Below are 111,656 nucleotides of genomic sequence, written 5' to 3' on the forward strand. Positions count from 1 at the left end.
GCGCGGGATCGAAGCCCAGATGATGGGCGGGATCAACGACGCGCTGGCGATGACCCTGACCTCCAGCCTGCACCTGGACGACGGCCACTTCGTCGAGGCCAGCTGGGACAACTACTTCTACACCCGGCAGTGGAACACCCCGCCGGAGATGAACATCATCGTCATGGACTCGACGGCGGACGAGCCGGGCGGCGTCGGCGAGTTCGGCGTGGCGGCCACCTGCGGCGCGATCGCCAACGCCTACGCGCGGGCTACCGGGAAGCTCCCGGAGTACTTCCCGATCAACCACAAGGACCCGCTCCCGTTCGAGCCGTACCCGACCGTGCCGCCGATCCCGCCGTCGCCCACCAACGGCCTCGAGACCACGTACTGAGGAGCGCGACATGCCCACGCAGACCTTCAAGCTCAACGGCAAGTCCGTCACCGTCGACACCGACGACGACGTCCGTCTCCTCTGGGTGATCCGGGACCTGCTCGGCGTCACCGGTCCGAAGTACGGCTGCGGGATCAACGTCTGCAAGGCCTGCACCAGCCACATCAACGGCAAGGCGTTCAACCCGTGCTCCGTGCGGGTCTGCGACGTCAAGCCCGACGACGAGGTCACGACGATCGAGGGGCTCGCCGACGGCGACGAGCTGCACCCGATGCAGCAGGCCTGGATCGACCGGGACGTGGCGCAGTGCGGGTACTGCCAGCCCGGCCAGATCATGGCCGCCGTGGCCAAGGTCAGGCAGTGCCAGGCCGAGGGCCGCGACGTGGACGAGGACGCGATCGAGGAGATCCGCAACATCTGCCGGTGCGGGACCTACAACCGCATCCGTGAGGCGATCAAGGCCGGCGCCGAGAACATGTGACGCGGGGTCCGGTCGGATCCCGGACCCGACACTGTCGAACGACTCGAAGGATGTACTGATGAACGCACGCACGCGTCGCTCGCTGATCGCGGTCGCCGTCGGGGTCGCGGTCCTGCCGCTCGTCGGCGTCGGAGCTGCTTACGCGGCCCAGGACACCCAGAGCCCGTTGCAGGGGGTGGACGCCGGGCAGGCCACGGCCGAGACGGCGGTCCGGTCCCTCGTCGACGGCGTCAACGGGGACAACCGTCCCGACGGCGCCAACGGCATGGAGAGCGAGTTCATGCAGCTCGACCCCCGCTTCGTCGAAGGCCCGGCCGGTGGTCTGGTGAAGAACGGGCCCCTCGAATAGGCCGGCCCGGCCTACAGGCCGCGGGTGCCTCGACCTCTTCCTCGACGCCGTCGCCGACGGTGCGAGCACCGATGCGTCGTGGGTCCTCGACGGCCGCCTCGAACGCCGGCGGCCGCCCCGGCGTGATCGCGCAGCGTCGGGCTAGCCTCGGTGGCATGAGCGTCGCGGTCGGGTCGTTGTTCACGTTCGACAACTCCTATGCCCGTGAACTGGGGGCGCTGTGCGAGCCCTGGCAGGCGGCGCCGGCTCCCGCGCCCCGACTGCTGGCGCTCAACGAGGAGCTCGCCGCGGAGCTGGGTGTCGACGCCGAGGCGCTGAGAGCGCCGGAGGGTGTGGCCGTCCTCGTCGGCAACGCCACGCCCGAGGGCGCGTCGCCGGTGGCCCAGGCGTACGCCGGCCACCAGTTCGGCGGGTACGTGCCCCGCCTCGGCGACGGCCGCGCGCTCCTGCTCGGCGAGGTGCTCGACGTCCACGGACGCCGCCGCGACCTGCACTTCAAGGGTTCGGGCCGCACCCCCTTCGCGCGCGGGGGTGACGGGAAGGCACCCGTCGGGCCGATGCTGCGGGAGTACGTGGTCGGGGAGGCGATGCATGCTCTCGGCGTCCCCACCACCCGCGCGCTCGCGGTGGTGGCGACCGGCGAGCAGGTGGTGCGGGAGACGATGCTGCCCGGCGCGGTGCTGACCCGGGTCGCGTCGAGCCATGTCCGCGTCGGCACGTTCCAGTACGCGGCGGCGCGGCAGGACCCCGCGCTCGTGCGGCGCCTCGCCGACCACGTGATCGCCCGCCACCACCCCGACGCGGCCGAGGCGGAGAACCCGTACCTCGCGCTCTACGAGAGTGTCGTCGACGCGCAGGCGTCGCTGATCGCCCGCTGGATGCTCGTCGGGTTCGTCCACGGCGTCATGAACACCGACAACATGACGATCTCCGGCGAGACCATCGACTACGGCCCCTGCGCGTTCATGGACGCCTTCGACCCCGCCACCGTGTTCAGCTCGATCGACCACGGCGGCCGCTACGCCTACGGCAACCAGCCGGGCATCGCGCAGTGGAACCTGGCGCGGTTGGCCGAGACGCTGCTGCCCCTGATCCATGCGGACACGGACGCCGCGGTCGAGGCCGCCACCGAGGTGCTGTCGTCGTTCGCGGACCGCTACGGCCGGTACCGGAGCGACGGGATGCGCGCCAAGTTGGGCATCCCGGGCACCGACGAAGAGGACGGCTCGCTGATCGAGGACCTGCTGGCGCTGCTGAAGGCGCAGCGGGTCGACTTCACCTCCTTCTTCCGGGCGCTGTCGTCGTCGCTGCGCGGAGACGCGGCGCCCGCGCGAGCGCTCTTCGCCGAGCCCGACGCCTTCGACGCGTGGTCGGGCCGGTGGCGGGCACGGCTGGCGTCCCGTGCGGCCGACCCGCGGGAGACCGCGGAGGCCATGGACCGGGTCAACCCCGTCTACGTGCCACGGAACCATCTGGTGGACGAGGCGCTCGCCGCGGCGACCGCCGGCGACATGGAACCCTTCCACCGGCTGCTCGACGTGCTCGCGCGACCCTTCGAGGTGCGGCCCGGCCTGGAGTCGTACGCCCTACCGGCCCCGCCGAGCTTCGGCACCTACCGCACGTTCTGCGGTACCTGACTCCGGGAGCGGCTCACCCGGCGGGGCCGGGCCGAGCGGACAGGAGCGGTCGCAGCGCCGCGGCGAACTCGCCGGGTGAGCCGACGAACCCGCTGTGATCTCCGGGGAGCGTGACGAGAGGTCGGTGTGCACAGCTGTCCTGAGATGACTCGCGCGCCCCGCGGCGAATGTGACCGGGGTCCCGCTGCTCGGGGGATCCGTCGGGGCGAGGATCGGCAATCGTGCAGATCGAGTGGATTCATGCGTTCCTCGCCGTGGTCGACCGGGGCGGGTTCACCGCGGCGGCCGTCCATCTCTACCGGTCCCAGGGACGGATCTCCAGCCACATCGCCTCGCTGGAACGCGAGCTCGGCGCGCAGCTGTTCGACCGTGACCAGCGGCCGGCCCGGCTGACCGCGGCGGGGGAGGCCCTCGTGACGCACGCCCGGGCCATGGTCGAGGAACTCGACGCAGGCCGGGCCGCGATGGCCTCGGTGCAGGGCCTGATCCGGGGTGACGTGACGCTCGCGACCTATCCGAGCGCCGGCGCCGCGTTCGTGCCCGAGGTGCTCCGCCGCTTCTCCGAGGACTTCCCCGGCATCCGCGTCGAGCTGGTCGAACAGGCGGTGCGCGGCATCGACCGGGCCCTGGACCAGGGGCCCGCCCTGCTCGCGGTCCGGCCGACCCTGCCGCCGCCGCGCAGCACCCACTCGTTGAGCCACAGGCTGCTGTGGCGGGAGCCGATGTGCCTCGTCGTCCCGTTGGGGCACCGCCTGGCGGACCAGGAGACCGCGGCGCTGGCGGATCTGCGCAGAGAGCAGCTCGTCGTCTCCGGGCACGACCTGCGCTACGACACCGAGGCCTTCCGGCTGCTCACCCGGAAGAGCATCGAACCCCAGATCCGGTTCCTGTCCGACCAGCCGCAGATCCTCGTCGGCCTGGTCCGGAGCGGGCTCGCGCTCGGCTTCACCAACCGGCTCGCGATCGACAGCGTCCGGACCGACGGCGTGGCGGTCGTCGGGGTCTCCCCGCGGGTATACCGCGAGGTCGGCGTGTACTGGGCACCGGCCCTGGCCGGCTCCCCGGCGGCGTCGGCGCTGCTCGAGACCCTGCTCGGGACGCCCGTGCCGGACACGACCATCGATCTCCGGTAGCGCCGCGGGGGCCATCCGAGTTCCGGATGTTCAGGACCGAGGAGTCGCCATTGACGGGAGGGGGCGCCCGGCCGAAGCTTGATGCACGTTCCTGGACGGTGACGCGGACCACAGCGAGTGACGTGGGGAGACCGCGCGTCCGGGCAGAAGAGCACCCCCCACCGGGGAGGCGCCGCCTCCTCGGGCGATGACCCCTGCGGTCAGAAGGGCCACCCCTTGACGACAGTGCAGTCGAAACCCCCCGAAGCCTCGGTCGCCGGCCTGGTCGCGATCGTGACCGGCTCCAGCTCGGGCATCGGCAGGGCCATCGCCGGCCGGTTGGCCGCCGGAGGCGCCCGGATCGTGGTCAACTCCCGCGACGACGGACGCGCGAAGGAGGCCGCCGACGAGATCGTGGCGGCCGGGTACGAGGCCGTCGGCGTCGCCGCGGACGTGAGCCTGCCCGAGGGCGGGCAGATCCTGGTCGACGCCGCCGTCGCGGCCTACGGCCGTCTCGACGTGTTGGTCAACAACGCCGGCATCCCGCTGGTCCGGGCCGCCGAGGAGATCACCCCCGAGGAGTGGGCGACCGTCCTCGCCACCAATCTCACCGGGCCGTTCCACTGCGCCCAGGCGGCGGCGCGGGTCATGCTTCCGGCCCGCAGCGGGACGATCATCAACGTCTCGTCGGTGCTGGGGGCGACCGCGATCCCCGGCCGCACCGCCTACTCCACCGCCAAGCACGGCCTGGACGGGCTGACGAAGTCGCTCGCCGTCGAGTGGGCCGACCGCGGAGTCCGCGTCCTGTCGGTCAACCCCGGTTACGTGGCCACCCCGTTCGTCGAGCAGACCATGAGCAGCGGCCGCTTCTCGGCCGATGACATCGAGCGCCGCACCCCGCTGGGCCGCCTCGCGGCCCCGGCCGAGGTCGCCGAGGTCGTCGCGTTCCTCGCGTCGCCCGCGGCCTCCTACATGACCGGGGCCCAGATCCCGGTCGACGGCGGCTGGCTCGCCTACGGCGGCTGGTGACCGCCGTGTCTCCCCAGAACCCGGCTGCCCCGCAGCCGCCACGAGAGGTACCGATGTCCGGATTCACCCCACAGTTCCGCCCCGAGCACGGGGAGGCGACCCCGTGGACCGTGCTGCGCCCCGACGGCGAGCTGGAGCCCGGCCGCGAGGCCGCCCTGTCCGACGAGCAGCTCCGCGACGCCTGCGAGCTCACGCTCTTCTCCCGCGCCTTCGACGAGAAGGGCTTCAGCCTGCAGCGCCAGGGACGTTTCGGCACGTTCTCGCCGGTCCGCGGGCAGGAGGCGTCCGTGGTGGGCGCGGCGTTCGCGCTCGACCCGGCCCGCGACTGGGTCGTCCCGCAGTACCGCGAGCTGCCCGCGCTGCTTCGTCAGGGCCTGCCGCTCGAGCAGTTCATGCTGACCTTCCTCGGTGACCCGCGCGGCGGCGCCGCACCCGAGGGCGTGAACGTGCTGCCCATCCAGATCGGCCTGGCCGCCCAGCTCCCGCAGGCCGTCGGGCTCGCGTGGGGCCACGCGCTGCAGGGCCGCGACAGCGTCGTCGCGGTCTTCTGCGGGGACGGCGCCTCGTCGGAGGGCGACTTCCATGAGGCCTGCAACCTCGCCGGCACCTTGCGCGCGCCCGTCGTCTTCGTCGTGCAGAACAACGGCTGGGCGATCTCCACCCCGCGCGCCCGGCAGTCCGCCGCGGCGACGCTCGCGGGCCGCGCGCCGGGCTACGGGATCCCCGGTGCCCTGGTCGACGGCAACGACCTGCTCGCCGTTCACCAGGTCGTGGCCGACGCCGTGGCCCGCGCCCGGGCCGGTGAGGGCCCGACGCTGGTCGAGACGCTGACCTACCGGCTCGGCGACCACAACACCGCCGACGACGCCAGCCGCTACCAGCCCGCCGAGGAGCTGGAGGCGTGGGCGCCGCGGGACCCGATCAGTCGCGTCCTGGCCCACCTGCGGACGCGCGAGCTGTGGGACGACGCCCACGACACCGCGGTGCGCGAGCGGATCGCCGCCCGGATCGACGAGGCGGTGCGGACCGTCGAGGCGATGGAACCGCCCGGTGTCGAGCACCTCTTCGAGCACGTGACCGAGACGTTGTCGCCCCGGCTGCAGGGCCAGCGCGCCGAACTCCAGGCCCAGGTGAGAACCCGATGACCCGGCTCAACATGCTCCAGGCGATCAACACGACGCTGCGCGGCGAGCTCGCCCGCGACGAGCGGACCCTCGTCCTCGGGCAGGACGTCGGCCGGCTCGGCGGCGTCTTCCGCGCCACCGACGGCCTGCTCGACGAGTTCGGCCCGGACCGCGTCGTCGACATGCCTCTCGCCGAGGCCTCGATCGTCGGCGCGGCGATCGGCCTCGCGGCCGCCGGACTGGTGCCCATCGCCGAGATGCAGTTCCTCGGCTTCAGCCACCAGGCCTTCCACCAGATCGGCGCCCAGCTGGCCCGGATGCGCTACCGCTCGCAGGGCCGCTTCCCGATGCCGGTGGTGATCCGCGCTCCGTTCGGCGGCGGGGTCCGGACCCCGGAGCTGCACTCCGAGGCCCTCGAGGCGCAGTTCGTGCAGAGCCCCGGGCTCTCCGTGGTCATGCCGGCCACCCCGGCCGACGCCAAGGGGCTCCTGCAGACCGCGGTCCGGTCGTCGGACCCGGTGCTGTTCTGCGAGCCACTACGCGGCTACCGCCTGGTCACCGGGGAGGTCGCGGACGGCGACGCTCCGGTGCCGTTCGGGAAGCTGCGAGTCGCCCGCGACGGCACCGACGTCACGCTCGTCGCGTGGAGCGCGGCGGTCCAGGTCGCCGAGAAGGCCGCCGAGGCGCTGGCCGAGGAGGGCATCTCCGCCGCCGTCGTGGACCTGCGCACCCTGGTGCCGCTCGACGAGGCCGGTCTGGCCGACGCCGTCGCGGCGACCGGCCGCTGCGTGGTCGTGCACGAGGCCCCGCTCAGCGCGGGCTTCGGCGCCGAGGTCGTGGCGACGGTCAACGACGCGGCGTTCTACTCGCTCGAGGCCCCGGTGGCGCGGGTCGCCGCGCCGGACACCCCCTACCCGCCCGGCCGGATCGAGGACCACTTCGTGCCCGGCGTGGACCGGGTCGTCGCGGCGGCGAGGGCGACGGTGAAGGCGGCATGAGCACCACCGTGTTCCGGCTCCCCGACATCGGGGAGGGCCTCGCCGAGGCCGAGATCGTCGAGTGGCTGGTGGCGGCGGGGGCCGAGGTCCGCGCCGACCAGCCCGTCGTGACGGTCGAGACGGCGAAGGCACAGGTCGAGCTGCCCGCGCCGGCCGACGGGGTGATCACCGAGCTCGCGCACGGGCCGGGGGACATCGTCCCGGTCGGGTCGGCCCTGTTCACGTTCGAGGCGACGGGTTCGGGAGCCGACGCCGTGGAGCCGGCGCCCGCGAGCGAACCCGCGCTCGCCACCGCTCCGGCCGTCGACGGTCGGGCCGTGCCCGCGTCCCCGGCCCGCCCCGGCGCCGGCCGCCGCCGGGTGCTGGCCGCCCCGAGCACCCGCCGGCTGGCGGTCGAGCACGGCATCGAGCTGGCCGAGCTCACCGGCAGCGGACCGAACGGCCGGATCGTCCTCGACGACGTCCGCGCCGCGATGGCCGGCGGCGCTCGGTCCGTCGACGGTGCCGCGCCGCGGAGCCCGGAGCCGGTCACCGCGCAGGCGGCCGTCACCCCTGCCACCGCTCCGGTCGAGCCCGTCGCGGGGGAGACCCAGGTCCGGCCGCTGCGCGGGCTGCGCCGTCAGGTCGCCCGGGCCATGACCGCGGCCTGGTCGGTCCCGCACATCACCGAGTTCCGCGAGGTCGACGCGACCGAGCTCGAACGCGCCCACCGCACCCTGCGGGCGGACGCCGAGGAGCAGGGGCTGCGGCTGACGCTGCTGCCGCTGCTCGTCCGTGCGGTGACGACGGCCCTGCGCCGGCACCCGGACTTCAACGCGACCCTCGACATGGAGCGCGAGGAGGTCACGCTGCACCGGCGTCTCGACGTCGGGATCGCGGCCGCCACCCCGGACGGCCTCATCGTGCCGGTGCTGCGCGACGCCGGCCGGCGCAGCGTGCCCGGCCTGGCCAGGGAGATCGCCCGGCTCGGCGCGGGCGCCCGTGAACGCTCGCTCCCGCTGCAGGACACGACCGGCGGCACATTCACGATCAGCAACTTCGGCAGCTACGGCACCTGGCTGGGCACCCCGCTGATCAATGCTCCGCAGGTGGCGATCGCCGGGTTCGGCCGGGTCCACGACGCGGTGGTCCCGGTGGACGGCGTCCCGGCGGTGCGCCGGGTGCTGCCGCTCGCGGTCGCGGCGGACCACCGCCTGATCGACGGCGAGCACCTCGGTGCCTTCGTGAACACCCTCGAGCGGCTGATCCGCACCCCGCTGCTGCTGCTGGGCGAGGAGGACTGATGGTCGTCGGAGAGATCGCCGAGGCCGTCGACCTGCTCGTCGTCGGCGGCGGCCCCGCGGGCTATGCGGCCGCGCTGCGCGGCGCCCAGCGCGGCCGCGACGTCCTGGTGATCGACCGGGACGGTGAGGACGGCGTCGGCGGGGTGTGCCTGCGTGCGGGCTGCATCCCGTCCAAGGCGCTGATCGAGATGGCCGACGTGGCGGAACGGGCCGCCGGCTACGCGTCGGCGGGCCTGTCCGTCGGCGAGTGTTCGGTGGACCTGGGCGCCTTCCAGGCGCACAAGGCGCGCATCGTCGGCGAGCTGACCGGGGGAGTCCGGTCGTTGCTGGCCGCAGCCGGGGTCCGGGTGCTCGCCGGTGACCTCCGGTTCACCCGCCCGGACCAGGCCGTGGTCCGCACGCCCGCCGGCCGTGCGGCGTTCGTCGAGTTCCGCGACGTCGTCATCGCCACCGGCTCGCGCCCGGCCGTGCTGCCCCACCTGGTACCCGACGGCGTACGCGTCCTGGACAGCACGGGAGCGCTCGACCTCCCCGAGCTGCCTGCCACGGTGGCGGTCGTCGGCGCCGGCTACATCGGGGTCGAGCTCGGCACGGCATTGGCAAAGCTCGGTTCGTCCGTGACCCTGGTGGAGATGGCCGAACGGATCCTGCCCGAGATCGACGTCGCGTTGACCCGTCCGGTCGCCCGGCGGCTCGACGAGCTGGGCGTCACCGTGCTCACGGCCGCCCGCGCCGGCGAGCACCGGGGCACGATCCTGCACGTGCGCCGCGGCGACCGGGACGTCGAGGTGAAGGCCGACGTCGTGATCGTCGCGGTCGGCCGCCGCCCGAACACCGACGAGCTGGGCCTCGACCGGCTCGGCGTGACGCCGGGCGACGACGGCCTCCTGCACGTCGCCCCCGATCGGACGTTGCGCCCGCATGTGGCCGCGGTCGGCGACGTCACGCCGGGGCCGGCGCTGGCGCACAAGGGCTACGCCGAGGCACCGGTCGCGGTGGACGCGTTGTGCGGGGACCGCGTGACCTTCCAGCCGGCCGCGATCCCCGCCGTGGTGTTCGCCGACCCCGAGATCGCGACGGTGGGCCTGTCCGCCGCCGCGGCCCGCGCCGAGGGACTGGACCCGGTCGTCACCACGATCCCGATGGCCGGCAACGGCCGGGCACTCACGCTGCGCGCCCCGCGCGGGACGGTGCAGCTGGTGTCGGAGACCGGTACCGGCCTCGTCCTCGGGCTGCACGTGGTCGGCCCGCACGCCTCCGAGCTGGTCGCCGAGGGCACGGTGGCCATCGAGATGGGCGCGACGGTGGAGGATCTCGCCGACACCGTGCACGTCCACCCCACCGTCGGGGAGCAGGTCCAGGAGGCGGCCCGCGCGGCCGCCGGCCGTGGCCTGCACTCCGCGAGCCCGGCACGACGCCCGCACCACCACCTCAACAAGGAGTGACCATGCTCAACGCCGAGTCCATGCTCCTCGTCCACGGCCGCATCTTCGACGGCACCGACGAGGAGGTGATCCCCGACGGTGCCATCTGGGTCGAGGGCGACGAGATCCGCCGCGTCGGCTCGATGGACCAGTTCGACGACGTCGACGAGAACGTGCCCCGCATCGATCTGGGCGGCCGTTTCGTGATGCCGGGTATGACGGAGGCGCACAGCCACCTGTCCTACTTCAACGCGTCCAGCCTGCAGGACCTGGACATGAACTGCACCGCCGAGGCCACCACGATCTACGCGGTGGAGAACGCGCGGACGATGCTGCGCTGCGGCTACACGTCGGCGAACAGCTTCGGGTCCCTGCACGCCGTCGACGTGGCCGTCCGCAACGCGATCAACTCCGGGGTCGCCCCCGGCCCGCGCTACGTGGCCTGCGGCCGGGACGTCCTCGGCACCGGCGGGATGGTCGACTGGAACCCGGACCACCTGCAGCTCGGCATGGACGGGCTGGCCCTGCTGGCGGACAACCCGTGGGAGGTCCGCAAGGTCATCCGCTCGGTCCGCAAGTCCGGGGCCGACACCGTCAAGGTCTACCTCGACGGCGAGGGCATGATCGAGTCCGACCTGCCCGGGGAGCTCTCCTACACCCAGGAGGAGGCCGACGCCGCGGTCGACGAGGGGCACCGCCGCAGCCTGCGGATGCTCTGCCACGCCCGCTCGGCGGACGCGGTGATCCAGGCCATGAAGGCCGGGTTCGACGTGATCGGGCACGCCAACTACCTCAACGACGAGGCGCTCGAGCGCATGCGCGAGCAGCGGCATCGCATCTTCGTCAGCCCGGCCATCCACTGGCAGGTCGGGCTCTACGAGAACGGCGCCCAGTTCGGCTTCAGCCACGACGTGCTCGACTCCATGGGCTACAAGGAGGAGATGGTCGAGACCATCGCCAGCGTCGGCAAGATGAAGGCGGCGGGCATCCGGGTGCTGCCCGGTGGCGACTTCGGCCTGGCCTGGACCCCGCACGGCACCTACGCCCGGGACCTGCAGAACTTCGTCGAGATGTTCGGCTACACCCCGCGCGAGACGCTCGTCGCGGCCACCCGCGACGCCGGCGCCCTGGTCGACTTCGGGGGCAAGGTGGGCACGCTCGAGGCAGGCAAGTTCGCCGACATCGTGGTGGTCGACGGCGACCCGCTCACCGACATCACGGTGATGCAGGACCTCGACAAGATCACCACGGTCATCAAGGGCGGCAAGATCTTCCACAACACGCTGCCGTCCGGTCCGCGGTTCGACCTCGGGGCGAAGCCCGGGATGAGCGCCGGCGAGAAGGAGAACGTGCTGGCGTCGGCGCAGTGACCGGGCTCGACGTCGCCGCGCTGCGAAGGGCGGCGGCGGCGAAGCAGGACACGATCGGCCCGTGCAACCGGCGGTGCCGGGAACGGGGCGAGTGCGCGTTCGGCCGTTCCGACCCGCCGGGGAGCTACTGCCGGGAGCGGCGGCCGCCACGACGAGGCGAGGCGGAGGCCGGGGCGGCGGAAGCCGCGGGGTAGCTCACGTCGACCCCGGGACGGTCGAACAGATCCGGCCCCGGCCCGCATCGCGCGGGCCGGGGCCGGGCCTGTGGTCGGGCACCGCCGATCAGGCCGGGTGCTCCGTTCGGTTCCTCCCGAGCAGCAGCGTGACGCCCAGGATCGGGAGCAGCACGAGGACGGCGACCGCGGTGCCGATGCCCAGTGGCGCGGCGAGGCCGCCGACGACCGCGGCGCCGATCCCCGCCCCGGTGAGGAACGCGAGAGTGGCGACGCCGAGCGCTCCGCCCCGTCGCTCGGCGGGCACCGCCCCGCCCACCGCGGCGGTCATCGCGGGCTGGCCGATCCCGAAGGCGACGGTGTTCAGCACGACGGCGACGAGGAGCAGGGCGGTCACGTCGTACCAGGCGCCGACCGCGGCCAGGATCAGCCCGACCGCGGTCGTCGGGCAGGCGACGAGCAGGGTGCGCCGCGGGCCGAGGCGGTCGAGCAGCGTGGCGGCGAGGCGCGGGGAGAAGAGCCCGACCGCGGCGGCCGGGACCATGAGCAGCCCGATCGTCAACGGGGTCCAGCCGCGGGCGGCGAGGGCGATCGGGATGCCCAGCAGGAGGGCGAACCAGCTCGCGGGAACCGCGGCCGCGGCGAGGGCCGACCGGACGACCACCGGGTTGGTGACCACGGACCGGGGCAGGAAGCCGTCCGGCCGGGAGCGGACGCGCAGCACCACCGCCGGCACGCCGACGACGATCAGCGCGACACCCGTGAGCGCCGCACCGAGCCCGGCGGACGGGGACTGGATCGTCAGGACCAGGCCGGTCGCCGCGACGGCGACGGCGAGCGCGCCGAGCAGGTCGATCCGCGCCCCGTCACCCGGCACCCGCGCGACCCGCCAGAGGTAGGGCACGGCGAGCAGCCCCACGGCCGGCAGCGCGATCGCCCATCGCCAGCCGCCGAGGCCCTCGACCGCGCCGCCGACGAGCGGGCCGAGCGCGGAGAGGACGGCGCCGGTGCCGGCGAGCCGGCCGAGTGCCGCACCGCGGGCGTGGCCGTCGTAGCAGGCGCTGATCAGGGTCGTCGCGAGGACCGGGATCGCGGCCGCCCCGATGCCCTGCACGACGCGGGCGGTGAGGAGGACCGCGATGTTCGGAGCGAGTGCGGCGCCGATCGCGCCGGCGGCGAGCAGCGCGATCCCGGTGCACAGGGGCCCGCGGACCCCGACGGCGTCGGCGATCCGGCCCTGCAACGGCGTGGAGACGGCGAGCGCGACGGCGTAGACGCTGATCACCCACGCGGCCTCCGCCGTGGAGATGCCGAGCTCGCCCGCGAGCTGGGGCAGCGCGACCGTGACACCCGAGGTACTGGTGCCGGCGAGGCCGAAGAGCAACCCGAGGACGACGGCGAGGACCCCGGGCGACGGTCCCGTGGCGGCGTCGGGTCGCGCGGAGGCGGTGCGGGGGAGTGGCGGCACCCTCGAATCATCGCCCGTCGAGGCCTCCTGTGTTCCGATCCGGCTGGGCCGTCTCGGCGCACGCAGCAGATCATGATCACGATCCGGGCGGCTCTGAATCGGTTGACCGATCGACTGCCGCACCCTGCCGCCCCCGATCTGGTAGGTGTCGAGGTCATGAAGTTCGGGATCGCCACGTTCATCACCGACGAGGGAATCGGCCCCGAGGCGCTGGGACGCGCGCTCGAGGAACGCGACTTCACCTCGTTGTTCATCGCCGAGCACTCCCACATCCCCGTGAGCAGGGAGACTCCGTACCCGGGCGGGGGTGATCTGCCGCGGATGTACTACCGCACGCTCGATCCGTTCGTCGCCCTGTCCGTCGTCGGCACCGTGACCTCGCGGCTCGTGCTGGGCACCGGCATCGCGCTGCTCCCGCAGCGGGACGTCATCCACACCGCGAAGCAGGTCGCGAGCCTCGACCTCGTCTCCGGCGGCCGGGTCGCCTTCGGGGTCGGGGTGGGGTGGAACCGCGAGGAGATGCGCAACCACGGCACCGAACCCAGCACCCGCGGCGCGCAGATGGACGAGCAGCTCGCGGCGCTGATCGAGATCTGGACGAAGGACGAGGCGGAGTTCCACGGGAGGTTCGTCGACTTCGGCCCGATCTACGCCTGGCCCAAACCCGTGCAGAAGCCCCATCCGCCCATCTACCTCGGTGGGGAGAGCGACGCGGCGCTGCGCCGGCTGGCGCGCTTCGGCGACGCGTGGCTACCCCGCGCGCACACCCCGCCGGACGAGATCCGCCGCGTCCGGGCGTGGCTGGCCGAGCAGGGCCGCCAGAACGTGCCGTTCACGGTGTACGCCGCGGATCCCGATCCGGAGATGGTGGACGGCTACGCCGAGGCCGGGGTCGACGAGGTCACGCTGAACCTCGAGACCCTCCCGGAGCCCGAGGCCCTCCGCGAGCTCGACCGGCTCGCCGAGTTCGCCGCCGCCCGCCGCTGAGGCAGGCTCGGCTGCCGGGCCCCCGGGGGAACTTCAGCAGGGAGCCGGCGTGGACGCGGATCTGCTGCCCGGTGACGTAGCAGGCTTCGGCGGAGGCCAGGAACAGGACCAGGTCGGAGATGTCGACCGGCTCGACGTAGCTCATCAGGATCCGCTTCGCCCAGCCGTAGCCGGCGCTGCCGGGGCCCATCGCGCGGCTGGCACCTGGTTGCCCGTTACCGCGCGGTGAGGGCGTCGGGCGGGGAAGCAGGGCCTAGCGTGGGCCGATGACCGAGAGAAGGCGCACGTCCGCTGGTTCCCTACCCGGTGCGGGGTGGGTGAAGCCGTGGCTCCAGGTCACGGAGATCGCCTGGTCGGCACCGATGGTGATCGCCTATCGGACGGCTCGCATGGTGTCGGGCGGCTGGCCGCCGAGCGCCCGGGACCGCCGGGAGTACATCCGCATGGTGCAGGAGAAGGTCGAGGCGTTCTCCCAGGCCGCGACGGCCGCGGTGACGACTCCGCCGAAGGACACCGCCAAGGCGGTCGGCAGCGTCCTCGGCCCGGTCCACCGGCGGGTGGTCGCCAATCGCCGGCGCCTCTCCCGACGCTGAAACCGGCGCGAGACCTATCCGTCGTGTTCCGCCAGTTCCGCCAGGCGTGCGGCGGAGGCGACGTGTCCACCGCGGAGCGCGCGTCCGAGTGCGGATGCGGCTCGGTCGCGGGCCGCGGGGTCGCCGCGGGCGGCGAGCAGTTCGGCTTCCGCGAGGCGGGCCTCGTAGTGGCCGAGCGGGGGCCCGACGGCAAGCGCCCGGGCGACGGCGGCCTCGGCGCGCGGTAGCGCTCCGCGCGTGACGTCGACGAGCGCGGCCTGTGCCGCGGCCCAGGAGGCGAACAAGGTCAGCGAGTCGCCCGCCGCCCGGGCGGACGCGGAGAACGCGGCCGCGGCGTCGTCCAGCTCGCCGCGGACGGCGAGGGCGACTCCCCGGGCTCGATGGGCGGTCGCCGTCCATCCGCGGTGGTCGATGTCGTGGGCGACGGCCAGCGCCTCGAGCGCGTCGGTCTCGGCCTCGACCGGCCGACCGAGCGCGGACAGCGCCTCGGACCGGTGCCAGAGGGCATAGGCCCGACCCTCGGGGGCGACGAGGTCTCGGGCGAGGTGGAGCGCGGCCGTCGCCTCGCCGAGCCCGTCGGCCGGCCGCGCGAGGAACACCAGTCCGTGGCCCCGCGTCGAGCGGGGAGTCACCACCCGCAACAGCTCACCGGAGTCGGTGAACAGGTTCGCCACCCGGCCGAACACCTCGACGGCCTCGGTGATCCTGCCGTCGAGGAACGTCGCCATGGCGCGGCCGTCGAGGATCCGGGCGACGCCGGCCGCGTCACCGTGGCGGCGGTGCAGGGCCAGCGCGGCCTCGGCACGCACGCGGGCCCGGTCGGCGCGGTCCAGGTTCATGTCGAGGATGGCGGCGGTCTCCAGGGCCACGGCGCGGGCGACATCGTCCCCGGCGGCCGCGACGAGCGCCAGCTCGGCCAGCTCGGACGCCCGGTGCGGGTCCTGCGCGCCGAACACGAGCATCGCCAGTCGGGCCAGCCGGCGCGACCGGAGCGGACCGGCGTCCGTCGATGCGAGTGCGGACTGCAGGTCGTCCACGGCCGCGGGGGCGCCGTGAGCGGCACCGGCGTCGGCGCGGACCGCGAGCAGATCCGCTCGTATCGGCGGCCGGGGATCGAGCGCGAGACCGGCGTCGGCGAGCGCCACGGCCTCCCGGGTGGCGTGTGCCGCCAGAGCCGAGTCCGCGGCGACGGCGAACGCCGCTGCCGCCTCGGCGGCGTCGCCCGCGTCGCGGTGGTGGCGGGCGATCTCCGACGGGTCGGCCTGCTCGGCGACGAGGGCGCGGGCCAGCAGCCCGTGCAGGCGGCCGCGCTCGCCGGGGTCCAGGCCGGCCGTGACGGTCTCGGCGACGAGGTCGTGCGCGGTGCTCCAGCCGCGTTCGCCGAGACGCACCAGCCCGGCGGCCGCCAGCGCCGACAGCGCCTCGAGGACCGGGCGCGTCAGCAGGCCGGACGCCCGCGCGACCGTCGACGCGGGCGCTTCCCTGGCCAGGAGCGCGAGCAGGGCCAGCACCTCGGCGCGGTTCCCGGTCTGCCGGTCGGCGCGGCGCCGCACGCCCCGGATCTGCCCGGCGCGGCCCAGCTCGGCGGCGAGCGCCAGCGCGTCGGCCGAGCGCGGAGCCCAACCGCCACCCGGCAGCGCGGTGACGGCATCGCGCGCCACCAGCTCGCGCACGAGCTCGGTGACCGCGAACGGTGTGCCGTCCGTGGCGGCGGCGACGGTGGCGGCCAGGTCCGCGTCACCCAGCCACCGCTCGACGGCTCGGGCGGGCAGCGGTCCGAGCAGGACGTCGTCGCCGCTGCGGGTGCCCCGCAGATCCGCCGGTACCCCGGCCGGGAGCTCCTCGGGGCGGAACGCCAGGACCGCGGCGAGGCGGTGGAGCCGGGCCAGCGCCGATCCGAGCAGCAGCAGGCTGCTCGGATCGGCCCACTGCAGGTCGTCGACGACGAGCAGGGCACCGTCCCCGGTGGCCGCCTCGAGGACGCGCAGGCCGCCTGCGAGCAGCAGGGCGCGTCGGCTCTCGCCGTCGAGGACCTCGTGCGCGCCGTCGCCGTCGTCCAGCTCGGGGAGCAGCCCTGCGAGCGCCCTACGGACGCGGGGCGGGAGCCCGTCGACCACGGCGGCGTCGACGGCCAGGGCCTCGCGCAGCACCGATCTGGCCAGGCTCCAGGCCTCCGCGCGCTCGGGCAGGAACGCGCGCGCCGCGAGTACGGGGAGCGAGGCCGCCCGCGTCAGCTCGGCCAGCAGTCGTGACTTTCCGGCCCCCGCCACCCCGGCCAGCGTCAGGACCTCGCGCGCCCCCACGTCCGCGCGCAACCGGGCCAGCTCGTCGTCGCGTCCGACGAAGTCAGGGTCGCCGCCACCGAAGGGGCGCGACATCACGGGAGCCGGTGCCGGTCTCCCCGCGACGGCGATCCGCTCGCCGCGCAGCAGCGCGATCCGCAGCGCGTCGACGGCCGGGGACGGGTCCACCCCGAGCTCCTCGGCCAGCCGGTGCTGCAGCTCCGTCAGCCGGGCCAGCGCGCCGGCCGTGTCACCGGCCGCGGCCAGCGCCTCGGCCAGGACGAGGGCTCCCGACTCGCGCAACGGTTCCGCGGCGACGGCCTCGGCCGCCCAGCCGGCCGAGCGCCTCGGATCGCCGAGGGCGAGCGCGGCCCGGGCGGCGAGCTCGCCCACATCGACCCGGGCCCGGTGCAGCCGCTCCCGCGGCTCGCGGGACCACTCCGCGTAGGTGTCCTCGGGGAGCGGTTCGCCCCACAGCTCCAGAGCGGTGGAGGCGGCGCGCAGCGTGGACCGGTGGCCGACGGCCGTACGGGCGTCGGCGACCGCCACGAGGAACTCCGCGACGTCGACGGTGCAGTCGCCCAACGCGTAGCCGCCGGTGCCGGTGACGATCACCGCGGCGTCGCCCACCGCACGCCGGGCCCGGTTGACCAGCACGCCGAGGTTCGCGGCGGGGTCGGCAGGGAGCCGGTCGGGCCACAACGCGTCGGCGAGCACCTCGTGCGGAACCAGGTCGGGGCGTCGCACGGCGAGGACCCGCAGGAGCATTCGGACCTTGCGGCCGCCGAACGCCGCGGGCGGCACCTCCTCGCCGTCCAGACGGACCTGGAACCGCCCGAGCAGCTGCAGACGCACGCCCGGCATGGCGGCCATCGTCCTCGGCCGCCATCGAACCGCAAGGTCGGATTCCTACCGTCCTCCCCGTCGGCACGAGCACAACCATCCGAGGAGGACGTCATGGACAATCCCTACGAGCAGCAGGACTTCGCCGATCCCACGGAGACGCGCGAGTTCCCGAACGGCCGGCTCGACCTGCTGCGCATCGGCGGCGCGGACATAGGCCGGCTCACCCTGGCGCCGGGCTGGCGGTGGTCCGTCGACGTGAAGCCCGCCGCGGGTACCGAGCTGTGCGAGGCACCGCATTTCCAGTACCACGTCTCCGGGACGTTGCGGATCCGCACTGCCGACGGCGACGAGTTCGACGCCACCCCGGGCCAGGTCACCGCACTGCCGTCCGGCCACGACGCGTGGGTCGTGGGCGACGACCCGGTCGTGGTCGTGGACTGGTGGGGCGCCTCCGACTACGCGAAGGGCTGAGGACCGTGCTCACCACCGTGGACGTCCGGGACCTCTACGCCCGGTGCAGCGGCGGGTTCGTCGAGCGTGTGAACGCCGTCGGCGAGCGCTGGGCCGATCCCTCCCCGCTTCCGGGCTGGGACGTCCGCGCCCTGGTCAACCACGTCGTCAACGAGGAGCGCTGGACGCCGCTGTTGTTCGGCGGCGCGACGATCGACGACGTCGGTGACCGCCTGGACGGCGACCTCCTCGGCGACGACCCGGTCGCCACGGTCGACGAGGCCGCCGCGAGAGCGCTCGGTGCCGTCCGGGCCGAGGGCGCGCTGGAGGGGACCGTGCAGCTGTCGTTCGGAGCCCGTCCCGGCCGCGAGTACGCCGTGCAGGTGGCCGCCGACCATCTCGTGCACACCTGGGACCTCGCCCGCGCCCTCGGCACCGAGGCGACGCTCGACGAGGACGCCGTGACCGCCGTCCTGGCCTGGTTCGACGGCGTCGAGACGCTGTACCGCGAGGCGGGTGTGATCGGCCCGCGCGTCGACGTGGCACCCGGCGCCGGGCCGCAGGCGCAGCTGCTGGGCCGGTTCGGGAGTCAGCCGTGAGCGAGACCCCGAGCGGACCGTCGGCGCAGCACGCGCTCGACGCCGTGGCCCGCTTCCAGAAGGCCTTCGACGCCCAGGACGTCGACGCGATCATGGCCGCGATGACACCCGACTGCGTCTTCGAGGACACCTCTCCGCCGAACGGCACCCGCCTCGTCGGCGCGGACGCCGTACGGGCGGCGTGGACGACGCTGTTCACCGGGTCGCCGGACGGGGTGTTCAGCACCGAGGAGGTGATCGCGGCGGGGGACCGGGTGGTGGCGCGCTGGCGCTACGCGTGGGGTGACGGGCACGTGCGCGGGGTCGACGTCTTCACCGTCCGCGACGGACTGGTCGCCGAGAAGCTCGCCTACGTCAAGGGCTGAACCCCGGGACACGTCCCGTCCGCCCCACCGGGTGGGGCGGACGGGATGCCCGGAACAGGTTCCTGTGACGATCGCGGGCGCGGAGGCCCGCCGCGGCCGGACTCCACACTCCGGGCCTCGTCCGGCGGGGAGCTCGGGTCAGTGCCGCCCGAGGAGGTTGTCCGAGACGTTCTCCAGGTGGGTCCGCATCGCCTCGCCGGCCCCGGCGGGATCGCGGTCGCGCAGCGCGTCGACGATCGCGCTGTGCTCGCCGTGGTAGCAGCGGCGCAGCTCCGGGGTGGACGTCCGGCGCTTCAGCGTGCCCCACACCGGGAGCGCCCGGGCGGTGTTGAGCACGTCGAACATGTTCATGAGCAGCCCGTTGTGCGCGGCCTGGGCGATGGCGCGGTGCAGCCGCGCGTCCCAGGCCTCGAAGCCCTCGAAGTCCTCGCTGCCGCCACCGGCGTCGAGGCACTCGGTGATGCGGTCGAGATCCGCCTGCGTCGCGACCCGGGCGGCGAGGGTGGCGACCTGCGGCTCGAGGAGCAGGCGGACCTGCATGATCTCCGCCGGGCTCGTGTTCGCGGGCGCGCCCTCGACGGGCTGGAGCACCGCCTCGGTGAGGAACGTGCCCCGGCCGACGTGGCGGGTGACCAGCCCGTCGCGCTCGAGCGCCTCCAGTGCGCGGCGGATCGCGCTTCGCGGCGCGGCGAGCTGCTCGACCAGGGCTCGTTCGGTGGGCAGCTTCGAGCCCGGTCCGAAGGCCCCGGCCTGGGCGCCTTCCGCGAGGAGGCTGCGCAGCGACTGTTCCACCGCCATCATGTGACCACAGTAGCCGTAGCGGCGTGACCAATCCAGACCAATCGCCGTTCTGCTGAAACGTGACGTTCACGGCCCTCGACAGGTCGAGATGGGCGGCGTACGTTCACCTCCGGCAGTATTGGTTCCATTGGTTCAGATTGGTGCAGCGATGAAGCTGGTGACCTTCTCCACCGGGTCGGCGCAGCAGGTCGGCGTGGCGGACCCGGACGCGGGCGTCGTCCACGACGTCAGTGCGCTCCTCCCGGCCGGCGCCGGCGTCCTCGAGGTGATCGAGCGCTGGGCCGAGCTCGGTCCGGTGCTCGAGCGCGACGCCGCCGGGCAGCCGCGGCACGCCCTGGACTCCGTCCGCCTGCACGCGCCGATCCCGGTGCCGCGGCGTGACCTCTTCTGCGTCGGCAAGAACTACCGCGAGCACGTCGTGGAGTTCGGCCGCAGCGGCTACGACCAGCCCGACCGCTCCGAGGCCCTGCCGGAGTTCCCGGTCGTGTTCTCCAAGGCGACGACCTCGGTCAACGGGCCGTTCGACGACATCGAGCCGCACACCGACGTCACCTCCGAGCTGGACTACGAGGCCGAGCTCGGGGTGATCATCGGCCGGGGCGGGCGCGGGATCAGCCGCGCGGACGCCTACGACCACGTGTGGGGCTACACGATCATCAACGACTTCACCGCGCGGGACCTGCAGCGCAAGCACAAGCAGTGGCTGATCGGGAAGTCCCTCGACACCCACGCCCCGATGGGGCCCTACGCGGTGTCCGCGGACGAGATCGACGACGTGACGTCGCTGCAGGTGCGGAGCGTCGTCAACGGCGAGCCGCGGCAGTCCGCCCCGGTGAAGGACCTCATCTTCGACATCCCCGAGCTGATCGCGACGCTGTCGGCCGGGATCACCCTGCTGCCCGGGGACCTGATCGCCACCGGCACCCCCGCCGGTGTCGGGATCGGGTTCGACCCGCCGAAGTTCATGGTCAGCGGCGACGTCGTCGAGGTCTCGATCACCGGCCTCGGCGCGCAGCGCAACCGGATCGCCTGAGAAAGGACGCGAATGTACGTCAACGGTAAGGAACTGGCGGTCGAGGTCGAGGGCGAGGGCCCCGCGGTCCTGTTCGTGCACGGCCTCGGCGGCACCTCGAACTTCTACCAGTGTCAAGCCGACGCCCTCGCCGGGAGCCACACCGTGATCCGGGTCGACTCGGCCGGCGCCGGGCGCTCGGCGAACGCCGACGGGATCAGCATCGAGTCCCACGCCGACGACCTGGCCGGGGTGCTCGACGAGCTCGGGATCGACTCGGCCGGGGTGGTGGGCCACTCCATGGGCACCCTCGTCGCGCGCACGTTCGCCGCGAAGTACCCGGACAGGGTGTCCGCGCTCGCCCTGCTCGGCGCGGTCCGCGAACCGGCGGAAGCGGGACGGCAGGCCCAGCGCGACCGGGCCGCCGTGCTGCGGGAGAAGGGAACCGTCGCCGTCGCCCCCGGCGTCGTGGCGAACGCCCTGTCCGAGACCACCCGCCGGGACAAGCCGGAGGTCGCCGCGTTCGTCCGCGAGCTGGTCATGCGGCAGGACGCCGAGGGCTACGCCCGCAACTGCGAGGCGCTCGCCGCCGCGGGCGACCCGGGCCCGGTGGCCCCGGACCTGCCGCTGCTGCTGATCACCGGTGACGAGGACAAGGTGGGCCCGCCCGAGGCCAGCACCGAGCTCGCCGAGGCCCACGGCTCCGCCACCGTCGAGATCGTGCCCGGGATCGGGCACTGGACGGCCCTCGAGGCTGCCCGCCCGGTCACCGACCACCTGCTCAAGTTCTTCTAGATCCAGCACCCGGCTCAACCCAGCATCCGGTGCCGGCCGTCCTCGGCCGGCGCCGGCCCTCAGCGAAGAGGAGTGGCCACCGTGCCCGTGACACCCGAGAAGACCCTGTTCCGCGACGTCAGCATCCTGGACTCCACCGGCGCGGACCCCTACCGCGGGGACGTGCTGGTCGAGAACGACCGGATCGCCGCCGTCGGCGTCGTCGACGCGGCCCGCGCGGAGGGCGCCCGCGTCGTCGAGGGCCGCGGCCGGACCCTGATGTCCGGCCTGTGCGACGCGCACACCCACTTCTCCTGGAACAACTCGGCCGACCTCGACGGCCTGGGCACCATGCCCGTCGAGGAGCACCTGCTGTTCTGTCTGGAGTCCGCGAAGACCTACCTGGACTCCGGCTACACCATGTGCCTCGGCGCCGCCTCGGCGAAGGAGCGCCTCGACGTCGTCTGCCGGGACGCGATCAACGCCGGCCGCATCCCCGGCCCGCGCTACCTCGCCAACGGCCCGGAGATCGCCGTCACCGGCGGCGCGCTGATCAAGTCGATCACCAAGTTCGCCGACGGCCCGGAGGGCATGCGCAAGGCCGTCCGCGAGCTGATCGACATCGGCGTCGACCAGATCAAGCTGTCGATGACGGGCGAGGAGATCACCGGCACCCAGCGGGCAGAGGACACCTACTTCTCCGACGAGGAGACCGCGGCCGCGGTCGCCGAGGCACACCGCCGGGGGAAGCGCGTCTGCGCCCACGCCCGCAGCGCGGAGAGCGTGAAGATGTGCGTCCGGAACAAGGTCGACATCATCTACCACGCCAGCTTCACCGACGCCGAGGGCATGGACATGCTCGAGGCCAACAAGGACTGGGTGTTCGTCGCGCCGGGGATCAACTGGCTCGTCGCGACGCTGTACGAGGCGGAGTCCTTCGGCTTCCCGCAGGAGGCCGCCGAGGCCGTCGGCTACAAGAAGGAGCTCGAGACCGCGATCGAGGGCCTGCGCGAGATGCACCGGCGGGGCGTGAAGATCCTTCCCGGTGGCGACTACGGGTTCGCCTGGACCCCGCACGGCACCTACGCCCGCGACCTGGAGCACTTCGTCGAGCTCCTCGGCTTCACCCCCATGGAGGCGATCATCGCCGCGACCGCCTGGGGCGGGGAGATCATGCTGCGCCCCGACGAGCTCGGGAAGGTCCAGCCCGGCTACCTGGCGGACCTGATCCTGGTCGACGGCGACCCGCTCGCGGACATCACCGTCCTGCAGGACACAGAGAAGATCAACTACATCATGAAGGACGGCAGGTTCCACAAGGAGGCGAGCGACGCCCCGGCCGAGACCCCGGAGAACCCCGGGAACGTCGACCGCAACCGGGCCGCCGCGCACGCCTGATCTCCTCACCCGCCGACCACCGGCCACCCGAACCGCCCGGCACGCTCCGTGCCGGGCGGTTCCCGCCTCCTCGGGAACCGTCGATGACCCTGTTGATCTGCCGCACCTGCCCCCGCTACGACAGCCGCCGCACCGGCGACTTCGGCCGGGCCCTGACGAAGGCGCTCGCCCGGGACGCGCCCGGTGCCGGCATCGCGGTGCGCAACGTGCAGTGTCTCGGTGGCTGCCCCGAGGACGGTGTCGTCGCCGTCGACGGCCCCGGGAAGGCCCGGGTGCGGTTCGTCGGGCTCGACGAGGGCGACGCCGGCGCCGTCGTCGAGGCCGCCGTCGCGCACGACGCCTGCCCCACCGGCGCTCCCGGGGACTGGGAGGTCCCCGCCGGCCTGGCCGGGCGGCTCAGCAGCGTCACCTTCAAACGCCGGCCGCTCCCGGGCTGAGCATCGCCCGCGGCGCTCAGCTCAGGCCGAGCATCCGGACGGCGTTGTCCTTGAGGATCAACGGCCTGACCTCGTCCTTGATCTCGAGCTCCGCGAAGTCGGCGAGCCAGCGATCCGGGGTGATGACCGGGAAGTCCGATCCGAACAGCACCTTGTTCCGGAGCATCGTGTTCGCCGCCTTCACCAGCTGCGGCGGGAAGTACTTGGGGGACCAGCCGGACAGGTCGATGTAGACGTTGGCCTTGTGCGTGGCGATCGAGATGGCCTCGTCCTGCCACGGCACCGAGGGATGCGCCATGACGACGGTCAGGTCGGGGAAGTCCGCGGCGACGTCGTCGAGCAGCATGGGCGCGGAGTAGCGCAGCTTGATGCCGTGCCCGCCGGGCAGGCCGGCGCCGATCCCGGTCTGTCCGGTGTGGAACAGCGCGGGGACGCCCAGCTCGGTCACGGCCTCGTAGAGCGGGTAGAAGGCCGTGTCGTTCGGCTCGAACGCCTGCAGGCTGGGGTGGAACTTGAACCCGCGGACCCCGTGCTCGGTGACGAGCCGCCGCGCGCGGGCCACGGCGGCCTTCCCGGCGTGCGGGTCGACCGAGCCGAAGGGGATCAGCACGTCGGGGAACTCCGCGGCGGCGTCGGCGATCTCCTCGCTGGACAGCGACGGGTGCCCGGTGCCGGCCGGTGCGTCGACGGTGAAGATCACCGCGGCCATGTTCCGGGCGCGGTAGTGCTCGGCGATCGCCGCGACCGTCGGGGTGCGGTCCTGGTCGGCACGGAAGTACTTGGCCGAGGCGTCGAGCAGCTCCCGGTCGAGGGCGAAGCAGCCGTGGCCGTCCTGTTCGACGTGGGTGTGCACGTCGAGGGCGGTGAGCGCGGCGAGGTCGAGGGCAGGCACGAGGGGCTCCAGGGTCAGGGCAGGTCGGGACGCGCGGCCTTGGCCGCGAGCAGCTGGGTGAGGACGGCGTCGCGGTCCGCGACCAGTGCGGCCTGGTCGACGCCGTCGAGCTCGGCGTCGACGCCGGCGACGAGGGTCGTGGACAGCTCGGGCGTGAGGGTGACCCGGCCGAGGTCGCGCCACCACCGCTCGGTGGGCGGGCCGAGGTGTTCGAGGATGTGCGCGAGGCCGCCGGGGCCGCCGGAGAGGTGCTGGTTGGCGAACGGGCCCAGGACGGCCCAGCGCAGCCCGGGGCCGTGGGAGATCGCGGTGTCGATGTCGGCGACGGTCGCGACCCCGCGCTCGACCAGGGAGTACGCCTCCTGCCAGAGCGCCGCCTGCAGCCGGTTGGCGACGTGCCCGGGCAGTTCCTGACGCAGCCGGATCGGGCGCTTCCCGACCGCGGTGTAGAAGGCGACGGCCCGGTCGACGGTCCCGGGGGAGGTCTGCTCCCCGGGGACCACCTCCACCAGCGGGATCAGGTGCGGCGGGTTGAAGGGGTGCCCGATCACCACGCGCTCCGGATGCGCCGGGCAGCCGCGCGCGATCGTGGTGGGCAGCATGCCCGAGGAGCTGCTCGCCAGGATCACGTCGGGCCGGGTGGCCTGGTCGAGGACGGCGAACAGGGCGTGCTTGACGTCCTCGCGTTCCGGCCCGTTCTCCTGGACGAAGTCGGCGTCGGCGACCGCGTCGGCGGGGTCGGCGACGAACCTCAGCCGCTCGGGCGAGGCCCCCTGGGCCAGCCCGAGCCCTTCCAACACCGGCCAGTGGGCGGCGACGTCCGCGCGCAGGCGGACCTCGGCCCCGGGCGCGGGATCGGTGGCGACGACGTCGAGCCCGTGCGCGAGGAAGTGCGCGGCCCAGCTCGCCCCGATCACCCCGGTCCCGACGACCGCGACCCGCCCGATCTCCCCGGTCACGACCGGCTCCGGGCCGCGGCCTGCGCGAGGAAGGCGTCGAGGGAGGTCGGGTCGGCGAGGACGTCGCGGCTGGCGACGTCCTCGACGCGCGCGCCGCGCAGGATCTTCTTCACCGGCAGCTCCAGCTTCTTTCCCGTCCTGTTGCGCGGCACCGCCGGGACCGTCGTGATGCTGTCCGGGACGTGCCGCGGTGACAGCGCCGAGCGCAGTGACCCGGCGATGGCCCGGCGCAGGTCGTCGTCGAGTTCGACCCCGTCGCGCAGCGCCACGTAGAGCAGCAGCTCGCCGTTGCCGCCTGCGGGGTCCTCCAGGTGCACCACCAGCGAGTCCTCGACCTCGGGCAGTTCCTCCACGACGCGGTAGAACTCGGCGGTGCCGAGCCGGACGCCGCCGCGGTTGAGGGTGGCGTCCGAGCGGCCGGCGACGCTGCAGCTCCCGGTGGCGGAGAAGCGGATCCAGTCGCCGTGGCGCCAGATGCCCGGGTACTCCGCGAAGTAGGCCTCGCGGTAGCGGGACCCGTCGCGGTCGCCCCAGAACCCGACCGGCATGGACGGCATGGGCGCGGTGATCACCAGCTCCCCGAGCTCGTCGACGAGCGGGTCGCCCTTCTCGTCGAACGCCTCGGCGGCGACCCCGAGGCAGGGCCCGGAGATCTCCCCGGCCCACACCGGTTGCAGTGGGCCGCCCTGGACGATGCCGGTGCACACGTCGGTCCCGCCGCTGCCCACGTTGAGCAGCACGTCCGCACCGAACTGCTCGCGCACCCAGTGGTAGCCCTCGGCGGGAAGCGGGCTGCCGGCAGCGCCGATCTGCCGGATGCGGGACAGGTCGTGGTCCTTCGCCGGGGTGAGGCCCTGCTTGCGGCAGGCCATCAGGAACCCGGGGCTGGCCCCCATGAGCGTCGCCCCGGTCTGCTCGGCGAGCCGCCACTGCCAGGCCAGGTCCGGGTACATCGGGTTGCCGTCGACCAAGACGACCGAGGCGCCGACGAGCAGCCCGGAGACCAGGGCGTTCCACATCATCCAGGCGGTGGTGGAGAACCAGAGGATCCGGTCCCCGGGGCGCAGGTCCCAGCTCAGGCCGTGGTTCTTGAGGTGCTCGAGCAGGATCCCGCCGTGGCCGTGCACGATCGCCTTCGGCCTGCCCGTGGTGCCGGAGGAGAACAGCACGCACAGCGGGTGCGCGAACGGCACGGCGTCGAACAGGAGCTCGCCGGGCTCGGCGAGCAGCTCGTCCCAGCCCACGGTGTCCGGGAGGTCGTCCGGCCCGTAGGGGACGTGCACGACGCGCTCGACGGTCGGCAGTCCGGCGCGGATCTCGGCGACCTCGGCCCGACGGTCGACATCCTTCGCGCCGTAGCGGTACCCGGAGACGGTGAGCAGCACCCGCGGTTCGACCTGCGCGAAGCGGTCGAGCACCGAGCGCGCGCCGAACTCGGGTGCGCAGCTCGCCCAGACCGCGCCCAGGCCGGCGGTGGCCAGGAACGCGACCACGGTCTCCGGGATGTTCGGCAGGTAGGCGACGACCCGGTCGCCGCGGCCGACGCCGAGCCGCTGCAGCCCCGCCCGGGCGCGGGCGACCTGGTCGCGGAGCTGCGCCCAGGTCAGCTCGACCGGTTCGCGGGTCTGCGAGTACGCGACCACGGCGACCTCGTCGGCGGGCCGGGCGTCGTGGTGGTCGCCGCGGGCGAGGCCGACCGCGTGCTCGGCGTAGTTCAGCGTCGCGCCGGGGAACCACTGCGCGCCGGGCATCTCCCGACCACCGAGCACCCGCTCGGCGGGGGAGTGGGTGCAGACCCCGAAGTACTCCCGGATCGACGACCAGAACCCCTCGAGGTCCTCCACCGACCACCGGTGCAGGCCGGGATACGCGTCGAACCGCAGGCCGCGGTGCTCGTCCAGCCACCGGAGATAGCGGCCGATCTCGGTGGTGTCGCGGACGTCCGCCGCGACCGGGCGGAGCAGCTCGGGGGTGCTCACCGTCCCACCTTCCCGGCGCGCTTGTGCAGGAAGTCCTGCATCCGCTGCTTGGCCTCGTCGCTCGCGGTCGCGACGGCCGCCATCAGCGACTCCATCAGGTAGCCCTCGGCCGGGTTGGCCTCGGCGATCCGGGGCAGCGCCTGGAGCACCGCGAAGTTCGTGACCGGCGAGTTGGAGGCGATCGTGCGGGCCAGCTCCAGCGCCCGCCCGAGCCCCTCGCCCGCACCGACCCGGTAGTGCGAGAGCCCGACGGCGTGGCCCTCGTCGGCGTCGAGGACACGGCCCGTGAGCATCATGTCCGCCATGCGGTGCGCCCCGATCAGCCGCGGCACCCGCACCGAGGCGCCGCCGCCGACGAACAGGCCGCGCTGGCCCTCGGGCAGCGCGTAGAAGGCCGACGGCTCCGCGACGCGGATGTGCGCGGCGGTGGCGAGCTCGAGGCCGCCGCCGATGACCGCGCCTTTCAGCACCGCGACGACGGGGAGCCGCCCGCGCTCGAGGCGCTCGAACGCGCGGTGCCACATCAGCGAGTGCTCCAGGCCCTCGAAGGCGTCCCGTTCGGTGAGCTCGGAGAGATCGAGCCCGGCGGAGAAGTGGTCCCCGTCGGCGTCCAGGACGACCGCCTTCACCCCGCGCGGCGGCGCGCTGAAGAACGCCTCGATGCCCAGCACGGTGGGGTCGTCGAGGGCGTTGCGCTTCGCGGAGCGGCACAGCCGCAGGACCGCGACGTCGCCGTAGGGTTCCACGGTCAGCGAGGGCGGGAGCAGGACCCGGACCTCCTCCTCGGTCGGTCCGGAGCCGGGCTCGCGCTCGTCGGGGCTGGTCATGCTGGTCGTCCGTCCTGTCGGTCGGTCGCCGGGCCCGGGTCGGCCGCGAGGGCGGCAGGCACGGCGTCCCGGAGTTCGGTGGCGGCGCGGTCGCGCAGCTCGACCCGCCGGATCTTGCCGGTGGCGTTGCGGGGCAGCTCGGGCACGAACACCAGGTGCTTGGGCACCTTGTAGCGGGCGAGCCGGGCCTCCAGATGGGCGCGCAGGCCGGCCTCGTCGAGGGTGGCGCCGGGGCGGAGGACGACGTAGCCGACGCCGACCTCGCCCCAGCGCTCGTCCGCGACACCGACGACGGCGCAGGTCTCGACCTCGGCGAGCTGGACGACGACGGCCTCGACCTCGGCGGGGTAGACGTTCTCGCCACCCGAGATGATCAAATCTTTGACCCGGTCGACGACGTGGGTCCAGCCGTCCTCCTCGACGCGCACCACGTCCCCGGTGCGGAACCAGTCCCCGGCGATGAAGCTCGCCGCGGTCTCCTCGGGGCGGTTCCAGTACCCGGGGAAGACGTGCGGACCGCGCACGAGCAGTTCCGCGGGCGCATCGCCGAGCGGTCCGGGCTGCTCGTCCCGCAGCGCGGCGACGTCGGTGAAGAAGTGCGGCACCCCGGCCGAGACCGGGTGCTCGACGGTGCCGTCGTGCGTGCCCATCGTGACGCCGGGGGACGCCTCGGTCATCCCGTAGCCCTGCACCAGCCGGACGCCCCGGGCGAGCCAGGCCTTCGCGACCCGTTCCTGCACCGGCGAGCCGCCGTAGATCACGCAGGTCAGCGAGGTGAGGTCGGTGGTGTCCCAGGTGGGGTGCTCGCACATCATCTGCAGCATCGTCGGCACCGCGGAGAAGCTGGTGATCGCGGCGTCGGCGATCCGCGCGAGGATCGCGCCGGGATCGAACTTCGCGACCGGCTCCACACTGCCGCCCTTGAACAGCGTCGGCAGGGTGATCTGCCCGAGGCCGACGCAGTGGAACAGCGGCGAGATGCACAACGCCCGGTCGGTGCTCAGCACGTCGACGTGGGCGAGCTGGTTGACGGTGTTCCAGGTCAGGTTGCCGTGGGTGAGCGTGGCCGCCTTCGGCCGGCCGGTCGTGCCCGAGGTGTAGAGCAGCAGGCACGGGTCCTCGAGGGACACCGCGGCCTCCGGGGCCGGCCCGGCGGCGGCGATCTCCGCCTCGAGGTCCCGTCCGCGCGCGGGACACGAGGACGGCCGGGTCGCGAGCACGTGCTCGACGCCGGAGGGCAGCGGCGCGGCCGCCGCGACCAGCGCGTCGCTGTCCGGGCTGTGCACCAGCACGCGGGCCCCGCTGTCCTCGAGCATGTACCGGATCTCGGGCCCGGAGAGCCGGTGGTTCAGCGGCACGAAGATCGCGCCGAGCAGCCCCGTGGCGAACAGCGTCTCGAACACGGTGATGTCGTTGACGCCGAGGTAGGCGACCCGGTCGCCGCGCCGCACGCCGAGGCGGGCCAGCGCTCCCGCGAGGCGTTCGGTGCGGTCGGCGAGCTCGGCGTAGGTCAGGCTCCGGTCGGCCTGGGTCAGCGCGGTCCGCCCGGGGGAGATCCGGGCCCGGCGGGCGGGCCAGCTGCCCAGCCCGATATCGGAACCGGCGAGGGTGGAGACGTTCATCGCGGACCCTTCGAGAAGCGCGGGACGGGCGTGGGGGTGCTGGCCGCGGCGCCGCCGCCTGTGCCAGGCTTCCTGCGACCGGGACGGCAGGGCATCGAACCGAAGGGGCACCGATGACGGCGAGCGCCGAGCGGCGGGACGCCACCGGTGGTCCCACCGCGGACGGGGCCGGCCGGCCGTCGCTGCTCTACGCGGTCAAGCAGGTCGAGCTCGCGGTCCGCGCCCACCTCGACGAGCTGCTGCGCCCCACCGGGGTGACGACGCTGCAGTACACGGCGATGACCGTGCTGGCCCGGCGCGAAGGCCTCACCTCGGCCGAGCTGGCCCGCAACTCGTTCGTCACCGCCCAGACCATGACCGACCTGGTCACGAGCCTGGAACGCCGCGAGCTGATCTCGCGGGCCCCGGACCCGGCCCACCGGCGGCGGCTGTTGATCAGCCTGACCGGCGCGGGCCGCGCGTTCCTGGCCGAGCACGCCGCGCGCGTCGCCGACATCGAGGCCCGGATGGTCAGCCGGCTCACCGACGACGAGCAGGCCTCGCTGCACGACGTGCTCAACCGCTGCCGCGCCGCCCTGGCGACCCACCCGGCGCAGTAGCCGCCCCGCCCGCCCGGCCCCGTACGGGAGACGTGGGGCGGTGCTGGTCATCGCAGCTCCTCGGCGAGGGGGAGGGTACGGCGCCGGACCGGGCGTTCGGCGCGGGAGTATCAGTATTCCTGACATCGGTGGACCAGGTTGCCGCGACCCGAGGGTGGTGTCAAGGGATGGCGTCGCGTGCCCGATGTCGGCAGGATCGGCGGATCGGTGCGTGACACCGCAGCATCGGATGCGGGGGTCCCGTCGTGGGCTGGTTCCAGCAGACCTTCGTCGGCTCCGAGCGGTCGGCCGCCTTCTGCGCGCTGATCGGCTTCGTCGCGGCGTTCGTGGTGGTCCGGGGGATCACCCGTCGGATCCGCGCGAAGGCGTCCGCACCGTCCGCCGAGGGCGGTGGCCTCGGCGACATCCACATCGGTGGCGTGCACGTCCACCACCAGGTGTGGGGGATCCTGCTCGTGCTGCTGTGCGGGCTGCTGGAGTTCCGCTACCAGCCGGGACCGCCGTGGGTGCAGGTCCTGGCGACGCTGTTCGGCATCGGCGCCGCCTTGACCCTCGACGAGTTCGCGCTGTGGTTCCACCTCGACGACGTCTACTGGGGCGAGCAGGGCCGGCAGTCGGTGGACGCGATCCTCATCGGCGGCGCGATAGGCGCGGTTCTGCTGGTGCAGGCCTCGCCGGTCGGGACGGAGGAGGGCCCGGGCCCTCTCGCCGTGTGGGCGTACGTCGCCACGATCTGCGTGAACCTGGCCATGGCCGGGATGTGCTTCCTCAAGGGCAAGATCGCGACGGGGATGCTCGGGATCGCCATGCCCCTCGTGGCCACCGTCGGCGCGATCCGGCTCGCGAAGCCCGCCTCGGTATGGGCGCGCCGGCGGTACTCCGGGAGGAGGCTGGCCCGGGCGGAGCGGCGGTTCGGCGCGGCCTACGTCGAGCGCCACGACCGCCTGCTCGACCTGATCGGCGGCGCTCCCGACGCGGAGAGGCCGTCGCGGAAGGACGGCTCGGCGCCGTAGGGAACCCGTCAGCGCGCGTTGTGGAAGATGATCCCCAGCACGTGCCGCTCCCCGGAGTGCACCGCGCTCACGCCGTGCCTCATCTGTACCCGGTGGTAGCCGCGGGTGCCGAGCTTCGGGCGGTGCCGCACCGGGAAGATGAGCGCCTCGCCCTGGCCCGGCCGCGCGACCATCGGCCGGGACTGCTGGCGGGGCCGCTGCTCGACGAACACGCTCTCGCCGCCGGTGAAGTCCTCGTCCGGCCGGCTCAGCATGATCAGGAACTGCAGCGGGAACGTCAGGTCGCCGTAGACGTCCTGGTGCAGGCAGTTGTAGCCGCCGGGGCCGTAGCGCAGGACCAGCGGGGTCGGGCGGTGCTGGCCGAGCCCGGCGCACTCGTCGAGGAGCGCGTCGAGGTTCGTGGGGAAGCGGCGTTCGCCGAGCCGCTCCGCCCACCGGTTCGCGATGGCGGCGAGCGGCGGGTAGAGGGCCTCGCGCAGCTGCTGGACGAGCTCGGGCAGCGGGTTCGCGAAGTAGCGGTAGCTGCCCTCCCCGAAGGAGTGCCGCGCCATGGTGACCGTGCTGCGGAAGCGGGCGTCGTCGTCGAACATGCGGGCGACGCCGCGGCACTGGTCGGGGCCGAGCAGCGGCCCGGCGGAGGCGAAGCCCTCCGCGTCGAGCCGCTGCTCGATCGCCGGCCAGTCGAGGCTCCGGGCGGTGTCGGCCGGGCCCGGCGTGGTGGTGGCGTCGGTCATGCTGGTCCTTCCGATCGCGAGCCGGTTCAGGCCGATCCGAGCATCGCCTGCGGGGACTCGAGCTCGAGCAGGCGCCGCTTGATCTCGAGGCCGCCCGCGTAGCCGGTGAGGTCGCCGTTGCTGCCGACGACGCGGTGGCACGGCACGAGGACCGGGACCGGGTTCCGGGCCATGGCGGACCCGACCCGGCGCGGCCCCACGTCGGACGACCACGACTCCGACCCCGGCCCGCCCCGGCGGGCGAGCTGCGCGGCCAGCCTGCCGTAGGTGGTGGTCTCGCCGTGGCCGACCGCGCCGAGGAGGTCGAGCGCCGCGCGCTGCCCGGCGCCGACCCCGCGGAGGTCGACCGGGACGGTGAACGCCGTACGGGTGCCCGCGAAGTACTCGTCGAGCTCCCGGGAGGCCTGCTCGAGCCACTGCCCGGCCTCGGTGGAACGAGCCGTGTCGGCGGGCGCGGCGCCGAACGCGACGCGGGTGATGCCCTCGTCCGAGGCGGTGAGGGTCAGCGGCCCGATCGGCGTCGAGCGGATGGTCGTGGACATGGGGGTCGCTCCTCTGCTGGGTTCTCCGGTTCGTCCTGCAGAACCCCGTCCGGGTCGTTCCCGTTGCCCCTGCGGTCCACGGTCAGGCCGCGGGCCGGCAGTGCAGGCAGGGCCGATAGCCCGCAGCTTCGGCCGTGGAGACGGTGCGGAAGCCGTGCCGGTGGGCCGGAGTGATCCGCCGGGCGTCGCGGCAGGTCGGGAAGCAGAAGACCCCGGTGGTGTCGCTGGCCAGGTAGCGCACGCCGCCGCGGGCGAGCGCCCGGACCCCGTCGAGGTCGACGTCCTCGTCGCGCAGCAGCTGCTCCTTGGACGGAGCCCCGAACATGTAGTCGCCCACGGCGCCGTCGGCGCGGACGACGCGGTGGCACGGCACGAGCAGCGGTACCGGGTTGCGGGCGAGCACCGATCCGACGGCCCGGACGGCGCGCGGGCTGCCGGCCTCGCGGGCCACCCAGCCGTAGGGGCGGGTCTGCCCGGCCGGGATCCGCCGGGTCGCGGCCAGCACGGCCCGTTCGAACTCCGAGAGGCCGGCGAGGTCGAGCGTCAGGGCGCGGGCCTGGCGTCCCCGCAGCGCGGGCAGGACCCCGGCGGGGAGCCTCGCCGCGGGTTGCAGGGGGCGGGCGAACCGCCGGTGGTAGGCGTCCGCGAACCCGTCGGCGTCACCTTCCCCGGCGGGGCGCAGGAACTGCACGCCCCGGTCGGTGAAGGCGACGAAGACGTCGCCGAGGCGGCTCGGCGCGCTCGCCCAGCGGGTGAACACCCTGTCCGCCAGGCCGGGCGGCGCCGGCGCGGCGAGGGTGCCGAGCGCGCTGACGAGCTGCTGATCGGTGCCGAAAGGTCGGCCGTTGTTGGTCATCGACTTGTCCTCCCCGACCGGAGCACCCGCTGTGCCGTTCCGCCGACGACCGTCACCGTGGCGGTGGTCGTGGTGTCGGTGAGCAGTGTCCGTAGTCGTTGCAGTCCTCGTGAGATGTGGGATTTGGCGGTGCCGTCCTTGCAGCCGAGGATCGCGGCGATCTCGCCGATCGGCAGGTCCACGACGTGCCGGAGCACGATCGCGGTCCGCTGCGCCTCGGGCAGTTCGGCCAGGACGACGCCGAGGCGGCGTTGCGTGTCCGCGCGCTCGGCGCGTTCCGCGGGGCCCGCGGCGGGTTCGGGCCCGGTCTGCTCGGTGGACGGTTCGAACGCCGGCGGGGGGCCGGGCCGTCGGGCGGCGTCCCTGGCCGCGTTGCGGGCGGTGTTGCGCAGGATCGTGAGCAGCCAAGGCCGGATCGACAGCGTGCCGATCCGCGCGGCGTCGAAGCCGCGCAGGGCCCGGTACGCCTTGAGCAGGGCCTCCGCGGCCAGGTCCTCGGCGTCGGCCGGGCGGGCGAGGTTGCGGGCGACGGAGTGGACGACGTCGCCGTGCACCCGCGTGAGCTCGGCGAATCCGGAGTCGAGGTCACGAGCCAGGGCACAGCGCAACCACTGCTCCTCGACGGCGGCCTCGGCCGTCCCGTCGTGCCCGTCGTCGACCATGTCCTGCAGAACCCCGCTTCGGCTTTTGCGGTTGCAGTTTCGAGCCTTTCACCGGGCGATGTATCGATCGCCCGCAGCGGTGCCCCTCGGGCTACCGGTCGAGTGTGTCGGGTTCGACCGTCCCCGAACGGGTACCGAGTGCTGTGTGATCGCGCGCGAGGACCAGGACGCGGTGGCCGTCATCCGGCTGGCCCGCGAGCCCGTCAATGCCATGGACGTCGAGCTGCTCGAGGAGCTGTTCCGCACGTTCCGGGACCTGCCGGGAGGGACGGCCCGTGCGGTCGTCCTGACCGGCTCCGGCAGCGCGTTCTCGGCCGGGATCGACCTGGGGGAGTTCCTGGGCGGGGGACAGCACTACGTGCACAACTTCCTGCCGCTGCTCAACCGGGTGCTCGAGGCGGTGTTCACGTGCCCGCTGCCGGTGGTCGCGGCCGTGAACGGGGACGCCGTCACCGGCGGTTGCGTGCTGGCCTGCTGCGCGGACCGGCGGTTGATGGCCGACGGCGACGGGCGCATCGGGATGCGCGCCCTCCGGACCGGGCTGGTGGTGCCGCGGGTCGCGCTGGAGGTGCTGCGCTTCGCGGTGGGCGGCGTGCTGACCACGAAGCTGGTGCTCGGCGGCGAGACCCACCGGCCGAAGGTCGCGAAGAACCTCGGGCTGGTCGACGAGGTGGTCGCCGCCGACGAGCTGCGCTCGCGGGCGCTCGCCGCAGCCGTCCGGATGGCCGACGAGGCGCCGCGGGACACGTTCAATGTCACCAAGGGGCAGCTGCACCGGGACGCCGTCGAACGCATCGACCGGTACCGCCGCGACGAGGACCTGCTCGCGCAACGGCTGTGGGTCGAGCACCAGGCCGACGGGTGGGTCGCCCGCTACGTGGAGTCCGCCACGGACACGGGCTGAGCGCGGCTCACGCCCGATCTGATCCGATCACGCCGGCGGGCGGTCGGGGGCGTACTGCCCCGCGATCCACCGGCAGATCGCCTCCACGATCCGGTGCAGCCCGCACCGGGATCTCCAAGCCGATGCTCTCGAAGATCGAGAACGCCCAGACCAGCTGCAGCCTGACGACCCTCGCCCTGTTGGCCGATGCCCTGGACGTGCCGGTCACGGCGTTGTTCCGCGGCGCGGACACCGAGCGCGAGGCCGTCTTCACCCCGGCGGGGTCCGGGGCGCGGATCGTGCAACGCGGTAGCCGCGTCGGCCACCACTACACCCTCCTGGGCGCCCTGCGCGGGCCGCACAAGCGGATGGAGGCGCACCTCGTCACGCTCACCGAGCGCAGCGAGGTGTTCCCCCTCTTCCAGCATCCCGGCACCGAGCTGCTCTACATGCTCGAGGGCGAGATGGTCTACGGCCACGGCGACGCGCGCTACACGATGCGTCCCGGGGACGCCCTGCAGCTCGACGGAGAGGGCATGCACGGCCCGCAGGAGCTGGTCGCGCTGCCATCCGCTTCCTCTCCGTCGTCGCCTACGGGGACCTCGAACCCGGGTCCTGAGGCCCGGCGCCGGGGATCAGGGCGTGAGGATCGCCCGTCCCCGGATCCGTCCCGCTTCCAGGTCGTCGAGCGCGTCCTGGAAGCGGTCCAGCGGGTACTTCGTCGTGTGCAGCTTCACCAGCCCGCGGGCGGCGAGGACCATCAGCTCGCACAGGTCGTTGTAGCTGCCGACCAGGTTGCCGATCAGGTTGATCTCGGTGGAGATGACGTCGATCGTCGGGATGTCGATGTTCTCGCCGTACCCGACGACGTGGTAGTCGCCCGCCCGGCGCAGCATCCGCACGCCGTCGCGGGTGCTGCCGCCCTCGCCGACGAAGTCGACGACGACCTCGGCGCCGTTCCCGTCGGTGAGCTCGAGGACCTCCTCGACGTGCCCACCCTCGGCGACGATCCCGTGGTCCGCCCCGATGGACAGGGCGAGCTTCACGGCGTCCGCGTTGCGGTCCACGACGACGATCTCGGCCGCCGTCATGGCCTTGAGCGCCTGGATCCCGATGTGCCCCAGGCCGCCGGCGCCGATCACCACACAGCGGTCGCCCGGGCGCAGGGTGCGGGCCGCCTTGGCCGTGGCGTGGTAGGCGGTGAGGCCGGCGTCGGCCAGTGCGGCGACGTCCGCCGGCTCCAGCGAGTCGTCGAGCTTCACGACGCTGCGCGCGGACGTCCGCAGGTACTCGGCATAGCCGCCGGCGGTGTCGATGCCGGGGAACCGGCTCTGCGTGCAGTGCACGTCGTCGCCGGAGCGGCAGGCGCGGCACAGCCCGCACGTCATCAGCGGGTGCACGATCACCTTGTCGCCCTCGGCGACGTTGGTGACCGCGCTACCGGTGGCGTGCACCCAGCCCGCGTTCTCGTGGCCGATCGTGTACGGCAGGGTCACGCCGGACTTCTCGGCCCACTGGCCCTCGAGGATGTGGATGTCCGTGCGGCACACGCCCGCGCCGCCGATCTTCACGATCACGTCGTACGGCTCGACGACGGCGGGCGCGGCGACGTCGGTCATCTCGAGGTTCCGGCCGTAGCCGACGACCTGGACTGCCCTCATGCGGAGATCTCCTTCAGGTTCTCGGCGCCCTCGGCCCGCGGGGCCTGGTCGTCGGCCGAGTCGGGGTAGCGGGTGCGCAGCAGGCCGCGGCAGAAGTGCGCGTTGCCGTCGATCGAGATGCGGGTGGAACGGGCGAGGCGTAGCCGCAGCGGGACCTCCTCGCGCGGGTACGGGCGGCCTCGGTCGTCGACCATCACCGGCTCGTCCGGGCCGGTGCCCAGGCCGAGCGCCTCCCGCCGGCGCAGCAGGGCGTGGGTGGTCCGCTCGTCCGGCAGGTCGCCGAGGGTGACGGCGTGCAGGTCCGCCTCCTCGAGCTTCCCGATCCCGGCGGAGCAGCTGCGTCAGCGCCCGCTCCATCGCGGCGGTGTGGGCCTTGCGGCGGAAGGTGAGGCGCAGCTCGTCGAGGCTGCTCTCCGCCTCCTCGCCGAAGGTGCCCCGGTAGCCGGCGTCGGCCGCCAGCCCGGCGTTGATCAGATCCGAGTCGTGGTGGTCGTCGAGCAGCACCTCCACCTCGCGGACCTCTGGCAACGCCGTCAGGGCGTCCTTCGCGTCGGATGCCATGAGGTAGGCGAAGTTCGGCGAGCAGAACGAGGTGGGCAGCCGCAGGTGCACGCTCACGCGCCCGTCCGGGGACGCGTCGAGGGAGCGGACGAAGCCGAGATCGGTGATCGGCTCGTCGAGCTCGGGATCGTAGACCGTGTGCAGGGCGGCGTAGGCGTCATCCCGGATCACGGTCAGGCCACCGCCACGGCCTGGGGCTCCTCGCGGGGCAGCTGCAGCTCCGCGGGCACCGGGATGTCGTACATGGCCGCGGCGTTGAGGCCCAGGATCTTCTTCTTCTGCTCCAGCGTGAGCGGCGCGTACTCGGAGAAGCTCCTCGGGGATCTGGAAGTCCACGAAGCGCTCGACGAGCCAGCGCGGCGTCCAGATCGCGTAGTCGCTGGAGAACTGGATCCGGTCCTCGCCCAGCCAGTACAGGAGCTCGCCGATGATCTGCCCGAAGTACTTGGGCCGGGTGTGGATGAACGGCATGGCGACGGCCAGGCCCGCGTGCACGTTGGGCTCCTGGGTGGCGATCCAGCAGAAGTCCTCGAGCCGGGGGAGCCCGCAGTGCTCGACGACGAAGTTCAGCTCGGTGAAGTCCGTGGCCACCTTGTCCACGTCCGCGACGTCGAACGCGTCCCGGTCCAGGGGGCGGATCGTCGGCCCCTTGTGGATGTGGATGTTCTTGACGCCCAGCTCCTGGGCGGCCTCGAGGTACCGGTAGGACCACGGGTCGTCGAGCTTCCAGCCGCGCGAGCTGCCGTGCCACTCGGCGGTGTAGAGCTTGGCGCCCTTCAGGCCGAAGCGCTTCGCGTCCTCCCGCAGCTGCTTCAGGCCCGCCTCCTCGAAGCGCGGGTCCCAGCAGTGGTTGTAGGTCAGCCTGTCCGGGTGCGCACTCGCCAGGGCGAACGCCTCCTCGACCTGCCCGAAGCCGTTGTTGTAGAAGGCGGGCAGCGCGGCCGGCTGGAAGATCGCGTGGTCCACGTGGCCGTCGACGAAGAGGTCCTTCATCAGGCGGTCCCCGCCCTGGTAGAGGAACTCGTCGTAGGACCAGGACTCGGACTCCGGGCCGAGGTTGCGGTGGTAGTCGTAGAAGCAGTCGATGAACTGCTTGCCGTGGATGTTGCGCTGGTTCTCCGGTCGCGCATCCCACAGGGCGACGTGGGCGTCGACGATGAAGTAGTTCTCGCCGTCCTTGGTGTACATGGGTGCTCCTGGTCTCCGCGACAGCAATGGCACGTTCGACCCGGGACGCTAGGGAGCCGGGCGTGCGCGGCGGGTCCGCGCGCGTCTCAATGTGAGACCTTCGTCGCGGCCGCCCGGGCCGCGCCCGTGTCACAGTCGAGGTGCGGAGCAAGGCGCAGTGGGGCGTCCTGGGGAGGTACGTGCATGAGCAGGCAGCGGCAGCTCTCGGAGCGGGAGCAGTTGGCCGGGGCGGCGGGCGTCTCGGTGACGGTGACCCCACGGCTGTCCGCGTCCTGGCAGCGCAGCGAGGCCTACGGGGTCTCGCTGGATGCGGTGGAGCCGGTCTTCGCCGGCAACGTCGACGACGGCTCGCTGTTCTACGAGTGCGGCCAGGAGGTGCTCCGCGGCCTGCACGAGACGCTCGCCAACGAGCCCGTCAGCCTCATGCTCACGGACAGCCGCGGGCTCGTGCTGAGCCGGCTCTGCGGGGAGTCGTCGCTGGTCCGGGCCCTGGACCGGGTGCACCTCGCGCCGGGTTTCGCGTTCTCGGAGCGGGAGGCGGGCACCAACGGCCTCGGCCTCGCCCTGGCCGACCGCGCGCCGTCGCTCGTCCGGGCGGACGAGCACTACTGCACCGGGCTGTGGGGGTACACCTGCGCGGCCGTCCCGGTACTGGATCCGGTGGGCGGGCACCTCGTCGGCAGCGTCAACCTGACGACCTGGTCGAAGGAGCACGATGCCCTGCTGCTCGCGCTGGCCCAGATGGCGGCCGGGAACACGGCGGCGCTGATGCTCGCCCGGGCGCGGGGGAGCGTCCCGCGGCCTGTTCCGCGCGGTGAGGTCTTCCGCGTCGTGAACGCCCGCACGGACGACGGCGGCCCGGCCGAACCCGTCCTCTCGGAGGGTTGGACCACCGCGCTCGCCGAGGTCGAGGCCGCGCTCGCCGAGGACCTCGTCGTCGGGGTCGTCGGGGAGCCCGGGACCGGCAAGACCGCGCTGCTCGCCGCCGCGCACCGCCGGGTCCGGCCGCAGTACCGGGTGCTCACCGCCCGGCCGCCGGAGCCCCGCGACGCGGACTCCTGGCTCTCGCTCTGGACGCCGGAGCTGGGCAAGGACAACACCAGCGTGATCGTCGGACGCGTGGACTCGCTGCCGTCCTGGGCGGCCACCGAGTTGGGGCGGATGTTCGTCGAGGTCGGGTCGCACGCCCCGGAGGGGGCTCCGCGGCGCCCGTTCGCCGTGACGGCCGAGGACTTCCCGGGGATCCCCGCGCCCCTGTCCGCGCTGGTGGACACCCTGGTCGAGCTGCCCGCGCTGCGGCACCGGCCGGACGACGTCCTCGCGCTCGCCCACTTCTTCGGGCACCAGGTCCGCGGCCGCGGGATCCGGTTCACCCCGGCCGCGTCCCGCGCCCTGACCACCTACCACTGGCCGGGCAACGTCCGCCAGCTCAAGGAGGTCGTGCGCGAGGCGGCCGCCCGCGCCGACGTCATCGACGCCCGGCACCTCGCCGCGGACGTCTTCAGTGGCGCCGCCCGCCGGCTGAGCCGGATCGAGACCCTCGAGCGGGACGAGATCGTGCGCTGCCTGACCGAGCCCGGCGTCACGGTCACCCAGGCCGCGGCGGCGCTGGGCATGAGCCGGGCGACGATCTACCGCAAGATCTCCCAGTACGGGATCACGGTGCGCGGGCGGGGTTGACCCGCAGAGCGCTCAGTACCGCGGGTTCCGGAGCCGGTACACCGTCACGAGGACGGGATCCGGGGTGTCCTCGTCGTCGGCGTCCGAGACCGGGTTGAACGTCGGCACCGTGACCATTGTGGACACCCAACCCCAGCGCGCGCGGGCGCCGTCGAGGAACTCGGGGGCGAGCGGGCGGCCCGGGTCCGCGAGCCAGACCTCGCCGCCGCGGCCGACGAGCCGGGGTAGGAGGTCCAGCAGCTCGACGACGTTGCGGTGCCCGTAGAGCACGTCCGCCGCGAGCACGAGGTCCCACGGCCCGCGGGTGACCAGCGGCGCGGGCTCGGACCAGGAGCAGACCGCCGTTTCGATCGCGACGCCCGAGCGCCGGGCGTTCTCGGCGGCGAAGGCGACGCCGTCGGGGGACCGGTCCGTCGCGAGGACGTTCGCCCCCGAGATCGCCGCGGCGATCGCGGGCAGGCCCAGGCCGCAGCCGAGCTCGAGGACCTTCGCCCCCGTCAGGTCGGCCCCGCTCCGGTTCCGTGCGGCGGCGACCGCACGCGCCAGCTCGACGCCGCTGGGCCACAGCTCGGCCCAGTACGGCGGGTACTCCTCGGTGGCGTCGAAGTTCGTCTCGTAGAGCACCGCCATCGCGGCCCGCGGGTGCGTGTAGTGGATCAGCCCGCCGTTGGGCAGGGTGATCGACCCGTGGGCGAGATCGCTCAGCGGATCATGCCGGTCCCGGGTCCGGGTCACCCGGCCGGTCGTCGGTTCTGCCATGCGGGCCCGCTCTCCGGATGCGTCGGACATCCTGGCCCAGCGTGTCACGCCTCGGGCGGCCGCGACGCAGGACGGACCTGGTACGTCCAAAAGACGCCCGTACGTGGTGCGGTCAGGCCGGTTTCACCCCGTTCCGGCGGGCTCGGGCGCGTCGGAACGGTCGGGTGGCTGTCCGTCGCGTGCCGGATCGCCCGCGAGCATCGCGCGCAGGCGTGCCGCCGCCTCGCCGTACTCGTCCTCCACCCAGTAGTCGGAGTGCTTGCGGCCGCAGGGGTCGTCGAGCGGGACCGCCTGCTCGACGCCGTCGATCTCCCCTCCGATCGGGTCCGTCGCGCGGTGCAGGTTGAGCCAACGCTGTCCGTTCGGGCCGCTCAGCCGATGTCGGATCGTGTCCGTCGCGACCGGATGGACCTGCGCGGGGAAGAACTCGGCGTAGAGGTGCTGCCACGGCGACCCGTACGTGAGCAGGGCCAGCCCCTCCCGCGGTTGCTCGTGCAGGAGGACCGCCGCGGCGGCGATGATCGAACCCTGGCTGTGGGGCGCGAGCAGCAGCGTGGCGCCGGGGCCCTCGAGCTCCGTCGTGATCCGCCGATCCAGCTCCGGGACGGCCCGGTCGGAGTAGGTCGGCGGGGCGAGCGGGTGGAACCAGCGCGGCCAGAACGTCCCGACGTCCCAGAGGACACCGACCCCGCGCCGGGCGCCGACGTCGGTGAGCCCGGCGTAGATGCGGGCCAGGACCGCCGCCGTGGGCAGCACGACGGCGACGTCGAGGCAGAACTCGGCGAACGTCGACGGGGGCAGCACGATGCCGAGCAGGGTGAAGCCGCGCCCGGACAGCACCGCGGCGACGCCCCCCGCCGCCACGATCGCCGCGGCCAGTACGACCAGCACCAGGTTCCGGACGCGGTTCGCCGCCAGCACGCAGGCCACAGCGAGGGGCGGTCCGAGCAGGAGCACCAGGACGGTCAGGGCGAACCACGACGGCAGGGTGTCCACCGGCGGCATCCCGCCCCGGACGAGGAAGCCGATGCCGCCGGCCACGCCGAGTACCACCCCGGTCACCCCGATCACGGCGGTCAGCCACGAGCCGTCGCCGGTGAGCCGGTGGACGCCCACCGCGCGGCCGCCGTCCCGGGAGAGCCACCACCAGCGGACCGCGGCGAAGGGGACGAGCACGGCGAGGTCGGTCGTCACCCCGACGGCGAGCCAGCCCACGTACTGGTCGACGGCGGGCGTGAACGAGCCCAGCCCCCCGACCAGCCCGGCGGCCCGGCTGATCAGGCCGGCGCCGAACGCCGCGCCGGCGCTGGCGGCGATCAGGAGCATCGCCGCGGGGTTCACGGCCCGGCGGCCGCTGCGCAACGGCCGGGACAGGACGTACAGGACGAGGACGCCCACGACGACCGCCGCCGTGACCCAGACCGCGGTGCCGCGCAGGGCGGGCAGGGAGCCCCAGCTGCGAACGATGTCGGGGGACCAGCCGAGGGGCAGCAGGGCGGCGAGGACGACCGCGGCGGCGGCGAGGGGCCATGTCGCCCAGCGCACGAGGAAGAAGGGCAGGCGAAGGCCGGGGTCGCCCGTGTCCGTCGCCGGCCGGACCCGTACCCCCGGGCCGCGACGCAGGCCGATCCAGGCGAGCAGGCCGAGGACCGACGCCCAGGCGAGGAGGCCGAGCACGAGCGTCCACGACCGCAGGTCCGAGGGCGCGGCGCGGCCGACGGGGAGGGCGGCCAGCAGCGCGATCGTGGCGAGCCCGGCCGTGAGGTGCAGCCTGCGGAGCGCCACGTTGATCGCGCCGCTGTTCCACAGCAGCCACTGCTCGCGCACCAGGAAACCGGCTCCGACGGGGTCGCGCGGGGCCCGCCACTGCGCCCGACGCTCCCGGGACGAGTCGACGAGGCTCCGGGGAAGGGCCGCTGCTGCCGCCCCGTCGCGGTGGCGGGACGGGGACGGATGCGGGTCAGGACGATCAGCAGCAGGAACACGCCGGCCGTGGCCGCCGTGCCGATCCCGGCGATACCCACCGGCCAGCCGAGCCTCCGGTGGAGCCACTGCCAGACGACGAGATCGGCCAGCACGATCTGCACCGAGACGACGAAGACGAGCGTCACGAGCAGCCCGACGAGCCGGACGACGAGCGTCGCCCACCGCAGCCGCAGGTCCCGGTACGGCGCCGGCCCGCCCGGGGCGTCGGGCCGGCCGGCCGGCAGCATCCAGCCCGCCAGGTTGGCGATCATGAACGGCAGCAGGAGCAGGTAGAACGCCTGGTACCAGCGGCCCGACGTGAGCGAGCTCCAGGACCACGCCTGCAATCGCGGATCGATCCTCGGCGGGTCCCAGAGCGTGATCTCGTCCGGGCCGGGTCGCCTGACACAGGCCGCCCCGCCCGGGCTCCCGTCGAGGACGGCGCGCAACCCGAGCATGCTCTCGGGCGGGGTACCCGCGACGCCGTGCACCCGCAGTTCGCGGCCGCTCACCGGAGGCGCGCCGTCACCGTCTCCTGGCCGACTCAACCCGGCCTCCTCGCCCTCGTCGCCGTCCGATGATCGTGCACCCCGGGCAGGCCGGAAGGTAGCCGGGCCGGACGGTCGGGTCAGCGGATCTCGATCACGGACTTCGTGATCTGCGAGCGGGCGATCAACCGCTCCCCGATCGTCGCGGTGGCGGTCACGAACCCCAGCCGCTTCGTCCGCCGCTCCACCTCCGCCGTCACCTCGACCTGCTCACCCACCCGGCCCGGGCTCAGGACCTGCGTCGAGATGTGGTGCGTGACCGCATGCTCGGTCGGCCCGAGGTGCGGGAGCAGCGCGAGGAACCCGGTGAGCTCGAGGATCGAGCCCAGCGCGCCGGCGTGCAGCGTCCCGCCGGGGTTGATCGCCAGGCCCTCGACGGGGAACGTGACCCCGGCCGTCGGGTCGTCCGGATCGATCGCCCGGGCCTTCAGCGCGTGCTGCAGGGGGATGTCCAGCGCCGCGGCGGCGCGGTCCGCCAACTCGCTCATGGCAACAGGTCGGTGACCAGGCCGCGGGCCCACGCCGGCTCGCCGGGCGCGGACGTGAAGATGGCGCGGTAGTAGAGCGGGCCCAGCAGCAGGTCCGTCGCCTGCTCGACGTCCGGTGGCGTGCCGCCCCGCGCCTGCTCGCGTTCGATCATCGCGGCCAGCTGGTTGCGCCGGTCCGTGCTGCAGGCGCAGGCGCCCTCGGCGCCGCCGCTGCCGATCGAGGCCCGGATGAGCGCGAGCACGTCCGGATCCTGCAGGTCCGTCGCGACGTCCCCGGCCCACTGCTCGAGGTCCCCGCGCAGGCTGCCGGTGTCCGGCACCACGATGTCGCCGCTGAACCGGCTCGCGGCGACGGCGGCGAGCAGATCGCCGATCGAGCCCCAGCGCCGGTAGACGGTGGTGGCGTGGACGCCGGCGCGCGCCGCGACGATCGGGATGGTCAGCGCTTCGGACGTGTCCTCGGCCAGCAGTTCCTCGACGGCCCGGTGCACGGCGGCGCGGACGCGTGCGGACCGGCCGCCGGGGCGGCTCTGGACGGCGGTGCTGGCGGACATGTCCCCATTATTGCACTGATCACTGCGACAACTAAACGCATCGATCTGTGCGTTCGTGCTACGGTCAGCCCATTAACGCAGAGATCGCTGCAAGGAGTCGCATGTCCACCCTCACGGGAACAGGGGCGGGACCGCGGACCCGCACCTTCGCGGCCGTCGCCGCGATCGTCGTGCTCTTCCTGGCCGCGTCGAGCGCGCCCTCCCCGCTCTACGTCGTCTACCAGCAGCAATGGCGCTTTTCGGCCTCCGTGCTGACCTTCGTCTTCGCGATCTACGTGCTCGGGCTACTCGGCTCGCTGCTGGTCGTCGGGGCGCTCTCGGACCACGTCGGCCGACGCCCGGTGCTCGCCGCCGCGATCGTGCTCGAAGCCCTGGCGCTGGTCCTGTTCCTCCTCGCCGGCGACGTCGCGGTGCTGTCCGTCGCGCGGTTCCTGCAGGGCGTCGCCACCGGCGCCGCGATGACCACGCTCGGCGCCGCGCTCGTCGACCACGAGCCCGCGCACACGCCCGGCCGCGCCGGGCTGATCAACTCGATCGGCCCCACCGCGGGGCTGGCATTCGGGGCCCTCGGTACCGGCGCGCTCGTCGAGTTCGCCCCCGCGCCCACGCACCTCGTCTTCGCCCTGCTGCTGATCGGGATGGTCGGCGCCGGGATCGTCGTCCTGCGCATGCCGGAGACGGTCGGCCGCCGGCCCGGCGCGTTGGCGTCGCTGCGGCCGCGGGTCGGGGTGCCGGCGCGGCTGCGGGCCGACGTGGCCCCCGTCGTACCCGTGATGCTCGCGAGCTGGGCGCTCAGCGGGCTGTACCTCTCGCTCGGGCCCTCGGTCGCGGCGATCCTGTTCGGCCTGCAGAACCACCTGGTGGGCGGCCTGGTCGTCACGATGCTGTGCGGCACCGGGTCGGTCACCGCGTTCGCGCTGCGCTCCCGGCCGGCGACGAGCCTGCTCGTCCCGGCGGCGGCCCTGCTCGGCGGCGGCACCCTGGTCACCCTGCTCGGGGTGCTGACCGGGACCGTCGCCCTCGCGGCCCTGGGGACGCTCGTCGCCGGCGTGGGGTTCGGGGCCTCGTCGCTGGCGACCTTCGGCACGTTCGCCCGGATCGCCGGGGTCGACGAGCGCGGCGCACTGTTCGCCTTCGCCTTCGTGATCTCCTACCTAGCGTTCAGCGTCCCGGCCGTCGCGGCGGGGTTGGCGAGCACGGCGTTCGGTCTGCGGATCACCGCGCTGGTCTACGGCCTGGCGGTCGTCCTGGCGGCGACCTCCGCTCTCGTCCTGCGCCTGGCCCTCGCCCGCCGCCGGCCGGCTTCCACCGAGCCTGCTCCCGCCACCTGCCCCTGACCCGGAAGGGTCCCGGGCCGGCGGGGGTCACAGGCCGGCGGCGGCCTGCAGCAGGACCCGCGCGGCGGAGGAGAGGCCCTCGATCTGGCCCAGCTCCTGGTCCTCGTGCTCGATGTTGACGGCCATGTCCGGGTCCACCTTCTGCAGGGCCTGCAGGAACCGGGACCAGTACTCGACGTCGTGGCCGCGGCCCACCGCCACGAAGTCCCACGAGGACTGCTGCGGCCACCGGCTGAGGGTGTACCGGCCGCCGAGGCCCAGCGCGTCCGGGGCGTCGGGCGGGATGCGGCCGAAACGGTCGTCGAGCACGCCGTTGACCAGGACGTTCTCGTTCATGCGGATGTCCTTCGCGGCCGCGTTCACCACGAGCTCGCCCAGGGCGCCGATCACGGCGACCGGGTCCATGCCCTGCCAGAACAGGTGGCTCGGGTCCATCTCCGCGCCGATGTGCGTCGAGCCGATCTCCTCGGCCAGCCGGAGCATCGTGCCGGCGTTGTAGACGATGTTGTGCGGGTGCATCTCCAGTGCGACCTTGACGTCGGCGTCCGCGGCCCGGGCCTGGACGTCGCGCCAGTAGGGGATCGCGACCTCGTTCCACTGGTAGTCCCGGACGTCGAGCTGCGCGCTCTCCCACGGCAGCACGGCCCACGCCGGGAGCGTGCCCGCGGCGTTCGTGCCCGGGAGCCCGGACATCGTGACGACGCGCGGGACGCCCAGCAGCGCCGCGAGCTCGACGGCGTCGAGCACGTCCTGCCCGTGCTTGGCGCGGACCTCGGGGTCCGGGTGCAGCGGGTTGCCGTTGCAGTTCAGCGCGGTGAGCGTGATGCCGTGCCCGGCGAAGAGGCCGAGGTACTCCGAGCGGGCGGTCTCGCTCGCGCGGAGGTCCTCGATCGGCAGGTGCACGGGCGGCAGGAACCCTCCGGAGTTGATCTCCGCGCCGGTCAGGCCCATCCCGGCCAGGATTTCCAGGGCCTCGGGCAGGGGCTTGTCGTGCAGGCAGGCGGTGTAGGCACCGAGCTTCATCGGACGGGTCCCCCGGGGTCGTCGAGCGGGTACGACCATCGTCGGGGCCTATCGCGCACCCGTCAACCCTATGTCCTGACAATCGGTCAAACTCGGCGCCACGTCAGCGGATGCGCAGCACCGGCTTCCCGGGTGCCCGGTCCGGCGAGTCGACGTACTCGTGGGCGGCCACCACGTCGTCGAAGGCGAAGACCCGGTCGACGAGCGGGGTGAACGCCCCGGTCGCCAGCCCGGACCGGACGAAGTGCTCCGCCCGGCGCAGCGCCTCCGGGTCCCCGGTGATCTCGAAGACCCGGTACCGCCGCAGCCAGACGGGGGCGTACCCGCCGCCGGGCAGCGGCGTCTCCTGGCCGGAGAGTCCGCCGTGGACGATCACCGTCGCGTCCGGCGCGCACGCGCGCACCAGGTCGGCGACGGCCGGCCCGCCGTCCGCGTCGAGGACCAGCGCGGCTCCCCGCCCACCGGTCGCGGCGCGCAGCGCGGCCGCGAGGTCGTCCGTCTCGGAGGTGACGACCACGGACTCCGCGCCGGCCGCGAGCACCGCGTCGCGCTGCGCCGGGGAGGGGATCGTCGCCACCGGGATCGCACCCAGATGGCGGACGACCTGCAGCGCCGCGACCCCGACGCTGTTCGCCGCGGACGTGATCACGACGTGGTCCCCGGGCCGCACCCGGACGATCTCCGCGACCATCCCGTACACCGTCACGTACGGCATCCAGATCGCCGCGCCGGTGACCGCGTCCATCCCGTCCGGCCGGGCGACCAGCGCCGCCGCGGGCACGACGGCCTCCTCGGCGTAGACCGGGTAGTCGTTCTGCGAGAAGGCCGGGACGACGCTCACCGCGTCCCCGGGCGCCCAGCGCTCGACGTCCGGTCCCACCTCGAGGACCTCGCCGGCGGCCTCGGTGCCCAGCCCCGCGGGCAGCCGCGGGGTCTCGAGGTAGGTCCCGCGGCGGAAGTTGACCTCCGCCCGGTTCAGCCCGACCGCGTCGACCCGGATCCTCACCTCGCCGGGGCCGGGGGAGCGGACCGGGAGGTCCTCGTAGCGGAGGACCTCGGGACCGCCGGTCTCGTGGAACCGGATCGCGCGCACCATGCTGCGAACCTACGGCCTCCACGCCGCCGGCACGATCATCGGTGGGGTCGACACGGTGGCGGTAGCGTCGGCGGCCATGAGCGTCCCGCGGCCCCCGGTCGCCCCCGTCGCGCCCGAGATCCCCGGCCGCCGCGCCCGGCTCCTGGACACCGTCCTCGCGAAGCTGCTGCGCCAGCCGGCGGCCCGCACCGGGCATGTCGTCGAACGCGGCGTACGGGTCCCGATGCGGGACGGCGTCACGCTGAACACGGACCACTACGCGCCGACGGGTGCCACCCGCAACGGCACGATCCTCGTCCGCACCCCGTACGGGCGCGGCTTCCCGAGCGGGGTGCTCCAGGGGGGCATGCTCGCCGCCCGCGGCTATCACGTGCTGCTGCAGAGCGTCCGCGGGACGTTCGGCTCCGGAGGGACGTTCCGGCCGATGGCCCAGGAGACGGACGACGCCCGGGACACCGTCGCCTGGCTCCGCGACCAGCCCTGGTTCGACGGCCGCCTCGGCACCCTCGGCGCCTCCTACGTCGGCTGGACGCAGTGGACGCTGCTCCAGGACCCGCCGCCGGAGCTGCGGGCGAGCGTCGTGCAGGTCGCTCCGCACGACTTCCGGCGGGCCGTCTTCGGCAGCGGGGCGTTCACGCTGAACGACTTCCTCGGCTGGAGCGCCACCGTCGCCGGGCAGGAGGCGCAGGGGCCGGGCCGGATCGTGGACGCGCTGACGGCCGGGAGGAGGGCCGCCGCCGTCGTCGGGGATCTCCCGCTCCCGGACGCCGCCGAACCGCTGCTGCGGGGCCGCGCGCCGTGGTACCGCGAATGGCTCGAGCACGCGGACGACGACTCGGACCCGTTCTGGGAGCCCTACCGGGCCGGTGCGGCGCTGCAGCGGGTCGAGACGCCGGTGCTGCTGACCGGCGGCTGGTCGGACATCTTCCTGGACCAGACGGTCGAGCAGTACGCGGCGCTGCGCGGCCGCGGCATGGACGTCGCCCTGACCATCGGGGACTGGACGCACATGGACACCCAGTTCAAGGGCGCCCGCACGCTGAGCGCCGAGACCCTGGCGTGGTTCGACGAGCATCTCGCCGGAACCGCGGCCCGCTCGCGGCAGCCGGTCCGCGTTCAGCACGCCGGAACCTGGCGGGAGCTGCCGGAGTGGCCGCCGCCGAGTGTCGACACGGCGTTCCATCCGGCCGCGGGGGCGCGGCTGGAGGCGGAACCGGCGGCCGGCGGCGCGACGAGCTTCCGGTACGACCCCACGGACCCCACCCCGGCCGTCGGCGGTCGGGTCATGACCGGGTCCGCCGGCCGCCGGGAGAACTCGGAGCTGGAGGCGCGCCCGGACGTCGTCACGTTCACGTCCGCCCCGCTGCCGGCGGCGGTCGACGTGGCCGGTACCCCGCGCGTCGAGCTCGCGCTGAGCGTGGACAACCCGCACGCGGACGTCTTCGTCCGGCTCTGCGACGTGACCGTCGACCGGCGGGGCCGGGACCGCTCGCACAACGTCACGGACGGGTTCCTGCGCCTGGACGCGTCGGTCCCGGCGGGGGAGACCCACCGCCGGACGGTGGACCTGGACCCCTGCGCCCACCGGTTCGAGGCCGGCTCCCGCATCCGGCTGCAGGTCTCCGGTGGCGCCTTCCCGCGGTTCGCCCGCAACCCCGGGACCGGTACGCCGACCGCGACGGCGACAGAACTCGTCCCGAGCCGGCGCACGGTGCAGCACCGGGGTTCCCGGGTGGTGCTGCCGGTCGTGCAGTTCTAGTCGGCGCGCTCCGAGGGGCGGGCGATACGGTCCGGCCATGCCCGGGGTGTGGACGTGAAGGCCGACGGCGAGCGCCGAAGGATCCCGCCGCCGCTGATCCGCCACCGCATCGCGTCCGGCCGGGGGGCGATGGAACAGCCGAACGTGACCGGCGACGAGGACACCCCGCTGACGCCGGTGTTCTGGCTGGCGGTGGTGCTCACCGGGATCGGTGCCGGGCTCTTCGGGGTGCTCCTCATGCTGCTCCTCGACTGCGTGCAGCGGCTGGCCTACGGGGACACGACCCCGTCCGCGCTGCAGCGGACCGTGGCCCTGGCCGTCGCGGGGGTGATCGGCGGCGTCGGCTGGTTCCTGCTGCGGCGCTTCTGCGCGGGCCTGCGCTCCGACGTCGACGACTCGGTCTGGACCGGCGACGGGACCCTCTCCTTCCGGCGCAGCGCGGGCACGTCGGTGCTCTCGGAGATCGTCGTCGGGGTCGGGGCGTCGCTGGGCCGGGAGGCCGCGCCGAAGCTGATGGGCGGGGTGTGCGGCAGCCTGCTCGCCCGGTGGACGGGCCTCTCGACCGCGCAGCGGCGCCTGCTCGTCGCGTGCGGGGCGGGAGCGGGGCTGGCGGCGGTCTACAACGTCCCGCTCGGCGGCGCGCTCTTCACCGCCGAGGTGCTGGTGGGGGGCGTCCGGCTGCCGGTGATGCTGCCCGCGCTGGCCTGCTCGGGCATCGCGACGCTCGTCGGCTGGGTGTACCTGCCCAGCTCCGCGACGTACACCGGCGTCCCGGACTTCGCGTTCGGGCCGTCGCCGTTCGTGTGGGCACTCGTGGCCGGGCCGGTGGTCGGGGTCGCCGCCGTCGGGTTCATCCGGCTGGTCGCGTGGGTGTCGCACCACGGCGCGAAGGGCCGGTGGGTCCTCGTCGCGCCGCTCGGGGCGTTCCTGGTGCTGGCCGGGGTCGGCGTGGCGTTCCCGCAGCTGTTCGGCAACGGGCAGGAGATGGCCCGGGACGCGTTCGCCGCCCCGCCCGCGCTCGTCCTCCCGTTCGCCCTGTTCCTGTTGAAGCCGCTGGTCACCGCCCTGTGCCTGGGCAGCGGGGCGTACGGCGGATTGTTCACGCCGCTGCTGAGCACGGGGGCGGTGCTGGGCGTCGGCCTGGGTTCGGCGTGGGCACTGCTCTGGCCGGGCGCGCCGATCGGGGCCTACGCGATGATCGCCGCCGCGGCGATGCTCGGGGCCGGGATGCAGGCGCCGCTCGCCGCGCTCGTCCTCGTCCTGGAGCTGACGCACGCCGGTTTCGGCCTGATGATCCCGATGATCGCGGCGACGGTCCTGGCCACCGGGGTCTCCCGCTGGATCGACGGCTACTCGATCTACTCGGCCCGGCTCGCCGAGCGCCCGCGGTGACGGCGACGTGCCTCCGGGCCGGGTGGCCCGCCCGGCTACGCTGGGCCGGCGATCCTCTGAGTTCGTCCGTCGTTGCCCGTGTGCTGACTCTCCTCGGAGGTTCTCCCGTGTCGAAGCCCGCCCCTTCCGTGCCGCCCCGTCCTGCCGACACCACCTCGGCCGACTCCACCCCGTCCGGCGACCCCGCCGCCGACCTCGAGGCGGACACCCCGGCCGAGATGCCGCTCAACCGCGCCGAGCGGCGGGCGAAGGCCGCCGAAAAGAGCGACCCGTCGCACGTCGGCCCGCGGTCCGGGCCGGCGTACGGGGGCCGCGGCGCCCGCAGCCACACCAAGCGCCGCAGCGGCTGACGGTCCGCGCGGTGGGTGGCACCGGTCGCCACCCACCGCGCCGGCTCAGCCGGCGTGGGCGGAGCGGTCCTGGCCGGGACCGTGCACCACGCCGTCGTCCTTCCTCGCGTGGCAGTGCCCGCCGGACGCCGCCGGAGGCACGTCGAGGGCCGGGTTGCGGTCGAAGAAGCCCACCGGCTTGAGCGTGAAGCCCGTGTAGTCGACGGGCATGACCGGCCAGTCCTCCGGGCGCGGGAAGTGCGTGGTGCCGAAGGTGTGCCAGACGACGATGTCCTCGCCGTCGACCGGCCGGTCCGCCCGCACCCACGCCGGCAGCCCCGCCCCGCCCGCGTTCTGGTTCACGAAGTCCCCGGCGGGATAGCGCTCGGCCGGGTCGTACCTCGTGACCCAGAGTGCGTTGGTCGCGAACGTCGCCCGGGCGTGGATGGACGACGCGTCGTCGGCCAGCAGGGTCGCCTTGCCCTCCGGGTGCAGGGCGTAGCCGACGTTCTGGCCGAGCCCGTTGCGCTTGTCCGGATTGACGATGTGCCAGGTCCGCACCGACCCCTGCGCGGAGGCGCGCTGCGCGTCGGACTCGCGGGTCAGCCGCGTGCGCTTCTGCCGGAACGCGTTGCCGTACGGGTTGCCCTCGCCCATCGGGACCCGCTCGGCCTCCACCTCGTCGACGGCGTTGCGCTCGCCGTCGACGGTCATGTCCAGCCGGGCCGAGAACAGGTGCTGGTGGTACGGGGCGCCGAGGCCGGGCGCGACCTCCGTCGCGTACTCGTTCCCGCCGTCGGGGTAGGCCGCGGTGAACACGATCCCGGTGGCCTTGACCTCGAGCTGGATGGTGCCGTCGAGGTAGAGGTACCAGTAGAAGCCGTAGTCGTAGTTGCCGATCGGGGTGAAGAACGAGATCACCAGGCGACGCTGGCGGCGGACCTCGCGCGAGCCGGTGAACATGTCCGAGTGCTTCCAGAGGACGCCGTAGTCCTCCTCGTGCATGCAGATCGCATTCTGGATCGTCCGCGGGTTGCCGAGGTCGTCCGCGATCACGGCGTCGGTGTAGTGGATGTCGCCGAGGCAGTCGCAGCCCAGCTGCAGCGAGTCCGCGTAGCGGGCGAACATGTACTCGCCGCAGTCGAAGTAGTTCTGCCAGAACCGCACCGGCGCGGGGTCGGCGTAGGGCACCACCATCTCGGCGACGGACGCGCGGTAGACGATCGGCCGGCCGTCGAAGCCGACCTGGTGCAGGGTCAGGCCCTCGCGCTCGTTGAACCCGATCCTCAGGTCCCACTTCCCCCAGCGCACCCGGCCGTCCTCGACCGTGAACGAGCGCCCTTCGGGCTGGGTGATCTCGATCGGCTTCAGGTCCAGCGGCGGGCCCTGGACCTCGGGGTCGTCGAAGTTCCCGGAGGTCGTCGGCACGGGCACCACGCCGGAGTCGATCACCCGGTCCACCGAGCGGGCGGTCAGGTCGACATAGGCGACGAGCCCGTCGATCGGGTGCGCCCACGGGTGGTCCTTCTCGTGGTCCTGCCGGAAGCCGAACGCCCGGACGATCCGCCTGCCGACCTCGCCCGGGTGGTCGTAGACGCCCGCGGAGAGCGGGACGGCGCGGACCGAGGCGGGCTCGATGCCGCGCTTCTCCAGCGCGGCGAGCCAGTCCGTCGAGGCGTTGAGGATGTCCTCGATCAGCTCGAACTCGGTGTCGATGATCGGCGGCTGGCCGTCGCGCGGGGGATCGCTTCCCGGCTGCTGACGACGGTCCGGGACGTCGCGGAGACGACGGTGTCCCAGGAGCGCCCGGTCCTGAGGTCCAGCAGGACGGCGCGGAAGCAACGGTCCACCGGGGCCCCGGCCAGGACGTCGGCCTTGGCGGGCTCCTCGGGTGCGAAGAAGGCGTAGCGGACGTGCTCGGTGAGCAGCCCGGCCTCGGTGAGGACCTCGCGGACGGCGGTCACCTCCGCCTCGGTGGTCATCTCCAGGGCGTGGGTGCGGGACTCCAGGGTCGTCATGTCGTGTCCTCTCAGGCCGGTTCGACGGCCGGGGCGGGGGTGACGGGATCAGGAGTGCGGCGCCGGGACCAGACTGCGCCCAGGACGAACGCGAGCACCAGGACCGCGCCGATCCCGGCGGCCAGCCCGGGGGAGCCGCCGATCAGGGTGGGGAAGTTCGAGACGGTCAGCCAGAGGCACAGGAGCAGGCCGGCGAGCCCGAGCAGCGGGGCGACGACCGTGTGCCACAGCCGGGTGTCGACCCCGGTCCGGCGGAAGAACACCAGCACGGAGACGCAGGTCAGGGCCATCAGGGCGAGCACCCCGAGGGTCGCGGTGCCGGCCATCCACGCGAAGACCTGGGCGACCGGGTCCATCCCGGCGATCGCGAAGACCACCACGAACACCAGCGCGGAGACGGACTGGGTCAGCGACGCGACGTGCGGCGACGCGTGCCTCGGGTGGCTGCGCCCGCAGGCGGCGGGGAGCGCCCGCGAGTTGCCGAGCGCGAAGAAGTACCGGGCCAGGACGTTGTGGAAGGACAGGATCGCCGCGAACAAGCTGGTCACCAGCAGGATCTGGGCGACGTCGCCGCCGACCGGCCCGAGGGTGTTCGCGATCGTCGTGAGGATCATGTTCCCGGGATCCGCGCCGGTCGCCTCAACCGCCGCCGCGTCGCCCCAGGCGGAGACGACGGACCAGCTGGAGAGCGTGTAGAAGACGCCGATCAGGATCAGTGCCAGGTAGGTGGCGCGGGGGATCGTGCGCTCCGGGTCCCTCGCCTCGTCCCGGAAGACGGCGGTGGCCTCGAACCCGATGAACGACGCGACCGCGAACATGATCGCGATCCCGAGCGAGCCGGAGACCACCTGCGGCGGGTGCAGGAACGCGGTCGAGAGGTGCTCGCCCCGCCCGACCACCACCACGTCGAACACCAGGACGATCGCGACCTCGGCGACCAGCAGGACGCCGAGCACCTTGCCGCTGAGCTCGATGTGCCGGTAGCCGAGCGCCCCGACGATCGCGAGCGCCAGCACCGACCACACGAACCACGGCACGGCCGGCCCGCCGTAGTGCTGGACCAGGCCGTCGATCACGGCCCCGACGTAGCCGTACACGGCCAGCTGCACCGCGGTGTAGGTGACCAGGGCGAGGAACGCGGAGCCGAGGCCGGGCGCGTGGCCGAGCCCGCGCTGGACGTAGGCGTAGAACGCGCCGGCCTCCGGGACGTGGCGGCTCATCGCGCAGAACCCGACCGCGAACAGCAGCAGGATCCCGCAGCAGAGCGCGAACGTCGTCGGGAAGGCGGCGCCGTTGCCGGCGGCGAGGCCGAGGGGGACGGTCCCGGCGATGACGGTCAGCGGCGCCGCGGCGGCGACGACCATGAAGACGATGGAGCCGACGCCGAGCCGGCCGGAGAGGGTGTGCGGAGGGTCCGTGCTCATAGCAGCTCCGGATGTCAGGGGATGTGGGAGGACCGTCGCCGGGTCCGGCGGGTGAGTCAAAGCACGTTCTCCCGGTCCGCGAATCGCCCGGAGGCGTGTTCCCACGGCCCGGGAATCGGCCGGCGGGAATTCTCATTCGACCCGTCGTCGCTGGTCATCGCGGCGCTTCCCGCGAGTGACGTCGTCGATCTACGCTCACCAGACCCCGGTGGGAGAGGAGGCCCCATGCGCGACAGCAGGTCGTTGCGGCTGCGGGACCGCTCGCCCGTGCACGGGCTGGCGCGCCGCCGGCTGGGGCCGCTGGAGGTCGTCGCGCAGTCCGTCTCCGGGGCCGCGCCGTCCGCCGCGATGGCCGCGACCCCGGCGATCGTCGCCGCGTCCGCGGGCGGCGGGACCGTGTGGTCGTTCGCGATCGCGACCGTCCTGGCGCTGCTGATCGCGGGCTGCATCGGCCGGTTCACCCGCCGGATGGCCGCGCCCGGCGGCCTCTACAGCCTGACGGCCAAGGGGCTCGCCCCCGGCGCCGCGTTCGCCTGCGGGATCGCGCTCCTGGTCGGCTACGGGCTGCTCGCCGCCGCGGCGCTCGCCGGGGTCGGCGCCTATCTCGACGCGCTGCTGGCCCGGTCCGGGCTCCCGGCCGGTCGGGTCGTGATCACGGTCGCGGTCGTGGTGGTCGGCCTGCTGGTCGGGGCGCTGGCGGTGCGCGGGGTCCGGCTGTCCGCCCGGGTGGTGTTGCTGGTCGAGAGCGTGTCGATCACGGTGATGGTGGTCGTGTTCGCGCTGCTGCTGCTCAGCGGCCCGGCGCCGGGGGCGGTCGCACCCGTGCCGGCGGCCGGCTTCGGTGGCGTGGCGGCCGGTGTCCTGCCGGCGCTCGCCGCGTTCATCGGGTTCGAGGTCGCGACGGCGCTCGGTGCCGAGGCGCGCCGGCCGTTCCGCAGCGTCCCCCGGGCGGTCGGTCTGACGGCCGCCGTCAGCGGCGTGCTGTACCTGTTCGCCGCGCAGACCCAGGTCGTCGGGTTCGCGACGACGCCCGGCGGGCTCGCCGGTCAGGCCGAGCCGGTGCTGACCCTGGCCACGGCCCGCGGCTGGTCCTGGATCCCGGCGGTGCTCGACGCCGGCCTGATCATGTCCTTCTTCGCCTGCGCCCTGGCGACGACGACGGCCCTGGTCCGGGTGCTCTTCTCGCTGTCCCGGGACGGCGTCGCACCGCGGGCCCTCGGCAGGACCCACCCGCGCTTCCACACCCCGCACGTCGCGCTGGCCGTCGCGCTGCCCGTGGTCGTCGGGGTGCTCGCGGTGCCGGTGGCGTCCGGCGTGCCGATCGGGCTCACGCTCGTCGCCCTGCTGACGCTCGCGACCTGCGGGTTCCTCGTCGCCTACCTGCTGGTGTGCCTGGCCGCGCCGGTGTTCCTGCACCGCATCGGCGAGCTGACGTGGCCCGCGGTGGCCGCAACGGCCGTCATCGTACCGATCCTGCTGATCGTGCTCGTGGTGTTCGTCGCGGGGTCGCGGCCGGCGGTCGTCGTGCTGGCCGCGGCGGTCGCTGTGGGCGGGGCGTGGTTCGGCTGGCTGCGGCTGCGGCGCCCGGACCGGATCGCGGCCATCGGGGTGTACGACGAGACGGTCACCGAGGACGTCCTCGGGCAGGTGGCGTCGTGACCGCCGACGTGCGTCCTCCCGCGAAGGCGGCGTCGTGACCGCCGACGTGCGTCCTCCCGCGGAGGCGGCGTCGTGACCGCTCCCGTTCCCCTGTCGGGCCGGCAGCCGCGCGCCGTGCGCAGCGCGCTCGCTGTGCTGGAGGAGGTCGTCGCGACCGGCCCCGGGGTGACGGCGAAGGAGATCTCCGCGGCGCTCAAGCTGCCGCAGGCCACGACCTACCGGCTGCTGAACCTGCTGGTCGGGGAGGAGTACCTGGTCCGGCTGCCGGACCTGAAGGGGTTCGCGCTGGGCCGCCGCGCCGCCCGGCTCGCCGTCCCCGTCGTGACGACACCGCCCACCGCCGCCCGCGCCGTCGTCGATCATCTCCGGGGGCTGGTCCGGTGGGGCGTGCACCTGGCGTCGTTCGGCTCCGGCCAGGTAGTGCTGGTCGACCCGGATCCGGACCATCCGCCGAGCGACGCCGCGCTGCTCGCCCGGTACCCGCAGGTCTCCGCGCTCGGGCGGTTGCTGCTGGCGGAGCAGGCGGACTGGCGGGCGCTGGTGCGGGAGCTTCGTGTGTTCACCGAGCACACGGTGTCCGGGACCGCGGAGCTCGCGATCACGCTGGGCGTGGTCGCGCGCGAGGGGATCGCCCGGCAGTGCGGCGAGCTGCGCGCGGACCGCGGCTGCCTCGCGGTCCCGGTACGGGCGCCGGACGGGCGGCTGGTCGCGGGTCTGGCTCTGTCCGGTCCGGCACACCGGGTCGCGGAGCCGAACCCGGAGCTCGTCGAGCTGCTTCGGGAGCACGCCGAGCGGCTCTCACCCCTCCTGGGCTGATGTGGTGGCCGGGTAGGTCCCGTCATCGGTTCGTAGCGCCGAGGTGATGGCCGACGCGATCGGGTGCCGTATCCATGGAAGACATGGCCCCCGACGTCCTGACGCCGACCGCGAGTGCGCGCTCCGCCGCGATCGCCGATCTGCTCGACGCGCTCGAGGTTCTGCTGGGCACCTACCGTGAGCTGCCCGAACGCGAACGGGAGCGGCGTCGCTCCGTGGATGCCGAGCGGATCACCGGCGAGCTGGCGCTGCTGTTGAGCACCACGCGCTCGCGGCTGTCCTCGACGTTCGAGCGGCGCGGCCCGGGCGCCTGACGCCGACCGCCCGGCGGCCGCCGTCCCGGGCAGGTCCGCCGACCCCGGTACGGCGCGGTCGTCGCGCGCAAGGCACTCTGTCGGGGATGAGCATCGCGGCCCGGGAACTGAGCCCTGCCGGGTTGCGCCGGGTGCTCGCCGTCCTCTGCGTCACCGAGGTGACCAGCTGGGGCGTCCTCTACTACGCCTTCCCGGTGCTCGCGCCGTCGATCGCGGCGGACACCGGCTGGTCCGTCGGCGAGACCACCGCCGCATTCTCACTCGGGCTCGTCGTGTCCGCACTGCTCGGGATCCCGGCCGGGCGGCTGCTCGATCGTCGCGGTCCCCGGCTCCTGATGACCACCTGCTCCGCGCTCGCCGTCCCCGCCGTCGGCGGTATCGCGCTCGCCGGATCGCTGCCCCTGTTCTTCGCCGCCTGGGTACTCGCGGGCGTGGCGATGGCGGGGACGCTCTACCCGCCGGCCTTCGCGGCGCTGACCCGCTGGTGGGGGAGCCGCCGGGTCACCGCGCTCACCGCCCTCACGCTCCTCGCTGGTCTGTCCAGCACCGTCTTCGCGCCGCTGACCGCGACCCTGCTGGGGCATCTCGGCTGGCGGGACACCTATCTCGTGCTGGCCGTGGTGCTCGGGGTGATCACGATCCCGGCCCACCTGCTCGGCCTGCGGGGCCCGTGGCCGGTGGCCGAACCGTCGCCCGCGAGGGGCACCCCCGACTCGATCGTCCGCAGCCGGCCGTTCGTGTTGCTCGTCGTGGCCGTCGGACTGGGGGCGTTCACCGCGTTCGCGGTGGTGGTGAACCAGGTGCCGCTGCTGATCGACCGGGGGCTCTCGACGACCGCGGCGGCGTGGGCACTCGGGCTCGGCGGCGTCGGGCAGGTCCTCGGGCGGCTCGGCTACGGGCGGCTGGCGGCGATCGCGCCCCGGCCCCGGGCGATCCTGATCCTCGGCCTCATGGGGGCGACGACGGCGGGGCTCGGCCTGCTGCCGGGGCCGGTCGGCCTGCTCGTCGCCATGGCGATGCTGACCGGCGCGGCCCGGGGGGTCTTCACGTTGCTGCAGGCCACGGCGGTGAGCGATCGCTGGGGCACCGAGCACTACGGGCGGCTCGGCGGGATCCTGTCCGCGCCCGCGATGGTCGCGACGGCGGTCGCGCCCTGGGCCGGGGCTGTGCTGGCCGGGGCACTGGGCGGGTATCCGGCGCTGTTCCTGCTGCTGGCGGCGGTGGCGGTGGTCGCGGCCCTGCTGGCGGCCGGCACCGGCGTGGAGGATCGAGGATCGTGATCGTCACCGGGGCGTAGGGTGCAGCGCGTCCATCGGGCCCTTCGTCCTGCCAGGAGCGTGTGTGACCCAGGAACTGCGCGCGGACTGCAGCCGCTGCGCGGGGCTGTGCTGCGTGGCCCCGGCGTTCGCGCGGTCGTCGGACTTCGCCGTCGACAAGCCCGCCGGGCAGGCCTGCGGGAACCTGCAGCAGGACTTCCGGTGCGGCATCCACGCGGACCTGCGGAGCAGCGGGTTCACCGGCTGCACCGTGTTCGACTGCTTCGGCGCGGGCCAGCAGGTCACCCAGGTGACGTTCGGCGGGGACGACTGGCGCGCGACGCCCGCGCTCGCGCCGGGCATGTTCGCGGCCTTCTCGACCATGCGCCAGCTCCACGAGCTGCGCTGGTACCTGACCGAGGCGCTCGCGCGGGACGAGGCGGCGTCGCTGCACGCGGACCTCGGCGTGCTGCTCGCCGAGACCGAGGACCTCTGCGCGCGGGACGCCGCGACACTGGCGCAGGTCGACGTGCCGGGCCACCGCGGGAAGGTGAACGAGCTGCTCCTGCAGACCGGCGAGCTGGTGCGCGCGGCGGTCCCGGGCCGGACGCAGGACCGGCGGGGCGCGGACATGATCGGCAAGAAGCTGCGCAAGGCGGACCTGCGCGGCGCGAACCTGCGCGGGGCCTACCTGATCGGCGCCGACCTCCGGGGCGCGGACCTGCGCCGCGCGGAGCTCATCGGCGCGGACCTGCGCGGCGCGGACCTGTGCGGCGCGGACCTCACGGACTGCCTCTTCCTCACCCGGTTCCAGGTCAACGCCGCCCGTGGCGACGCCGCCACGCGGCTCCCCGCCGCGTTGAGCCGGCCCCCGCACTGGCGATGACCCGGGGCGCCTCCGGCGCCCGTGCGCGGAAGACGTCGCCCCGGCAACGGTTTCCGCGCACGGGGGGCGTCAGCCGTGGAGGACGGTCCGGAGGTTCTCCACGCTGGTGTGCACGTCCGCGACCGGGCCCTCGTCCGTCGGCTCCTCGGTCAGGATCGTGTCCTGCTCCAGGACGTACCAGCCCTCGTAGCCCTGCGCGCGCAGGTGCCCGACGATGGCGGGGAAGTCCACGTCACCCGTGCCGAGCGGCCGGTACATGCCCTCCCGGACAGCCTCGGTGTAGCTGCGCCGCCCGTCCTGGACCTGCCGCGCCAGCCCCAGGTCGACGTCCTTGAAGTGGGTGTGCGCGATCCGCTCCGGCGCCTGCCGGGTCAGCTCCGCGGGGTCGGTGCCGCCGATCAGCAGGTGCCCGGTGTCGAGGCACAGCGAGACCGACGAGCCCTCGAGGACCCGCCGCACCTCGTCGCCGTTCTCGACCATCGTGCCGACGTGCGGGTGCAGCACCGCGAGCACCTCGTGCGCGGCCGCGACCTCGGTGAGCCGGTCCAGGTTGGCGAGCAGCGTGGCCCACCCGGTCTCGTCGAGGTCGGGGCGGGAGTCGTAGCCGTCGGCGCCACTGATCGCGGAGAGCACGAGCGTGTCCGCGTCCGACGCCTTGTAGCTCGCCAGCAGCCGCTCGACGGCCGGCACCGGGTCGTGCGACGGCACGTGCAGCAGGAGCGGGGTGAAGCCGCCCACCGCCTCGAGACGGTGCCGCTCGAGCACCGCCGCCATGTCCGACGGGTCCGGCGGCAGGAAGCCGTCCGGCCCGAACTCGGTGGCGACGAGCCCGACCTCGGTCATCTCGCGGAGCACACGCTCCGGGGTGAGCTGGTGGCCCCAGCCCGGTACCTCGCAGACGCCCCAGGAGATGGGGGCGCCGGCGATCCGCGCAGTCGTCATGGGCCGACACCTCTCAGTCATGGGCACCCACGACGGCCTGGTCCCAGTCCAGGACGGACCCGGTGACCACGCCGCTGCGGGCGGACAGCAGGAAAACGATCATGTCGGCGATCTCGTCGGGGTCGGCCAGCCGCCCGAGCGGGAGCTTCTTCGCGGCCTGCTCGCGCCAGTCGTCGCCCGCGCCGTGGAACTCGCGCTGGGTGGCGTCCTCGCCGTCGGTGTCCGTCCAGCCGATGTCCAGGCCGTTGATCCGGATCCGGTCGCCGCGGTGCGCGTAGGCCGCGTTCCTGGTCAGCCCCGCGAGCCCGGCCTTCGCGGCGACGTACGGCGCGAGGACAGGCGCGCCGCCCCGGCGGGCCTCGGAGATGACGTTGACGATCGCGCCGGGCTCGCCGCGCCGCACCATGTCCGCGACGACGGCCTGCATCAGGAAGAACGGCCCGCGCAGGTTGACGGCCATGTGCGCGTCGAACAGCTCCGGCGTGGTGTTCAGCAGCGTGCCCCGCGACGTCAGGCCGGCCGCGTTGACCAGCCCGTCGACCCGGCCGAACTCGGCGACGACCGCGTCCACCGCGGTCCGGACCTGTGCGACGTCGGCGACGTCGCACGGCACGTAGCGGCCGCCGAACTCGGCCGCCACCTTCTCGCCCTGCTCGCGCCGGCGCCCCGTGACCACGACGGACGCGCCCTCGCGGGCCGCCGCCCGGGCCGCCGACGCGCCGACCCCGGACGTTCCCCCGCTGACCAGGACGACCCTTCCCTGAAGCATCATCCGTGCCGCCGCGCGGTGTGCTCGGCCAGCGTCGCGGCGAACCGCGCGTCGTCCCAGCCCTCGGCCACCGCGGCGCGGAGCAGGTCCGCCTGGGAGGGCGGGGCCAGTCCGTCGACGGGCGGGTCCCGGTCGAGGTCGGTGGGGAACGCGTAGCCCTCGGCGGACGCCGCGACCACGTTCGCCAGCGCGCGCTCCGACGCCCCCGCGTCCCGGAGGCGGCGGAGTGCCGGCAGGACGGCCGTGCTGACCCGCGCCCGGTCCACGGACTCCATCGCGCGTCCGAACGCCGACGACACCTGGAGCAGGTTGGCCATCCGGCGGACGTCGGCGGTGCGGTTCGTCCCGGCGCCGTGCAGGAGGGCCGGGTTGAAGAACACGGCGTCGCCCTTGGCGAGCGGCAGCTGCACGTGGCGGGCCTGGAAGTACTCGCGGAACTCCTCGCGGTCTGCCACCAGGTAGCCGTACGGGTACTTCTGCGAGTGCGGCAGGTACAGCGTCGGGCCGCTCTCCAGCGGCATGTCGACGTGCGCGACCGCGCCCTGCAGGGTCAGGGCCGGGGTGAGCCGGTGGATGTGCGCGGCGTAGCGCGCGGCACCCGCCGTGGTCTGGAAGCCGAGGTGGTAGTCCCGGTGCGGGCTCTGCGCCGCGCCGCCGGGGTTCACGACGTTGACCTGGGACGTCACCTGGTAGTCCGGACCGAGCCACCCGTCGCAGACGAGCGCGAGCGCGTCGTTCGCGTAGTACGCCGCGAAGGCGTCCGGGTCCGCGACGGCCAGCTTCTCCAGCGCGTTCCAGACCCGGTCGTTGCTGCCCGCGGCCGCGAAGTGGTCCCCGGCGACGGCGCCCGAGGCGCGCTGGGCCTCGATCAGCCCGCGGAACGCCTCGGAGACCCGGTCGACGACGGCGGGCTCGAAGGCTCCGGCCAGCACGACGATCCCGGGCCCGTCGAGCAGCGCGTGCACGACCTCGGCCGCGGCGTCCCGGCGGTCCCCGCCGGCGAGGGCCCGGGCGGCGTACACCGGAACGCCGCGGACGATCTCCGCGCGCGGGTACTCGTCCGGATCGGTCTCCTGTTCGACGACCGCGCGCAGGTCCTCGAGCCGGGCGTCCGCCGGATCGAGCCAGGCCGCGGCGGGCCGGGAGGTGTCGGACGCAGTGGTGCCGGGCCGCAGACCCGGCGGCCGGACGGAGCCGGTCATCGTGAACCTCCTGGAAGATGGCGGTGGCGCTGGGACTTAAAGCGCTTTAACCTTCACTATGGTGAGGCGAGCGGGAAGATCGTGTCAAGGGGGTCCGAGGGGATGACGGGTGCGGCCAGGCGGGTCCGGCTGGACGACGTCGCGTCCGCGGCCGGGGTGTCGACGGCGTCGGTCTCCCTGGTCCTGCGCAACGCCCCGGGACCGAGCGCGGAGACGCGGCGCCGGGTGCTGGAGACGGCGCAGCGGCTCGGCTACCGGCCGGACCGCGCGGCGAGCCTGCTGGCCAGCAGGCGCAGCCGGCTGATCGGCCTGCTGATCGACGTCCGCAGCCCGTTCCACGCCGAGGTCGCCGAGCAGGTCCTGGACCGGGCCGAACGCCGCGGCTACGACCTCGTCCTGAGCACGATCACCCGGCGCCGCGGCGAGGATCGCGCGGTGGAGACGCTGCTGGACTCCCGCTGCGAGGGGCTCCTGCTGATCGGGCCGGACGCGCCGGTGCCCCGGCTCGCCGCGCTCGCCGCGTCCGTCCCCGTCGTCGTGCTGTGCCGGAGGCTGGGGGAGGACGCCGACGGCGTCGACGTCGTGCGGGTGCCGGACACGGACGGGACGGCCCTCGCCGTCGACCACCTGCACGGCCTCGGCCACACCGACATCGCCTACCTGGACGCGGGCACGGGCACGATCGCCCAGGACCGCCGCGAGGGCTACCTCGGCGCCATGCGCGCCCGCGGCCTCGGCGCCAGCATCCGGGTGCTGCCGGGGGCGGACGGCACCGAGACGACCGGCATCGACGCCGCCCGGGACCTGCTCGCGGCGGACACCCGGCCCACCGCGGTGGTCGCCTTCAACGACCGGTGCGCCGTCGGCCTGCTCGACGCGCTGCAGCGCGCGGGCGTCGACGTCCCCGGGGCGATCTCGGTGATGGGCTACGACGACGACCCGCTCTCCCGGATGGCCCACGTCAACCTGACCACCGTCGGGCAGGACACGCGCGCGCTCGGCGAGTGGGCCGTCGACGCCGTCGTGGAACGCCTGGACGGGGGCCGGGCCGGGCACCGCGAGGAGATCCTCGCTCCCTACCTGGCGGTACGCGGCACGACGGGCCCACCCGGTCATCGGCCCGCCCTACCTCATCGACCTGCAGGGACCCCGTGACGGGGCCGGGGCAGGAGCCCGGCCGCGAGGTAGGCCTCGTCGACCAGCCCGGCCACCGCGACGGAGACGTCGACCCCCGCGCCCGCGGGCAGCGGTGCCTCGTCGCGGAGGAACGCCCGGAGGGCGGCCCGCGGCACCGCCCGGGTACCGGAAGTCCGCCTCGGCCCACTCGTCGACCCCCGGCCGGCCGGCGCGCTCGCCGGCCTTCGCGGCGACCCGATCTCCCCGGACGCGGCGACGGCGTGCAGCCGCCGCATCAGCGGGTGGTGCAGGTAGTGGAAACCGACGACGACCCGGACGCCCGCCGCGGCGGCCGCGTCCCGGACCTCCCGGGCCTCGGCCCCGGTGGCGGCGAACGGCTTCTCGCTCGCCTCGGCGCGGTCCCGGCTCCGCGCGGCCACGGCGACGAGCCGGTCCCCGGTCTCCCGGGCGGGCTCGACGAGCGCCTCGGCGGCGATCCTCGAGGCGCCGAGCAGCCCGATCCGCAGGGGGACCGTCACACGGTCGCCCCGGCGATCTCGTAACCGGTCCCGGCGTACCGGACGGCGACGGACCGGCCGGAGCGCCAGGACAGGTCCGCCGCCTCGGCCAGGTCGAACGCGGCGAGCGCGTCCGTCCCGGACACCCGCGGCCGGGTCCGGTCCCGCACGCACCGCGCGAACGCGTCGAGCTCCTCGGCGTAGGCCCAGGGGTAGCGCTCCTGGAAGTCCTTGACGAGGTCCGTCGTCGCCGCGCCCGGCGTGCGCCACTCGTAGTTCCGCCGGTGCGGCGCGTCGATCCGGGCCGTCGCCCGGCTGCCCATGATCTCGGTCGAGCACTCGTATCCGTAGCCCGACGCCCGGCTGTTGTCGATCACTCCGAGCGCCCCGTTCGCGAACCGCAGCACGACGACCGCGGTGTCCACGTCGCCGATCGCGGCGAACGCCTCCGGGTCCGAGACCGCGGCACCGTGCGCCGTCACCTCGACGACCTCGCCGACCATCCAGCGGGCCACGTCCAGGTCGTGCACCGTGACGTCCCGGAAGAAGCCGCCGGAGCCGGCCAGGAACGCCGCCGGGGGAGAGGCCATGTCCCGCAACGACGTGCGGAACAGGGCGACGTCCCCAGCTCACCCGCGTGGATGCGCTCGGCGACGGCGACCCAGTCCGGGTCGAAGCGGCGGTGGAACCCGACCTGGAACACGATCCCGCTGCGCTCCACCTCCTCCACGGTGGCCACGGTCGTCGCGCGGTCCAGCGAGATCGGCTTCTCGCAGAACACGTCGACCCCGGCCCGCGCGGCCTGGACCGTGAGCTCGGCATGGGTCCCCGTGGGGGTCGCGATCGCGACGGCACCGACGTCGTCGTGCGCGAGCAGCTCCGCGAAGGAGCTCACCCACGGCACGCCGTACCTCTCCCCGGCCTCCCGGGCCACCGCCGGATCGGCGTCCTGGACGCAGGCCAGGCGGGCGGTGCCGCACCGCCCGGCCAGGTCGTCGGCATGGATCCGGCCCATCCGGCCGAGTCCGGCCAGGCCGATGCCGACGGTTCTCCTCGTGCTGCTCAACTGTGTCGTGCCCTTCCTCAACGCTTGAGCTCGTGGGAGAAGCTCGGCGAGCTCCTGGCCGCCGGCCATCTCGGTGGTCAGCTCCTCGAGGGAGACCTCGCTGCGCTTCTTGTCCAGCACCCGGCGGCCGAGCTTCAGGATGATGAAGTGGTCCCCGACCATGTAGGCGTGGTGCGGGTTGTGGGTGATGAACACGACGCCCAGGCCCGCGTCGCGGGCGGCGGCGGTGTACTTCAGGACGACGCCGGACTGCTTGACGCCCAGGGCGGCGGTCGGCTCGTCGAGGATCAGCACGCGGGCGCCGAAGTAGACGGCGCGGGCGATCGCGACGCACTGGCGCTGCCCGCCGGAGAGCGTCCCGATGGGCTGATTGATGTCCTTGACGTGGATGCCCATCTTCTTGAGCTCGGCGTCGGCGATCTCGCGCATGCCCTTGATGTCCAGCGGGGCGAGGGGGTAGTTGCCCTTGCGGATCTCCGAGCCGAGGAAGAAGTTGCGCCACACCTCCATCAGGCTCACCACGGCGAGGTCCTGGTACACGGTGGCGATGCCGTGGTCGAGCGACTCGCGCGGGCTGCCGAAGTGCACCTCGGCCCCGTCGACCTTCAGGGTGCCTTCGGTGTGCGAGTGCAGCCCGGAGATGATCTTGATGAGGGTCGACTTGCCGGCGCCGTTGTCCCCGAGGACGCAGGTCACCTCGCCGGCGTTGACCGTGAGGTTGACGCCCTCGAGCGCGCTGATGGCGCCGTAGGACTTGCCGACGTTCTCCATCTCCACCAGGGGGGCGCCGATTTCCAGGTCGCGTGCGGCATGCTCGGCGATCGTGTCAGTCATGGGTCACTTCCTCGTCGAGGCGTAGTTCTTGACGTAGAGGTTCACCAGGACCGCCAGCAGCAGCATCGCGCCGAGGAAGGTCTTGAACCAGTTGGGGTCCCAGCCGGCGTAGACGATGCCCTGGGTGGTCATGCCGAAGATGAACGCGCCGATCGCGGAGCCGATGGCGGAGCCGTAGCCGCCGGTGAGCAGCGCGCCGCCGACGACCGCGGCGATGATGTAGATGAACTCGTTGCCGACGCCGAGGCCGGCCTGCACGGTGGAGAAGTTGAACAGCAGGTGCTGGCCGAGGAACCAGGCCATCAGCCCGACGCCCATGAACAGCCCGATCTTGACCTTGGCCACGGGGACGCCGACCGCGCGGGCGGAGTCCTGGTTGCCGCCGGAGGCGAAGATCCAGTTGCCGGTGCGGGTACGCAGCAGCAGCCAGGTCGCGAACAGCACGAACAGCAGCCACCACAGGACGGAGATCTTGACGTTCATGAAGCCGAGCGGGATGTCCCCGGCGAAGATCGCCTTCGCCGAGGTGAAGCCGTCGAGCTCGCTGACGTTGGTGGTGGCGACGGTTCCGGTGACCAGCTTGGTGACGCCGAGGTTGAGACCCTGCAGCACGAAGAACGTGGACAGGGTGATCAGGAACGACGGCAGCTTGGTCCGGACGAGCAGGTAGCCGTTGACGAACCCGATGGTGAGGGAGATGAGGAGGCTGATCAGCACACCCACCCACACGTTGAGCGAGAACTGGTAGCTGATCATCGCCGAGGCCAGCGCGGAGGTGGTGACGGCGACGCCGGAGGAGAGGTCGAACTCCCCGCCGATCATCAGCAGGGCCACCCCGACGGCGACGATGCCGATCGTCGAGGAGGCGTAGAGGACCGTGGAGAGGGCCTCGGGGGTGCGGAAGGGCGGGGCGATCGCGAAGAAGAACACGAAGATCGCGATCGCCGCGGCGAGCGCGCCGATCTCCGGGCGGGCGAGGATGCGGGCGCCGAGCGAGCGCTGCACGCGAACCGGCTCGGTGCCCTTGGCGGACGTGGATGGGGGGACGGTGGGGACGGCGGGGTCGCGACGGGTGAGCTCATCGCTCTGCACTCCTGGATCGGGGCCCACCCCGGGGGCACCGCGCGGCGACCCCGGGGCGGAGCGGGCTCAGCGGGTGTTCTTCGCGGCGTATTCCGCGATCTTGGCGATGTTGGTGCTGTCGACGAAGGACGGACCGGTCAGGACCGGCTTGCCGCCGCCGATGTCGTTGCCGTTGGTCAGGTTCAGCCACAGCGACTGGACGGCCATGTAGCCCTGGACGTAGGGCTGCTGGTCGATCGAGAACTGGATCGACCCGTTCTGGATGGCCTTCGCGACGTCGGCGTTGAGGTCGAAGGTGACGATCTTGGCCTGGCTGCCGGCGTCGGTCTTGGACTGCAGCGCGGCGAGGGCGATCGGCGCACCGAGGGTCACCACGTAGGTGATCGACGGGTCCTGCTGCAGCTTCGCGCCGATGGTCTGCTGGACCGACGGCAGGTCGGCGCCGTTGACCTGCAGGTTCTCCGTGTCCGGGAAGGTCTTCTTGACGCCGGCGCAGCGCGCCTCCAGGGCGACCGAACCCTGCTCCTGAACGACGCAGAGCGCCTTGCCGCCGCCGGCCTGGGTCATCTTGGTACCCGCGGACTGCCCGGCGAGGTCCTCGTCGGAGCCGAAGTACATCGGGATCTTGTACTTCTGGTACTCGTTGATCCCGGAGTTGAACGCGACCGTCGGGATGCCCGCCGCGACCGCCTTCTGGGCGGCCGGACCGACCTGGTCGGCATAGGCGAGGGTGACGGCGATGCCGGCCACCTTCGAGTCGATGGCGTTCTGAACCAGGGTGGCCTGGTCACCGGCGGCGTTGTTGTTCGAGTACTTCAGGTCCACGTTCAGGTCGGTCGCGGCCTGCTGGGCGCCGGCGCGGATCTTGTCCCAGAACGAGTCCCCCGGCTGCTCGTGGGTGACCATCGCGATGGTGTACCGCTGGCCCTGGGCGGCACCGCCGGCCTGGCTCTGTGCGCCGCCCTGGCTGCTGCAGCCGGCCGCGACGAGCGCCGCGCACGCCACCGCGGCGAGGAGGCCGATCGACCTCTTCCCGTGTCGGAACATCGTTGTCCTTCCCTTTCGGGTCTGTGTCGCGTCGTCGCGACGGTCCGTCCCCCGACGGGTGGTCCGCGCCGGATGACGCGGACCGGAGTGACGTGCGTGTCCCCACAGGTTGTGACGTCGTCGTCGGCTGTGACTCGGAACACCGCGTCAGGTGTACGCTCGTATGAGCTGTACGTCAATAGTTTGTCCTTACATAGTTTGTAAGGACATACGGAGGGGATAACGCCGTGGACCGCTTGTCGTCCGGAGGTCTGGTGCCGGATGTATCGCTCGATCGGACCAGTCCGGTCCCCCTCTACTACCAGGTGGCGACCCGCCTCCAGCAGCAGATCGAGGACGGCAGTATGCCCGTCGGAAGCCGCCTTGAGAACGAGGTCGAGCTCGCGGACCGGCTCGGCGTCTCCCGCCCGACCATGCGCCGCGCCATCTCCTACCTGGTCGAACGCGGCATGCTCATCCGCAAGCGCGGGGTCGGCACCCAGGTCGTGCACCCCAAGGTGCGCCGCCCGGTCGAGCTGACCAGCCTCTACGACGACCTGCTCAAGAGCGGGCAGAAACCCCGCACCGAGATCCGCGAGATCGAGATCCGGCCCGCCACGGACGTCGTCGCGGAGGCGCTGGGCATCGCGTTCGGCACGGAGGTCACCTGGATCGAGCGGCTGCGCTACGCGGGTGACGAACCGCTGGCGATCATGCACAACGCCGTCCCGCTGGACGTCCTCCCGCTGCGCCGCGAGGACCTCGAGCGCTCCGGGCTCTACGACCTGCTGCGCTCCGCCGGGCACGTCCCGCGGATGGCGAACCAGGTCGTCGGGGCGAAGAACGCGACGTCCGCCGAGGGAAAGATCCTGGGGGAGTCCCGGGGCGCTCCGCTGCTGACCATGACCCGCACCGCCTGGGACGCCGGCGGTAAGGCCGTGGAGTACGGCTCGCACCTCTACCGGGCCAGCCGCTACTCCTTCGAGCTGAACCTCACCAGCTGACCCGGCCGGGTGGCCCGGAACACCTTGTGAGCTGCGTCGGAGCCGCACACGTTCGGATTCTCCGAATCGTTCAAGCCCAGAGAGCGAGGAGAGGGACACGGACATGGGCGAGCAGGTACGGATGCGCCTCGTGGCGCTGCACGACGAGTACGTGGAAGCGGTGAACGCCGCGGTGGCCGAGGGCCGGGACGACCTGGTGCACGACCTCACGGAGGAGTACCCGGATGCGGCCCTGCGCATCCTGACCAGCGAGGCCGCCTGACCCGCGACCCCACCCGGACGGCAGGAAAGCCGTTTTCCACGCCAGAACCTGGCGGGAAAGCGGCTTTCCTGCATGAGGGGGCGGGGTCAGCCGGCGGCGGGCTGCTGCGGGATCCCGTCCGCGGGCGGGGCCGCCTCTGGAGCGGTGTACGGCGTCACCGCGACCTCCCCGTTGTCCGTCACCATGACCCCGGTGAGCGGCTGCTGCCCGGTGCCGACGATCTTCGTGACCCGGACCCCGGACAGGCCCGCGTGCCGGTCGGCGGAGAAGCGGTAGGGCGCCACCCAGGGACCCTGCAGCGACGTGCCCGTCTTCTCGACGGCCGCGACGAGTCCCTCGCGCGTCGGGTTCGGCCCGGCGGCCTGCAGCGCCTGCACGAACGTGTAGGCCTGCGTCATGCCGAAGATCCGGTAGTTGGTGAGCTCCCCGCCGGTCCCGTTCGCCTTCCAGATCGCGTCGAACTGCTTGGTCCAGGGGTTGTCCGGCGTGTCGACGGTGGCGAAGTAGCTGTCGGTGATGGCGCCGTCGAGGAGGCCGGCGTCCGTCACGGAACCCTGGGAGAAGCGCGCCAGCAGCGAGCCGACGAGGTTCGCGTCCGAGCCGATGTTGCTGTACACCCACTGCGGCTTGTAGTTCAGCCGCAGCCCCTGCAGCTGGGACAGTGCGGTGTAGGACGGCACGTTGAAGCCGATCACGAGGTCCGCGCCCGCGGCCTGCAGCGCGGAGATCTGCGGGGCGATGTCGGTGTTGCCCGGGGTGTAGCGCTGCACCGAGACGATCTGCTTCTCCAGGTAGCGCCGGGCGCCCGCCTCCGCGTCGACGCCGACGTCGTCGCCCTGCAGGAACAGGCCCACCTTGGCCTGCGGGAAGTTCTGCGCCACGTACTGGGCGAGGATCTTCGCCTCGATCTCGTAGTCCGGCTGGAAGCCGAAGGTCTGCGGGTACTTCGCCGGCTGGTCCCACAGCCGCGAGCCGGACGAGACGAGCAGGTCCGGCACTCCCTCGCCGTTGAGGAAGTCCAGGACGGCGCTGTGCGTGGGCGTGCCGAGGCCGCCCATGACCGCGAACACCTGGTCCTGGAGGACGAGCTGGTTGACGACCTGGCTGGTCTGGGTGGGGTTGTAGGCGTCGTCCCGGACGACGTACTCGATCTTCCGGCCGTTCACGCCGCCCTTGGCGTTGACCCAGTCGAAGTAGGCCTTCGTGCCGGTCGGGATCTCGCTGTAGCCCGGCGCGGCGACGCCGGTCAACGGGAAGTGCGCACCGACCTTCACCGTGTCCGCGGTCAGCCCGGTGGTGGTACCGCCGCCGCTGCTGCCGCTCGTGCCCTCCGCGGGCCGCCCGCCGGCCCCGCAGCCGGCCACCACCAGCGCCGCGCTCGCGACCAGCGCGCCCAGCGCCTGACCGCGCCTGATTCTCCCGCGCCTGATTCTCCCGGGCCAGATCTTGCCCATCACGACCTCCTCGTCGAGTGGTGATCCCTCGAGGACCTGCCCCGAAGGCCCCTTCCCCTGCCGAACGCGGGGACCAGCCTCTTCGCGATGCCCACCGCGCCGGACGGCGCGAGGAGCATCACCAGCACGAGCACCGCGCCGTAGACGAGCGGGGCCAGCTGGGCCGCCTGGACGTCGTCCAGACCGATCGAGGTGCCGACGTCGGTGATCGCGGGCGGCAGGAACACCAGCAGCGCGCTGCCGAGCAGCGCGCCGGTCAGGCTGCCGAGCCCGCCGACGACGACCGCGGTGAGCAGCCCGATCGACAGCACGATGGTGAAGCCGCTGGGCGCCGCGAGCCGCACGACGACGCCCAGCACCGCCCCGGCCAGGCCGGCGCACGCGGCGCTCACGGTGAACGCCAGCACGCGGACCCGGCCGAGCCTGATCCCGGCGAGCTCGGCGGCGACCTCGTCGTCCCGCACCGCCCGCCAGACCCGCCCGACCCGGCTCGAGCACAGGTTGGCGAGCAGCAGCAGGACCAGCAGCGCGGTCACCCAGCCGACGTAGGCGAGGAACTTGACCCCGGAGGTCTCGTTGGCGGACAGGAAGTACACCGCGTCGGAGAACCAGGCCGGCGGCCGCGGCGCGGTGATCTGCATGCCCTGCTCGCCACCGAGGAAGTCGTGGAAGTAGATCGCGAGGCCCGGCACGGCGATGGCGAACGCGAGCGTGGCCCCGGCGAGGTAGGGCCCGTGCAGCCGGGACGCGGCGGCCCCGACGACGACGCCCACCAGGGCGGTGACCACGGCCGCGATCACCATCACGACGACGAGCGGGAGCCCGTCGGGCGTCAGCAGCAGCCCGGTCGTGTAGGCGCCGACGGCCATCAGGGCTCCGTGGCCCAGCGAGATCTGCCCGTTGAGCCCGGTCAGTACGGTCAGCCCGGCGGCCGCGATCGCGTAGTAGGACATCGTCGCGAACTGGGAGTTCGCGAACGGCGGCGTCGCCTCGAGCACCAGCACGAGCACGACGAGCCCGACGAGGGCGAGCAGTGCGTGCCGGCCGAACACGGACTTCGGCAGCCACCGGCGCAACCGCCCGAAGCGGCCCGGCCCGGCGGCGTCCTCGACGGTCCCGGCGGCGTCGGAGCGGGCGGGGGAGTTCGCGGGGGCGGTCATCAGACCCGCCTCGCCGCGGCCCGGGCGAAGAGCCCCTGCGGCCGCACCAGCAGCACCGCGACCAGCGCGGCGAGGGCGGCGAGCGGCACCAGCTCGCTGCCGAGGTACCCGGTCACGTAGCTGAGCCCGAGCCCGATCGCGAGCCCGCCGACCACGGCGCCGCCGGGGGAGTCCAGCCCGCCCAGCACCGCGGCGACGAACCCGTAGACGATCACCGTGTCCATGTAGGCGGGGTAGACGAGGCTCCCGCCCGCGATCAGCAGCCCGGCGAGCGAGCCGACGAGCGCGGCCAGCGCCCAGCCGAGGGTGAGCATCCGGCCGACCGGCACGCCGAGCAGCCGCGAGACCTCCGGGCTGAACGCCGTCGCCCGCATCCGCAGGCCCACGTCCGTGAACCGGAACAGCGCCACCAGCCCGGCCAGCACCACGCCCACCGAGACCAGGATGAACACCGTGAACGGGGTGAACGCGACGGTCGCCGAGCCGATGGTGAAGCCCTGGAGGCCGACGGGGGCGGGGAAGGACTTGAACGTGGCGCCGAACAGGATCGACGCCACCGCCTGGAACGCGACGAACAGGCCGAGGGTGACGATGACCGCCGCCATCTCGTTCCCCGCGACGCGCCGGACGACCAGGCGCTCGACGCCGGCGCCCAGGACCAGGCCGCCCGCGAGCGCGACGAGCAGTGCGACCCAGTACGGCGCGCCCCGCTCGATGACGACCAGCGCGAGGTAGGTGGTGAACATCGCCATCGCGCCCTGGGCGAAGTTGACCACCCGGGTCGACCGCCAGATCAGCACCAGGGCCAGCGCGAAGGCGGCGTAGATCGCCCCCTGCCCGATGCCGGTCAGCGTGGTGTTGACGAACTGCTGCATGAGGCTCCTTCCCCACGAGGGAGGGTCAGAATCCGAGGTAGGCGTGCCGCAGGGCGTCGTCCGCGGCGAGCTCCGCGGCCGGTGCGGTGGCGACGACCCGGCCCAGCCCGAGGACGATCCCGACGTCGGCGATGGACAGGGCGCTGCGCGCGTTCTGCTCGACGAGCAGGATCGCCAGCTCGGTCTCCCGCACCAGGTCCCGGAGCATCCCGAAGATCTGCGAGACGATCCGCGGCGCGAGGCCCAGCGACGGCTCGTCGAGCAGCAGCACGTCCGGCCCGGAGACCAGCGCCCGGCCGATGACCAGCATCTGCCGCTCGCCGCCGGAGAGGGTGTGGGCGTCGCGGCGGCGGCGCTCGGCCAGGGCCGGGAACATCGTGTAGACGTCCTCGACGGTGCGCTCGGTCCGCTTGCGGGACCTCCCGAGCAGCGCGCCGAGCCGGAGGTTCTCCTCCACCGTCAGCTCGGTGATCACACCGCGGCCCTCGGGGACGTGGGCCACCCCGGCCCGCGCGATCTTCTCCGCCGCTGCGGCGGTCAGGTCCGTGCCGTCGACGTGCACGGTTCCGGCGGTGGGCCGGACCAGCCCGGAGATCGTCCGGAGCAGGGTGGTCTTGCCGGCGCCGTTGGCGCCGAGCACCGCGGTGATGTGCCCGCGCTCGGCGGTGACGTCGACGCCGTCGAGGGCGCGGACCGGCCCGTAGCCGGCGGTGAGCCCGCGCACGGCGAGGGCCGCCCTCGGGAAGGTCGCGGTGAGGCCCTCGGCCCCGGTGTCCGCCGAGGTGCTCACCGGACCGCCTCCTCGCCGAGGTAGGCGTCGACGACCGCGGGGTCGTCGCGCACCTCGTCCGGCGGCCCGTCCGCGACGACCTTGCCGAAGTCCAGCACGGTGATCCGGTCGCAGACGCTCATCACCAGGTCCATGTGGTGCTCGACCAGCACGACCGCCGTCCGCGCGGTCAGCGTGCGGATCAGTGCGCCGAGTTCGGCCATCTCGTCCTCGCCCAGGCCGCTCGCGGGCTCGTCGAGCAGCAGCATCTCCGGTTCGGCCACCAGCGCGCGGGCGAGCGCGACCCGCTTCTGCACGGGGTAGGGAAGGCTTCCGGGCAGCCGATCGGCGTAGTGCGCGGCGCCCAGCTCGTCCAGGGCCCCCAGGGCCCGGTCCCGCAGGGCGCGCTCGTCGCGACCCGAGCGGCGCAGGGCGAGCAGGGCGGAGCCGAAGCCCGCCCGGCGGTGCCGGTCCGCCCCGATCATCACGTTCTCGGTGACCGTCAGGCCGCGGAAGAGACCGACGCCCTGCAGGGTCCGGGAGATTCTCATCCCGGCGAGCTTGTGCGGGCGCAGGTCCCGGACCGGCTCGCCGTGCCAGGACAGGGTGCCGGCGTCCGGCCGCACGAAGCCGCAGCACACGTTGAACAACGTCGTCTTGCCGGCGCCGTTCGGGCCGATCACGCCGTGCACCGACCCCGCCGCGACGGCGAGCGAGACGTCGTCGAGGGCGACGAGCCCGCCGAAGCGGACCACCACGCCGTCGACGGCGAACAGGGGCGCGGCCGTGCGGACGGCGTCCGGCGGGGGAACGGGATCGGGCCTGGGCTCGGTCACGGGGCGCGGCCTCCGGGCGTCGTCGGCGGTGACGAGGGGTGACGAGACCGGGTGAGCGGCATCACCCGGACGGGGTCCAGATTGGGCGCTGGGACCAGACACCGCCATGGGCGCAGCGCACAGCATCGCCGGCCCATCACTGGGCGGAACGCCCGAACGGGTGGACGACGAGGGCCGTCCTGCTGCACAGTTCCCGTCGTGCTGTCCACCGGCGGGGAGCGGGCGTCCGAGGCTGTGCCGACGCCTCCCGGACACCGTCGTGTGCGCGGCGCACGACACGACCCCGTGGTCGACGACGCGCTCCGCGTGCTCGGCGCCGTCCTCCTCGACGAGATCGACCTGCTCGCGGACCGGCTGACCCTGCAGATCCTGCAGCACGAGTCCTGCTACGGCGAGCTGGGCCTGATCGACGAGCTGCGCGACGCCTCGCTGCGCAACCTCCACCGCGGCGTGCAGGTGCTGGCCGGCACGGTCCCGGACGGCGTCGACCCGGTCGACAGCACGCGGGAGACCGGCCGGACCCGGGCCCGGCAGGGCGTCCCGCTCGAGGCGGTGCTGCACGGCTACCGGCTCGGCGGGCGACTGATCTGGGAGGCCCTGCTGACGGCCTCACGGCAGCGGTTCGACGGCGCCTACGACGCCGCCCTGCTGGACGCCGCCGGCTACATCTGGCGGACCAACGACGGCAGCTCGGCGGTGCTCGTCGACGCCTACCGGCAGGAGGAGTCGCGGATGCGTGGCCACGACCTCAGCCGCCGGCGGGCCGTCCTGGACGGGTTGCTGGGCGGCCGCGGGCGGGACCCGGGGTTCGTCCGGGACGCGGCGGTGGTGCTCGGGCTCCCGGACACGGGGCCGCTGCTGTGCGCCGTCGGCTGCGTCGAGACCGCGGGCCACGATCCGCTGCACGACCCGCAGGAGACCCTGGCGGCCCAGGGGATCGACTCGGTGTGGGCGCTGCGGCAGGGGGAGATGGTCGGCCTGGTCGCCGCGCGGGGGCGCTCGGCCGGGGAGATCGGCGCGCTGCTGGAGCCGAGCGTCGTCGGCCGGGTCGGGTTGTCCGGCCTCGTCGAGGGGCTGGGCATGGCGGATGCCGGCTACCGGATGGCGCAGACCGCCGTCCGCACGCTCGCCACGGCGGGCCTGGCCGTCCTCGACGACCGGCTGCCGGAGGCGTTGCTGGCGGACAGCCCGGAACTGCTGCCGCGGGTGCTGGACTCCGCGCTCGGCGGCCTGCTCGGGCTGCCCGCGGCGGACCGGAAGGTGCTCCTGGACACCCTGGACGCGCTGCTGACCAGCGGCGGCTCGCCGACGCACGCCGCGCAGACGCTGTTCTGCCACCGCAACACGGTGATCTACCGGCTGCGCCGGATCGAGGCGGTCACCGGACGCCGGATCGCCGATCCGCGGGACCGGCTGCTGCTGAGCCTCGGCGTGATGGCGGCCCGCGCCCGCCCTCCCGCGTCCGGCCGGGCCTGACCCGGCACGATCCGTTCACCCGCCCGACGTCCGGGTGTCCCCGGCCGGCCATCTCGGGGCGATGGGGTGCGGGGATGCGGTTGGCCGTTCTCGACATGGCGGGCACCACCGTGGCCGACGACGGGCTCGTCCTCGACGCGGTCCGGCGTGGCCTCACCGCGGTGCGCGTCCCCCTGGACGGCCCGCGGTTCCCCGCGCTGCGCCGGCAGGCCGAGGCGACGATGGACAGGGCGACGCTGACCGTCTTCGGCGATCTCCTCGACGGCGACATGCAGCTGGCGCGACGGGCGGCCGTGGCCTACGAGGCCTGCCTGGCCACGGCGGTGGCGGCCGGGCGGATCCGGGAGATCCCCGGGGCCCGGGTGGCGATCGAGACGCTGCGCGCCTCCGGGGTGGCCGTCGCGCTGGTCTGCGGGTTCGGGCCGGAGACCCGGGACGCGGTGATCGACGCGCTCGGCTGGGCCGGCCTCGTCGACGCCGTGCTCTCGCCCTGCGACGCCGGCGGGCGCGGCCTGCCGGATCCGGCGCTGGTCCTCGGCGCGGCGAGGCGCACCGAGGTGGAGCTGCCCGACGCAGTCGTCGCCGGCGACGCGAGCGCCGGGATCCTCGCCGCCGTCCGGGCGGGGGCCGGGCTCGCGGTGGGGGTCCGCACCGGCGCGCACTCCGAGCCCGTGCTGCGCCGGGCGGGGGCGCAGGCCGTGATCGACTCGGTGGCGGACCTGCCGGCGTTGCTCGGCCTGCCCGGCTGAGGCGGGACGTCCCGGAGCGGGTTCTGCCCGGAGCCGGCCCTCCCCGGACTCAGTTCTCCTCGGCGTCCGCGGTGCCCGCGGGCGGGGCGATGCCGTAGCTGCCCCGGTAGAAGGTCAGCGGAAGCCGGGCCGGGTCCGCACCGAGATCCGTGACCCGCCCGACGACCACCGTGTGGTCCCCGCCGTCGTACTCGTTCCAGAGGGTGCAGTCGATCCAGGCGCTCACACCGTCGAGGATCGGGGCCCCGGACGGCGCGGGCCGCCAGTTCTTGCCCGCGTACTTGTCCGTACCGGAGCGGGCGAACGCGTTGCTGATCTCCTGGTGGTCCTCGGCGAGGATGTTCACGCAGAACGAGCCGACCTCGCGGATCCGCGGCCACGTCGACGACGTGCGGGCGGGGGAGAAGCTGATCAGCGGGGGGTCGAGCGAGAGCGACGCGAAGGACTGGCAGGTGAAGCCCAGCGGGCCGTCGGGTCCCTGTGCGGTGACGACCACGACGCCGGACACGAAGTGGCCGAGGACGTCCCGCATGGTCGCCGCGGTGACCGCCTCGGGAGCGGTGCTGGTGCTCGGCATTGATCCCGTCATACCCCGACAGTAGGCAGCGACGGGGACGTTGACCATCCGTCGGGCGCCGGATCACCCTCCGTTCCGCGCAGGTCGTTGCCGCCGGATCGGCGCCCGTGGGAAGGTCGAGGAGCACACGACGTGGTGGAGGTGCCCTGCCCGATGGCCGATCTCGAGCGGTTCTCGATGCTGATCGGCGGCAAGCCCGTCGACGCCCTGTCCGGCCGGACCTTCGAGTCCCAGAACCCCTACACCGGCCGGCCGTGGGCGCTGGTCCCGGACGGAGGCCCCGAGGACGTCGACGCCGCCGTGTCCGCGGCCCGCACCGCCCTGAACGGCGAGTGGGGTGCCACCACCGGTTTCGCCCGGGCCGCGCTGCTGCGGCGTCTCGGGGAACTGGTGGGGGAGAACGCCGAACGCCTCGCCCGGCTCGAGGTCGCCGACTCCGGGAAGCTCTACCGCGAGATGATCGGCCAGCTGACCGGGCTCGGCGGCTGGTACGCCTACTACGCGGGGCTCGCGGACAAGATCGAGGGCCGGCAGATCCCCTCGCCGAACCCGAACTACCTCGTCTACACCCGGCACGAGCCGGTCGGGGTCGTCGCCGCGATCACGCCCTGGAACTCGCCGCTGCTGCTCATGACCTGGAAGCTCGCGCCCGCGCTGGCCGCCGGCTGCACGATCGTGATCAAGCCCTCGGAGCACTCGCCGGTGTCCACGCTGGCCTTCGCGGAGCTGATCGAACAGGCGGGGTTCCCGCCGGGCGTCGTGAACGTCGTGTCCGGGCAGAGCCGGGAGGTGGGGGCCGCGCTGGCCGGGCACCCGGGCGTGGACAAGGTCGCCTTCACCGGCTCGACGGCCACCGGTCGGGCGGTGGCGCACGCCGCCGCGGAGAACCTGAACAAGGTCACCCTGGAGCTCGGCGGGAAGTCCCCGCAGGTCGTGTTCCCGGACGCGGACCTGAAGGCCGCGGCGAACGGGCTGGTCGCGGGCGTCTTCGCGGCGACCGGGCAGACCTGCATGGCCGGCAGCCGGCTGATCGTGCACGAGGACGTGCACGACGAGCTGGTCCGGCTCGTCGCGGAGCGCGCGTCGCAGATCCGGCTCGGGGACCCGAACGACCCGGAGACCGAGATGGGTCCGGTGGCGAACGGCCCGCAGTACGAGAAGGTCCTCGGTTACCTGCGCACCGCGCGGGACGAGGGCGCCACCGTCGCCTACGGCGGCGGCGCGGACGAGGGCCTGGGCGGCTACTTCGTGCAGCCGACGGTGCTCACGGGCGTCGGACCGGAGTCGACGATCGTCCGCGAGGAGGTCTTCGGACCGGTGCTCTCGGCGTACACGTTCCGTACCGAGGAGGAGGCGGTCGAGCTGGCCAACGACACGCCGTACGGCCTCGCCTCCGCGGTGTGGACGAAGGACGTGCACCGCGGCCACCGGGTCGCCGCGAAGATCCGGGCGGGCACGGTGTGGATCAACGCCTACCGCGTGGTGGCGCCGAGCGTGCCCTTCGGCGGCGTCGGGCTCAGCGGCCTGGGCCGGGAGAACGGCGCGGGTGCGGTCTCGGAGTACACCGAGGAGAAGGCGGTGTGGGTGGAGCTCAGCGGCCAGACGCGGGATCCGTTCACCCTGGGGTGAGCCGTCCCGGCTCGACGCCGCCCGGCATGTGGATCACCCGGACGGGCGATCCGGGGGTGTCAGCCGATCGGGGCGCCTGTCGCGGGTGTGCGGGGCCCGCCCGACCGACACACTGCTCTCGGTCGGCGCCGCCCTGTACTCGTGGGGAGCCCGGGGGCGGCGCCGGCCTGGGAACGAGATCCGACCCGGACGAAGGCGTCCGGGCCGGATCTTGGTCGTGTCGGCGGTGGCCGGCTGTCAGCTGGCGTAGGCGCGCAGGCGGTCCGCCCGCTCACCGATCCGCAGCTTGGCCATGACCTCGCGCTCGATCTGACGGACCCGCTCGCGGGAGAGCCCGAAGCGGCGGCCGATCTGGTCCAGCGTGCGCGGCTGCCCGTCGTCCAGGCCGTAGCGCATCCGGATCACCGCCTGCTCGCGGTCCTCCAGCGTCGAGAGCACCCGGCGCAGGTCGTCGTGCAGCAGGTGCGAGATCACGGTGTTCTCGGCGTCCGCGGCCTCGGCGTCCTCGATGAAGTCCCCGAGCGGGGCCTCCTCGTCGGTGCCGACGGGCATGTCCAGGCTCACCGGGTCACGGGCGTGGTCCAGCAGGTCTGCGATCTTCTCGACGGGCAGGCCCGACTCCTCGGCCATCTCCTCGTGCGTGGCCTCGCGGCCCATCCGCTGGTGCATGTCCCGCTTGATCCGGGCCAGCTTGTTGACCTGCTCGACCAGGTGGACGGGCAGCCGGATGGTGCGGGCCTGGTCCGCCATGCCACGGGTGATGGCCTGTCGGATCCACCACGTCGCGTACGTGGAGAACTTGAAGCCCTTCGCGTAGTCGAACTTCTCGACGGCGCGGATCAGCCCCAGGTTGCCCTCCTGGATGAGGTCCAGGAGCGGCATCCCGCGGCCGGTGTAACGCTTGGCCAGGGACACGACGAGCCGGAGGTTCGCCTCCAGCAGGTGGTTGCGGGCGCGCGCACCGTCGCGGACCACGGCCCGCAGGTCACGGGCGAGCCCGACCTCGATCTCCTCGCCGGTCTGGGCGGCGGTGTCGAGCTTGTGCTTCGCGAAGACGCCCGCCTCGATCCGCCGGGCGAGGTCGACCTCCTGGGCGGCGGTGAGCAGTGCGGTCTTGCCGATGCCGTTGAGGTACACACGCACCAGGTCCGCGGCGGGACTCTGCGCGTCGAGGTCCTCGGCGGTGAGCTCCGGTCGGGCGGACGGCTCCACCTCGTCGGAAGAGGTACGCTGGCTCGGCAGGCTCCGCGGCGAGCCGGTGGACTTCCGGACCGGGGACTTGCGGGCAGCCATCCGCACGGTGGCGGCTTCGGCGGCCTTCGGCGACGCGGTGGTCGGCGCTGTCATCTACGTTCCTCCCCATGCGACCCGGGCGGTACTGGCGACCTGGAAGCTACTGAAATGGTCGGAACCGCCGGGGTTCTACAGGGTTGAACGCACGTCGCCGGACAAACGTTCCCGCGATGCGCATCCCCCGTCCGGGTTAACGCAGATCACCTTTTGGGCAAGATCACGGTTCGGGATCGTCCGGCGACGCCGTCCTACCGCCTCGTCGTCACGGCGCGGGCACGCGCGGGGTGTCCCGCGGGTCCGCGACCGCCTGCGACGCGCGCCGCCGCCGGCTGGTGCTCCGCGGGTCGGTGTCCGAGAGCTTCCGCACCGCCTCGAGCAGGGGCGGCCAGTCGTGACGCAGCGCGTCCCGGCCCATGAACAGGCCCAGGTGCCCGCCCGTCGCGATCCGCTTCGTGATCTTCTTCGGGGGGGTGCCGACGGCGTCCGCGGCCGCGAACAGCTGTGCGGGCGGGGTGATGTGGTCCGTCGATCCGGCCAGCAGGAACAACGGACACGTGATGGAGCTCATGTCCACCTTCCGGCCGTCGATCTCCAGTTCGCCCGAGATCAGCCGGTTCTTCCAGAACAGGTTCTCCACGAGCCAGAGGTAGAAGGCGCCCGGGATGTCCTGGGTGTGCTTGAACCAGTCCTCGAAGACGCGGTACCGCTCGACGTGCGCGGCGTCGTCGATGTTCTCCAGCAGCTGCAGCTGTCGGGAGATCTCGGACTGCGGCTGGATCATGATGAAGTTCGCGAGCACCGCCCGGCCGGGCATGTTCCCGCCGCCGGACGCCACGAGCGCCTTGTACGATGCCATGCCCAGCTTCCCGGCCATCGCCAGCGTCGAGGCCGCGATGACGGAGTCCCCGGCGTGGAAGTCGATCGGCGCGCCGGCCAGGGTGAGCGTGTGCACCCGCTCCGGGTGCAGCGCGGCGTAGATGGTGGCCAGCCAGCCGCCCTGGCAGTCCCCGACGAGGTTCGCCTTCCCGCCCATCCGGCGGATCGACCGGTCGATCATGTCGAGGTAGTCCGTGACGGTGACCGTGCGCGTCGCGGCCGTGGCCGGCCGCCAGTCCAGCGAGTAGACCCTTGTCAGGCCCGCGGCGCGGATGACGGCGATCTGGCTCTGCTGCGGGGAGAAGTCCACGACCGTCGACGAGTGCCCTGCCTGCGGCGGGAGCACCAGGGTCGGCACGACGGCGTCGTCGCGGTCCTCGGGTGCGGTGAAGTCCCGCAGGTGCGCGAACGGCGTGCTGAGCACGATCTCGTTCGGCAGGTGCCACTGGGGTACCCGGCGGTCCAGCATCGTCGACCACCACGCCATGCCGCGCGCGGCGGTCTCCAACGGCGTCCTGAAGTGGGTGACGGTGTCGACCCAGGCCGTCGCGGCCGCGCGGGCCAGCTCGGTGACGCTGCGGGCCGTGGTGACGGCGTGGTAACCGGCCAGGAAGCGGAGCGGGTGGGGGTGCGGTGAGCCGTCGTCGGCGTCGCCACGCCCGCCCGGGACCGGGCCGGAGGCGCCGGCCAGCGGGACGGAGCCGAAGTCGTCCGTCCCGTCGTGCGGTCCGGCGTTCGTCGATCTCCGGTGCAGCTCCAACGGGGTCTGTGCAGCAGCGGTCATGGCCGTCTCCCATCTCCTTCGATGTCCGACAGTCCGGTACCGAACGGTAACCGTGATGAGGATCCCAAGCAACGCGGAGCTACCCATTGGTAGCGCTTGCTATCTCAAGCGCAGGTGACGGGGTATACACGTGACCTTGGTCCTCCATCCGCCGCTACCCGCGAGTACCCCCCACGATGGGGTCACCGCCGCGAGGGACCTCACGACCTGGGCGTTCGCTCGCGGCGGCGGACGCGAATCGACGAACCCGGGAGGCTCGGCCACCGATGTCCACCACCGCACCCACCGGAGCGACCAGTCCCACCGCGATCGGCGCCCCTGCCGAACGCGCGACCGGCACAGCGAGGGCGGAGGCCGCCACGGCGCGCGTCACCGCGTTGGTCGCCGAGCTCCGCGAGCTGCTCGACCCCGCCACCACCGCCGCCCGGATCGATCCCGTGGGCCTCGGCGGCGCCGTCCGCGAGGCGGTGCGCCAGGTGGTCACCCACCCGCGGTCCGCGCTCAGGGTCGGCCTCGGCTGGGGCGGGGATGCCACCCGTGCGACGCTGGCGTCGGCCGCCCGGGCCGTCGGCAGCACCAAGGAGGGCCCGGCGGACCTGCCGGCGAAGGACAAGCGCTACAGCGACCCGGCGTGGCAGGGCAACGCCTGGTACTACCTCTGCCGCCAGCAGCACGCGCTGTTCGCCGCGCGGCTGAGCGAGCTCGCGGCCGGGACCGAGCTGTCGCCCGTCGCGCGGCGCAAGGTGGACTTCGTCGTCGGCCAGCTGATCGAGGCCACCTCGCCGGTGAACTGGCCGGCGTCGAACCCGGCGCTGTTGAAGAAGGCGCTCGAGACCGGCGGGCAGAGCCTCGTGCGGGGCCTCGCGAACCTGCTGCGCGACGTCGTGCAGAACCGCGGGCTGCCGCGCCAGACCACGCCCGGTCAGTTCGTCGTGGGCAAGGACCTGGCCGCGACACCGGGCCGGGTGGTTTACCGGAACCGGCTGATCGAGCTGATCCAGTACGAGGCGCAGACGGACGAGGTGCACGAGGTCCCGCTGCTGATGAGCCCGCCGTGGATCAACAAGTACTACATCATGGATCTCGCGCCGGGGAAGAGCCTCGTGGAGTGGGCGGTGCAGCACGGGCACACCGTCTTCATGATCAGCTACCGCAACCCGGACTCGGCACTGCGGGACCTGACGATGAGCGACTACCTGCGTGAGGGTCCCGTCGCCGCGCTGGACGTGGTGCAGGAGATCACCGGGGCGCCGAAGGTCAACGTCGCGGGGCTGTGCCTGGGCGGCACCATGTCCGCGGCCACCGCCGCCTGGCTCGCCCAGAAGGGCGAGGACCGGATCAACAGCCTGACCCTGATGAACACGCTGCTCGACTTCACCGGCCCCGGCATGCTCGGCGTCTTCGTCGACGAGGCGACGGTCGACCGTCTCGAGAAGGTGATGAAGCGGGACGGCTACCTGCCCGCGGAGAAGATGAAGACGACGTTCGACATGCTGCGGTCCACGGACCTGATGTGGAACTACGTGGTGAACAACTGGCTGCTCGGCGAGCCGCCGGCGGCGTTCGACATGCTCAGCTGGAACTCGGACTCGACCCGGATGCCGGCGGCGATGCAGACGGAGTACCTGCGCACCTGCTACGTCGAGAACCAGTTCGCCGAGGGCAAGCTGGAGCTCGCGGGAGAGCGGCTCGACGTCGCCGACGTCGAGCAGGACGCCTACATCATCTGCGCGGAGCGGGACCACATCGCGCCGTGGAAGTCCGTCTACAAGGGAGCGGCCAAGCTCGGCGGCACCGTGCGGTTCGTCCTCTCGAACTCCGGCCACATCGCCGGCGTCGTGAACCCGCCGTCGGAGAAGTCCCGGCACTGGTTCGGCGAGTCCGCGGACCTGCCGGCGGAGGCCGACGACTGGCGTGACGACGCGGGGGAGCACCGGGCGAGCTGGTGGGAGGACTGGACGCCGTGGATCGCCGAGCGGGGTGGCGCGATGCGCACGCCGCCCACGATCGGCGGCACGTCGTACTCCGTCCTCGGCGACGCGCCGGGGAGCTATGTGACCGGCTGAGCCGATCGGCGTCGGGATGCTGCGTGCGGCGCAGGCCCCGGACCGGACACAATGCACTCATGGCAACAGGTTCGTCGTCGTCCCAGGACCGCCGCTCGGAGGGCTGGGCGGCGCAGTTCAACGCGCTCGGCGGCTTCATCCGGTCGCAGCGGCAGATGGCCAAGCTGTCGCTGCGCGAGATGGCCTCGATGACCAAGGTGTCCAACGCGTACCTGAGCCAGATCGAGCGCGGGCTGCACCAGCCGTCGCTCAAGGTGCTGCACTCCATCGCGGACGCGCTGCAGCTCTCCACCGAGCAGCTGTTGCAGCAGGCGGGCTGGGCGTCGGACCCCGCCGCGGCCGGGGCCACCGCCGCGGCGGCGGGCCCGCACGGCCCGACCACCGTGCAGGGGGCCGCGCCGGTGTCCGGGGTGGAGGAGGCGATCGCCGCGGACGGGCGGCTCTCGGAGGAGCAGAAGCTCGCCCTGCTGGGCGTCTACCGGAGCTTCGTCGAGAAGTCCGCGGTGTGACGCGCGCCGCGTTGCTTGAAATACTTAACGCTCGTGCGTAGTTTAGGAAGCGCAAGGCTGACACTTCCTTCACGAGAGGCACTTCTCATGAGCGCTCCGACCGAGCAGTTCGCGGACTACGCCAAGCGCGGCCAGGAGGCCGTCACGTCCGCCGTCAAGACCTGGGCGGACACCGTCCAGGACTACGCCGGCACCTTCACCGGCCACCGCCCCACCTCCGCGGACGCGCACGCCGCGCTGGACACCGCCTTCGACACCACCCTCGACGTGGTGCAGAAGATCGTCGCCGGGCAGCGTCAGGTCGCCCGCACCCTGCTCGACGCGGGCGTGCAGGTCGTCGAGGTGATCGGCGAGCAGGCGAACAAGGCCGCCACCAAGGCGACTGAGACCGTCACCGACGCCGTGAGCGACACCGCGGCCAAGACCACCCGCCCCCGCTCCGCCAAGAGCTGATCCGGGCCCGGGACGTGCTCGCCCTCGGCGAGGCACGATCTCCGCGGCGGGCTCCTCGGTGGCCGGCACGGCGCACTCCGATTCGGTGACGCGCAGTCCCTGGCCGTTCCGGGGAGCCCCGCCGCGCGCTCAGCCCGGGCTCTCGACCAGGACCGTGAACGGGCCGTCGTTCACCGACTCCACGGCCATCTGCGCCCCGAACACGCCGGTCTCGACCTGCGCGCCGCGTGCCCGCAGCGCGGCTACCACCGCGTCGACCAGCGGTTCGGCCACCTCGGGCCGGGCCGCCGCGGTCCACGAGGGGCGGCGTCCCTTGCGGACCTCGCCGTAGAGCGTGAACTGGCTGACCACCAGCAGCGGTGCCCCGGCCTCGGCGCAGGACCGCTCGCCGTCGAGGATCCGGAGCTCGTGGAGCTTGCGCGCCATCCACTCCGCCGTCTCCGGGGTGTCTTCCGTCCGCACGCCCAGCAGCACCAGCAGGCCTTCCCCCTCGATCGCGCCGACCACCTCGCGGTCGACCGTCACCGACGCCCGGGTCACCCGGGCGGCGACGGCGCGCATCAGGACCCCGCCCGCGTCACGAACCCGCGCCGCATCAGGAGCGCTGCCCGCGCCACCGGGGGACGGGGGTCCACCCGTCGACCGGCAGCAGCACGCCGTGCCGCACGAACTCCCGCACGGCCGGCAGCGTCGCGCGCACCAGCTCGTCCATCGGCCGGTCGTGCGCGAACGACAGCAGCGCCAGCAGCTCCTCCAGCGGCAGCTCGCCCCGGCAGCCGGCGAGCAGCGCCGCCGCGGGGGCGTCGACCTCGTGCCGCCACCGCGGCCCGTCCGCCCGCACCACCGCCGAGCCCGCGTCCGCCCAGCCCCCGTCCTCCCCGGAGGCCGGCACGGAGTACTGCTCCAGCACGGCGGTGGGGGCGAGGTTGAGCCGGGTTCCGAGCAGCGCCTCGTCGCTCGCGTGCTCCTGCAGCCAGTCGACGCGGTCCAGCCAGCCCGTCATCTCCTCGCCGAGACCGCTGTGGTCCCCGGGCAGGTCCTCGACGACGACGGTGCCCTCGCGCCCGTCCTTGCGCTTGCGCAGCAGCAGGAACCCGAAGCCGACGCCCTCGACGCGCTCGCCCTCCATCCAGTCCAGCCACGCGGCCGCCTGCGCCCGGGCGTCGGGGGAGGAGAGGTCGAGCCCGGCGTCGCGCTGCCAGACCCCGACGTGCATCGCGGGGTCCGTCACCTCACGCTGCAGGATCCACGCGTCGCAGCCCTTCGGGATCCACCCGGCCACGCGGTCCGGCCAGTCCTCGCCGACCACGTGCAGCCACGAGCCGAGCAGCTGCGCCACGCCGCCGGGCATGAGCCTGCCGGGCAGGTCGGCGAGCAGGGCCGCGATCGCCTCGTCGCCCGCGCGACCGGAGTCCCGGTAGACGTAGTCGACGCGCGGCGGGCCCGGCACGAACGGCGGATTGGACACGATGTTGTCGAACTCGCGGTCCGAGACCGGCTCGAGCCAGGGCCCCTTGAGCAGCTCGGCGGTGTGCACGTCGCTCAGGGCGAAGGTGGAGCGGGCCATCGCCAGGGCCCGGTCCGCGACGTCCGTGGCGACCAGCGCCGTGGAGAACCGCGAGGCGTGCAGCGTCTGCACGCCGCAGCCGGTGCCGAGGTCGAGTGTGCCCAGCACCGGACGCCGGACCATCGACGCGGCCAGCGTCAGCGACGCCCCGCCGACGCCGGTCACGTGGTCCCGGTCCTGCCGGGACGCCGGCGTGTCCAGGTCCGACAGGACGTACCAGTCCGCGTCCGCGAGCTCGTTCGCGTCCCCGCCCTCGCCGTAGGGGCGCAGGTCGAGCGCGGCCCGCAGGCCGTCGTCCGCCCTGCTCAGCAGGCCGGCGGCGACGTAGCGGTCGACCTTGCCGAGCGCGCCCTCGACGTCGGACTCCGGCTCGGTGCCGCCGAGCAGGAACAACCGGACGAGCGTGCCGAGCTCGCCGGCGCCCCGGGTGGCCCGGGCCGGGGCCTCGGGCTCACCGCGGGACAGGGCCGAGTGCGCCTCGTCCCCGAGCAGTGCGCGCACCCCGCCGGTGGTGAAGTCCAGGTGCAGGAAGCGTTCGCGGAGCCACTGGCAGAGGTCGAGGGGCAGGGCGGGGGGTGGCAGGCGCTCGGGCACGGCGTCCATCCTCGCGCTCGTGATCGGTGGCCGCACCGGCGCCCCCGGTAGAGTGCCTGCCCGTGAGCCTCACCCTGGCGCAGGACGCCGACGCCGACGCATTGCTCGACCGTGACCCGTCGGCGCTGCTCACGGGCATGCTGCTGGACCAGCAGATCCCCATGGAGCGCGCGTTCGCCGCTCCGGCGGAGCTCGCGAGGCGGCTCGGGACGGACCACCTCGACGCACGGGAGATCGCCGCGTACGACGCGGAGAAGCTGGTCGCGATCTTCGCCGCGACGCCCGCGCTGCACCGCTACCCGAAGGCCATGGCGGCGCGGGTGCAGGCGCTGCACACGGCGATCGTCGAGCGCTACGACGGGGACGTCACCGGCATCTGGTCGGACGTCGCGGACGGGAAGGAACTCCTCGCGCGGCTGCGCGCGCTGCCCGGGTTCGGGGCCCAGAAGGCGCAGATCTTGACCGCGCTGCTCGGCAAGCAGCGCGGCGTCACGCCGCCGGGCTGGCGCGAGGCGGCGGGGAGCTACGGCGAGGAGGGTTCGCACCGGTCGGTGGCCGACGTCGTCGACGCGGCGTCGCTCGAGCTCGTCCGGGACTTCAAGCAGAAGGCGAAGGCCGCGGCGAAGGCCGGGACGCGAGCGGCGGCCGGGACGTGATCGGGGACGGTTAGCATCGGTCCCGTGCACAAGGTCCCCACCGCGCGCCGCGGTCTCCGCGTCATCGATCCGGACCAGGTGTGCGACGCCACCGCCGTCCTCGCCGACGCCGAGCAGGTCCAGCACGCGGCGACCGTGCTCGACGCGCTGGGCGAGGTCAACCGGCTCAGCATCCTGCTCGCCCTGCAGCACGCCGGGGACCTGTGCGTCTCGGACCTGGCGGTCGCAGTGGGGATGAGCGACAGCGCCGTCTCGCACGCGCTGCGGCTGCTCCGCGCCCACGGGATGGTGACCGCGCACCGGGAGGGCCGGCTCGTCCGGTACCGGATGGCGGACGGGCTGGCGCGCCGGCTGCTGGAGGTCGTCTCCGCCGACGCGGTGGCGCCGGTACGGCTGCACGCCCACGGACATTCGGACGAACCCGACGAGCCGGAGTGAGCACACGGCAGATCCCCCGCCAGGTGGGCGCGCATTCCCCGGCACCCGGTGACAGGATGGGGGAGGAGGTGGTCCGGTGACCAACCCGCGACGGGACTCCGATCCCGTACTCATCACGGATGCACCACTCTCGTACGAGCAAGAGCTGGTGATCCGCAAACGTCGCTACAAGATCATGATGGGGATGCGCATCCCCTGCATGGTGCTCGCCGCCGTCTTCTACCAGATCCCCTGGTTGGCGGTGAGTCTGCTGGTCATCTCGATCCCGCTCCCGTGGATCGCGGTGCTCATCGCGAACGACCGGCTCCCCCTCAAGGCGGAGAAGCCCAACCGGTACAAGGGTGAGCACAAGGAGCTCGAGAGCCGGGCGCACCCGGTCATCGACAGCTGACGCCCATGTTCGCGGGCCGGCCCGTGCGCTGAGGTGGGCGTCGCCCGCGAACGTCTGCGCGAGCGGTCAGCCGGGCCGCGCGCCGTGCCGGCCGACCGCGATCGCCGCGGCGGCGCAGCCGGCTGCGGCGGCCCGGGGGCCGTCGGCGCCGTCGACCCGGGCCGCGATCACGCCGGCGTCGAACGCGTCCCCCGCTCCGGTCGGGTCCACGACGCGCGTGGGCGCCGCCGCCACGTGCTGCGGGCCGTGGAAGTCCACCCACACCGCGCCCTCGGCGCCGAGGGTCACCGCCACGGCGCCGGCGCCGCCCTCCACCAGCGCCCATGCCGAGCCCGGGTCCCGGGAGCCGGTCAGCGCCTCCAGTTCGTCGAGGTTCGGGAGGAGCAGGTCCACCCGGTCCAGGACCCCGCGCAGCAGCGCCGGGTCGGTCGCGGGCTGCGGGTCCAGGGACGTGCTCACCCCGGCCGCCCGCGCCGCCGCCAGCACGGCCAGCCCCGCCTCGCGGGACGACGGGTCCGCCAGCACGTACCCGGAGAGGTGCAGGTGAGCGGCACCGGCGAGCAGGTCCCCGGGCAGGTCGGCGGGGGAGAGACGGCCCGCCGCGCCGCGGTCCGAGTACATCGTGCGCTCGCCGTGCCCACCCGCGGTCGACGGCGGGTCCAGCAGGACGAGGACCGTGCACGTCGGCAGGTCCGGGTCGACGGCCACCGCCGTCCGGACGCCGGCGGCAGCCAGTTCGGCAACGGCGTCGCGGCCCGGCTGGTCGTCGCCGACCCGGGCGACGAGCGTCGGCGCGGCCCCGAAGTGGGCGAGCCAGGCGGCGGTGTTCGCACCCGCGCCGCCGGGGGTCCGCCGGATCCGGGCGGACACGTCGGCGCCCGGCGCGGGCGGGGCGGCGGGGGCGACCAGGACGTCGATCCCGAGGTCGCCGACGACGATCACCGTCATCCGGCGAGCGCGACCGCGACCTGCGCCGCGAGGGCCGCGTTGGCCTGGACGAGCGCGATGTTCGTGGCCAGGCTCGCGCCGTCGCTGGCCGTGTGGAAGTGCTCCAGCAGCGCGGGGGTGACGTCCTTGCCGGTGACCCCGCGCTCGGCGAGCAGCGCCAGGCCCTCGGCGAGCAGGCGGTCGTGCAGGGCGAGGTCGAGCTCGTCGGCCCCGGGGACGGGCTGGGCCAGCACCAGCCCGGAGCCGCCGCCGAGCGCCCGGTGGGCCCGCCAGACGGCCGCGGCCTCGTCCGGGCCGTTGACGCGCCAGGGAACCGGATGCCCGGAGTCCCGCCGGTAGAAGCCGGGGAAGGCGTCCGTACGGTACCCGAGCACCGGCACCGACTCGGTCTCCAGCACCTCCAGGGTCGCGCCGACGTCCAGGATCGACTTCACCCCGGAGCACACCACCAGGATCGGGGTGCGGGCCAGCCCGGCGAGGTCCGCGGAGACGTCCCAGGTGTCCCGGGCGCCGCGGTGCACGCCGCCGAGGCCGCCGGTGGCGAAGACCGGGACCCCGGCCGCGGCGGCGAGGGCGGCGGTGGCGGCGACGGTCGTCGCACCGTCCCTGCCGAGGCCCACGGCCACGCCCAGGTCCCGGACGGACAGCTTGTCCAGGCCGCCGGCGCAGACCCGGTCCAGCTGGCCCTCGTCGAGGCCGATGTACGGGACGCCGTCGAGCACGGCGACGGTCGCGGGCTCGGCGCCCTGGGCGCGGACGGTGGCCTCGAGCTCGTCGGCGGCCTTGCGGTTCTCGGGGGCGGGCAGGCCGTGGGCGAGCAGGGTGCTCTCGAGGGCGACGACGCCTCGGCCGGAAGCGAGGGCGTCCGCCACGGACGGGGAAAGGACAGGTGCGGTTGCCACATGGGGCATCATGGAGGACATGGCGACCCAGGTGCTGCCCGACGTCGAGACCCGTCCGCAGGGCACGGACTCCACCGGCAACGACGAGCCGACGATGTTCCACTACGTCCGGAAGAACAAGATCGCGGAGAGCGCGGTCCTGGGCAACCTCGTCGAGGCGCTGTGCGGGGAGAAGTTCCCGGTGACGAAGTCACCGAAGCCCGGCTCCCCGGTCTGCCCGGACTGCAAGAAGATCTACGAGGGCCTGCCCAAGGGCGGCGACGGGGGCGAGTGAGCCCCGGGCCGGCCGCGGCGTGGGCCGGCCCCGGGCAGGTCAGGCGCGGCCGGTCAGGAACTCGTCGATCACCGGGGCCAGCTCGTCGGCCTCGGTCACGAGGGCGAGGTGCCCACCCCGGTAGAGGTGCAGCCGCGCGTCCGGGATCCCGCGCGTCATCAGCCTGGCGTTGACCACCGGGACGATCGGGTCGTCGTCACCGGCGACGATCAGGGTGGGCTGGCGGATCATGTTCAGGAACGGCAGCGTGGTCCAGCCCACCCCGGCGAGGAGCTGGTAGTAGTAGCCGCGGGCCGGGCCCCCGTGGTCGCCCGCGTGCAGGGCCCGCGGGGCCTTCTGCGGGTTCGTCCGCATCGTGCCGCCGTAGATCTCCCCGGCGATCCGTGCGGCGTACTCGGGGTCCTGGTGGCGGCGCGGGGTGAGCATCCTGCTCAGCACGTTCGGCCGCGCGGGCACCATCAGCGAGCCCGTCCCCGTGGCGACGAGCACGAGCTTGCGCACCCACCGCCGCCCGGAGATCGCGACCTGCTGGGCCAGCCCGCCGCCCCAGGAGAACCCCAGGACGTCGACCTCGCCGTAGCCGAGCTGCGTCACGAGCCTGCCGACGAGCAGCGCGAAGGTCGACATGTGGTACGGCATCGTGGGGTCCGGGGAGCCGCCGATGCCGGGCACGTCGAAGCGGATCACCTCGAGGTTCGGCGGCAGGGCGTCGACGAAGGGCTCGAGCACCTCCAGCGTCGCGCCGATGCCGTTGAGCAGCAGCAACGGGGTCCGGCGCGGGCCGTCGGCGGTGGCGCGCCGGATGGCGACCCGCAGGGTCCGGCCGCGCACGCGGGTGGAGAAGACGTCGTCACGGGGAACGTCGGGGTGGTGCGCTGTGCTCGTCATCGCTCCACAACATATGTGCCCGGCGCCGGGTGCACCGCGTGGAGGCCGCGCCCACCCAGCTCCGGTGGCGCGTCTCTCAGCTCACCGGTGTGCTCGGCGAGCCATTCGACGAGGTCCGGCCACCACGAGCCGGGCTCGACGTGCCCGGCGGCGCGCCAGCGCTCGGCGTCGACGGGATGCCCCGCGGACACCGCCCCGCCCACGCGGTACGCGGCGCGGGTGCTCCCCGGCGGGCTCGCCAGGACGGCCGCGTTGCTGCCGGTCGCGAGGACGAACCGGGTCTTGCCGCCGACGAGCTGGCTGGTCCGGTAAGCCGCCTGCCAGGCCGTGAACCGGTCCCCGACCCCGGCGACGGCGTAGACGTCCGTCCGCACCCGCGACAGGTCCAGCGGGGTACCGAGCAGCATCAGCCGGCCGGGCCCGGCCAGCGCGTTGTCGAGCGCGAGGGCGACGAGGTCCCGGTGCAGCGCGGCCGGCACCCGCGTCGCGTCGGCGTTCCAGTACCGCAGCGGGTCCGGCGCGGGCTCCTCGCCCTGCAGGTAGCCGTGGGCCCAGCCCGGCCAGACCAGCTCGTCCGGGGAGAGCCAGGCGAGCAGCTCGGCCAGCCGGCGGCCGTCGACGTACCCGCGGCGCGCCGACGCGGCGACCGAGGCCCGGGCGGCCCGGTCGTCGACGGGGTGGCCGGCCGTGGGGCCGGTGCGGGCGTGGGCCCGGTCCAGGACCGTTCCGACGAGGACGAGGCCCGCCACCCGCTCCCGCTCCTCGCGGGCGGCGAGGTGGGCGAGCAACGCGGTGGCGAGGAGGCCACCGGTGCTGACGCCGAGGAGGACGGTGCGGTCCACCCGGCAGATCCGCTCGCAGGCGTCCATCGCGTCCAGCAGGGCCTGCGCGTACGCGTCGAGGCCCCACTCGGCGTGCTCGGCGGCCGGGTTGCGCCAGGACAGGGCGAAGACCTGCTGGTCCGCCCGCACGAGATGCTCGACGAGGCTGCGGTCCGGGGCGAGGTCCGCGAGGTAGTAGCGGTTGGCGAACGGCGGGACGACCAGCACGGGGACGTCGCGGACCTCGCGGTCCTGCGGCAGGTACTGGACCAGCTCGACCATCTCCGTGCGGTACACGACGGCGCCGGGCGTGGCGGCGACGTCCTCGCCGGGCGTGAGATCGGCGACGGCGGGGACGCGCGGCGACGCGCCGAGATCCTGGGCCGCGCGCCGCAGCCCGTCCACGACGCTGCGGCCGCCGGTCCGGGCGGCGGCGCGCCAGGCGAGGGGGTTGAGCAGCGGGTTCGTGGCGGGGGCGAGCAGCTCCGCCGCGGTGGCGACGGCGTGCCGGACCTGCTCGCAGTCCGCCGGGTCCAGCCCGGCGTCGTCGACGAGGTCCAGGGCCGTCTCACCGGCGGCCGTGTGGGCCTGGGCGAGGCGCCGCAACACCGGGTTCGACGTCCAGGCCGGGTCCGCGTAGCGCGGGTCCCGCTCGGGCGCGGCGACCGTCGACGTGCCCAGGCCGATCTTGCCGAGCTCCGTGACCAGCCCCGCGCCGCGCCGGGCGAGCGTCGCGGGCCGGGTGGCGAGGGAGGCGGCTAGCCGGACCGCGGGTCCACCGGGGAGCAGGCGGCGCCAGGGCCCGCGCGCGCCCTCGGTGAGGAGCATGTCCAGGGGGACGGCCGCGTCGTCGGTACTCATCGCGCCTCCGCGGGAACGAGCACGTCGGCGGTACTCATCGCGCCTCCGCGGGAGGAAGCGCGTCGTCGGGTCTCATGCCTCACCTTCCCGGAACGGGCGCACCCGCCGGAGCACCGTCCGCCCGGCGACCAACAGTCTCTCGCGTCGGCCCGCCGTGGCCGGCGCGGGGGACACCTCGTCGATCGCGTTGTTCAGCTGGGCGCCGATCACCACCGCGAAGCCGAGCAGGAACGCCGTGAGCAGGAACGCGATCGGCGTGGCCAGGGCCCCGTAGGTGTAGCCCGTGCTCGTGACGAACGCGATGTAGTAGCGCAGCCCGCTCGTCGCGACCACGAAGACGACCATGGCGAGCACGGCGCCGGGCAGCAGCCGGCGCCACGGGACGCCGCGGGGGAGCGCGACCTTGTAGAGCGTGGTCAGCCCCAGGACCAGCAGCAGCCCCAGGCTCGGGTAGTAGAAGAGGTCGATCAGCGAGGCGGCGGTCGGGCGCCAGGATTCGGGGAGCACGCTCGGGAGCAGGTCCGGCCCGAGGGCCAGGATCGGCAGGCCGAACACGGCGAGCACGAGCGCGGTCAAGGAGTAGAAGAGCGAGACCAGGCGCTGCCAGACCGGGTGCCGGACGCCGTCCTGGCCGTGCGCCGTGACCGTCGAGTCGACGAGCGCGGACACCGCGGACGAACCCGCCCACAGCGAGATGACGAACCCGATCGAGACGACGTCCGCGCGGCCGTCGGTCAGGATCGTCTGGGCCGTCGGGGCGATGATCTCGTCCACGACCTGGCCGGCGAAGACCTTCCGGGACGCGTCGACGATGGTGGCGCACACCTCGCCGACGGTCGCCGGGCCGAACCAGTCGCCGACGTAGCCGAGCGAGCCGAGCAGGGCCAGCAGCAGCGGCGGCAGGGAGAGCGCCTGCCAGAACGCGGCCTTCGCGGACAGCGAGAAGATGTTGTCGTCCCAGGCCTTGACCAGGGTTCGGACGGCGACCCGGCGCATCGTCGCCCCGCGGCTCGTCGTCCGCATCCCGGCCCGGGCACCCGTCCGGCTGGTCATGGCTGCGTCGTCCTGGTCATGGCGCCGTCCAGCATGGCCTACCCCACCCGCACCCGTGGGCCGCTGCGGGTCACGACTCGCCGGACGAATCCGCCGGGCTACCCTGATCCACGCTCCCCGGCACCCGGCGATCCCGGTGGCCACGGTGCCCGGGGGAAGGGGTGATCGCCCTCACCCACGGTGCGGTTCATGGCCGTAGAGATCCCAGGGAGACGTGTGTCGGAAGCAGTTTCGCAGGTCCAGCCGGCCCCGTCGTCGCGTCCGCTCCGCGCCTGGCAGCGCAGCGCCCTCGCCCGTTACCTCGCGGCCAAGCCGCAGGACTTCCTGACGGTCGCGACGCCCGGCGCGGGCAAGACGGCGTTCGCGCTGCGGGTCGCGAGCGAGCTGCTGGCGGACCGCACGGTCGATGCCGTCACGGTGGTCACGCCGACGGAGCACCTCAAGTACCAGTGGGCACAGTCCGCGGCGGCGGTCGGGATCGCGCTGGACCCCGAGTTCCGCAACTCCCAGGGCGGGACGTCGTCGGACTACCACGGCATCGCCGTCACCTACGCCGGTGTCGCGGCCCACCCGGCGCTGCACCGGCGGCGCACCGAGAACCGCCGGATGCTGGTGATCCTCGACGAGATCCACCACGCGGGGGACGCGAAGTCCTGGGGCGAGGGCGTCGGGGAGGCGTTCGAGCCGGCGGTCCGGCGGCTGGCGCTGACCGGGACGCCGTTCCGCAGCGACGACAACCCGATCCCGTTCGTCGAGTACGTCCGGGACGCCGAGGGGGCGCTGCGCAGCCGCGCGGACCACTCCTACGGCTACGCCCAGGCTCTCGCGGACAACGTCGTGCGGCCGGTCGTCTTCCTGGCCTACTCGGGGACGTCGAGCTGGCGGACCAGCGCGGGCGAGGAGATCACCGCCCGGCTCGGCGAGCCGATGACCAAGGAACAGACCGGCATGGCCTGGCGCACGGCGCTGGACCCGGCAGGGGAGTGGATGACGGCGGTGCTCGCCGCTGCGGACCGCCGGCTGGACTCGCACCGTCAGGGCGGGATGGACGACGCGGGCGGGCTCGTCATCGCGACGGACCAGACCACCGCGCGGGCCTACGCCGCGATCCTGCACACGGTCACCGGGACGATGCCGGCGCTCGTGCTCTCCGACGAGGCCGGTTCGTCGGATCGGATCGCCGCGTTCTCCGAGTCCCGGGACCGGTGGATGGTCGCGGTCCGGATGGTGTCCGAGGGCGTCGACGTGCCGCGCCTCGCCGTCGGGGTGTACGCCACCAGCGCGTCGACGCCGCTGTACTTCGCCCAGGCCATCGGCCGCTTCGTGCGCTCCCGGCGGCCGGGGGAGACGGCGTCGGTGTTCCTGCCGAGCGTGCCGGTGCTGCTGGGGCTGGCGAGCGAGCTCGAGGCGCAGCGGGACCACGTCCTCGGTAAGCCGCACCGGCCCGAGGAGGTCTGGAACGACGAGGAGCTCAACCAGGCCAACCGCCAGCAGGACGAGCCGGGGGAGGACGAGAAGTCCTTCACCGCGCTGCACGCGGACGCCGAGCTGGACCAGCTGATCTACGACGGCGCCTCGTTCAGCGCGGACGAGGAGGACTACCTCGGCCTGCCCGGGCTGCTCGAGCCGGAGCAGGTGCGGACGCTGCTGAGCAAGCGTCAGCAGGAGTGGGTGGACAAGGGCTCGCCGCGCACCGGAGCAGGTGCCCGCGCGACCCCCGCGCCCGCGCCGCCGCCGCCGGACAGGCGCGGGATGACGGTCCGGGAGCAGATCAACGCCCTGCGCAAGGAGCTGAACACTCTCGTCGCGCTGCACAACCACCGCTCGGGGAAGCCGCACGGCGTGATCCACAACGAGCTGCGCCGCTCCTGCGGCGGCCCGCCCACGGCGATGGCGAACATCGAGCAGCTCGAGGAGCGGATCGCCACCCTCCGCTCCTGGCGCTGACCGCCCGGGCCGGCTGATCGCCCCGCGAGTCGCGCTCTGGGACCCCGCGAGTCGCGCTCCAGGACCGTGCGAGTCGGGCTCCAGGGCCCCGCGAGTCGGGCTCCAGGACCCCGCGAGTCGCGCTCCAGGACCCCGCGAGTCGGGCTCTGGGACCGCGCGAGTCGGGCTCTGGGATCGCGGGAGTCGGGCGCTGGGACCGCGGAGGTCTGGACGTGGGGCCTCAGTCTGGTCTCACCCCACTCCTCTCACCGCAGGCGTCGATTCGGGGGCTCAGGATGCCGGCGGCGTCCGGGGGCGCAGGCCCCATCTCGGCCGGCCCCGTCCCTCTGACTCCCGCGACGCCGTCCGGTGCCACGCGCGCGGCCGACGACGCGCGCGTGACCAGAAGGCGCGCGTGGAGCGCGCTCGGCCGAGTCACGCGCGCTGTCAGGTGCGACGCGCGCGGTCGACGGGGCGCGGGATGCGAGAACACGCGCGTGGGTTCAGAGGTGAGCCAGGCGAAGCAGGGACGAGGCGCGAGCGGGCCGCCTGCCGGTGTTCGACGAACAGGCCTCGGGCCCGGCGAGGAGCGACCGGCGGGGCGTGAGGTCGCGACTCACGGGGTCTCAGGTCGCGACTCGTGGGGTCTCAGGTCGCGACTCGTGGGGTCTCAGGTCGCGACTCGCGGGGTCTCAGAGGGGGTTGCGGGCCCGGGGCCGGACAGGCGAGAGGGCGGGCACCTTGCGGTGCCCGCCCTCTCGATCATGCTCACATCTCGATCATGCTCACATCGGCCGGCGCTGGGGACCGGCCCCTGTCAACTACCCGCCTGCACGTCCGCCTTGAGCTCACCGAAGCTTGTCCTCGTGGGCCCTCGCGTGGTGACCGCAGAACAGCAGCTCTCCGCCAGACGGCAGTACGGCGCGTGCCTTTGCGGCCGCTCCGCAGCGGTCACAGCGGTCGGCGAGGGTCAACTCGGGCCGGGTCAGGGTTCCAGGCTGCATAGCGGTCTCCCTCCGTCTCGGTGCCGGGTTCCCCCGGTACCGATTTGCTGTGACGACCGCTTGCGCGGTTCGCCCACTCTCTCAGACGTTCAGCACCCCTGCACGTGTTCCCGCCCCGCATGGCGACGACAATCACGTTTGGCCGTCGGTGGCTGGAGGCCGTCGACGAGATGGCGCTCAGGTGTCGAAAAACGGATTCAGTTGACTACGAGTGAATGATGCGGTGCGGCCGGTGACACCGCAAGGTGAGGAATGTAAACAGTGGGGACCCGACGACTACGGTCTGCTGTCGTGGTAACGGAGACGTCCCGGCCGTGGCGCCGGATCCCGGCGCCGCTCCTGTTCGTCGTCGGGGGCTCCTCGATGTACGTCGGGGCGGCCCTCGCCGTCGGTCTGTTCGACCGTCTGTCGCCCTCCGCGGTCGCGGTGTTACGGATCTTCGGCGCGGGGGTGGTGCTGCTCGCCTGGCGCCGCCCGGGCGGCCCCGCGTGGCGGGGCGTGCGGATGGCGCGGGCGATCACGTTCGGGATGGCCACGGCCCTGATGAACATCGCGTTCTACGAGGCGATCGACCGGCTCCCGCTCGGCACGACGGTCGCCCTGGAGTTCTGCGGGCCGGTGGCGGTTGCGGCACTGGCCTCCCGCCGGGCACGGGACGTGGCAGCGGTCGTGCTGGCGGCGGGAGGTGTGCTCCTCATCGCGGACGTGCGCTGGTCGGCGAGCACATCAGGCCTGCTCTGGGCCCTGGCGGCGGCCGCGATGTGGGCCGCCTACATCGTTCTCGGCAAGCGGGTGGCGGCCGCCGGTAACGGCGTGGACGACATGGCCGTCGGCTTCTTCGTCGCCTCGGTGGTGCTGTCCCCACTGGTGTTCCTGGCGGGCCACGCGCAGCTCGCCGCGCTCGCGGATCCGGTCGTGCTGCTGCTCGCCGTCGGGGTCGGGGTGTTGTCCAGCGTGATCCCCTACGGCCTGGACCAGGTGGTGCTGAAGCGGGTCGGGCAGGCCCGGTTCGCGGTGTTGCTGGCGCTCCTCCCGGCCACCGCGACGGTCATCGGGGTGATCGCCCTCGGCCAGGTCCCCGGGGCCCTGGAGGGTGTGGGCATCGCGGCGGTGATCGCGGCAGTCGCTCTGCGGTCCCGTGACGGCGACGTGCCCGCATCACCCGATCGGCCGCCGGCCGAGGAGGCGGAGCTCACCCACCGTAATACCCGTTCAGGTGACAGAGAGTGATTACTGACAACGTCCACGGGTGATCCTGGGGATGGCGCGTTCCCCCGGACGGCCCGCCGGACGGGGTTGTGCGGCGGGCCACCCGGACTGGAACCGTTTCGCGCTCGGCGAACGCTTCCGGACGGGTAGCTCGGGCCCGACGGGTCGGCTGACCGGTGGGAACGCCCGAGTCGGTGATCCTTCCCCTGCCGGGTTGCCGGGCGTGTCCGTCCGGCGACCCGTTGTTGTCGGTCAGGGCGTCCGCCATCGTCCGTCTGGCCCATCTGAATCGAACCGGAAACAACAAACCGGGCCGTACGTGACCGAATTGTGATGCTCCTTCGACAGCTTGATCGGTTCAGTGTGGTTCTCGTCATGCCACTTCTCCGCATACGTTGTCGCCCACAACATTCCCACCGGGGTCCCGGTGGGCCACAGGGACGTGGGAAGGACCGATCGATGGTGATTCGGAAGGCGGCGCTACGGGCGTCGGTGGCGGCGGGCCTCGGGCTCGCCCTCACGCTGTCCGCGTGTGGCGCGAACAGCGCGAGTTCCGCCAGCTCGGGCGGCTCGGCCGCGCCGGCGGCCGGCGGCGTCAAGGTGGGCGTCATCCTCCCGGAGACCGACAGCTCGGCCCGCTGGGAGGGCTTCGACAAGCCCATGCTGGACAAGGCCATGCGGGCCGAGGGGCTCGACCCGGACATCCAGAACGCCCAGGGCGACGAGCAGAAGTTCTCCACCCTGGCCGACGGCATGATCTCCAGTGGGGTGAAGGCGCTGGTCATCGCCTCCATCAGCAGCGACGGCGGCAGCGCCGTCGCCGCGAAGGCCAAGGCCCAGGGCATCCCGGTCATCGACTACGACCGGCTCAACCTCGGCGGCACCAGCGACTACTACGTCTCCTTCGACAACGAGCAGGTCGGCGCGCTGCAGGGCCAGGGCCTCGTCAAGGGCCTCGGCGACAAGCCCGGCGCGCAGGTGATCGAGATCGAGGGCGCGCCCACGGACAACAACGCCACGCTGTTCTACAACGGCCAGCAGACCGTGCTGAAGCCGATGTACGACTCGGGCGCGCTGAAGCTCGTGCAGAAGCAGGCCATCGACAAGTGGGACAACCAGGTCGGCGGCACCACCTTCGAGCAGATCCTGACCGGCAACGGCGGCAAGGTCGACGGCGTCGTCGCGGCGAACGACGGCCTCGCCGGCGCGATCGTCACCGTACTCACCAAGTACGGCCTCAACGGCAAGGTCCCGGTCACCGGCCAGGACGCCACCGCGGACGGCCTGCAGGCGATCCTGCGCGGCGACCAGTACATGACCGTGTTCAAGCCGATCGAGCAGGAGGCCTCCTCGGCCGCCAAGCTCGCCGCGGCGCTGGCCAAGGGCGACACCGCGGGCGCCGACGCCGTCGCGACCCAGACGGTGGACGACCCGAAGGGCAACCGGCAGGTCAAGTCCGTCCTGCTCACCCCGCAGCTGATCACGAAGGACAACGTCAAGGTCGTGACCGACGCGGGCTACGTCAAGGCGAGCGAGATCTGCGTCGCCGAGACCCAGGCCGCCTGCGACCAGCTCGGCATCAAGTAACCGCAGCCCAGCACCCCTTGTGAGTGCGCAGCCTCGTTCCGGCGAGGCTGCGCACCCACAGTCGGAGGAGACATGTCACAACCCATCCTGCAGCTGCGGAAGGTGTCCAAGAGCTTCGGCGCCGTGCAGGTGCTGCACGACGTCGACCTCACCGTGCGCGCGGGCGAGGTCACCGCACTGGTCGGCGACAACGGCGCCGGCAAGTCGACGCTGGTCAAGTGCATCGCCGGGATCCACCCGATCGACGGCGGCGAAGTCCTGTTCGACGGGAACCCGATCACCCTCGGCACCCCCGCGGCCGCGTCCCACCTGGGCATCGAGGTCGTCTACCAGGACCTCGCGCTGGCCGACAACCTCGACATCGTCCAGAACATGTTCCTCGGCCGGGAGCGCGGCAGGCCGTGGCTGCTCGACGAGGCGGACATGGAGCAGGCGGCGCGCCGCACCCTGGCGTCGCTGTCCGTCCGCACGGTCACGTCCGTCCGCACGCCCGTCGCGTCGCTGTCCGGAGGGCAGCGGCAGACCGTGGCGATCGCCAAGGCGGTGCTGTGGGATTCGCGGGTGGTCCTGCTCGACGAGCCGACGGCGGCGCTCGGCGTCGCCCAGACCCGCCAGGTCCTCGACCTGGTCCGCCGGCTCGCCGAGCAGGGCATCGGCGTCGTGCTGATCAGCCATAACATGGGCGACGTCTTCGAGGTGGCGGACCGCATCGCCACCCTCTACCTCGGCCGGATGGTCGCCGAGGTGCCGACGAAGGACGTCACGCACAGCCAGGTGGTCGAGCTGATCACTGCGGGCCGCTCCGGCGACCTGGGCCTCGCCCGGCCCGAGACGGCGGTCCTCTAGATGGTCGCGCCGACCGGCTGGAACCGGGCCAAGAAGACCGACAGCGGCGAGCAGACGAACCGAGGAGACACCGTGGCCGACAGCCGACCGGCAGGGACGGCGCCGCCGTCGTCCGAGCCGACGCCGCCGGGGACCCCCGCCGCGGGCGCGTCGGCCGTGACCGACCCGAGCGCCCCGACGACCGCGGCGGAACGGGCGAACCCCGCCAACCGCTCGGCGGACTTCGGCATCGACACCACCGCCCGCACGACGGGCGAGGCGATCCGGGGGTACGTCACCGGCCTGCGGTCCGGCGAGCTCGGCTCGTTGCCGGCGCTGCTCGGCCTGCTCGCCCTGTTCATCCTCTTCACCCTGCTGGACGCGGGCGGCACCTTCCCGAGCCTGCTGAACCTGGCGAACCTGCTGCAGCAGGGCGCGGGCCCGACGATCATCGCGATGGGCCTGGTGTTCGTCCTGCTCACCGGCGAGATCGACCTGGCCGCCGGCACCGCGTCCGGCCTGGCCGCGGCGCTGATGGCGCTGCACCTGGTCAGCGGCGGCAACATGCTGGGCGCGATGGGCACCCTCGTGTTCATCCTCCTGGTGGCCGCGATGCTGATCGCCGCGGTGCTCGCGGTGCTGGTCAAGGTGTACGCCGGGGCCGCGGTGAGCGTGGTCGCCGCGGTGCTGCTGGTGGTCGGCTTCCCGCAGAACGCGTGGCTCGAGATGCTGCTGGCGGTCTGCATCGGCGTGGTCATCGGCTGCCTGACCGGCTTCCTCATCGCCAAGATCGGGATGCCCTCGTTCGTCGTGACGCTGGCGCTGTTCATCACCTGGCAGGGCGTGATCCTGCAGCTGATCGGCGACGGCGGCACGCTCGGCCTGCGGGACCCCGTGATCAACGCCGTGGCCAACGGCAACCTCTCCACCGTCGGCTCATGGGTGCTCTTCATCCTCGGGGCGGGCGGCTACGCGGGCGTGCTGCTCAACCGGCAGCGCTCGCGGCTGAGCAAGGGCCTCGTCGCCCAGCCGACCGGGCTGGTGCTGATCAAGGTCGGGGCCGTCGTGCTGCTCGCCGCGGTGGCCACGTTCCTGCTCACCCGGGACCGGTCGCCGGGCACGATCGTCATCTCCGGTATCCCTTATGTCGTGCCGATCGTGCTCGTCCTCCTCGTCCTGGGGACCTACGTGCTCGACCGGACGCGGTTCGGCCGCCACGTCTACGCCGTCGGCGGCAACCGGGAGGCTGCGCGCCGGGCCGGGATCGACGTGGTCCGGATCCGGGCGGCCGTGTTCGTGATCAGCTCGGCGTTCGCCGCGATCGGCGCGATCGTCTACTCGTCGAAGGTGGGTTCGGTCTCGCCGGCGGCCGGTGGCGGCAACACGCTGCTGTTCGCGGTCGGCGCGGCCGTCATCGGCGGGACGTCGCTGTTCGGCGGGCGCGGCCGGGTGAGCAATGCCGTCATCGGTGGTGCGGTGCTCGCGACCGTGCAGAACGGCCTCGGCCTGCTCAAGCAGCCGGCCGCGGTCGTGTTCGTGATCACCGGGCTGGTGCTGCTGCTCGCGGCGTCGGTCGACGTGCTGTCCCGGCGCAAGTCGGCGGCCGCCGGCAGGTGAGCGCCCCCACCTCCGGGACCAGGCCGGACGACGCGCGCCGGCACAACCGGACCGCGCTGCTCCGCCGGCTGCACGTCGACGGCCCGTGCACGCGGGCGACCCTGGCCACGGAGCTGGGGCTCAACCGCAGCACGATCAAGGCGGTCGTCGACGGCCTGGCCGAGTCCGGGGTGGTGACGGAGGCCGTCCCGACGCAGCGCAGCGGCGCCGGGCGGCCCTCCCTGCTGGTGCTGCCGGAGCCCCTGTCCGCGGTGGTGCTGGCCGTGGACATCCGGGTCGACCAGGTCGCGATGGCCATGGTCGGGATCGGCGGGCAGATCCTCGGCCGGCACAGCTGGAACCTGCACCGCACGACGCGGCTGCCGGGTGAGGTGATCACCCACGTCGCCGAGTCCGCGCAGCTGCTGCGGGACGAGCTGGCGGTGACGGAGCAGGGCATCGGCGTCTCCGTGCCCGGCGTGGTCCGGCGCGCGGACGGCTGGATCCACGAGGCCCCCAACCTGGGATGGCGGGAGGTGGCGCTCGGGCAACGGCTGTCGTCGGTACTCGGGCGACCCGCCCAGGTCGGGAACGACGCGGAGCTCGGCGCGCTCGCCGAGCACCTGCGGGGCGCGGCCCGCGACGCGCAGGACCTCGTGTACCTGTCCGCGGACGTCGGTGTCGGCGGCGGCGCGATCGCCGGCGGCCGGCCCCTGCGCGGGACCGGCGGCTACGTCGGCGAGCTGGGCCACATGCTCGTCCGGCCCGGCGGGCGGGACTGCTTCTGCGGTGCCCAGGGCTGCTGGGAGACCGAGGTGGGCGAGCCCGCGCTGTGCCGCGCGCTCGGGCTGCCGGAGGACACCCCGCGCGGGGTCCTGGTGGCCGAGCTGCGCGGGCTCGCCGCCACGCCCGGCCGCTCGGACCTGCTGCTCGGGGAGTTCTCCGGCTGGCTGGCCGCGGGCCTGGTGACGATCGTGAACATGCTGGCGCCGGAGCTGGTGGTGCTGGGCGACCTGTTCGCCGCCCTGCCCACGGCGCTGGTCGAGAAGGTCCGCGACGACGTCCAGAGGCGCAGCCTGGTCAGCCGGGCGGTCGGCGGGACGCGGATCGTGATGTCCCCGCTGGGCCGCGACGCGAAGCTCGTCGGCGCCGCGGAGCTCGCCTTCGAGCCGGTGCTCGGCACCGTCTGAGGCTCCGCTCCCCGGACAGCGGCGGGGTGGCCGTGACCCGACACACCGGCCGCCCCGCCGCCCCACCTACCCCGCGGGCAGCCGCACCAGCTCACCCCTCTCGACGTCCAGGACCGTGAAGTCCGTGACCTCGTCCGCGGCCGGCTCGACGTAGGTGGCCTGCGCGGGCCGGAAGAACCGCCAGGGAGTCCCCGTCACCTCCGTCGCGACGACGACGTCCGCTGCGCTGAGCGGGTTGCCGTTGGCGCACTTGACCCGGGGCTGGCCGCGGTCGTCGACGAGCACCGCGGTCCCGGCCTGCAGCACCGCGGGATAGGCGGTGGCGCCGAACCCGTGCTCGGTGACGGCGGCGTCGGAGCGGAGCAGCACGGCCGTCAGGCCGTCCGGGCCGCCGGCACCGTGGGCCTACGCCCAGGCCGAGGCCCTCGCCGGATCGGCCTGCAGGGCCGCCGTCAGCGCCGCGACGTCACAGCTCGGCGCGGTGCCCGCGCGGGCGTAGAGGCCCTCGGCGTCCCCGGGGACGTGCCCCGCGGGCTCCGCCGGGGGGAGCATCCCCGCGCGGTCCTGCCCGAACGCGGGGACGAACGGGTTCGGTCCCGGATCCGACGTCCCCTCCAGTCGCACGTCCACACTCGCCGAGCTCGGGCTGAGCCCGGCCCAGAACGCGGCTCCGGCGCGGACCAGCGCGAGCGCGGAGAAGGCCGGCAGGGACATCGAGCCGGATCCCTTCGGCCGAGGTGGTGCCGAGAGCGCCGTCCGAGGTCCCTTCCGGGGGCGAGCAGGTCCGCCGACAGGGTGCCGGCGTGGGTGTGGGGTGGCGGTCCCGCGGCGGTGAAGACCGTGGCGACGGTCAGCGGGCACCGCTCGGCGACGGCTGTCAGGAGGCCGCCGCAGGACAGGATCGCGTCGTCGAGGTGGGCGGAGAGAACCCGGATCGGCGTCCCCTCCGCCACCGCGGATGCCACGGCGGACGAGAGCGGAACGTCCATCAGCCGATCCGGTTGAGCAGCACGAAGACGATGACCGCGACGGCCACGGCGACGGCGAGCAGCGCGACGCCGGTGGCGAGGGTGCGGCCGATCGACGTGACATGCCAGTCGCCGTCCTCCCCGGACCCCGAGGCCTGTCGTTCCGCGTCGGACCCGGCGCCGGCACCCGGGTGCCGGGGATCCGAGGGCCCGGGCGTCGGTCCCTGCCGGGCCGGCGGACCGTACCGGCGGGCCTGTCCGGGGTAGGGCGCGGCCTGTGGGGCGGCCGGGTCGTACGGCGGTTGCGCAGCCGGCCAGTAAGGCGCGTGCGGCTGCGACGCGGCTGGGCCGTACCCTCCCTGCTGCGCGGCCGGTCCGTGCGACGCCAGACCTTGCTGCGGAGCTGGTCCGTGCGGTGCCGGGCCCTGCTGCGCGGCCGTTCCGTATCCCGCCGGGCCGTGCTGCGGAGCCGGCCCGTACGGCCCGGGGCCCCGCGCGCCCGGCCCTGGCGACGACCGGCCGTTCTGCACTGCGGACGTGAGCCCCAGCGCCACCGACGCCGCCCCGAGTGCCACGGACTGTTCCGTCTGCGGGTCGATCGCGGCCACCCCGCCCAGGCCCTCGGACACCATCCGGGCCACCAGCGGGATGCGCGTCGCCCCGCCCACCAGCACCACCGCCCGCAGCTCCGCGGGAGGGACCTGCGCGAACCGCAGCGCCCGCATCAGCGCGCCGACCGTGGACTCGATCGGGGCACGCATCATCGCCTCGAGATCCGCGCGCGTCAGCGCGAGGTCCTCGTGCCGGTCCGGCAGGTACACCGGGAGATCCGCCTCGGCGTCGACGGACAGGGACTCCTTCGCGAGTACGCACTCCGCCCGCAGCCGGGCCAGCGCCGCCGCGGCGCGGGGATCGTTCTGGTCCAGCCGGCTCAGGGCGCCGCCGGTGCGGTAGTCCAGGTGGGTGAGGATCGCGTCGTCGAAGTCCGTGCCGCCGAGCCGCTCGATGCCCTCCGGCGGCCCGGCCAGCTCCATGCCCCGGGGACCGCGCCGCAGGACGGCGGCGTCGAACGTGCCGCCGCCGAGGTCGTAGACGGCCACGAGCTCCCCGAGCCGAAGGGCCCGGACCTCGCCGTACCGGATCGCCGCGGCCTCCGGCTCGGTGATCGTCGTGGCGCCGGGCAGGCCGGCCAGGCGGGCCACCTCGGTGAGCAGCGCGACGCGCGTCGGGCCCCAGTGGGCCGGCCGGGACAGGACGACCTGGTCGGGTGGCCCGCCCCGGACGGACTCGACCTTCGCCACCACGTCCCGCAGGACCGCTGCGAGCAGCTCGGTGACGCGATGGGGGCTTCCGCCCAGCGTGATCGGCGTCGGCTCACCGAGCCGGCGCCGGAGCAGGCGCACGGTGCGGTCCGGCGCCGCGGTGGCGCGGCGCTCGGCGGCGTCCCCGGTGGTCAGGGTCCCGTCCGGATCGGCGTGCACGACCACGGGAGCGGCGACGGACCGGTCGCCGAGCATCACGGTCTCGCTACCGCCGGCGTGCGCGACCGCGGCCGCCACCGACGACGTTCCCAGGTCCACCCCGAGGCCGTAGCGCACCGAACCTCCTCAGGGGCCGGACGGACGGGCGCGATGGTATAGGGCTCCGCCGGGAATCGGGCAGATCATCGGGCCGGATGTGTGCCGGCGGGAACCGACGGGAGCCTTCCGGACCGCCGCGCGCGGCGCGAGACTGGTACGGACGGGCGGACGGGAGGCGGCATGCAGCGAGTCGTGCGGGGTGCCCGGCCGGCCGTGGTACTCGCGCTGGCGGTGCTCCTTGTGCTGCTCGGAGCGGGCCCGGCGGCCGCGGACGTCCGGTTGCTGCCGGACCGCACGGACGCGGGCGCGCAGGACGTCACGGTCGTCTTCCGGGTGAGCAACGACGATCCGGCGGACCCGGTCGTCGGGCTGCGGGTGGCGCTGCCGACGGCGCGTCCACTCGTCGACGTGCGGGTGCCGGCGCTGCCCGGCTGGCAGGTGACCACGGCGCCCGTTCCCGACCGGGCCGAGGTCGGGACAGTCGAGTGGCGCGGCGGGCCCGTCGGCGCGGAGCCGCTGGACCTGACCCTGGTCGTCGGCCGGATGCCGCAGGGAGCGGGTCCGGTGCGGTTCGGTGCGGTCCAGACGTCCCGGTCGGGGACGACGGTCGTCTGGTCCGACCTGCTGGTGCCGGGGGCGCCTCCGCCCGCGCACGACGCCCTGGTGCTGCCCTACGGCGCCCCGCCGGCCCCGGCCGCGTCGCCCGGCCATCACGACCACGGCGGGGAGGCCGCGCGCACCGCCGCGGGCACGCTGGGGGATCCGCCGGGGACGGCGTCGATCGTGTGGAGCGTCGGGACGGTGGCCGTGGTGGCGCTGCTGTTCGGCCTCGGGATGCGGGAAGTCGGGAAGCAGCAACGCCGCCGGTTCGACGAGCTCACCGGGAGCCCACCCACGACCGGGAGCCCCGACGAGCTCAGGACGTCAGCACCGCGCGACCGGACGCCGTGAGGTGCACGGCCCCCGAGCGCGGGTCGTCGGCCTCGATCAGACCGGCCCTGGTCAGCCGGGGCGCCGCGAACGGGTCCGCGAGGAACAGGCCGTCGACCACGAGGACGGACGGGCCGGACATCCGGCAGCGGCCGGCGTCGACCGCGCGCAGGACCGCCCGGTCCCGGGCGCTGAGGTCCTGGAGCCCCCCGAGCCCGAGCCCGGTGGCGGCGAGCCGGTCGGTGCGGGTGAGTGTCGTCGCGGACATCGCGGTCTCCTTCCGTCCGGCCCCCGGGACCTGCTGTCCGAGTGATCCGTGAACGGTTGAAGACTGCTCCCACGTGGGCCGGCGGAACATCAGGTACTCCCTACGGATGCCGGGGCGGACCCGCCTTCGCAGGTAGGGTCCGCCCCCGGGCTCGGTCAGCCGGCCAGGTGGAGGACGCTGATCGTGCCGCTGTTCAGGTTCGTCACGAAGGCGCGGCTGCCGTCCGGCAGGACCGCGACGCTCGTCGGCGCGCCCCCGGTGGGGACCGTCGCCGTCGTCGTCCAGGTGTCGGTGTTGATCACCGAGACGGTGTCGCCCTCGACGGCGGTGACGTAGACGAACCGGCCGTCGGCCGACCACGCGACGTCCTGGGGCTTCCTGCCGACCGGCACGGTGGCGATCACCTTCTCCGTGGTCGTGTCGATGACGGTGAGCGAGTCGCTGTCGTAGTTCACGTTCGCCACCAGCGGCTTGCTGGGGGCGACGGCCAGGCTGTGCGGGCTGATCTGCACCTTGACCTCGCCGAGGACGCTGTTGTTCGACGTGTCGATGATCGAGACCACGCCGGACTCGTGGTTCGCGGTGTAGACCCGGGTGCCGTCGTTGGAGATCGCGGCCCAGTGCGGGTTGGGCGCCACCTTGATGTCGGTGGTGACCTTGCTCGTCGCCGTGTCGATCACGCTGACGGTGCCGGAGTCGTGGTTGGGCACGTAGAGCCGGCTCCCGTCCGGGGTCACGGCCAGGGCGAACGGCCGGGTGCCGACCGGGATCGTCGAGACGATCGAGTTCGACGTCGTGTCCAGCACGCCGACCAGGTTGATCGTCTTCTCGTCGTTGAAGATGCTGACGTAGACGCGTTTGCCGTCCGGCGCGAACGCCAGGTACTGCGGCGGCCCGGCCTGGACCGGGATGGTCGCGGTGACCTTGTCGACGGCGGTGTCGATCACGGTGACGACGCCCGCGGCCCGGTTCGCGACGTAGGCGAGCCGGCCGTTGGGGGAGATGGCGACGAACCCGGGGGTCTGCCCGGCCGGGATCGTCTGGCCGACGGTCGGGATCGGGACGGCCGTCGCGATCTTGGGCTTCGCGGGGGCGGGTTCCTGGGCGGGGAGCCCCGACCCCGGGTTCACCCCGTTCGGCGACGCCACGACGGCGCCGGTGTCCGCGCCCGAGCCGCTGAGCCGATCGTAGGCGAACCAGCCCACGCCGCCCAGGACCAGCACCAGCACCCCGATCAGGGCGGCGAGGAGTGGGCCCTTCCGCCGGGGACGGGAGCCGTCGGCGGCCGACGGCGGACCGCCGGCGGTGCCGGACGGGGGACCGTCGTCGGGCGGGCCGCCGTCCGGCGGACCGGTGCGGTAGAGACTCTCCTGCCAGGCCGGCAGGGGCCCGGTCGAGGGCCCGCCCTGCGCGGACGACGGAGCCCGCGGCGGCGGACCCTGCGGCGGGCCCTGCGGCGGCGGGGCCTGGTAGGTGGGCGGCGGACCGGCCGCGTACCGGGTGTCCGGCCTGCGCGGCGGCAGGGTGGTGGTGGCGGAGGCGTCGCTCCCGGCCTGCATCGCGGCGGGCTCGTACAGCCCGTTCGGTGCCACCCCGTTCTGGGGTCCGGCGCCCGTGGGCACGGCGGCGACCGGGGCGGCGGCGTGCGCCTGGGGCCCGGCGGCGGCCGACACGGCGGCCGGGGGTATGCCTCGGTCAGGCCCGCGGCCAGCCGTGCGGCGCCGAGGGCGACCGCGTACTTCGGGTGCGCGTCGACTACGGTCGGCGCGCCCAGTTCCTCGGCGATCATCCGGGCGACCAGCGGGATCCGCGACGACCCGCCGACCAGCAGCACCGCGCTGAGGTCCGACGCCCGCACCTCGGCCGAGCGCAGCGTCCGGGTGAGCGCCCCGATCGTCGACTCGACGGGGGCACGGACCATGTCCTCGAAGTCGGCGCGGGTCAGCCGGACGTCGAAGTGCCGGCTGGGCAGGAACACCGGGATCGTCGTCTCGGTGTCGATCGAGAGGGCCTCCTTCGCCAGGATGCAGTCCTGGCGGAGCCGGGCCAGCGCGACCGCGGTCTGCGCGTCCCCCATGTCCAGCTCGGAGAGCGCGCCGCCCGCGGTGTAGTTGACGTGGGCCAGGACGGCCTCGTCGAAGTCCACGCCGCCGAGGCGTTCGATGCCCTCCGGCGTCCCGAGGATCTCGATGCCGTCGGCCGCCTTGCGCAGGACCGTCGCGTCGAAGGTGCCGCCGCCGAGGTCGTAGACGGCGACGATCTCGCCGTTGGAGAGGCTGCGCGAGGCCGCGTAGTGGGCCGCGGCCGCCTCGGGCTCGGTCACCATCCGCGGCAGCGCGAGCCCGGCCAGCTGGGGGACCTCCTCGAACAGCTCCCGGCGGTACGGGCCCCAGTTCGCGGGGTGGGTCAGCACGATCGAGTCCGGGGCGGTGCCCTGCGTGGCCTCGACCTTGGCGACGACGTCGGACAGCAGGCTCGCCAGCAGCGACGTCACCGCGTACGGGGTCCCGCCCAGCATCACCGGCGTGGGGTCCCCCAGGCGGCGTTTGAACTCGCGGCCCACCCGGTCGGGGTTGCTCACCGCCCGGCGGCTCGCCGCGTCCCCCGTGACGAGGGAACTGTCCTCACGCAGGTACACCACCGCGGGCGCCACGACGCTGCGGTCGCCGAGGGTGAACATCTCGACCCTCGACGACTGGGCGACCGCCGCCGCGACGAAGGTGGTACCGAGGTCGACCCCCAGGCTGTACGACACGAGTTCGCCTTCCCTTCAGGCGGAGCCACCGAGGCTTCGCTGACAGGCGTACGACCGTGATGAGTGCACGATCTGGTGCTGTGATACTCGGCACGGGTGTGCTTGTCATTACCATTCGGGGGAAAACCCTAAATGGGGCCGGGGGAGTGCCCCCTTCCGGAGCAGGCGCCCAACAGTCACCCTGTCCGGATGAGGCTCGAGCCCGCGGCCCGCGCGGACTGTGAGGGCGCCCCGTGCGCAGCGCTGGACGAGCCCGCGGCCCGCCCCGGCCCGGCCGACCGACCTTTCCCGACGAACTCCCAAACGGCCCCGGAGGTCCACGCGGCCCGTCGTCACCGGGAGTTGCAGCAGTGGCACGCCCGCCTCCGCCTCGAACGGCAGCTGCACGACGGCGCCGCCCTCCGGATCTCCGCGCTCGCCCTGCAGCTCGGGCTGTTCCAGCACCGGGTGCCCCCGGGTGAACCGGAGCTGCACGACGCCGTCGGGACCCTGCAGGACGAGCTGGCCACGGCCCTGCAGGAGTTGCGGGACGTCGCGGCCAAGATCTACCCGCCGCTGCTGGACCAGGCCGGCCTCGGGCCCGCCCTGCGCAACCTCGTGGAGCGCCTCGACCTCTCCGTCCGGGTCACCGCCGGCCCGGACCGGTTCGGCGCCGCCGCGGAGGGGGCGGTCTACTTCGCGCTGGCCGACGCCCTCGGCGTTAACGCCGGGCAGCTGCCGGACGAGGTGAGGGTGACCCGCGAGTCCGATCATCTCGTCGTCGTCGTGTCCGGCGCGGGCGTCGGCCTCGGCGAGCTCCTCCGGGACCGCGCCTCCCCGCTGGGCGGGTCCGTGAGCGGCCCGGATGTCCGTGCTGCCGAGCCGCACGGCGTCGGCACGATCGTTGTGAGGATCCCATGCGAGTAGCCCTGGCCGAGGACGGCGCCCTGTTCCGCGAGGGCCTGCTGATGCTGTTGGAGGCGGCCGGCCACGAGGTGGTCGCGGTCGCGGCCGGGGGTGACGAGCTGATCTCGCTGCTCGCGACGACGCCGGCGGACGTCGCGATCCTGGACATCCGGATGCCCCCCGAGCCCGACGGCGGCCTGATCACCGCCGAGCGGCTGCGCGGCAAGTACCCGGAGATGGGCCTGCTGTTCCTCTCGCACTACGCCGAGTCGCACTACCTGATGCGCATCCTGGAGATCGGCACGGACTCGATCGGCTACCGGCTCAAGGAGCGCGTCGGCAGCGTCGAGGTCCTCAGCGACACGCTGGGCCGGATCGCCGACGGCGAGATCGTCATCGAGCCGGTCCTGGCGAAGCGGCTGGTGGAGCGCCCGCGCGGGCAGAAGAAGGACGAGATCGCGGCGCTGAGCGAGCGCGAGGTGGACGTGCTGCGGCTGATGGCCGAGGGTCGCTCCAACAACGGGATCGCGAGCCAGCTGGTCGTCACGCCCAAGGCCATCGAGAAG

Annotated in this window: 106 protein-coding genes and 5 pseudogenes (2 of these 111 only partly in view); 57 read left to right on the forward strand and 54 right to left on the reverse strand. The window is 73.6% G+C overall.

The window, feature by feature from the left end; genetic code table 11:
• The 12 genes from WBK50_RS13360 to WBK50_RS13415 all read left to right on the forward strand — a co-directional run.
• Positions 1-373, forward strand: the 3' portion of a protein-coding gene (locus WBK50_RS13360) for a molybdopterin cofactor-binding domain-containing protein (RefSeq protein WP_341335921.1). 1,985 nt of this gene lie to the left of the window's left edge; only the last 373 of its 2,358 coding nucleotides appear in the window; the start codon falls outside the window, past its left edge; its stop codon occupies positions 371-373.
• Positions 374-383: 10 nt separating this feature from the next.
• Complete coding sequence (locus WBK50_RS13365; RefSeq protein WP_341335922.1) at positions 384-854, forward strand: (2Fe-2S)-binding protein; 471 nt, start codon at positions 384-386, stop codon at positions 852-854.
• 58 nt (positions 855-912) lie between these two features.
• A complete protein-coding gene (locus tag WBK50_RS13370) occupies positions 913-1,203 on the forward strand; it encodes a hypothetical protein (protein WP_341335923.1) in 291 nt (96 codons plus the stop codon).
• 155 nt (positions 1,204-1,358) lie between these two features.
• Positions 1,359-2,840: a protein adenylyltransferase SelO gene (locus WBK50_RS13375; RefSeq protein ID WP_341335924.1), complete on the forward strand. Its 1,482-nt coding sequence runs from the start codon at positions 1,359-1,361 to the stop codon at positions 2,838-2,840.
• 221 nt (positions 2,841-3,061) lie between these two features.
• Positions 3,062-3,973 (forward strand): LysR family transcriptional regulator, encoded by a 912-nt coding sequence (locus WBK50_RS13380; protein WP_341335925.1) that lies wholly within the window; start codon positions 3,062-3,064, stop codon positions 3,971-3,973.
• 225 nt (positions 3,974-4,198) lie between these two features.
• Positions 4,199-4,981 (forward strand): SDR family NAD(P)-dependent oxidoreductase, encoded by a 783-nt coding sequence (locus WBK50_RS13385; RefSeq protein ID WP_341339376.1) that lies wholly within the window; start codon positions 4,199-4,201, stop codon positions 4,979-4,981.
• A 53-nt stretch (positions 4,982-5,034) separates the two neighbouring features.
• On the forward strand, positions 5,035-6,126 hold the full coding sequence (locus tag WBK50_RS13390) for a thiamine pyrophosphate-dependent enzyme (protein ID WP_341335926.1): 1,092 nt from the start codon (positions 5,035-5,037) through the stop codon (positions 6,124-6,126).
• Positions 6,123-7,103, forward strand: a complete 981-nt coding sequence (locus tag WBK50_RS13395) for an alpha-ketoacid dehydrogenase subunit beta (RefSeq protein ID WP_185721762.1) — start codon at positions 6,123-6,125, stop codon at positions 7,101-7,103. The genes WBK50_RS13390 and WBK50_RS13395 overlap by 4 nt, the downstream gene beginning before the upstream one ends.
• Positions 7,100-8,386: a dihydrolipoamide acetyltransferase family protein gene (locus WBK50_RS13400; RefSeq protein WP_341335927.1), complete on the forward strand. Its 1,287-nt coding sequence runs from the start codon at positions 7,100-7,102 to the stop codon at positions 8,384-8,386. Before WBK50_RS13395 ends, WBK50_RS13400 begins: the two co-directional genes overlap by 4 nt.
• A complete protein-coding gene (lpdA, locus tag WBK50_RS13405) occupies positions 8,386-9,831 on the forward strand; it encodes a dihydrolipoyl dehydrogenase (protein ID WP_341335928.1) in 1,446 nt (481 codons plus the stop codon). Before WBK50_RS13400 ends, lpdA begins: the two co-directional genes overlap by 1 nt.
• Before the next feature lie 2 nt (positions 9,832-9,833).
• Positions 9,834-11,180, forward strand: a complete 1,347-nt coding sequence (locus WBK50_RS13410; protein WP_341335929.1) for a metal-dependent hydrolase family protein — start codon at positions 9,834-9,836, stop codon at positions 11,178-11,180.
• The gene (locus WBK50_RS13415) at positions 11,177-11,374 is read left to right on the forward strand and encodes a hypothetical protein (protein WP_341335930.1); all 198 of its coding nucleotides are present in this window, start codon (positions 11,177-11,179) and stop codon (positions 11,372-11,374) included. Before WBK50_RS13410 ends, WBK50_RS13415 begins: the two co-directional genes overlap by 4 nt.
• 88 nt (positions 11,375-11,462) lie before the next feature.
• Here the strand turns inward: WBK50_RS13415 and WBK50_RS13420 are convergent, their stop codons facing one another.
• On the reverse strand, positions 11,463-12,821 hold the full coding sequence (locus WBK50_RS13420; protein ID WP_341335931.1) for an MFS transporter: 1,359 nt from the start codon (positions 12,819-12,821) through the stop codon (positions 11,463-11,465).
• 156 nt (positions 12,822-12,977) lie between these two features.
• Here WBK50_RS13420 and WBK50_RS13425 point away from each other — a divergent pair, with 156 nt between their 5' ends.
• Together WBK50_RS13425 and WBK50_RS13430 are read left to right on the forward strand one after the other, a co-directional pair.
• A complete protein-coding gene (locus WBK50_RS13425) occupies positions 12,978-13,808 on the forward strand; it encodes an LLM class F420-dependent oxidoreductase (protein WP_341335932.1) in 831 nt (276 codons plus the stop codon).
• Between the two features lie 317 nt (positions 13,809-14,125).
• Complete coding sequence (locus WBK50_RS13430; protein WP_341335933.1) at positions 14,126-14,401, forward strand: hypothetical protein; 276 nt, start codon at positions 14,126-14,128, stop codon at positions 14,399-14,401.
• Between the two features lie 14 nt (positions 14,402-14,415).
• Here WBK50_RS13430 and WBK50_RS13435 read toward each other — a convergent pair whose 3' ends face one another.
• Positions 14,416-17,547, reverse strand: a complete 3,132-nt coding sequence (locus WBK50_RS13435) for a BTAD domain-containing putative transcriptional regulator (RefSeq protein ID WP_341335934.1) — start codon at positions 17,545-17,547, stop codon at positions 14,416-14,418.
• Positions 17,548-17,640: 93 nt separating this feature from the next.
• Here WBK50_RS13435 and WBK50_RS13440 point away from each other — a divergent pair, with 93 nt between their 5' ends.
• The 3 genes from WBK50_RS13440 to WBK50_RS13450 are packed head-to-tail and all read left to right on the forward strand — an operon-like array spanning position 17,641 to position 18,943.
• Positions 17,641-18,000 carry a cupin domain-containing protein gene (locus tag WBK50_RS13440; RefSeq protein WP_341335935.1) on the forward strand — a complete coding sequence of 120 codons (360 nt, stop codon included), beginning with the start codon at positions 17,641-17,643 and terminating at the stop codon, positions 17,998-18,000.
• 5 nt (positions 18,001-18,005) lie between these two features.
• Positions 18,006-18,578, forward strand: a complete 573-nt coding sequence (locus WBK50_RS13445; RefSeq protein WP_341335936.1) for a TIGR03086 family metal-binding protein — start codon at positions 18,006-18,008, stop codon at positions 18,576-18,578.
• The gene (locus WBK50_RS13450) at positions 18,575-18,943 is read left to right on the forward strand and encodes a nuclear transport factor 2 family protein (RefSeq protein WP_341335937.1); all 369 of its coding nucleotides are present in this window, start codon (positions 18,575-18,577) and stop codon (positions 18,941-18,943) included. The genes WBK50_RS13445 and WBK50_RS13450 overlap by 4 nt, the downstream gene beginning before the upstream one ends.
• Positions 18,944-19,081: 138 nt before the next feature.
• Here the strand turns inward: WBK50_RS13450 and WBK50_RS13455 are convergent, their stop codons facing one another.
• Positions 19,082-19,744: a FadR/GntR family transcriptional regulator gene (locus WBK50_RS13455; protein ID WP_341335938.1), complete on the reverse strand. Its 663-nt coding sequence runs from the start codon at positions 19,742-19,744 to the stop codon at positions 19,082-19,084.
• A 148-nt stretch (positions 19,745-19,892) separates the two neighbouring features.
• Between WBK50_RS13455 and WBK50_RS13460 the strand changes: the two genes are divergently transcribed.
• The 4 genes from WBK50_RS13460 (at position 19,893) to WBK50_RS13475 (ending at position 23,365) form a co-directional block, all read left to right on the forward strand.
• The gene (locus tag WBK50_RS13460) at positions 19,893-20,777 is read left to right on the forward strand and encodes a fumarylacetoacetate hydrolase family protein (RefSeq protein WP_341335939.1); all 885 of its coding nucleotides are present in this window, start codon (positions 19,893-19,895) and stop codon (positions 20,775-20,777) included.
• Positions 20,778-20,789: 12 nt separating this feature from the next.
• Entirely contained in the window at positions 20,790-21,551 is a 762-nt protein-coding gene (locus tag WBK50_RS13465; protein WP_341335940.1) for an alpha/beta fold hydrolase, read from the forward strand.
• Between the two features lie 81 nt (positions 21,552-21,632).
• Positions 21,633-22,928 carry a metal-dependent hydrolase family protein gene (locus WBK50_RS13470; RefSeq protein WP_341335941.1) on the forward strand — a complete coding sequence of 432 codons (1,296 nt, stop codon included), beginning with the start codon at positions 21,633-21,635 and terminating at the stop codon, positions 22,926-22,928.
• 83 nt (positions 22,929-23,011) lie between these two features.
• Positions 23,012-23,365 carry a DUF1636 family protein gene (locus WBK50_RS13475; protein WP_341335942.1) on the forward strand — a complete coding sequence of 118 codons (354 nt, stop codon included), beginning with the start codon at positions 23,012-23,014 and terminating at the stop codon, positions 23,363-23,365.
• A gap of 16 nt (positions 23,366-23,381) precedes the next feature.
• Here WBK50_RS13475 and couO read toward each other — a convergent pair whose 3' ends face one another.
• From couO to WBK50_RS13500, 5 genes are read right to left on the reverse strand one after another with little or no spacing between them, the layout of a single operon-like run.
• On the reverse strand, positions 23,382-24,257 hold the full coding sequence (couO, locus tag WBK50_RS13480; protein ID WP_341335943.1) for a 4-hydroxyphenyl-beta-ketoacyl-CoA hydrolase: 876 nt from the start codon (positions 24,255-24,257) through the stop codon (positions 23,382-23,384).
• A 14-nt stretch (positions 24,258-24,271) separates the two neighbouring features.
• Positions 24,272-25,216: a 3-hydroxyacyl-CoA dehydrogenase NAD-binding domain-containing protein gene (locus WBK50_RS13485; RefSeq protein WP_341335944.1), complete on the reverse strand. Its 945-nt coding sequence runs from the start codon at positions 25,214-25,216 to the stop codon at positions 24,272-24,274.
• Positions 25,213-27,195, reverse strand: coding sequence for an acetoacetate--CoA ligase (locus tag WBK50_RS13490; RefSeq protein WP_341335945.1), 1,983 nt, complete (start codon positions 27,193-27,195; stop codon positions 25,213-25,215). The genes WBK50_RS13485 and WBK50_RS13490 overlap by 4 nt, the downstream gene beginning before the upstream one ends.
• Positions 27,192-28,022, reverse strand: coding sequence for a crotonase/enoyl-CoA hydratase family protein (locus tag WBK50_RS13495; protein ID WP_341335946.1), 831 nt, complete (start codon positions 28,020-28,022; stop codon positions 27,192-27,194). Before WBK50_RS13495 ends, WBK50_RS13490 begins: the two co-directional genes overlap by 4 nt.
• On the reverse strand, positions 28,019-29,644 hold the full coding sequence (locus WBK50_RS13500; RefSeq protein ID WP_341335947.1) for an acyl-CoA synthetase: 1,626 nt from the start codon (positions 29,642-29,644) through the stop codon (positions 28,019-28,021). Before WBK50_RS13500 ends, WBK50_RS13495 begins: the two co-directional genes overlap by 4 nt.
• 113 nt (positions 29,645-29,757) lie before the next feature.
• On the opposite strand from WBK50_RS13500, the gene WBK50_RS13505 reads away from it, so the two are divergent.
• Both WBK50_RS13505 and WBK50_RS13510 read left to right on the forward strand, forming a co-directional pair.
• Entirely contained in the window at positions 29,758-30,243 is a 486-nt protein-coding gene (locus WBK50_RS13505; protein WP_341335948.1) for a MarR family winged helix-turn-helix transcriptional regulator, read from the forward strand.
• 245 nt (positions 30,244-30,488) lie between these two features.
• The gene (locus WBK50_RS13510; protein WP_341335949.1) at positions 30,489-31,256 is read left to right on the forward strand and encodes a hypothetical protein; all 768 of its coding nucleotides are present in this window, start codon (positions 30,489-30,491) and stop codon (positions 31,254-31,256) included.
• 8 nt (positions 31,257-31,264) lie between these two features.
• Here WBK50_RS13510 and WBK50_RS13515 read toward each other — a convergent pair whose 3' ends face one another.
• The 4 genes from WBK50_RS13515 to WBK50_RS13530 all read right to left on the reverse strand — a co-directional run bounded on the left by WBK50_RS13515 (position 31,265) and on the right by WBK50_RS13530 (position 34,050).
• Positions 31,265-31,990 (reverse strand): 2OG-Fe(II) oxygenase, encoded by a 726-nt coding sequence (locus tag WBK50_RS13515; RefSeq protein WP_341335950.1) that lies wholly within the window; start codon positions 31,988-31,990, stop codon positions 31,265-31,267.
• A 26-nt stretch (positions 31,991-32,016) separates the two neighbouring features.
• The gene (locus WBK50_RS13520; protein WP_341335951.1) at positions 32,017-32,532 is read right to left on the reverse strand and encodes a methylated-DNA--[protein]-cysteine S-methyltransferase; all 516 of its coding nucleotides are present in this window, start codon (positions 32,530-32,532) and stop codon (positions 32,017-32,019) included.
• A gap of 82 nt (positions 32,533-32,614) precedes the next feature.
• Positions 32,615-33,388: a methylated-DNA--[protein]-cysteine S-methyltransferase gene (locus WBK50_RS13525; RefSeq protein WP_341335952.1), complete on the reverse strand. Its 774-nt coding sequence runs from the start codon at positions 33,386-33,388 to the stop codon at positions 32,615-32,617.
• The gene (locus WBK50_RS13530) at positions 33,385-34,050 is read right to left on the reverse strand and encodes an RNA polymerase sigma factor (RefSeq protein ID WP_341335953.1); all 666 of its coding nucleotides are present in this window, start codon (positions 34,048-34,050) and stop codon (positions 33,385-33,387) included. The genes WBK50_RS13525 and WBK50_RS13530 overlap by 4 nt, the downstream gene beginning before the upstream one ends.
• Before the next feature lie 145 nt (positions 34,051-34,195).
• On the opposite strand from WBK50_RS13530, the gene WBK50_RS13535 reads away from it, so the two are divergent.
• A complete protein-coding gene (locus WBK50_RS13535; protein ID WP_341335954.1) occupies positions 34,196-34,954 on the forward strand; it encodes an enoyl-CoA hydratase/isomerase family protein in 759 nt (252 codons plus the stop codon).
• A gap of 614 nt (positions 34,955-35,568) precedes the next feature.
• Here the strand turns inward: WBK50_RS13535 and WBK50_RS13540 are convergent.
• The 3 genes and pseudogenes from WBK50_RS13540 to WBK50_RS13550 form a co-directional block, all read right to left on the reverse strand.
• Entirely contained in the window at positions 35,569-36,594 is a 1,026-nt protein-coding gene (locus WBK50_RS13540) for an NAD(P)-dependent alcohol dehydrogenase (RefSeq protein ID WP_341335955.1), read from the reverse strand.
• 561 nt (positions 36,595-37,155) lie between these two features.
• Positions 37,156-37,326: pseudogene (locus tag WBK50_RS35110) on the reverse strand (iron-sulfur cluster assembly protein); the annotation flags it as partial.
• Positions 37,327-37,328: 2 nt separating this feature from the next.
• Positions 37,329-38,343, reverse strand: a pseudogene (locus tag WBK50_RS13550) (amidohydrolase family protein).
• Between the two features lie 183 nt (positions 38,344-38,526).
• Between WBK50_RS13550 and WBK50_RS13555 the strand changes: the two are divergent.
• The gene (locus WBK50_RS13555) at positions 38,527-40,023 is read left to right on the forward strand and encodes a GAF domain-containing protein (protein ID WP_341335956.1); all 1,497 of its coding nucleotides are present in this window, start codon (positions 38,527-38,529) and stop codon (positions 40,021-40,023) included.
• 12 nt (positions 40,024-40,035) lie between these two features.
• On the opposite strand, the gene WBK50_RS13560 is transcribed toward WBK50_RS13555, so the two are convergent.
• Positions 40,036-40,782: a class I SAM-dependent methyltransferase gene (locus WBK50_RS13560; RefSeq protein WP_341335957.1), complete on the reverse strand. Its 747-nt coding sequence runs from the start codon at positions 40,780-40,782 to the stop codon at positions 40,036-40,038.
• 123 nt (positions 40,783-40,905) lie between these two features.
• Positions 40,906-42,609: a hypothetical protein gene (locus WBK50_RS13565; RefSeq protein WP_341335958.1), complete on the reverse strand. Its 1,704-nt coding sequence runs from the start codon at positions 42,607-42,609 to the stop codon at positions 40,906-40,908.
• A 126-nt stretch (positions 42,610-42,735) separates the two neighbouring features.
• On the opposite strand from WBK50_RS13565, the gene WBK50_RS13570 reads away from it, so the two are divergent.
• Positions 42,736-43,041, forward strand: coding sequence for a hypothetical protein (locus WBK50_RS13570; protein WP_341335959.1), 306 nt, complete (start codon positions 42,736-42,738; stop codon positions 43,039-43,041).
• 334 nt (positions 43,042-43,375) lie between these two features.
• On the opposite strand, the gene WBK50_RS13575 is transcribed toward WBK50_RS13570, so the two are convergent.
• Positions 43,376-43,783: a PaaI family thioesterase gene (locus WBK50_RS13575; RefSeq protein WP_341335960.1), complete on the reverse strand. Its 408-nt coding sequence runs from the start codon at positions 43,781-43,783 to the stop codon at positions 43,376-43,378.
• Positions 43,780-44,337 carry a TetR/AcrR family transcriptional regulator gene (locus tag WBK50_RS13580; RefSeq protein WP_341335961.1) on the reverse strand — a complete coding sequence of 186 codons (558 nt, stop codon included), beginning with the start codon at positions 44,335-44,337 and terminating at the stop codon, positions 43,780-43,782. Before WBK50_RS13580 ends, WBK50_RS13575 begins: the two co-directional genes overlap by 4 nt.
• Positions 44,338-44,438: 101 nt before the next feature.
• On the opposite strand from WBK50_RS13580, the gene WBK50_RS13585 reads away from it, so the two are divergent.
• Positions 44,439-45,674, forward strand: coding sequence for an MFS transporter (locus WBK50_RS13585; protein ID WP_341335962.1), 1,236 nt, complete (start codon positions 44,439-44,441; stop codon positions 45,672-45,674).
• 27 nt (positions 45,675-45,701) lie between these two features.
• Here the strand turns inward: WBK50_RS13585 and WBK50_RS13590 are convergent, their stop codons facing one another.
• Together WBK50_RS13590 and WBK50_RS13595 are read right to left on the reverse strand one after the other, a co-directional pair.
• Positions 45,702-46,697, reverse strand: coding sequence for a sugar phosphate isomerase/epimerase family protein (locus WBK50_RS13590; protein WP_341335963.1), 996 nt, complete (start codon positions 46,695-46,697; stop codon positions 45,702-45,704).
• Positions 46,698-46,800: 103 nt separating this feature from the next.
• Positions 46,801-47,793 (reverse strand): zinc-dependent alcohol dehydrogenase family protein, encoded by a 993-nt coding sequence (locus WBK50_RS13595; protein WP_341335964.1) that lies wholly within the window; start codon positions 47,791-47,793, stop codon positions 46,801-46,803.
• Between WBK50_RS13595 and WBK50_RS13600 the strand changes: the two genes are divergently transcribed.
• The 3 genes from WBK50_RS13600 to WBK50_RS13610 all read left to right on the forward strand — a co-directional run bounded on the left by WBK50_RS13600 (position 47,792) and on the right by WBK50_RS13610 (position 51,294).
• Complete coding sequence (locus WBK50_RS13600) at positions 47,792-49,552, forward strand: CocE/NonD family hydrolase (RefSeq protein WP_341335965.1); 1,761 nt, start codon at positions 47,792-47,794, stop codon at positions 49,550-49,552. The genes WBK50_RS13595 and WBK50_RS13600 overlap by 2 nt on opposite strands.
• A gap of 54 nt (positions 49,553-49,606) precedes the next feature.
• A complete protein-coding gene (locus WBK50_RS13605; RefSeq protein WP_341335966.1) occupies positions 49,607-50,944 on the forward strand; it encodes a chloride channel protein in 1,338 nt (445 codons plus the stop codon).
• A gap of 107 nt (positions 50,945-51,051) precedes the next feature.
• Positions 51,052-51,294: a hypothetical protein gene (locus WBK50_RS13610; RefSeq protein WP_341335967.1), complete on the forward strand. Its 243-nt coding sequence runs from the start codon at positions 51,052-51,054 to the stop codon at positions 51,292-51,294.
• Between the two features lie 45 nt (positions 51,295-51,339).
• Here the strand turns inward: WBK50_RS13610 and WBK50_RS13615 are convergent.
• Positions 51,340-53,291: pseudogene (locus WBK50_RS13615) on the reverse strand (primary-amine oxidase).
• Positions 53,292-53,302: 11 nt separating this feature from the next.
• Complete coding sequence (locus WBK50_RS13620; RefSeq protein ID WP_341335968.1) at positions 53,303-54,715, reverse strand: APC family permease; 1,413 nt, start codon at positions 54,713-54,715, stop codon at positions 53,303-53,305.
• A 225-nt stretch (positions 54,716-54,940) separates the two neighbouring features.
• Here WBK50_RS13620 and WBK50_RS13625 point away from each other — a divergent pair, with 225 nt between their 5' ends.
• The 5 genes from WBK50_RS13625 (at position 54,941) to WBK50_RS13645 (ending at position 59,646) form a co-directional block, all read left to right on the forward strand.
• Positions 54,941-56,374, forward strand: a complete 1,434-nt coding sequence (locus WBK50_RS13625) for an APC family permease (protein ID WP_341335969.1) — start codon at positions 54,941-54,943, stop codon at positions 56,372-56,374.
• Between the two features lie 72 nt (positions 56,375-56,446).
• Complete coding sequence (locus WBK50_RS13630; RefSeq protein ID WP_341335970.1) at positions 56,447-57,190, forward strand: IclR family transcriptional regulator; 744 nt, start codon at positions 56,447-56,449, stop codon at positions 57,188-57,190.
• Between the two features lie 83 nt (positions 57,191-57,273).
• Positions 57,274-57,504: a hypothetical protein gene (locus tag WBK50_RS13635; protein WP_341335971.1), complete on the forward strand. Its 231-nt coding sequence runs from the start codon at positions 57,274-57,276 to the stop codon at positions 57,502-57,504.
• Positions 57,505-57,590: 86 nt separating this feature from the next.
• Positions 57,591-58,784, forward strand: coding sequence for an MFS transporter (locus tag WBK50_RS13640; protein WP_341335972.1), 1,194 nt, complete (start codon positions 57,591-57,593; stop codon positions 58,782-58,784).
• Positions 58,785-58,845: 61 nt separating this feature from the next.
• On the forward strand, positions 58,846-59,646 hold the full coding sequence (locus WBK50_RS13645) for a pentapeptide repeat-containing protein (protein ID WP_341335973.1): 801 nt from the start codon (positions 58,846-58,848) through the stop codon (positions 59,644-59,646).
• 69 nt (positions 59,647-59,715) lie between these two features.
• Here the strand turns inward: WBK50_RS13645 and WBK50_RS13650 are convergent, their stop codons facing one another.
• Genes WBK50_RS13650 through WBK50_RS13660 form a run of 3 tightly spaced genes read right to left on the reverse strand, consistent with a single transcriptional unit; the run spans position 59,716 to position 62,559 of the window.
• Positions 59,716-60,588 (reverse strand): TIM barrel protein, encoded by an 873-nt coding sequence (locus tag WBK50_RS13650; RefSeq protein ID WP_341335974.1) that lies wholly within the window; start codon positions 60,586-60,588, stop codon positions 59,716-59,718.
• 13 nt (positions 60,589-60,601) lie between these two features.
• The gene (locus tag WBK50_RS13655) at positions 60,602-61,360 is read right to left on the reverse strand and encodes an SDR family oxidoreductase (protein ID WP_341335975.1); all 759 of its coding nucleotides are present in this window, start codon (positions 61,358-61,360) and stop codon (positions 60,602-60,604) included.
• Entirely contained in the window at positions 61,357-62,559 is a 1,203-nt protein-coding gene (locus tag WBK50_RS13660; protein WP_341335976.1) for a phytanoyl-CoA dioxygenase family protein, read from the reverse strand. The genes WBK50_RS13655 and WBK50_RS13660 overlap by 4 nt, the downstream gene beginning before the upstream one ends.
• A 102-nt stretch (positions 62,560-62,661) precedes the next feature.
• Here WBK50_RS13660 and WBK50_RS13665 point away from each other — a divergent pair, with 102 nt between their 5' ends.
• Positions 62,662-63,714, forward strand: a complete 1,053-nt coding sequence (locus WBK50_RS13665; RefSeq protein WP_341335977.1) for a LacI family DNA-binding transcriptional regulator — start codon at positions 62,662-62,664, stop codon at positions 63,712-63,714.
• On the opposite strand, the gene WBK50_RS13670 is transcribed toward WBK50_RS13665, so the two are convergent.
• From WBK50_RS13670 to WBK50_RS13695, 6 genes and pseudogenes are all read right to left on the reverse strand, one after another.
• Positions 63,690-64,214, reverse strand: coding sequence for a hypothetical protein (locus WBK50_RS13670; RefSeq protein WP_341335978.1), 525 nt, complete (start codon positions 64,212-64,214; stop codon positions 63,690-63,692). The genes WBK50_RS13665 and WBK50_RS13670 overlap by 25 nt on opposite strands.
• On the reverse strand, positions 64,211-64,783 hold the full coding sequence (locus tag WBK50_RS13675; protein ID WP_341335979.1) for a Gfo/Idh/MocA family oxidoreductase: 573 nt from the start codon (positions 64,781-64,783) through the stop codon (positions 64,211-64,213). The genes WBK50_RS13670 and WBK50_RS13675 overlap by 4 nt, the downstream gene beginning before the upstream one ends.
• On the reverse strand, positions 64,672-65,208 hold the full coding sequence (locus WBK50_RS13680; RefSeq protein WP_445942355.1) for a Gfo/Idh/MocA family oxidoreductase: 537 nt from the start codon (positions 65,206-65,208) through the stop codon (positions 64,672-64,674). Before WBK50_RS13680 ends, WBK50_RS13675 begins: the two co-directional genes overlap by 112 nt.
• 90 nt (positions 65,209-65,298) lie before the next feature.
• Positions 65,299-66,030 (reverse strand): annotated as a pseudogene (locus WBK50_RS13685) (ATP-binding cassette domain-containing protein); the annotation flags it as partial.
• Positions 66,031-66,096: 66 nt separating this feature from the next.
• Positions 66,097-67,185: an ABC transporter permease gene (locus WBK50_RS13690; RefSeq protein WP_445942249.1), complete on the reverse strand. Its 1,089-nt coding sequence runs from the start codon at positions 67,183-67,185 to the stop codon at positions 66,097-66,099.
• 57 nt (positions 67,186-67,242) lie between these two features.
• Positions 67,243-68,223, reverse strand: coding sequence for a substrate-binding domain-containing protein (locus tag WBK50_RS13695; protein ID WP_341335980.1), 981 nt, complete (start codon positions 68,221-68,223; stop codon positions 67,243-67,245).
• Between the two features lie 254 nt (positions 68,224-68,477).
• Here WBK50_RS13695 and WBK50_RS13700 point away from each other — a divergent pair, with 254 nt between their 5' ends.
• Together WBK50_RS13700 and WBK50_RS13705 are read left to right on the forward strand one after the other, a co-directional pair.
• Entirely contained in the window at positions 68,478-69,206 is a 729-nt protein-coding gene (locus WBK50_RS13700) for a GntR family transcriptional regulator (protein WP_341335981.1), read from the forward strand.
• A gap of 103 nt (positions 69,207-69,309) precedes the next feature.
• Complete coding sequence (locus WBK50_RS13705) at positions 69,310-69,468, forward strand: hypothetical protein (protein ID WP_341335982.1); 159 nt, start codon at positions 69,310-69,312, stop codon at positions 69,466-69,468.
• Positions 69,469-69,554: 86 nt separating this feature from the next.
• Here the strand turns inward: WBK50_RS13705 and WBK50_RS13710 are convergent, their stop codons facing one another.
• The 5 genes from WBK50_RS13710 to WBK50_RS13730 are packed head-to-tail and all read right to left on the reverse strand — an operon-like array spanning position 69,555 to position 74,562.
• Positions 69,555-70,922, reverse strand: coding sequence for an ABC transporter substrate-binding protein (locus WBK50_RS13710; protein WP_341335983.1), 1,368 nt, complete (start codon positions 70,920-70,922; stop codon positions 69,555-69,557).
• A complete protein-coding gene (locus WBK50_RS13715) occupies positions 70,922-72,082 on the reverse strand; it encodes a branched-chain amino acid ABC transporter permease (RefSeq protein WP_341335984.1) in 1,161 nt (386 codons plus the stop codon). The genes WBK50_RS13710 and WBK50_RS13715 overlap by 1 nt, the downstream gene beginning before the upstream one ends.
• Positions 72,082-72,957 carry a branched-chain amino acid ABC transporter permease gene (locus WBK50_RS13720; RefSeq protein WP_341335985.1) on the reverse strand — a complete coding sequence of 292 codons (876 nt, stop codon included), beginning with the start codon at positions 72,955-72,957 and terminating at the stop codon, positions 72,082-72,084. The genes WBK50_RS13715 and WBK50_RS13720 overlap by 1 nt, the downstream gene beginning before the upstream one ends.
• Positions 72,958-72,982: 25 nt before the next feature.
• The gene (locus WBK50_RS13725; protein ID WP_445942250.1) at positions 72,983-73,747 is read right to left on the reverse strand and encodes an ABC transporter ATP-binding protein; all 765 of its coding nucleotides are present in this window, start codon (positions 73,745-73,747) and stop codon (positions 72,983-72,985) included.
• Positions 73,744-74,562 carry an ABC transporter ATP-binding protein gene (locus WBK50_RS13730; RefSeq protein ID WP_341335986.1) on the reverse strand — a complete coding sequence of 273 codons (819 nt, stop codon included), beginning with the start codon at positions 74,560-74,562 and terminating at the stop codon, positions 73,744-73,746. The genes WBK50_RS13725 and WBK50_RS13730 overlap by 4 nt, the downstream gene beginning before the upstream one ends.
• Positions 74,563-74,847: 285 nt before the next feature.
• On the opposite strand from WBK50_RS13730, the gene WBK50_RS13735 reads away from it, so the two are divergent.
• Positions 74,848-76,038, forward strand: a complete 1,191-nt coding sequence (locus WBK50_RS13735; protein WP_341335987.1) for a PucR family transcriptional regulator — start codon at positions 74,848-74,850, stop codon at positions 76,036-76,038.
• A 74-nt stretch (positions 76,039-76,112) separates the two neighbouring features.
• Positions 76,113-76,787, forward strand: coding sequence for an HAD family hydrolase (locus tag WBK50_RS13740; protein WP_341335988.1), 675 nt, complete (start codon positions 76,113-76,115; stop codon positions 76,785-76,787).
• A gap of 49 nt (positions 76,788-76,836) precedes the next feature.
• Here the strand turns inward: WBK50_RS13740 and WBK50_RS13745 are convergent, their stop codons facing one another.
• On the reverse strand, positions 76,837-77,364 hold the full coding sequence (locus WBK50_RS13745; protein WP_341335989.1) for a flavin reductase family protein: 528 nt from the start codon (positions 77,362-77,364) through the stop codon (positions 76,837-76,839).
• A 153-nt stretch (positions 77,365-77,517) separates the two neighbouring features.
• Between WBK50_RS13745 and WBK50_RS13750 the strand changes: the two genes are divergently transcribed.
• Positions 77,518-78,993, forward strand: coding sequence for an aldehyde dehydrogenase (locus tag WBK50_RS13750; RefSeq protein WP_341339380.1), 1,476 nt, complete (start codon positions 77,518-77,520; stop codon positions 78,991-78,993).
• Between the two features lie 237 nt (positions 78,994-79,230).
• Here the strand turns inward: WBK50_RS13750 and WBK50_RS13755 are convergent, their stop codons facing one another.
• Positions 79,231-80,286: a sigma-70 family RNA polymerase sigma factor gene (locus tag WBK50_RS13755; RefSeq protein ID WP_341339381.1), complete on the reverse strand. Its 1,056-nt coding sequence runs from the start codon at positions 80,284-80,286 to the stop codon at positions 79,231-79,233.
• Between the two features lie 262 nt (positions 80,287-80,548).
• On the reverse strand, positions 80,549-81,946 hold the full coding sequence (locus WBK50_RS13760; protein WP_341335990.1) for an alpha/beta fold hydrolase: 1,398 nt from the start codon (positions 81,944-81,946) through the stop codon (positions 80,549-80,551).
• 266 nt (positions 81,947-82,212) lie between these two features.
• Between WBK50_RS13760 and WBK50_RS13765 the strand changes: the two genes are divergently transcribed.
• From WBK50_RS13765 to WBK50_RS13775, 3 genes are all read left to right on the forward strand, one after another.
• Positions 82,213-84,012 carry a PHA/PHB synthase family protein gene (locus WBK50_RS13765; protein ID WP_341335991.1) on the forward strand — a complete coding sequence of 600 codons (1,800 nt, stop codon included), beginning with the start codon at positions 82,213-82,215 and terminating at the stop codon, positions 84,010-84,012.
• A gap of 59 nt (positions 84,013-84,071) precedes the next feature.
• A complete protein-coding gene (locus tag WBK50_RS13770) occupies positions 84,072-84,521 on the forward strand; it encodes a helix-turn-helix domain-containing protein (RefSeq protein ID WP_341335992.1) in 450 nt (149 codons plus the stop codon).
• Positions 84,522-84,608: 87 nt separating this feature from the next.
• Entirely contained in the window at positions 84,609-84,974 is a 366-nt protein-coding gene (locus tag WBK50_RS13775) for a hypothetical protein (RefSeq protein ID WP_341335993.1), read from the forward strand.
• Positions 84,975-85,103: 129 nt separating this feature from the next.
• On the opposite strand, the gene dtd is transcribed toward WBK50_RS13775, so the two are convergent.
• Both dtd and WBK50_RS13785 read right to left on the reverse strand, forming a co-directional pair.
• On the reverse strand, positions 85,104-85,535 hold the full coding sequence (gene dtd / locus WBK50_RS13780) for a D-aminoacyl-tRNA deacylase (RefSeq protein ID WP_341335994.1): 432 nt from the start codon (positions 85,533-85,535) through the stop codon (positions 85,104-85,106).
• A gap of 34 nt (positions 85,536-85,569) precedes the next feature.
• The gene (locus tag WBK50_RS13785) at positions 85,570-87,135 is read right to left on the reverse strand and encodes a DUF7782 domain-containing protein (protein WP_341335995.1); all 1,566 of its coding nucleotides are present in this window, start codon (positions 87,133-87,135) and stop codon (positions 85,570-85,572) included.
• A gap of 56 nt (positions 87,136-87,191) precedes the next feature.
• On the opposite strand from WBK50_RS13785, the gene WBK50_RS13790 reads away from it, so the two are divergent.
• From WBK50_RS13790 to WBK50_RS13800, 3 genes are all read left to right on the forward strand, one after another.
• Positions 87,192-87,791, forward strand: a complete 600-nt coding sequence (locus tag WBK50_RS13790; protein WP_341339382.1) for an HhH-GPD-type base excision DNA repair protein — start codon at positions 87,192-87,194, stop codon at positions 87,789-87,791.
• Positions 87,792-87,815: 24 nt separating this feature from the next.
• Positions 87,816-88,229, forward strand: a complete 414-nt coding sequence (locus WBK50_RS13795; protein ID WP_341335996.1) for an ArsR/SmtB family transcription factor — start codon at positions 87,816-87,818, stop codon at positions 88,227-88,229.
• A 76-nt stretch (positions 88,230-88,305) separates the two neighbouring features.
• Positions 88,306-88,620, forward strand: coding sequence for a DUF3099 domain-containing protein (locus WBK50_RS13800; RefSeq protein ID WP_341335997.1), 315 nt, complete (start codon positions 88,306-88,308; stop codon positions 88,618-88,620).
• Positions 88,621-88,686: 66 nt separating this feature from the next.
• Here WBK50_RS13800 and WBK50_RS13805 read toward each other — a convergent pair whose 3' ends face one another.
• Both WBK50_RS13805 and WBK50_RS13810 read right to left on the reverse strand, forming a co-directional pair.
• Positions 88,687-89,568: a carbohydrate kinase family protein gene (locus WBK50_RS13805; protein ID WP_341335998.1), complete on the reverse strand. Its 882-nt coding sequence runs from the start codon at positions 89,566-89,568 to the stop codon at positions 88,687-88,689.
• Positions 89,565-90,479 (reverse strand): pseudouridine-5'-phosphate glycosidase, encoded by a 915-nt coding sequence (locus WBK50_RS13810; RefSeq protein ID WP_445942356.1) that lies wholly within the window; start codon positions 90,477-90,479, stop codon positions 89,565-89,567. Before WBK50_RS13810 ends, WBK50_RS13805 begins: the two co-directional genes overlap by 4 nt.
• Positions 90,480-90,489: 10 nt before the next feature.
• On the opposite strand from WBK50_RS13810, the gene WBK50_RS13815 reads away from it, so the two are divergent.
• Entirely contained in the window at positions 90,490-90,744 is a 255-nt protein-coding gene (locus WBK50_RS13815; protein WP_297503674.1) for a DUF3039 domain-containing protein, read from the forward strand.
• Between the two features lie 39 nt (positions 90,745-90,783).
• Here the strand turns inward: WBK50_RS13815 and phaZ are convergent, their stop codons facing one another.
• The 3 genes from phaZ to WBK50_RS13830 all read right to left on the reverse strand — a co-directional run bounded on the left by phaZ (position 90,784) and on the right by WBK50_RS13830 (position 94,367).
• On the reverse strand, positions 90,784-91,632 hold the full coding sequence (gene phaZ, locus WBK50_RS13820; RefSeq protein WP_341336000.1) for a poly(3-hydroxyalkanoate) depolymerase: 849 nt from the start codon (positions 91,630-91,632) through the stop codon (positions 90,784-90,786).
• Entirely contained in the window at positions 91,629-93,314 is a 1,686-nt protein-coding gene (locus WBK50_RS13825) for a PHA/PHB synthase family protein (protein ID WP_341336001.1), read from the reverse strand. Before WBK50_RS13825 ends, phaZ begins: the two co-directional genes overlap by 4 nt.
• Positions 93,315-93,386: 72 nt before the next feature.
• Positions 93,387-94,367, reverse strand: coding sequence for a YihY/virulence factor BrkB family protein (locus WBK50_RS13830; RefSeq protein ID WP_341336002.1), 981 nt, complete (start codon positions 94,365-94,367; stop codon positions 93,387-93,389).
• A 189-nt stretch (positions 94,368-94,556) separates the two neighbouring features.
• On the opposite strand from WBK50_RS13830, the gene WBK50_RS13835 reads away from it, so the two are divergent.
• Positions 94,557-96,314, forward strand: a complete 1,758-nt coding sequence (locus WBK50_RS13835; RefSeq protein WP_445942251.1) for a DEAD/DEAH box helicase — start codon at positions 94,557-94,559, stop codon at positions 96,312-96,314.
• Positions 96,315-97,110: 796 nt separating this feature from the next.
• Here WBK50_RS13835 and WBK50_RS13840 read toward each other — a convergent pair.
• A pseudogene (locus WBK50_RS13840) lies at positions 97,111-97,297 on the reverse strand (DUF7455 domain-containing protein).
• A gap of 291 nt (positions 97,298-97,588) precedes the next feature.
• Here WBK50_RS13840 and WBK50_RS13845 point away from each other — a divergent pair.
• From WBK50_RS13845 to WBK50_RS13865, 5 genes are all read left to right on the forward strand, one after another.
• Complete coding sequence (locus WBK50_RS13845) at positions 97,589-98,527, forward strand: EamA family transporter (protein ID WP_341336004.1); 939 nt, start codon at positions 97,589-97,591, stop codon at positions 98,525-98,527.
• A 438-nt stretch (positions 98,528-98,965) separates the two neighbouring features.
• On the forward strand, positions 98,966-100,093 hold the full coding sequence (locus tag WBK50_RS13850) for a sugar ABC transporter substrate-binding protein (protein ID WP_341336005.1): 1,128 nt from the start codon (positions 98,966-98,968) through the stop codon (positions 100,091-100,093).
• A 72-nt stretch (positions 100,094-100,165) separates the two neighbouring features.
• Positions 100,166-100,939, forward strand: coding sequence for an ATP-binding cassette domain-containing protein (locus WBK50_RS13855; protein WP_341336006.1), 774 nt, complete (start codon positions 100,166-100,168; stop codon positions 100,937-100,939).
• A complete protein-coding gene (locus WBK50_RS13860) occupies positions 100,940-102,535 on the forward strand; it encodes an ABC transporter permease subunit (protein WP_341336007.1) in 1,596 nt (531 codons plus the stop codon).
• On the forward strand, positions 102,532-103,704 hold the full coding sequence (locus WBK50_RS13865; RefSeq protein ID WP_341336008.1) for an ROK family protein: 1,173 nt from the start codon (positions 102,532-102,534) through the stop codon (positions 103,702-103,704). Before WBK50_RS13860 ends, WBK50_RS13865 begins: the two co-directional genes overlap by 4 nt.
• A gap of 66 nt (positions 103,705-103,770) precedes the next feature.
• Here the strand turns inward: WBK50_RS13865 and WBK50_RS13870 are convergent, their stop codons facing one another.
• From WBK50_RS13870 to WBK50_RS13880, 3 genes are all read right to left on the reverse strand, one after another.
• Positions 103,771-104,073: a DUF6777 domain-containing protein gene (locus WBK50_RS13870; RefSeq protein WP_341336009.1), complete on the reverse strand. Its 303-nt coding sequence runs from the start codon at positions 104,071-104,073 to the stop codon at positions 103,771-103,773.
• Positions 104,074-104,109: 36 nt separating this feature from the next.
• A complete protein-coding gene (locus WBK50_RS13875) occupies positions 104,110-104,418 on the reverse strand; it encodes a hypothetical protein (protein ID WP_341336010.1) in 309 nt (102 codons plus the stop codon).
• Between the two features lie 274 nt (positions 104,419-104,692).
• Entirely contained in the window at positions 104,693-106,270 is a 1,578-nt protein-coding gene (locus tag WBK50_RS13880) for an Hsp70 family protein (protein WP_341336011.1), read from the reverse strand.
• A 162-nt stretch (positions 106,271-106,432) separates the two neighbouring features.
• On the opposite strand from WBK50_RS13880, the gene WBK50_RS13885 reads away from it, so the two are divergent.
• Positions 106,433-107,203 (forward strand): DUF1775 domain-containing protein, encoded by a 771-nt coding sequence (locus WBK50_RS13885; RefSeq protein WP_341336012.1) that lies wholly within the window; start codon positions 106,433-106,435, stop codon positions 107,201-107,203.
• Here WBK50_RS13885 and WBK50_RS13890 read toward each other — a convergent pair.
• The 3 genes from WBK50_RS13890 to WBK50_RS13900 all read right to left on the reverse strand — a co-directional run bounded on the left by WBK50_RS13890 (position 107,169) and on the right by WBK50_RS13900 (position 110,205).
• Positions 107,169-107,450: a hypothetical protein gene (locus tag WBK50_RS13890; RefSeq protein ID WP_341336013.1), complete on the reverse strand. Its 282-nt coding sequence runs from the start codon at positions 107,448-107,450 to the stop codon at positions 107,169-107,171. The genes WBK50_RS13885 and WBK50_RS13890 overlap by 35 nt on opposite strands.
• Before the next feature lie 155 nt (positions 107,451-107,605).
• Positions 107,606-108,679, reverse strand: a complete 1,074-nt coding sequence (locus WBK50_RS13895; protein WP_341336014.1) for a YncE family protein — start codon at positions 108,677-108,679, stop codon at positions 107,606-107,608.
• 5 nt (positions 108,680-108,684) lie between these two features.
• Positions 108,685-110,205 carry an Hsp70 family protein gene (locus tag WBK50_RS13900; protein WP_341336015.1) on the reverse strand — a complete coding sequence of 507 codons (1,521 nt, stop codon included), beginning with the start codon at positions 110,203-110,205 and terminating at the stop codon, positions 108,685-108,687.
• Between the two features lie 189 nt (positions 110,206-110,394).
• Here WBK50_RS13900 and WBK50_RS13905 point away from each other — a divergent pair, with 189 nt between their 5' ends.
• Together WBK50_RS13905 and WBK50_RS13910 are read left to right on the forward strand one after the other, a co-directional pair.
• A complete protein-coding gene (locus WBK50_RS13905) occupies positions 110,395-111,111 on the forward strand; it encodes a sensor histidine kinase (RefSeq protein ID WP_341336016.1) in 717 nt (238 codons plus the stop codon).
• A protein-coding gene (locus tag WBK50_RS13910) for a response regulator transcription factor (RefSeq protein WP_341336017.1) crosses the window boundary here: on the forward strand, positions 111,102-111,656 show its 5' portion. The gene runs 111 nt beyond the window's last position; only the first 555 of its 666 coding nucleotides appear in the window; its start codon is at positions 111,102-111,104; the stop codon falls past the right edge of the window. The genes WBK50_RS13905 and WBK50_RS13910 overlap by 10 nt, the downstream gene beginning before the upstream one ends.

The sequence above is a fragment of the Pseudonocardia sp. T1-2H genome, from assembly GCF_038039215.1.
Classification (GTDB): domain Bacteria; phylum Actinomycetota; class Actinomycetes; order Mycobacteriales; family Pseudonocardiaceae; genus Pseudonocardia.

Excerpts from the sequence above, each read along its gene's own strand:
- WBK50_RS13650 (WP_341335974.1), bottom strand. The coding sequence starts at position 60,588 with ATGACGACTGCGCGGATCGCCGGCGCCCCCATCTCCTGGGGCGTCTGC.
- WBK50_RS13640 (WP_341335972.1), top strand. The coding sequence starts at position 57,591 with ATGAGCATCGCGGCCCGGGAACTGAGCCCTGCCGGGTTGCGCCGGGTG.
- WBK50_RS13855 (WP_341336006.1), top strand. The coding sequence starts at position 100,166 with ATGTCACAACCCATCCTGCAGCTGCGGAAGGTGTCCAAGAGCTTCGGC.
- WBK50_RS13720 (WP_341335985.1), bottom strand. The coding sequence starts at position 72,957 with ATGCAGCAGTTCGTCAACACCACGCTGACCGGCATCGGGCAGGGGGCG.
- dtd (WP_341335994.1), bottom strand. The coding sequence starts at position 85,535 with ATGCGCGCCGTCGCCGCCCGGGTGACCCGGGCGTCGGTGACGGTCGAC.
- WBK50_RS13885 (WP_341336012.1), top strand. The coding sequence starts at position 106,433 with ATGCAGCGAGTCGTGCGGGGTGCCCGGCCGGCCGTGGTACTCGCGCTG.
- WBK50_RS13625 (WP_341335969.1), top strand. The coding sequence starts at position 54,941 with ATGCGCGACAGCAGGTCGTTGCGGCTGCGGGACCGCTCGCCCGTGCAC.
- WBK50_RS13635 (WP_341335971.1), top strand. The coding sequence starts at position 57,274 with ATGGCCCCCGACGTCCTGACGCCGACCGCGAGTGCGCGCTCCGCCGCG.
- WBK50_RS13875 (WP_341336010.1), bottom strand. The coding sequence starts at position 104,418 with ATGTCCCTGCCGGCCTTCTCCGCGCTCGCGCTGGTCCGCGCCGGAGCC.
- WBK50_RS13715 (WP_341335984.1), bottom strand. The coding sequence starts at position 72,082 with ATGACCGCCCCCGCGAACTCCCCCGCCCGCTCCGACGCCGCCGGGACC.
- WBK50_RS13595 (WP_341335964.1), bottom strand. The coding sequence starts at position 47,793 with ATGGTGCGCGCGATCCGGTTCCACGAGACCGGCGGTCCCGAGGTCCTC.
- WBK50_RS13585 (WP_341335962.1), top strand. The coding sequence starts at position 44,439 with ATGTCCACCCTCACGGGAACAGGGGCGGGACCGCGGACCCGCACCTTC.
- lpdA (WP_341335928.1), top strand. The coding sequence starts at position 8,386 with ATGGTCGTCGGAGAGATCGCCGAGGCCGTCGACCTGCTCGTCGTCGGC.
- WBK50_RS13830 (WP_341336002.1), bottom strand. The coding sequence starts at position 94,367 with ATGACCAGCCGGACGGGTGCCCGGGCCGGGATGCGGACGACGAGCCGC.
- WBK50_RS13675 (WP_341335979.1), bottom strand. The coding sequence starts at position 64,783 with ATGGCCTCTCCCCCGGCGGCGTTCCTGGCCGGCTCCGGCGGCTTCTTC.
- WBK50_RS13555 (WP_341335956.1), top strand. The coding sequence starts at position 38,527 with ATGAGCAGGCAGCGGCAGCTCTCGGAGCGGGAGCAGTTGGCCGGGGCG.
- WBK50_RS13835 (WP_445942251.1), top strand. The coding sequence starts at position 94,557 with ATGGCCGTAGAGATCCCAGGGAGACGTGTGTCGGAAGCAGTTTCGCAG.
- WBK50_RS13590 (WP_341335963.1), bottom strand. The coding sequence starts at position 46,697 with ATGAAGCTCGGTGCCTACACCGCCTGCCTGCACGACAAGCCCCTGCCC.
- WBK50_RS13425 (WP_341335932.1), top strand. The coding sequence starts at position 12,978 with ATGAAGTTCGGGATCGCCACGTTCATCACCGACGAGGGAATCGGCCCC.
- WBK50_RS13370 (WP_341335923.1), top strand. The coding sequence starts at position 913 with ATGAACGCACGCACGCGTCGCTCGCTGATCGCGGTCGCCGTCGGGGTC.
- WBK50_RS13905 (WP_341336016.1), top strand. The coding sequence starts at position 110,395 with ATGAGGCTCGAGCCCGCGGCCCGCGCGGACTGTGAGGGCGCCCCGTGC.
- WBK50_RS13600 (WP_341335965.1), top strand. The coding sequence starts at position 47,792 with ATGCTGCGAACCTACGGCCTCCACGCCGCCGGCACGATCATCGGTGGG.
- WBK50_RS13570 (WP_341335959.1), top strand. The coding sequence starts at position 42,736 with ATGCGGGTCAGGACGATCAGCAGCAGGAACACGCCGGCCGTGGCCGCC.
- WBK50_RS13435 (WP_341335934.1), bottom strand. The coding sequence starts at position 17,547 with ATGCCGGGCGTGCGTCTGCAGCTGCTCGGGCGGTTCCAGGTCCGTCTG.
- WBK50_RS13465 (WP_341335940.1), top strand. The coding sequence starts at position 20,790 with ATGTACGTCAACGGTAAGGAACTGGCGGTCGAGGTCGAGGGCGAGGGC.
- WBK50_RS13710 (WP_341335983.1), bottom strand. The coding sequence starts at position 70,922 with ATGGGCAAGATCTGGCCCGGGAGAATCAGGCGCGGGAGAATCAGGCGC.
- phaZ (WP_341336000.1), bottom strand. The coding sequence starts at position 91,632 with ATGACGAGCACAGCGCACCACCCCGACGTTCCCCGTGACGACGTCTTC.
- WBK50_RS13475 (WP_341335942.1), top strand. The coding sequence starts at position 23,012 with ATGACCCTGTTGATCTGCCGCACCTGCCCCCGCTACGACAGCCGCCGC.
- WBK50_RS13580 (WP_341335961.1), bottom strand. The coding sequence starts at position 44,337 with ATGTCCGCCAGCACCGCCGTCCAGAGCCGCCCCGGCGGCCGGTCCGCA.
- WBK50_RS13505 (WP_341335948.1), top strand. The coding sequence starts at position 29,758 with ATGACGGCGAGCGCCGAGCGGCGGGACGCCACCGGTGGTCCCACCGCG.
- WBK50_RS13770 (WP_341335992.1), top strand. The coding sequence starts at position 84,072 with ATGGCAACAGGTTCGTCGTCGTCCCAGGACCGCCGCTCGGAGGGCTGG.
- WBK50_RS13825 (WP_341336001.1), bottom strand. The coding sequence starts at position 93,314 with ATGAGTACCGACGACGCGGCCGTCCCCCTGGACATGCTCCTCACCGAG.
- WBK50_RS13410 (WP_341335929.1), top strand. The coding sequence starts at position 9,834 with ATGCTCAACGCCGAGTCCATGCTCCTCGTCCACGGCCGCATCTTCGAC.
- WBK50_RS13560 (WP_341335957.1), bottom strand. The coding sequence starts at position 40,782 with ATGGCAGAACCGACGACCGGCCGGGTGACCCGGACCCGGGACCGGCAT.
- WBK50_RS13750 (WP_341339380.1), top strand. The coding sequence starts at position 77,518 with ATGGCCGATCTCGAGCGGTTCTCGATGCTGATCGGCGGCAAGCCCGTC.
- WBK50_RS13890 (WP_341336013.1), bottom strand. The coding sequence starts at position 107,450 with ATGTCCGCGACGACACTCACCCGCACCGACCGGCTCGCCGCCACCGGG.
- WBK50_RS13395 (WP_185721762.1), top strand. The coding sequence starts at position 6,123 with ATGACCCGGCTCAACATGCTCCAGGCGATCAACACGACGCTGCGCGGC.
- WBK50_RS13815 (WP_297503674.1), top strand. The coding sequence starts at position 90,490 with ATGGCGACCCAGGTGCTGCCCGACGTCGAGACCCGTCCGCAGGGCACG.
- WBK50_RS13740 (WP_341335988.1), top strand. The coding sequence starts at position 76,113 with ATGCGGTTGGCCGTTCTCGACATGGCGGGCACCACCGTGGCCGACGAC.
- WBK50_RS13745 (WP_341335989.1), bottom strand. The coding sequence starts at position 77,364 with ATGCCGAGCACCAGCACCGCTCCCGAGGCGGTCACCGCGGCGACCATG.
- WBK50_RS13440 (WP_341335935.1), top strand. The coding sequence starts at position 17,641 with ATGGACAATCCCTACGAGCAGCAGGACTTCGCCGATCCCACGGAGACG.
- WBK50_RS13525 (WP_341335952.1), bottom strand. The coding sequence starts at position 33,388 with ATGACCAACAACGGCCGACCTTTCGGCACCGATCAGCAGCTCGTCAGC.
- WBK50_RS13390 (WP_341335926.1), top strand. The coding sequence starts at position 5,035 with ATGTCCGGATTCACCCCACAGTTCCGCCCCGAGCACGGGGAGGCGACC.
- WBK50_RS13760 (WP_341335990.1), bottom strand. The coding sequence starts at position 81,946 with ATGACCGCTGCTGCACAGACCCCGTTGGAGCTGCACCGGAGATCGACG.
- WBK50_RS13455 (WP_341335938.1), bottom strand. The coding sequence starts at position 19,744 with ATGATGGCGGTGGAACAGTCGCTGCGCAGCCTCCTCGCGGAAGGCGCC.
- WBK50_RS13695 (WP_341335980.1), bottom strand. The coding sequence starts at position 68,223 with ATGTTCCGACACGGGAAGAGGTCGATCGGCCTCCTCGCCGCGGTGGCG.
- WBK50_RS13375 (WP_341335924.1), top strand. The coding sequence starts at position 1,359 with ATGAGCGTCGCGGTCGGGTCGTTGTTCACGTTCGACAACTCCTATGCC.
- WBK50_RS13520 (WP_341335951.1), bottom strand. The coding sequence starts at position 32,532 with ATGTCCACGACCATCCGCTCGACGCCGATCGGGCCGCTGACCCTCACC.
- WBK50_RS13500 (WP_341335947.1), bottom strand. The coding sequence starts at position 29,644 with ATGAACGTCTCCACCCTCGCCGGTTCCGATATCGGGCTGGGCAGCTGG.
- WBK50_RS13860 (WP_341336007.1), top strand. The coding sequence starts at position 100,940 with ATGGTCGCGCCGACCGGCTGGAACCGGGCCAAGAAGACCGACAGCGGC.
- WBK50_RS13365 (WP_341335922.1), top strand. The coding sequence starts at position 384 with ATGCCCACGCAGACCTTCAAGCTCAACGGCAAGTCCGTCACCGTCGAC.
- WBK50_RS13495 (WP_341335946.1), bottom strand. The coding sequence starts at position 28,022 with ATGACCAGCCCCGACGAGCGCGAGCCCGGCTCCGGACCGACCGAGGAG.
- WBK50_RS13775 (WP_341335993.1), top strand. The coding sequence starts at position 84,609 with ATGAGCGCTCCGACCGAGCAGTTCGCGGACTACGCCAAGCGCGGCCAG.
- WBK50_RS13460 (WP_341335939.1), top strand. The coding sequence starts at position 19,893 with ATGAAGCTGGTGACCTTCTCCACCGGGTCGGCGCAGCAGGTCGGCGTG.
- WBK50_RS13810 (WP_445942356.1), bottom strand. The coding sequence starts at position 90,479 with ATGCCCCATGTGGCAACCGCACCTGTCCTTTCCCCGTCCGTGGCGGAC.
- WBK50_RS13515 (WP_341335950.1), bottom strand. The coding sequence starts at position 31,990 with ATGACCGACGCCACCACCACGCCGGGCCCGGCCGACACCGCCCGGAGC.
- WBK50_RS13620 (WP_341335968.1), bottom strand. The coding sequence starts at position 54,715 with ATGAGCACGGACCCTCCGCACACCCTCTCCGGCCGGCTCGGCGTCGGC.
- WBK50_RS13530 (WP_341335953.1), bottom strand. The coding sequence starts at position 34,050 with ATGGTCGACGACGGGCACGACGGGACGGCCGAGGCCGCCGTCGAGGAG.
- WBK50_RS13540 (WP_341335955.1), bottom strand. The coding sequence starts at position 36,594 with ATGAGGGCAGTCCAGGTCGTCGGCTACGGCCGGAACCTCGAGATGACC.
- WBK50_RS13705 (WP_341335982.1), top strand. The coding sequence starts at position 69,310 with ATGGGCGAGCAGGTACGGATGCGCCTCGTGGCGCTGCACGACGAGTAC.
- WBK50_RS13765 (WP_341335991.1), top strand. The coding sequence starts at position 82,213 with ATGTCCACCACCGCACCCACCGGAGCGACCAGTCCCACCGCGATCGGC.
- WBK50_RS13850 (WP_341336005.1), top strand. The coding sequence starts at position 98,966 with ATGGTGATTCGGAAGGCGGCGCTACGGGCGTCGGTGGCGGCGGGCCTC.
- WBK50_RS13660 (WP_341335976.1), bottom strand. The coding sequence starts at position 62,559 with ATGACCGGCTCCGTCCGGCCGCCGGGTCTGCGGCCCGGCACCACTGCG.
- WBK50_RS13575 (WP_341335960.1), bottom strand. The coding sequence starts at position 43,783 with ATGAGCGAGTTGGCGGACCGCGCCGCCGCGGCGCTGGACATCCCCCTG.
- WBK50_RS13755 (WP_341339381.1), bottom strand. The coding sequence starts at position 80,286 with ATGGCTGCCCGCAAGTCCCCGGTCCGGAAGTCCACCGGCTCGCCGCGG.
- WBK50_RS13655 (WP_341335975.1), bottom strand. The coding sequence starts at position 61,360 with ATGATGCTTCAGGGAAGGGTCGTCCTGGTCAGCGGGGGAACGTCCGGG.
- WBK50_RS13665 (WP_341335977.1), top strand. The coding sequence starts at position 62,662 with ATGACGGGTGCGGCCAGGCGGGTCCGGCTGGACGACGTCGCGTCCGCG.
- WBK50_RS13680 (WP_445942355.1), bottom strand. The coding sequence starts at position 65,208 with ATGGGCCGGATCCATGCCGACGACCTGGCCGGGCGGTGCGGCACCGCC.
- WBK50_RS13805 (WP_341335998.1), bottom strand. The coding sequence starts at position 89,568 with ATGACGGTGATCGTCGTCGGCGACCTCGGGATCGACGTCCTGGTCGCC.
- WBK50_RS13400 (WP_341335927.1), top strand. The coding sequence starts at position 7,100 with ATGAGCACCACCGTGTTCCGGCTCCCCGACATCGGGGAGGGCCTCGCC.